At 63.2% G+C, this 106,901-nt stretch carries 126 protein-coding genes and 4 tRNA genes (1 of these 130 running past the window's edge); 83 read left to right on the top strand and 47 right to left on the bottom strand.

The window, feature by feature from the left end:
- From B5M41_RS20450 to B5M41_RS20490, 9 genes are all read left to right on the top strand, one after another.
- Positions 1-224 (top strand): hypothetical protein (locus B5M41_RS20450; RefSeq protein ID WP_230640073.1); only part of this gene is annotated, 224 nt, incomplete at its 5' end.
- A 55-nt stretch (positions 225-279) separates the two neighbouring features.
- The gene (locus B5M41_RS20455; RefSeq protein ID WP_134652940.1) at positions 280-465 is read left to right on the top strand and encodes a hypothetical protein; all 186 of its coding nucleotides are present in this window, start codon (positions 280-282) and stop codon (positions 463-465) included.
- On the top strand, positions 462-719 hold the full coding sequence (locus tag B5M41_RS20460) for a hypothetical protein (protein ID WP_134652938.1): 258 nt from the start codon (positions 462-464) through the stop codon (positions 717-719). The genes B5M41_RS20455 and B5M41_RS20460 overlap by 4 nt, the downstream gene beginning before the upstream one ends.
- Positions 716-937 (top strand): hypothetical protein, encoded by a 222-nt coding sequence (locus B5M41_RS20465; RefSeq protein ID WP_134652936.1) that lies wholly within the window; start codon positions 716-718, stop codon positions 935-937. Before B5M41_RS20460 ends, B5M41_RS20465 begins: the two co-directional genes overlap by 4 nt.
- Positions 934-1,293: a RusA family crossover junction endodeoxyribonuclease gene (locus B5M41_RS20470; protein WP_134652934.1), complete on the top strand. Its 360-nt coding sequence runs from the start codon at positions 934-936 to the stop codon at positions 1,291-1,293. The genes B5M41_RS20465 and B5M41_RS20470 overlap by 4 nt, the downstream gene beginning before the upstream one ends.
- Before the next feature lie 14 nt (positions 1,294-1,307).
- Positions 1,308-2,150 carry a hypothetical protein gene (locus B5M41_RS20475; protein WP_230640250.1) on the top strand — a complete coding sequence of 281 codons (843 nt, stop codon included), beginning with the start codon at positions 1,308-1,310 and terminating at the stop codon, positions 2,148-2,150.
- The gene (locus tag B5M41_RS27050) at positions 2,092-2,571 is read left to right on the top strand and encodes a hypothetical protein (protein WP_134652930.1); all 480 of its coding nucleotides are present in this window, start codon (positions 2,092-2,094) and stop codon (positions 2,569-2,571) included. The genes B5M41_RS20475 and B5M41_RS27050 overlap by 59 nt, the downstream gene beginning before the upstream one ends.
- Entirely contained in the window at positions 2,568-3,146 is a 579-nt protein-coding gene (locus tag B5M41_RS20485) for a GcrA family cell cycle regulator (protein WP_134652928.1), read from the top strand. Before B5M41_RS27050 ends, B5M41_RS20485 begins: the two co-directional genes overlap by 4 nt.
- On the top strand, positions 3,143-3,799 hold the full coding sequence (locus B5M41_RS20490; RefSeq protein ID WP_134652926.1) for a hypothetical protein: 657 nt from the start codon (positions 3,143-3,145) through the stop codon (positions 3,797-3,799). Before B5M41_RS20485 ends, B5M41_RS20490 begins: the two co-directional genes overlap by 4 nt.
- 175 nt (positions 3,800-3,974) lie before the next feature.
- Here the strand turns inward: B5M41_RS20490 and B5M41_RS20495 are convergent, their stop codons facing one another.
- Positions 3,975-4,136, bottom strand: coding sequence for a hypothetical protein (locus B5M41_RS20495; RefSeq protein WP_167719503.1), 162 nt, complete (start codon positions 4,134-4,136; stop codon positions 3,975-3,977).
- A gap of 426 nt (positions 4,137-4,562) precedes the next feature.
- Between B5M41_RS20495 and B5M41_RS20500 the strand changes: the two genes are divergently transcribed.
- The gene (locus B5M41_RS20500) at positions 4,563-4,826 is read left to right on the top strand and encodes a hypothetical protein (RefSeq protein WP_134652924.1); all 264 of its coding nucleotides are present in this window, start codon (positions 4,563-4,565) and stop codon (positions 4,824-4,826) included.
- A 372-nt stretch (positions 4,827-5,198) separates the two neighbouring features.
- Here B5M41_RS20500 and B5M41_RS20505 read toward each other — a convergent pair whose 3' ends face one another.
- Entirely contained in the window at positions 5,199-5,585 is a 387-nt protein-coding gene (locus tag B5M41_RS20505; protein WP_134652922.1) for a type II toxin-antitoxin system HicB family antitoxin, read from the bottom strand.
- Between the two features lie 62 nt (positions 5,586-5,647).
- A complete protein-coding gene (locus B5M41_RS20510; protein WP_134652920.1) occupies positions 5,648-5,833 on the bottom strand; it encodes a type II toxin-antitoxin system HicA family toxin in 186 nt (61 codons plus the stop codon).
- A gap of 123 nt (positions 5,834-5,956) precedes the next feature.
- Here B5M41_RS20510 and B5M41_RS20515 point away from each other — a divergent pair, with 123 nt between their 5' ends.
- Entirely contained in the window at positions 5,957-6,277 is a 321-nt protein-coding gene (locus B5M41_RS20515) for a hypothetical protein (protein WP_134652918.1), read from the top strand.
- A 67-nt stretch (positions 6,278-6,344) separates the two neighbouring features.
- On the opposite strand, the gene B5M41_RS20520 is transcribed toward B5M41_RS20515, so the two are convergent.
- Positions 6,345-6,767 (bottom strand): hypothetical protein, encoded by a 423-nt coding sequence (locus B5M41_RS20520; RefSeq protein WP_134652916.1) that lies wholly within the window; start codon positions 6,765-6,767, stop codon positions 6,345-6,347.
- Positions 6,768-6,849: 82 nt separating this feature from the next.
- Here B5M41_RS20520 and B5M41_RS20525 point away from each other — a divergent pair, with 82 nt between their 5' ends.
- From B5M41_RS20525 to B5M41_RS20565, 9 genes are all read left to right on the top strand, one after another.
- Entirely contained in the window at positions 6,850-7,473 is a 624-nt protein-coding gene (locus B5M41_RS20525) for a putative metallopeptidase (RefSeq protein ID WP_134652914.1), read from the top strand.
- Positions 7,474-7,699: 226 nt separating this feature from the next.
- Positions 7,700-8,179, top strand: a complete 480-nt coding sequence (locus tag B5M41_RS20530) for a DUF2280 domain-containing protein (RefSeq protein ID WP_134652912.1) — start codon at positions 7,700-7,702, stop codon at positions 8,177-8,179.
- A complete protein-coding gene (locus B5M41_RS20535; RefSeq protein ID WP_134652910.1) occupies positions 8,148-9,371 on the top strand; it encodes a PBSX family phage terminase large subunit in 1,224 nt (407 codons plus the stop codon). Before B5M41_RS20530 ends, B5M41_RS20535 begins: the two co-directional genes overlap by 32 nt.
- Entirely contained in the window at positions 9,371-11,236 is a 1,866-nt protein-coding gene (locus tag B5M41_RS20540; protein ID WP_134652908.1) for a phage portal protein, read from the top strand. The genes B5M41_RS20535 and B5M41_RS20540 overlap by 1 nt, the downstream gene beginning before the upstream one ends.
- 337 nt (positions 11,237-11,573) lie before the next feature.
- The gene (locus tag B5M41_RS20545; RefSeq protein ID WP_230640252.1) at positions 11,574-12,695 is read left to right on the top strand and encodes a DUF2213 domain-containing protein; all 1,122 of its coding nucleotides are present in this window, start codon (positions 11,574-11,576) and stop codon (positions 12,693-12,695) included.
- Positions 12,696-12,698: 3 nt separating this feature from the next.
- Positions 12,699-13,064, top strand: a complete 366-nt coding sequence (locus tag B5M41_RS20550) for a head decoration protein (protein ID WP_134650891.1) — start codon at positions 12,699-12,701, stop codon at positions 13,062-13,064.
- A 14-nt stretch (positions 13,065-13,078) separates the two neighbouring features.
- A complete protein-coding gene (locus B5M41_RS20555) occupies positions 13,079-14,104 on the top strand; it encodes a major capsid protein (protein ID WP_134650892.1) in 1,026 nt (341 codons plus the stop codon).
- A gap of 2 nt (positions 14,105-14,106) precedes the next feature.
- A complete protein-coding gene (locus B5M41_RS20560; RefSeq protein WP_134650893.1) occupies positions 14,107-14,469 on the top strand; it encodes a hypothetical protein in 363 nt (120 codons plus the stop codon).
- A gap of 48 nt (positions 14,470-14,517) precedes the next feature.
- Positions 14,518-15,012 carry a DnaT-like ssDNA-binding protein gene (locus B5M41_RS20565; RefSeq protein ID WP_134650894.1) on the top strand — a complete coding sequence of 165 codons (495 nt, stop codon included), beginning with the start codon at positions 14,518-14,520 and terminating at the stop codon, positions 15,010-15,012.
- Here the strand turns inward: B5M41_RS20565 and B5M41_RS20570 are convergent.
- Positions 15,009-15,176 carry a Thivi_2564 family membrane protein gene (locus tag B5M41_RS20570; RefSeq protein WP_304951167.1) on the bottom strand — a complete coding sequence of 56 codons (168 nt, stop codon included), beginning with the start codon at positions 15,174-15,176 and terminating at the stop codon, positions 15,009-15,011. The two genes, B5M41_RS20565 and B5M41_RS20570, sit on opposite strands and share 4 nt — an antisense overlap.
- Before the next feature lie 87 nt (positions 15,177-15,263).
- On the opposite strand from B5M41_RS20570, the gene B5M41_RS20575 reads away from it, so the two are divergent.
- The 8 genes from B5M41_RS20575 (at position 15,264) to B5M41_RS20605 (ending at position 19,122) form a co-directional block, all read left to right on the top strand.
- On the top strand, positions 15,264-15,620 hold the full coding sequence (locus tag B5M41_RS20575) for a hypothetical protein (RefSeq protein WP_134650895.1): 357 nt from the start codon (positions 15,264-15,266) through the stop codon (positions 15,618-15,620).
- Complete coding sequence (locus B5M41_RS26905) at positions 15,617-15,739, top strand: hypothetical protein (RefSeq protein WP_268998397.1); 123 nt, start codon at positions 15,617-15,619, stop codon at positions 15,737-15,739. The genes B5M41_RS20575 and B5M41_RS26905 overlap by 4 nt, the downstream gene beginning before the upstream one ends.
- Before the next feature lie 3 nt (positions 15,740-15,742).
- Positions 15,743-16,792 (top strand): head morphogenesis protein, encoded by a 1,050-nt coding sequence (locus B5M41_RS20580; protein WP_134650896.1) that lies wholly within the window; start codon positions 15,743-15,745, stop codon positions 16,790-16,792.
- Positions 16,792-17,238 carry an HK97 gp10 family phage protein gene (locus tag B5M41_RS20585; protein WP_134650897.1) on the top strand — a complete coding sequence of 149 codons (447 nt, stop codon included), beginning with the start codon at positions 16,792-16,794 and terminating at the stop codon, positions 17,236-17,238. The genes B5M41_RS20580 and B5M41_RS20585 overlap by 1 nt, the downstream gene beginning before the upstream one ends.
- A gap of 185 nt (positions 17,239-17,423) precedes the next feature.
- The gene (locus B5M41_RS20590) at positions 17,424-17,849 is read left to right on the top strand and encodes a phage tail terminator-like protein (RefSeq protein WP_134650899.1); all 426 of its coding nucleotides are present in this window, start codon (positions 17,424-17,426) and stop codon (positions 17,847-17,849) included.
- 15 nt (positions 17,850-17,864) lie between these two features.
- Positions 17,865-18,353, top strand: a complete 489-nt coding sequence (locus B5M41_RS20595) for a hypothetical protein (protein WP_134650900.1) — start codon at positions 17,865-17,867, stop codon at positions 18,351-18,353.
- Between the two features lie 8 nt (positions 18,354-18,361).
- Complete coding sequence (locus tag B5M41_RS20600) at positions 18,362-18,748, top strand: hypothetical protein (protein ID WP_134650901.1); 387 nt, start codon at positions 18,362-18,364, stop codon at positions 18,746-18,748.
- A 92-nt stretch (positions 18,749-18,840) separates the two neighbouring features.
- On the top strand, positions 18,841-19,122 hold the full coding sequence (locus B5M41_RS20605; RefSeq protein WP_134650902.1) for a phage tail assembly chaperone: 282 nt from the start codon (positions 18,841-18,843) through the stop codon (positions 19,120-19,122).
- A gap of 136 nt (positions 19,123-19,258) precedes the next feature.
- Here the strand turns inward: B5M41_RS20605 and B5M41_RS20610 are convergent, their stop codons facing one another.
- Positions 19,259-19,684 (bottom strand): type II toxin-antitoxin system PemK/MazF family toxin, encoded by a 426-nt coding sequence (locus B5M41_RS20610; RefSeq protein WP_167719327.1) that lies wholly within the window; start codon positions 19,682-19,684, stop codon positions 19,259-19,261.
- A 2-nt stretch (positions 19,685-19,686) separates the two neighbouring features.
- On the bottom strand, positions 19,687-20,061 hold the full coding sequence (locus B5M41_RS20615; protein WP_134650904.1) for an Arc family DNA-binding protein: 375 nt from the start codon (positions 20,059-20,061) through the stop codon (positions 19,687-19,689).
- Positions 20,062-20,408: 347 nt separating this feature from the next.
- On the opposite strand from B5M41_RS20615, the gene B5M41_RS20620 reads away from it, so the two are divergent.
- From B5M41_RS20620 to B5M41_RS20630, 3 genes are read left to right on the top strand one after another with little or no spacing between them, the layout of a single operon-like run.
- Positions 20,409-21,137, top strand: a complete 729-nt coding sequence (locus B5M41_RS20620; RefSeq protein ID WP_134650905.1) for a Rha family transcriptional regulator — start codon at positions 20,409-20,411, stop codon at positions 21,135-21,137.
- 14 nt (positions 21,138-21,151) lie between these two features.
- Positions 21,152-21,370, top strand: coding sequence for a hypothetical protein (locus tag B5M41_RS20625; protein ID WP_134650906.1), 219 nt, complete (start codon positions 21,152-21,154; stop codon positions 21,368-21,370).
- Positions 21,370-21,603 (top strand): hypothetical protein, encoded by a 234-nt coding sequence (locus B5M41_RS20630; RefSeq protein WP_134650907.1) that lies wholly within the window; start codon positions 21,370-21,372, stop codon positions 21,601-21,603. The genes B5M41_RS20625 and B5M41_RS20630 overlap by 1 nt, the downstream gene beginning before the upstream one ends.
- Before the next feature lie 12 nt (positions 21,604-21,615).
- Here B5M41_RS20630 and B5M41_RS20635 read toward each other — a convergent pair whose 3' ends face one another.
- The gene (locus B5M41_RS20635; protein ID WP_134650908.1) at positions 21,616-22,224 is read right to left on the bottom strand and encodes an outer membrane protein; all 609 of its coding nucleotides are present in this window, start codon (positions 22,222-22,224) and stop codon (positions 21,616-21,618) included.
- 593 nt (positions 22,225-22,817) lie between these two features.
- Here B5M41_RS20635 and B5M41_RS20640 point away from each other — a divergent pair.
- Genes B5M41_RS20640 through B5M41_RS20675 form a run of 8 tightly spaced genes read left to right on the top strand, consistent with a single transcriptional unit; the run spans position 22,818 to position 33,000 of the window.
- Entirely contained in the window at positions 22,818-25,058 is a 2,241-nt protein-coding gene (locus B5M41_RS20640) for a phage tail length tape measure family protein (RefSeq protein WP_230640254.1), read from the top strand.
- The gene (locus tag B5M41_RS20645; protein ID WP_134650909.1) at positions 25,058-25,675 is read left to right on the top strand and encodes a hypothetical protein; all 618 of its coding nucleotides are present in this window, start codon (positions 25,058-25,060) and stop codon (positions 25,673-25,675) included. The genes B5M41_RS20640 and B5M41_RS20645 overlap by 1 nt, the downstream gene beginning before the upstream one ends.
- On the top strand, positions 25,675-26,325 hold the full coding sequence (locus B5M41_RS20650; RefSeq protein ID WP_230640256.1) for a DUF2163 domain-containing protein: 651 nt from the start codon (positions 25,675-25,677) through the stop codon (positions 26,323-26,325). Before B5M41_RS20645 ends, B5M41_RS20650 begins: the two co-directional genes overlap by 1 nt.
- 5 nt (positions 26,326-26,330) lie before the next feature.
- A complete protein-coding gene (locus B5M41_RS20655; RefSeq protein ID WP_134650910.1) occupies positions 26,331-26,735 on the top strand; it encodes a DUF6950 family protein in 405 nt (134 codons plus the stop codon).
- Complete coding sequence (locus B5M41_RS20660) at positions 26,735-29,164, top strand: phage tail protein (protein WP_134650911.1); 2,430 nt, start codon at positions 26,735-26,737, stop codon at positions 29,162-29,164. Before B5M41_RS20655 ends, B5M41_RS20660 begins: the two co-directional genes overlap by 1 nt.
- A complete protein-coding gene (locus B5M41_RS20665) occupies positions 29,161-30,726 on the top strand; it encodes a hypothetical protein (protein ID WP_134650912.1) in 1,566 nt (521 codons plus the stop codon). The genes B5M41_RS20660 and B5M41_RS20665 overlap by 4 nt, the downstream gene beginning before the upstream one ends.
- Positions 30,727-30,756: 30 nt before the next feature.
- Positions 30,757-32,667: a hypothetical protein gene (locus B5M41_RS20670; RefSeq protein ID WP_134650913.1), complete on the top strand. Its 1,911-nt coding sequence runs from the start codon at positions 30,757-30,759 to the stop codon at positions 32,665-32,667.
- Between the two features lie 3 nt (positions 32,668-32,670).
- On the top strand, positions 32,671-33,000 hold the full coding sequence (locus B5M41_RS20675) for a hypothetical protein (protein WP_134650914.1): 330 nt from the start codon (positions 32,671-32,673) through the stop codon (positions 32,998-33,000).
- Here B5M41_RS20675 and B5M41_RS20680 read toward each other — a convergent pair.
- Positions 32,997-33,236: a hypothetical protein gene (locus tag B5M41_RS20680; RefSeq protein ID WP_134650915.1), complete on the bottom strand. Its 240-nt coding sequence runs from the start codon at positions 33,234-33,236 to the stop codon at positions 32,997-32,999. The two genes, B5M41_RS20675 and B5M41_RS20680, sit on opposite strands and share 4 nt — an antisense overlap.
- Positions 33,237-33,344: 108 nt before the next feature.
- Between B5M41_RS20680 and B5M41_RS20685 the strand changes: the two genes are divergently transcribed.
- Genes B5M41_RS20685 through B5M41_RS20700 form a run of 4 tightly spaced genes read left to right on the top strand, consistent with a single transcriptional unit; the run spans position 33,345 to position 35,179 of the window.
- The gene (locus B5M41_RS20685) at positions 33,345-34,382 is read left to right on the top strand and encodes a glycoside hydrolase family 19 protein (protein ID WP_230640258.1); all 1,038 of its coding nucleotides are present in this window, start codon (positions 33,345-33,347) and stop codon (positions 34,380-34,382) included.
- Entirely contained in the window at positions 34,379-34,621 is a 243-nt protein-coding gene (locus B5M41_RS20690; RefSeq protein WP_134650916.1) for a hypothetical protein, read from the top strand. Before B5M41_RS20685 ends, B5M41_RS20690 begins: the two co-directional genes overlap by 4 nt.
- A complete protein-coding gene (locus B5M41_RS20695) occupies positions 34,524-34,748 on the top strand; it encodes a hypothetical protein (RefSeq protein ID WP_134650962.1) in 225 nt (74 codons plus the stop codon). Before B5M41_RS20690 ends, B5M41_RS20695 begins: the two co-directional genes overlap by 98 nt.
- A 14-nt stretch (positions 34,749-34,762) precedes the next feature.
- The gene (locus B5M41_RS20700; protein WP_230640260.1) at positions 34,763-35,179 is read left to right on the top strand and encodes a hypothetical protein; all 417 of its coding nucleotides are present in this window, start codon (positions 34,763-34,765) and stop codon (positions 35,177-35,179) included.
- Positions 35,180-35,223: 44 nt separating this feature from the next.
- Here B5M41_RS20700 and B5M41_RS20705 read toward each other — a convergent pair whose 3' ends face one another.
- Together B5M41_RS20705 and B5M41_RS20710 are read right to left on the bottom strand one after the other, a co-directional pair.
- Entirely contained in the window at positions 35,224-35,868 is a 645-nt protein-coding gene (locus B5M41_RS20705) for an outer membrane protein (protein ID WP_134650918.1), read from the bottom strand.
- A gap of 103 nt (positions 35,869-35,971) precedes the next feature.
- Positions 35,972-36,196, bottom strand: coding sequence for a DUF982 domain-containing protein (locus B5M41_RS20710; protein ID WP_167719329.1), 225 nt, complete (start codon positions 36,194-36,196; stop codon positions 35,972-35,974).
- 302 nt (positions 36,197-36,498) lie between these two features.
- Here B5M41_RS20710 and B5M41_RS20715 point away from each other — a divergent pair, with 302 nt between their 5' ends.
- Positions 36,499-36,735, top strand: coding sequence for a hypothetical protein (locus tag B5M41_RS20715; RefSeq protein ID WP_134650920.1), 237 nt, complete (start codon positions 36,499-36,501; stop codon positions 36,733-36,735).
- 306 nt (positions 36,736-37,041) lie between these two features.
- On the opposite strand, the gene B5M41_RS20720 is transcribed toward B5M41_RS20715, so the two are convergent.
- The 3 genes from B5M41_RS20720 to B5M41_RS20730 form a co-directional block, all read right to left on the bottom strand.
- A complete protein-coding gene (locus tag B5M41_RS20720) occupies positions 37,042-37,245 on the bottom strand; it encodes a hypothetical protein (protein ID WP_134650921.1) in 204 nt (67 codons plus the stop codon).
- A gap of 108 nt (positions 37,246-37,353) precedes the next feature.
- Positions 37,354-37,500, bottom strand: a complete 147-nt coding sequence (locus B5M41_RS20725) for a hypothetical protein (RefSeq protein ID WP_167719332.1) — start codon at positions 37,498-37,500, stop codon at positions 37,354-37,356.
- Positions 37,497-38,153 (bottom strand): SOS response-associated peptidase, encoded by a 657-nt coding sequence (locus tag B5M41_RS20730; RefSeq protein WP_134650922.1) that lies wholly within the window; start codon positions 38,151-38,153, stop codon positions 37,497-37,499. The genes B5M41_RS20725 and B5M41_RS20730 overlap by 4 nt, the downstream gene beginning before the upstream one ends.
- A 559-nt stretch (positions 38,154-38,712) precedes the next feature.
- Here B5M41_RS20730 and B5M41_RS20740 point away from each other — a divergent pair.
- From B5M41_RS20740 to B5M41_RS20750, 3 genes are all read left to right on the top strand, one after another.
- Positions 38,713-38,895 (top strand): hypothetical protein, encoded by a 183-nt coding sequence (locus B5M41_RS20740; protein ID WP_134650923.1) that lies wholly within the window; start codon positions 38,713-38,715, stop codon positions 38,893-38,895.
- A gap of 179 nt (positions 38,896-39,074) precedes the next feature.
- Positions 39,075-39,151: transfer RNA gene (locus B5M41_RS20745), tRNA-Pro, on the top strand.
- A 109-nt stretch (positions 39,152-39,260) separates the two neighbouring features.
- Entirely contained in the window at positions 39,261-39,512 is a 252-nt protein-coding gene (locus B5M41_RS20750) for a GlsB/YeaQ/YmgE family stress response membrane protein (RefSeq protein ID WP_134650924.1), read from the top strand.
- Positions 39,513-39,577: 65 nt separating this feature from the next.
- Here B5M41_RS20750 and B5M41_RS20755 read toward each other — a convergent pair whose 3' ends face one another.
- Genes B5M41_RS20755 through B5M41_RS20775 form a run of 5 tightly spaced genes read right to left on the bottom strand, consistent with a single transcriptional unit; the run spans position 39,578 to position 45,353 of the window.
- Entirely contained in the window at positions 39,578-40,732 is a 1,155-nt protein-coding gene (locus tag B5M41_RS20755; RefSeq protein WP_134650925.1) for a glycosyltransferase family 4 protein, read from the bottom strand.
- Positions 40,732-41,976: an O-antigen ligase family protein gene (locus B5M41_RS20760; protein WP_230640262.1), complete on the bottom strand. Its 1,245-nt coding sequence runs from the start codon at positions 41,974-41,976 to the stop codon at positions 40,732-40,734. The genes B5M41_RS20755 and B5M41_RS20760 overlap by 1 nt, the downstream gene beginning before the upstream one ends.
- A complete protein-coding gene (locus B5M41_RS20765; RefSeq protein ID WP_134650926.1) occupies positions 41,973-43,529 on the bottom strand; it encodes an undecaprenyl-phosphate glucose phosphotransferase in 1,557 nt (518 codons plus the stop codon). Before B5M41_RS20765 ends, B5M41_RS20760 begins: the two co-directional genes overlap by 4 nt.
- A 55-nt stretch (positions 43,530-43,584) precedes the next feature.
- A complete protein-coding gene (locus B5M41_RS20770) occupies positions 43,585-44,772 on the bottom strand; it encodes a glycosyltransferase family 4 protein (RefSeq protein ID WP_134650927.1) in 1,188 nt (395 codons plus the stop codon).
- A 5-nt stretch (positions 44,773-44,777) separates the two neighbouring features.
- Positions 44,778-45,353 carry a polysaccharide biosynthesis/export family protein gene (locus B5M41_RS20775; RefSeq protein ID WP_134650928.1) on the bottom strand — a complete coding sequence of 192 codons (576 nt, stop codon included), beginning with the start codon at positions 45,351-45,353 and terminating at the stop codon, positions 44,778-44,780.
- 181 nt (positions 45,354-45,534) lie between these two features.
- Here B5M41_RS20775 and B5M41_RS20780 point away from each other — a divergent pair, with 181 nt between their 5' ends.
- Complete coding sequence (locus tag B5M41_RS20780) at positions 45,535-47,778, top strand: GumC family protein (RefSeq protein WP_134650929.1); 2,244 nt, start codon at positions 45,535-45,537, stop codon at positions 47,776-47,778.
- A 4-nt stretch (positions 47,779-47,782) separates the two neighbouring features.
- Here B5M41_RS20780 and B5M41_RS20785 read toward each other — a convergent pair whose 3' ends face one another.
- From B5M41_RS20785 to B5M41_RS20795, 3 genes are all read right to left on the bottom strand, one after another.
- Positions 47,783-49,033, bottom strand: coding sequence for a GNAT family N-acetyltransferase (locus B5M41_RS20785; RefSeq protein ID WP_230640263.1), 1,251 nt, complete (start codon positions 49,031-49,033; stop codon positions 47,783-47,785).
- 187 nt (positions 49,034-49,220) lie between these two features.
- Positions 49,221-49,964: a metallophosphoesterase family protein gene (locus B5M41_RS20790; RefSeq protein WP_134650930.1), complete on the bottom strand. Its 744-nt coding sequence runs from the start codon at positions 49,962-49,964 to the stop codon at positions 49,221-49,223.
- Positions 49,965-49,969: 5 nt separating this feature from the next.
- The gene (locus B5M41_RS20795) at positions 49,970-50,188 is read right to left on the bottom strand and encodes a DUF2842 domain-containing protein (protein ID WP_134650931.1); all 219 of its coding nucleotides are present in this window, start codon (positions 50,186-50,188) and stop codon (positions 49,970-49,972) included.
- Positions 50,189-50,385: 197 nt separating this feature from the next.
- On the opposite strand from B5M41_RS20795, the gene B5M41_RS20800 reads away from it, so the two are divergent.
- Positions 50,386-51,477 (top strand): COX15/CtaA family protein, encoded by a 1,092-nt coding sequence (locus B5M41_RS20800; RefSeq protein WP_134650932.1) that lies wholly within the window; start codon positions 50,386-50,388, stop codon positions 51,475-51,477.
- Positions 51,478-51,482: 5 nt separating this feature from the next.
- Here the strand turns inward: B5M41_RS20800 and B5M41_RS20805 are convergent, their stop codons facing one another.
- The 4 genes from B5M41_RS20805 to B5M41_RS20820 form a co-directional block, all read right to left on the bottom strand.
- A complete protein-coding gene (locus tag B5M41_RS20805) occupies positions 51,483-52,325 on the bottom strand; it encodes an aminoglycoside phosphotransferase family protein (RefSeq protein ID WP_134650933.1) in 843 nt (280 codons plus the stop codon).
- A complete protein-coding gene (argC, locus tag B5M41_RS20810) occupies positions 52,322-53,290 on the bottom strand; it encodes an N-acetyl-gamma-glutamyl-phosphate reductase (protein ID WP_269139621.1) in 969 nt (322 codons plus the stop codon). Before argC ends, B5M41_RS20805 begins: the two co-directional genes overlap by 4 nt.
- Before the next feature lie 35 nt (positions 53,291-53,325).
- Complete coding sequence (speB, locus tag B5M41_RS20815; protein ID WP_134650935.1) at positions 53,326-54,279, bottom strand: agmatinase; 954 nt, start codon at positions 54,277-54,279, stop codon at positions 53,326-53,328.
- Between the two features lie 123 nt (positions 54,280-54,402).
- The gene (locus B5M41_RS20820) at positions 54,403-54,882 is read right to left on the bottom strand and encodes an Lrp/AsnC family transcriptional regulator (RefSeq protein ID WP_134650936.1); all 480 of its coding nucleotides are present in this window, start codon (positions 54,880-54,882) and stop codon (positions 54,403-54,405) included.
- Between the two features lie 85 nt (positions 54,883-54,967).
- Between B5M41_RS20820 and B5M41_RS20825 the strand changes: the two genes are divergently transcribed.
- The gene (locus tag B5M41_RS20825; RefSeq protein WP_134650937.1) at positions 54,968-55,906 is read left to right on the top strand and encodes a DMT family transporter; all 939 of its coding nucleotides are present in this window, start codon (positions 54,968-54,970) and stop codon (positions 55,904-55,906) included.
- Between the two features lie 56 nt (positions 55,907-55,962).
- Here the strand turns inward: B5M41_RS20825 and rpsI are convergent, their stop codons facing one another.
- The 3 genes from rpsI to B5M41_RS20840 all read right to left on the bottom strand — a co-directional run bounded on the left by rpsI (position 55,963) and on the right by B5M41_RS20840 (position 57,567).
- Positions 55,963-56,439: a 30S ribosomal protein S9 gene (gene rpsI, locus B5M41_RS20830; RefSeq protein WP_134650938.1), complete on the bottom strand. Its 477-nt coding sequence runs from the start codon at positions 56,437-56,439 to the stop codon at positions 55,963-55,965.
- A gap of 2 nt (positions 56,440-56,441) precedes the next feature.
- Positions 56,442-56,906 carry a 50S ribosomal protein L13 gene (gene rplM, locus B5M41_RS20835; RefSeq protein WP_134650939.1) on the bottom strand — a complete coding sequence of 155 codons (465 nt, stop codon included), beginning with the start codon at positions 56,904-56,906 and terminating at the stop codon, positions 56,442-56,444.
- Between the two features lie 229 nt (positions 56,907-57,135).
- Complete coding sequence (locus B5M41_RS20840; protein WP_134650940.1) at positions 57,136-57,567, bottom strand: PaaI family thioesterase; 432 nt, start codon at positions 57,565-57,567, stop codon at positions 57,136-57,138.
- A 135-nt stretch (positions 57,568-57,702) separates the two neighbouring features.
- Between B5M41_RS20840 and B5M41_RS20845 the strand changes: the two genes are divergently transcribed.
- On the top strand, positions 57,703-58,524 hold the full coding sequence (locus B5M41_RS20845; RefSeq protein WP_134650941.1) for an enoyl-CoA hydratase: 822 nt from the start codon (positions 57,703-57,705) through the stop codon (positions 58,522-58,524).
- 1 nt (position 58,525) lies between these two features.
- On the opposite strand, the gene B5M41_RS20850 is transcribed toward B5M41_RS20845, so the two are convergent.
- The gene (locus B5M41_RS20850) at positions 58,526-59,362 is read right to left on the bottom strand and encodes an EamA family transporter (protein ID WP_134650966.1); all 837 of its coding nucleotides are present in this window, start codon (positions 59,360-59,362) and stop codon (positions 58,526-58,528) included.
- A gap of 253 nt (positions 59,363-59,615) precedes the next feature.
- Here B5M41_RS20850 and B5M41_RS20855 point away from each other — a divergent pair, with 253 nt between their 5' ends.
- From B5M41_RS20855 to B5M41_RS20870, 4 genes are all read left to right on the top strand, one after another.
- Positions 59,616-60,053: a CoA-binding protein gene (locus B5M41_RS20855; protein WP_134650942.1), complete on the top strand. Its 438-nt coding sequence runs from the start codon at positions 59,616-59,618 to the stop codon at positions 60,051-60,053.
- Between the two features lie 63 nt (positions 60,054-60,116).
- Entirely contained in the window at positions 60,117-60,545 is a 429-nt protein-coding gene (locus B5M41_RS20860) for a CoA-binding protein (RefSeq protein ID WP_134650943.1), read from the top strand.
- 111 nt (positions 60,546-60,656) lie between these two features.
- On the top strand, positions 60,657-61,940 hold the full coding sequence (locus B5M41_RS20865) for an O-acetylhomoserine aminocarboxypropyltransferase (protein WP_134650944.1): 1,284 nt from the start codon (positions 60,657-60,659) through the stop codon (positions 61,938-61,940).
- A gap of 54 nt (positions 61,941-61,994) precedes the next feature.
- Positions 61,995-62,339, top strand: coding sequence for a cupin domain-containing protein (locus B5M41_RS20870; RefSeq protein WP_134650945.1), 345 nt, complete (start codon positions 61,995-61,997; stop codon positions 62,337-62,339).
- Here B5M41_RS20870 and B5M41_RS20875 read toward each other — a convergent pair.
- From B5M41_RS20875 to ggt, 3 genes are all read right to left on the bottom strand, one after another.
- A complete protein-coding gene (locus B5M41_RS20875) occupies positions 62,326-63,201 on the bottom strand; it encodes a hypothetical protein (RefSeq protein ID WP_134650946.1) in 876 nt (291 codons plus the stop codon). The genes B5M41_RS20870 and B5M41_RS20875 overlap by 14 nt on opposite strands.
- Entirely contained in the window at positions 63,195-64,445 is a 1,251-nt protein-coding gene (locus tag B5M41_RS20880; RefSeq protein ID WP_134650947.1) for a cytochrome P450, read from the bottom strand. Before B5M41_RS20880 ends, B5M41_RS20875 begins: the two co-directional genes overlap by 7 nt.
- Positions 64,446-64,523: 78 nt before the next feature.
- Positions 64,524-66,275 carry a gamma-glutamyltransferase gene (gene ggt / locus B5M41_RS20885; RefSeq protein WP_134650948.1) on the bottom strand — a complete coding sequence of 584 codons (1,752 nt, stop codon included), beginning with the start codon at positions 66,273-66,275 and terminating at the stop codon, positions 64,524-64,526.
- Between ggt and B5M41_RS20890 the strand changes: the two genes are divergently transcribed.
- The 3 genes from B5M41_RS20890 to clpX all read left to right on the top strand — a co-directional run bounded on the left by B5M41_RS20890 (position 66,274) and on the right by clpX (position 68,754).
- Positions 66,274-66,549 carry a hypothetical protein gene (locus B5M41_RS20890; protein ID WP_134650949.1) on the top strand — a complete coding sequence of 92 codons (276 nt, stop codon included), beginning with the start codon at positions 66,274-66,276 and terminating at the stop codon, positions 66,547-66,549. The genes ggt and B5M41_RS20890 overlap by 2 nt on opposite strands.
- 1 nt (position 66,550) lies before the next feature.
- Entirely contained in the window at positions 66,551-67,183 is a 633-nt protein-coding gene (gene clpP / locus B5M41_RS20895; RefSeq protein WP_134650950.1) for an ATP-dependent Clp endopeptidase proteolytic subunit ClpP, read from the top strand.
- Positions 67,184-67,476: 293 nt separating this feature from the next.
- A complete protein-coding gene (gene clpX / locus B5M41_RS20900; RefSeq protein ID WP_134650951.1) occupies positions 67,477-68,754 on the top strand; it encodes an ATP-dependent Clp protease ATP-binding subunit ClpX in 1,278 nt (425 codons plus the stop codon).
- A gap of 63 nt (positions 68,755-68,817) precedes the next feature.
- Here clpX and B5M41_RS20905 read toward each other — a convergent pair whose 3' ends face one another.
- Entirely contained in the window at positions 68,818-69,135 is a 318-nt protein-coding gene (locus tag B5M41_RS20905; RefSeq protein WP_413713185.1) for a carboxymuconolactone decarboxylase family protein, read from the bottom strand.
- A gap of 464 nt (positions 69,136-69,599) precedes the next feature.
- Between B5M41_RS20905 and lon the strand changes: the two genes are divergently transcribed.
- The 3 genes from lon to B5M41_RS20920 all read left to right on the top strand — a co-directional run bounded on the left by lon (position 69,600) and on the right by B5M41_RS20920 (position 74,861).
- Positions 69,600-72,023, top strand: coding sequence for an endopeptidase La (lon, locus tag B5M41_RS20910; RefSeq protein ID WP_134650953.1), 2,424 nt, complete (start codon positions 69,600-69,602; stop codon positions 72,021-72,023).
- A 205-nt stretch (positions 72,024-72,228) separates the two neighbouring features.
- The gene (gene hupB, locus B5M41_RS20915; protein WP_023516583.1) at positions 72,229-72,504 is read left to right on the top strand and encodes a DNA-binding protein HupB; all 276 of its coding nucleotides are present in this window, start codon (positions 72,229-72,231) and stop codon (positions 72,502-72,504) included.
- A gap of 164 nt (positions 72,505-72,668) precedes the next feature.
- On the top strand, positions 72,669-74,861 hold the full coding sequence (locus B5M41_RS20920) for an esterase-like activity of phytase family protein (protein ID WP_134650954.1): 2,193 nt from the start codon (positions 72,669-72,671) through the stop codon (positions 74,859-74,861).
- A 110-nt stretch (positions 74,862-74,971) separates the two neighbouring features.
- On the opposite strand, the gene B5M41_RS20925 is transcribed toward B5M41_RS20920, so the two are convergent.
- Positions 74,972-75,466: a MarR family winged helix-turn-helix transcriptional regulator gene (locus B5M41_RS20925; protein ID WP_134650955.1), complete on the bottom strand. Its 495-nt coding sequence runs from the start codon at positions 75,464-75,466 to the stop codon at positions 74,972-74,974.
- Positions 75,467-75,693: 227 nt separating this feature from the next.
- Here B5M41_RS20925 and B5M41_RS20930 point away from each other — a divergent pair, with 227 nt between their 5' ends.
- The 4 genes from B5M41_RS20930 (at position 75,694) to secD (ending at position 83,624) form a co-directional block, all read left to right on the top strand.
- A complete protein-coding gene (locus B5M41_RS20930) occupies positions 75,694-76,962 on the top strand; it encodes a metallophosphoesterase family protein (protein ID WP_134650956.1) in 1,269 nt (422 codons plus the stop codon).
- A gap of 1 nt (position 76,963) precedes the next feature.
- Complete coding sequence (locus tag B5M41_RS20935; protein ID WP_134650957.1) at positions 76,964-80,428, top strand: ATP-binding protein; 3,465 nt, start codon at positions 76,964-76,966, stop codon at positions 80,426-80,428.
- Between the two features lie 139 nt (positions 80,429-80,567).
- Positions 80,568-80,990 (top strand): hypothetical protein, encoded by a 423-nt coding sequence (locus B5M41_RS20940; RefSeq protein ID WP_134650958.1) that lies wholly within the window; start codon positions 80,568-80,570, stop codon positions 80,988-80,990.
- Between the two features lie 105 nt (positions 80,991-81,095).
- Positions 81,096-83,624: a protein translocase subunit SecD gene (gene secD, locus B5M41_RS20945; protein WP_134650959.1), complete on the top strand. Its 2,529-nt coding sequence runs from the start codon at positions 81,096-81,098 to the stop codon at positions 83,622-83,624.
- Positions 83,625-83,660: 36 nt separating this feature from the next.
- Here secD and B5M41_RS20950 read toward each other — a convergent pair whose 3' ends face one another.
- The 8 genes from B5M41_RS20950 to hutI form a co-directional block, all read right to left on the bottom strand.
- A complete protein-coding gene (locus tag B5M41_RS20950; protein ID WP_230640267.1) occupies positions 83,661-84,785 on the bottom strand; it encodes an NAD(P)/FAD-dependent oxidoreductase in 1,125 nt (374 codons plus the stop codon).
- A gap of 80 nt (positions 84,786-84,865) precedes the next feature.
- The gene (locus B5M41_RS20955) at positions 84,866-85,822 is read right to left on the bottom strand and encodes a LysR family transcriptional regulator (RefSeq protein ID WP_134652317.1); all 957 of its coding nucleotides are present in this window, start codon (positions 85,820-85,822) and stop codon (positions 84,866-84,868) included.
- A 182-nt stretch (positions 85,823-86,004) separates the two neighbouring features.
- Positions 86,005-86,781: an ABC transporter substrate-binding protein gene (locus tag B5M41_RS20960; protein WP_134652315.1), complete on the bottom strand. Its 777-nt coding sequence runs from the start codon at positions 86,779-86,781 to the stop codon at positions 86,005-86,007.
- Positions 86,782-86,877: 96 nt separating this feature from the next.
- Positions 86,878-87,468, bottom strand: a complete 591-nt coding sequence (locus tag B5M41_RS20965; protein WP_134652313.1) for a HutD/Ves family protein — start codon at positions 87,466-87,468, stop codon at positions 86,878-86,880.
- Positions 87,468-89,144 (bottom strand): urocanate hydratase, encoded by a 1,677-nt coding sequence (gene hutU / locus B5M41_RS20970; protein WP_134652311.1) that lies wholly within the window; start codon positions 89,142-89,144, stop codon positions 87,468-87,470. Before hutU ends, B5M41_RS20965 begins: the two co-directional genes overlap by 1 nt.
- A gap of 16 nt (positions 89,145-89,160) precedes the next feature.
- Complete coding sequence (gene hutG / locus B5M41_RS20975; protein WP_134652309.1) at positions 89,161-89,961, bottom strand: N-formylglutamate deformylase; 801 nt, start codon at positions 89,959-89,961, stop codon at positions 89,161-89,163.
- Between the two features lies 1 nt (position 89,962).
- Positions 89,963-91,498, bottom strand: coding sequence for a histidine ammonia-lyase (hutH, locus tag B5M41_RS20980; protein WP_134652307.1), 1,536 nt, complete (start codon positions 91,496-91,498; stop codon positions 89,963-89,965).
- Between the two features lie 41 nt (positions 91,499-91,539).
- On the bottom strand, positions 91,540-92,763 hold the full coding sequence (gene hutI / locus B5M41_RS20985) for an imidazolonepropionase (RefSeq protein ID WP_134652305.1): 1,224 nt from the start codon (positions 92,761-92,763) through the stop codon (positions 91,540-91,542).
- Positions 92,764-92,867: 104 nt separating this feature from the next.
- On the opposite strand from hutI, the gene B5M41_RS20990 reads away from it, so the two are divergent.
- The 3 genes from B5M41_RS20990 (at position 92,868) to B5M41_RS21000 (ending at position 95,529) form a co-directional block, all read left to right on the top strand.
- A complete protein-coding gene (locus B5M41_RS20990) occupies positions 92,868-94,214 on the top strand; it encodes a formimidoylglutamate deiminase (RefSeq protein ID WP_134652303.1) in 1,347 nt (448 codons plus the stop codon).
- 78 nt (positions 94,215-94,292) lie between these two features.
- Positions 94,293-95,048, top strand: coding sequence for a histidine utilization repressor (hutC, locus tag B5M41_RS20995; RefSeq protein ID WP_134652301.1), 756 nt, complete (start codon positions 94,293-94,295; stop codon positions 95,046-95,048).
- Positions 95,049-95,265: 217 nt separating this feature from the next.
- The gene (locus B5M41_RS21000) at positions 95,266-95,529 is read left to right on the top strand and encodes a hypothetical protein (protein ID WP_134652299.1); all 264 of its coding nucleotides are present in this window, start codon (positions 95,266-95,268) and stop codon (positions 95,527-95,529) included.
- Positions 95,530-95,540: 11 nt separating this feature from the next.
- Here the strand turns inward: B5M41_RS21000 and B5M41_RS21005 are convergent, their stop codons facing one another.
- Both B5M41_RS21005 and B5M41_RS21010 read right to left on the bottom strand, forming a co-directional pair.
- Positions 95,541-95,690, bottom strand: a complete 150-nt coding sequence (locus B5M41_RS21005) for a hypothetical protein (protein WP_167719444.1) — start codon at positions 95,688-95,690, stop codon at positions 95,541-95,543.
- A 24-nt stretch (positions 95,691-95,714) separates the two neighbouring features.
- Complete coding sequence (locus tag B5M41_RS21010; protein ID WP_134652297.1) at positions 95,715-95,972, bottom strand: PepSY domain-containing protein; 258 nt, start codon at positions 95,970-95,972, stop codon at positions 95,715-95,717.
- 112 nt (positions 95,973-96,084) lie between these two features.
- Here B5M41_RS21010 and B5M41_RS21015 point away from each other — a divergent pair, with 112 nt between their 5' ends.
- A complete protein-coding gene (locus tag B5M41_RS21015) occupies positions 96,085-96,360 on the top strand; it encodes a hypothetical protein (RefSeq protein ID WP_134652295.1) in 276 nt (91 codons plus the stop codon).
- Here B5M41_RS21015 and otsA read toward each other — a convergent pair.
- Positions 96,350-97,774 (bottom strand): alpha,alpha-trehalose-phosphate synthase (UDP-forming), encoded by a 1,425-nt coding sequence (otsA, locus tag B5M41_RS21020; protein ID WP_134652293.1) that lies wholly within the window; start codon positions 97,772-97,774, stop codon positions 96,350-96,352. The two genes, B5M41_RS21015 and otsA, sit on opposite strands and share 11 nt — an antisense overlap.
- A 232-nt stretch (positions 97,775-98,006) precedes the next feature.
- Between otsA and B5M41_RS21025 the strand changes: the two genes are divergently transcribed.
- The gene (locus B5M41_RS21025) at positions 98,007-98,156 is read left to right on the top strand and encodes a hypothetical protein (protein WP_167719441.1); all 150 of its coding nucleotides are present in this window, start codon (positions 98,007-98,009) and stop codon (positions 98,154-98,156) included.
- A 55-nt stretch (positions 98,157-98,211) separates the two neighbouring features.
- Complete coding sequence (locus B5M41_RS21030; RefSeq protein ID WP_134652291.1) at positions 98,212-98,520, top strand: hypothetical protein; 309 nt, start codon at positions 98,212-98,214, stop codon at positions 98,518-98,520.
- A 65-nt stretch (positions 98,521-98,585) separates the two neighbouring features.
- Here the strand turns inward: B5M41_RS21030 and B5M41_RS21035 are convergent.
- Positions 98,586-98,661: transfer RNA gene (locus B5M41_RS21035), tRNA-Val, on the bottom strand.
- A 244-nt stretch (positions 98,662-98,905) separates the two neighbouring features.
- Between B5M41_RS21035 and B5M41_RS21040 the strand changes: the two genes are divergently transcribed.
- The 12 genes from B5M41_RS21040 to nuoG all read left to right on the top strand — a co-directional run.
- Positions 98,906-98,982, top strand: a tRNA-Asp gene (locus tag B5M41_RS21040).
- A 46-nt stretch (positions 98,983-99,028) separates the two neighbouring features.
- Positions 99,029-99,105, top strand: a tRNA-Asp gene (locus B5M41_RS21045).
- A 139-nt stretch (positions 99,106-99,244) separates the two neighbouring features.
- Positions 99,245-100,132 carry a prohibitin family protein gene (locus B5M41_RS21050; RefSeq protein ID WP_134652289.1) on the top strand — a complete coding sequence of 296 codons (888 nt, stop codon included), beginning with the start codon at positions 99,245-99,247 and terminating at the stop codon, positions 100,130-100,132.
- A 288-nt stretch (positions 100,133-100,420) separates the two neighbouring features.
- Positions 100,421-100,786: an NADH-quinone oxidoreductase subunit A gene (locus B5M41_RS21055; RefSeq protein WP_134652287.1), complete on the top strand. Its 366-nt coding sequence runs from the start codon at positions 100,421-100,423 to the stop codon at positions 100,784-100,786.
- A complete protein-coding gene (locus B5M41_RS21060; protein ID WP_134652285.1) occupies positions 100,777-101,352 on the top strand; it encodes a NuoB/complex I 20 kDa subunit family protein in 576 nt (191 codons plus the stop codon). Before B5M41_RS21055 ends, B5M41_RS21060 begins: the two co-directional genes overlap by 10 nt.
- Before the next feature lie 18 nt (positions 101,353-101,370).
- The gene (locus tag B5M41_RS21065; protein WP_134652283.1) at positions 101,371-101,976 is read left to right on the top strand and encodes an NADH-quinone oxidoreductase subunit C; all 606 of its coding nucleotides are present in this window, start codon (positions 101,371-101,373) and stop codon (positions 101,974-101,976) included.
- Positions 101,977-102,024: 48 nt separating this feature from the next.
- The gene (locus tag B5M41_RS21070; protein ID WP_134652282.1) at positions 102,025-103,215 is read left to right on the top strand and encodes an NADH-quinone oxidoreductase subunit D; all 1,191 of its coding nucleotides are present in this window, start codon (positions 102,025-102,027) and stop codon (positions 103,213-103,215) included.
- Positions 103,215-103,454: a hypothetical protein gene (locus tag B5M41_RS21075; protein ID WP_134652280.1), complete on the top strand. Its 240-nt coding sequence runs from the start codon at positions 103,215-103,217 to the stop codon at positions 103,452-103,454. The genes B5M41_RS21070 and B5M41_RS21075 overlap by 1 nt, the downstream gene beginning before the upstream one ends.
- Before the next feature lie 16 nt (positions 103,455-103,470).
- The gene (locus B5M41_RS21080; RefSeq protein WP_134652278.1) at positions 103,471-104,604 is read left to right on the top strand and encodes an NADH-quinone oxidoreductase subunit E; all 1,134 of its coding nucleotides are present in this window, start codon (positions 103,471-103,473) and stop codon (positions 104,602-104,604) included.
- Between the two features lie 11 nt (positions 104,605-104,615).
- On the top strand, positions 104,616-105,920 hold the full coding sequence (gene nuoF, locus B5M41_RS21085; RefSeq protein ID WP_134652276.1) for an NADH-quinone oxidoreductase subunit NuoF: 1,305 nt from the start codon (positions 104,616-104,618) through the stop codon (positions 105,918-105,920).
- A gap of 4 nt (positions 105,921-105,924) precedes the next feature.
- A complete protein-coding gene (locus B5M41_RS21090) occupies positions 105,925-106,605 on the top strand; it encodes an NADH:ubiquinone oxidoreductase (RefSeq protein WP_134652274.1) in 681 nt (226 codons plus the stop codon).
- A 96-nt stretch (positions 106,606-106,701) separates the two neighbouring features.
- Positions 106,702-106,901, top strand: the 5' end (the start) of a protein-coding gene (gene nuoG / locus B5M41_RS21095) for an NADH-quinone oxidoreductase subunit NuoG (RefSeq protein WP_134652272.1). The gene runs 1,879 nt beyond the window's last position; the window shows 200 of its 2,079 coding nt (coding positions 1-200); it begins with the start codon at positions 106,702-106,704; the stop codon falls past the right edge of the window.

The following is a 106,901-nucleotide window of genomic DNA, read 5'->3' on the forward strand; positions in this document are numbered from 1 at the left end:
CCGACAAATGGCAGTACGCACGGCAGATTGCGGCCGCGTTGCAGAATGGCGGACTGACTGGTCCCTCGATGACCTTGCCGCTCACCTACAACTGGATGATGGGCTTTCCGCCTGGGTGGCTGGCACGCGCATTGCAGTCGGCGGTCCAAAAGGGACTTCTGCAGCAAGCCTCATTGTCGAAGCGTTCGGCGATGCCGTCGTCCCGCAAATCCCCGAAGCCATAGGCCGTGCGATCCTCCGGACCGAACGCGCGCTAGCCGTTGCTTATGGGAGGGCGGCATGAACGACATCACCCTCCTCAAGGAAGAGATAGCCGAGCTCGAAGCCCAGATCACCAGGATCAAAGGGAGCATGGGCAAGGCCGACAATGGGGTGAAGCTCCATAAGCTCGCGGTGATCACTCGCCTGCGCGATCGATGCGTGCGGTCTCTTGCCAACCTCGAAAACAGGAGGGCGAGCGCATGAACCGCGTCGTCATCAATATGGACGCCCAGGGCGGCTTTACCGTCTACAGCGACGAGCCAATCGAGTTCTTCGCGGTATGCGACTTCACGCCCAACGACCGCGTCTATCAGGGCAAGGTAGAGGTAGGCGTCGAGAAGGTGCAGGCGCAGCTTCGCTCCGATCCTATCGGCCATTTCCACGACGATCATTTCCTCGGTACCGGCCACGGTCCTCGTAAGCCGCCCTCACGGCGAAAGCTGAAGGTGGTGGAATGATCTCCTTCCTCGAAGCCTACATCCTATACGGCCCCGACGTTGAGAAGATCGCCTTAGCTGTCGGCATAAAGCCGCATGAAGCCGACCGACAGATTAACGAGGAGATGAACCGTCGGCATGCGGGTTTCGGGCGCGGCGCCTTGTCTGAGGAGGCCTTGGCGTGGCGTGACCGGAATCGAGATTTGTGTGCCTCGCTTTTCAGGGAGGCGCGCGGATGAATACCGCCAAACTATTCCTGCCGTGGCCCGACAAGGCGCTAAGCCCGAATGCTCGCGGTCACTGGGCATCACTCCACCGGGCGAAAAGAAAGGCGAAGAGTGATGCGTTCTTCGCCGTCAAGGAGGCTGGCATTGGCAAGATCGAGGCCGATCGTCTGACGGTGCGATATTCCTTCTACCCTCCAAGCCACCGAACCTATGACCTGGACAATCTCGTCGCCAGCATGAAGGCGGCCGCCGACGGCATCGCCTTGGCGATTGGCGTGGATGACAGCAAGTGGGATCTCGCCATTTCACCGCGCGGCCCGGTCGAGCGGAACGGAATGGTGAAGGTTGAACTGGAGTGGGCACCATGAGCCGGTGGGTCCGCATGCAGGTCGATCTTCACGAGCATAGCGTTTTCGCGCCGGAGCCTTTCACCGAGCGCGAAGCCTGGCAGTGGATGATTGGCCGTGCGGCGTGGAAAGAGACGGCGCACCGCGTCGGCGCGTCGGTCCACAAGGTTCCGGTCGGCAGCTTCTTTGCGACCATCAGGGAAATGCAGGCGGTCTGGAAATGGACCTCGACGCGGCGTGTCGCGCAGTTCCTCGACTTGCTCACAAGCCAGAACATGATTGAAACACGCTCTGAAACAGGAAAGACGCTCGTAACCGTCTGTAATTACGTACGTTATCAGAACGGTGAAACACACTCTGAAACACCAGAGAGCCCGAAACCGAAACAAGAACGAAACACTAAAGACACCAATACACCAACCACCAAGGATACATCCTCACTTCGTTCGGATGTTTGCCCGGAGCCGGATGAATCCGCTCCGGCCTCGTCCTCGCCTTCGGTGATCGATCTCCCTGCCACTCAGGGCCAGGTTGTCGGCATCTCTCAAGCCGACGTTGCGGAGTGGCAGAGCGCTTTCCCGGCTGTCGACGTTCCCCAGCAGCTTCGCGCCATGCGGCAATGGCTCATCGCAAACGAGAGGAACCGCAAGACGGCGCGCGGCATGCGCAAGTTCGTCGTGTCGTGGCTTTCCCGCGATCAGGACCGCGGCGGCCGTCTGGCGACCTTTCAGCATTCGCAAGCCCCGCCTCAGAAATCAGCCTTCCAGCAGCGTCAGGACAGCATCTACCAAAAACTGAAACGCGAGACAGGAGACCGAGATGACGAATTTGCCGGCACAACTCTCGACCTTGGATCAGGAGATTACCGCCCTCACTGAGCAGCTTTCGCCGGCTGGGCCGGATGACATCGCAAAGGCCATCGCCTCGCTGATGGACGGTGGCATGCTCTTCCCGCAGTCGATCAAGGCCGCCGACCCGGTCGAGGAATATCGCATCGTCCTCAAGGGCGTGCCGATCTGCGGCCTTCGAGCCGCATTCATCAAGCTCAAGCGCGGCGAGTATCCCGATCTCAACCCGGCGTTCATCCCGCTCCCAGCGGCTCTTGCGCGGCTGGCGCGAGATGAGGCGGCCGGCAAAACCGAGCTGCGACGGATGGCCTCCGAGCGTCGACGCGGACTGCTGGATAGCGCGCAGCTCGTCGCCGAGCAGAAGGTGATTTCCCAGGAGAAGCGCCGGAAGGCCAGCGAGATCATCGCCCAGGTGGCCGCCGCGCGCCGCGCAGAGGAGAATGCGGCATGAACGCTCACATCAAGCGGAACGACAAGACGAGTATCAGAATCGGCATCATCAAGGAAATCTACCAGCCCGGCATGTCGGCGCTCGACATCGCCAACGCCGTCGCGGCCCGAACTCATGAGCAGCTATCCCGCATGGTGATCATGGGCATCTATGCCCGCAACCGTGCCGAACTGGCGGAATATCCCCTGCGGGCGTGGGGCGAGACCAAGCAAAGCGCGAAGCTCAAGCGTGACCGGCGCCATCGCGAGAACGATGCGAAGCGCGAGCGCCGCCGGCTTGCCAGGATCCAGCGTGAGGCAGAGCGCGCGGCCGCACCACCGCGCCCCCGGAAAGAGCGAAAAGCGCCCGAGCCGTCAGAGCCGCAGGCCTACGACGCGACTGCCACGCTCAAGCGCCTCTTCGAACTCGGCGCGCATGAATGCCGCTGGCCGATCATCGGCAGCAAGGCGGATACCCTGTTCTGTGGCCATCGGGCGGCCGGCGTCTATTGCGACCATCACCAGCTTCGCAGCGTCGGCAAGGGGACCATATCTGAGCAGCGGGCGCCGAACGATCTTAGGAGGTATGCGGCATGAATACGACGAAAACGAACTGGTACGCGGTTCGCGCAAAACCCGGCACACAGCGGATGGCAAGGCCGATCCCCTTGGCCGCAAACGCCACCTACAAGCAAGAAGCCGAATGGGAGCGCCGCAAGGGCGAGAGCATCCTCGAGCGTCAGCTTCGTCAGGAGGGCATCGACGTCTTCATGCCGTCCTACTGGATCCGAACCAAGCACCATCGGACCAACAAGCTCATCGAGCGCCGGCAGCCGTTCCTTGTCGGCTATGCCTTTGTTCATCTGCCGCGGCTTGAGTTCGAGCGGGTGAGGGCGGTTGACGCCGTCATGTGCATGCTGGCGCCGACCCGAACCGCCGGCCCGGTGCGTTTCCCTGAGAACATGATCGCTCAGTTCATGATGGATGAGTTCGAGGCGGATCAGGCCCACAAGCTTCAGGAATGGTCCGACATGGAGCGCCAGCGTTTCAACAAGCAGAACCATCTTCGCGGCCAGTTGAAGAAGGTGCTGCCGAAGGGCCGGAACCCGAAAACATCCCTCCGCGAGCACGCTGATATGGCGATCGACAGGCTGAGTGAGGTGGTCCGCGCCCGCGTTCTGGCAATTACTGCACAACTTGATGCGCTGGAAGCCGCCGAGACGCTTGCGGAAATTGATCAGGTCGCTTAGAATCACCGAAATCTTTGGTGATTTGTGGCTGTTCTGATCGCGGACCTCGATTAACGAGGGAACACTCGCCGGGCCACGGGGCGGATTTCACCGCGCCCCGCGCTGAAGAATATTGCCGAAATTCTGATAAGGAAAAAGCGGCGTGCCCCGTTTGTTCGAGTGCGCCGCCCTTGCGCTACACGGCTATGCGGCGTGCCGCTTTATCTGCCGCTTTGCGGTCATCGCCATACTGAGCAAGGATATTCGCGGCATCCTCAACAGAGATCCGATGCTTCTTCGCCAGTGTCTTGGCATCAAAATTCTGTGCGGACGCCGAGGCGTCTTTCGACTGTGCCATGGTTTTTCTCCTAGGGATTGCCGGATGGCATGAGCGCCACGAGGCGCGCCTACCCGATGAGCCTTATGTAGGTGGTCACCGCCCATATAGCAACAAGCTGAAATCTAAGAGGATCCGTCTCACCTCAAGTCAAGGAAAGCCTGTCCATCTGAGGATGCCTCCACCAAGGACGAGCGGCTAGGCCGGAAGGGTAGCCCGGCGATAGCTAAAATGCCGATGATAGCGTTCATTGGGTGTGAACAGGGCCATGATACAACGATGCCGGACGATGATGTTCGGTACTGTTCTGGGCTAGCAGCATGCAAAGCAACCGAACATCTATAAGTGGCCCAGCGGTCGTCCATCTCCTCTTGCTTGTGAGGCGACGTGAACGAGACAGGGTCCATTATCGACATAGTGACGGTACACTCGCCCTCGGAACTCCAAATGGAATGGGTGATCGCGGCGGTGGCCGCGCTGTGCACTGGTTGGGCGATACACTTCGCCTTGTCTGAATATTTCCGGCGGTCCGCTTGGAGGGGGAAGAGCTCAGCGACCGAAAGTCGGTTCCGTAATGTGTTCGCAATGATGAATGAGGACCGGCGCCAATCGATCATCCGCTATCATATGCAAAAGTATGAATGTGGCCGCGAAGAAGCGATGCGCCGTGCTATTGACGATAAAAGCCGTGACTCTGAACGATGGTCGTGAAGCTTTGAAAGTTTGGAATGGGGCGGCGCCTTGATCACGCGCTCGCGACGTAGCTCAACTGGTAGAGCCACTGCATCGCAGTAGGTTGGGGTTCGAGTCCCCCGTCTTTCCCATTCCAAAGCCCATCGGGAAGGCGGATAGTCATTCGTGAAGGCCGGGGTTCGTGCCCGGCCGTTCCTTCCCGACCCCATACGGCATAGCCATAACAGAACCGGCCACGGCCGGCAGACGGTAGCCTTCGGGCCGGTCAAGCAGATTGCCGCGCTGGTGCACACAGCGGCAAGACCGTGGCGGGCGATATCGCTGGAGCCGTCATCAATCACAGCCCGCCGCGCCTCCTGGCGGCGGGCCAAGCCCAGACACCGCCGAGCTTTATCCGCCCATCTGAGCCATACGGTTCGCCATCCACCCGATATAGGCGGTCCGCGTCATTGCTCGGCGCTTCGCCTCTCCGTCGATGAAAGCCAGCGTTCCCTCTTCAAGAAAGAGGTTGATGCGCACGGGCTTCCCACCGGGGCGGATGAGGGGAACTGTCGTCAAGGTAGAGCCCTCGGGTACCTCGACGGATTCCAACGGTGACGGTGTGGCCAACTGCTCGCCGAGTTCTTCGCAGCTTCGGGCATAGTCTCGCAACGCATCCTCAGCGTTCAACAGCGCCGCGTCGATGGTGTCACCCATCGCAACTACGCCGTCGAGATCGGGAAACACGACGCCATAGGCGCCGGCCTCACCATCGATCAATGCAGGATATCTGAACATTCTTGCCCTCCTTGGCACGTATTCATGAAAAGGGACGTAAAACTCGCAAAGATCGGATGGGCCTAGATGGCCCACCCTGCTTTCTTGGCGATTGATCGGGCTACTCCGGGGGTGACTTCCTTGTGCCGTGGCACTTGCGTGTCGCCTTTTTCCGGGTGGCGGTAAACATCGTGGTTTCCGCCGTGTCGCTCCAATCGCCAACCGTCTTGTTTCAGACGCTTGATGATCTTTGCCGTGTTTGTTTCCATCACCTCTCCGTTGTTTCTATGAGTATATTTATACTCAAAATCGTGGCAGAGGTCAAGAGGCTATGAGTAAATAATTGCGCATTTCGGTGCGCTACCCCTCCACCCCAGCAGAAAGGAACCAGCATGAACAGCATCCGAAGTCTGATCTGTGCCGGCCTCGCCATTGCGGCCATGGCCTTCACCATCGCAGCGCCGGCCGTCGCGGCCACGCCCACCGATCCCGGTGTCTATGAAGCCGTGAAGGCCTCGATCGAGAAGCCGATGATCCACCAGGTCTATGCCGACGTCGTCTGCCTCAGCGTCATCGCCCCGTCGGCCGAGCCCCACAGCGCGGCCACCCGAAGTTCGGTCGACCTCTCCAGCCTGAACGTTGCCAGCACGCCCGTCGCCGTCGAAGCATACCGCCATATCGACCCTGACATCGGCGCCCGAGCGGGCATCTAACCCCCGCATACCCGAAACGAGAGCCGGGCTTAGGTCCGGCTCTCTAAATCTAGATCAAAATTTCCTTCTACTTCATGTTTGCCGGCTTCCCCGGATTGAACTCGCCATCACTTCCATAGTGGCCGCCAATCGTGCCGTCATCTTTCAAGACCACTGTCCCTGGTTCACCTTTTGGGTTGGCGATTTCAGGTCTCAGGATGTCGCCTAGCGTGTCTAGAAGTGCTTGAGTCGAGCCAGCTGGCGCGGGAAGCTTTGTCAGATCGTATCGGGTGCCGTTCAATTCAATTTGCAGTTTCGTGCCGACAGGCACTTCCTGAGGGTCTAGTTTTACCGTGTTGCAGGTACACGAGCATGTATTCTGATCAACGCTGATCGAGCATGCTTTGGTTTCAAGGAGCGCCTGCGGGCATACCAGAGCACATACGCTCTGCGCATGTGCCGGCAACGCTGCCGTGAAGATAATAGCTGACAGTATTGCGAAACGTTTCATTCCCAACCTCCCAGTTAGCCCAGGCCAGCCCGGAAAATGGGCGGCATGAGAAGTTCGCGCAGCGCTGATCCGAAAGCAAGCCATGATTGAGCGCCCACAACCTCCAGAAAGCATGTTCGGAATAGATGGCGCGCCATTCATGCCCGCGCTCAGTATGTCGGAGTGGGTAGGGGTTACCCTACTGGATGAGTCCTCGCCGGTAGCGAACCCCGAGCACGCCCATCTGGCAGACGCTCACATCGGCTATCTCTGGGCCACGGTCGAAAACACCCGCAAGGGCAAGCGTGTCATAGGCCAGTGCGAGACTGGCACCCCTCAGGGCGCGATGGGCAAGTGGGCAAAGGCCCGCGTCGAACAGCAGATCACCGAATGGTTCGGCTCAGTGCCTGACTTCATCATCACGCTCGATGCCAACTACTGCGCACAGTGCGGCGATGCTGAGTTCATGGCGCTGGTTGAGCACGAACTCTATCACGCCGCCCTGGACGTCGACAGCTTCGGCGCCCCGAAGTTCAACAGCCAGACCGGCCGCCCGGTCTTCACCATCCGCGGGCATGACGTAGAGCAGTTCATCGGTGTGGTTCGCCGCTACGGGGCAGACGCCGCCGGTGTGCGCGAACTCGTAGACGCGGCCAGCCGGCCGCCTGAGGTTGCCCGCGCTCATATCGAGCATGCATGCGGGACCTGCAATCTGCGCGTGGCTTAGGGCTTCATGCATCCTGCTTTGATCATGAGGCTGTCGAGATCAGTTGCGGTGTCATCGTGCCGCTGCAAGATTCTCTGCCATTCAGGGTCGGTAGGTAGATCGCCCAGCCTACTACGGATCCAGTCAGCTTGATCGAGGTGCTGTTGTCTCATCGCGTAGAGATCCGCGCACCAGTCTTTGTTACTCATTGCCCCATTCTCCCTTTTGACCGGACTTTGACGCGCCAATGGCTAAAGCAAAGCTAACCGATGAGGTGAAAACCTACATCGTGCAAGCCCTGGCATGTTTCGACGCCCCGTCGATTGTCGCGGCCGCAGTCAAGAAGGAGTTCGGCATCGAGGTCAGCCGACAGCTTGTAGAGAGCCACGACCCGAACAAGAAGGCAGCATCCGGTCTGGCGCCCAAGTGGCGAGTGCTTTTTGAAGAGACGCGCAAGACCTTCCTTGAGGATACAGCATCCATCGGTATCAGCCACCGCGCCGTTCGTCTTCGCGCTCTTCAGCGTATGGCCGACAAGGCAGAGGGGCAGGGCAACATGGTGCTGGCATCCTCGCTGTTGGAGCAGGCAGCCAAAGAGGTCGGCAACTCGTACACCAACCATCGCAAGCTGGATCACACCTCCAGCGACGGCACGATGACCCCGCCGCCCAGCGAAATAAGGATCGTGGCAGCCGATGACCGTAGCGACGATCAGGCTTCCTCGTAAGCTTGTCCCGGTCTTCTCTCCGGCGCGAGGCGCGGTTCAGTATCGAGGAGCAAGAGGCGGGCGAGGGAGCGGCAAGAGCTTCAACTTCGCCAAGATGGCGGCGGTATGGGGATATGCAGAGCCGCTGCGTATCCTCTGCACCCGAGAATTTCAAGCTTCGATCAAGGAGAGCTTTCACGCCGAACTGAAGGCGGCGATTGCATCGGAGCCATGGCTTGAGGGCCATTACGACGTCGGCGTGGATTACCTGAAGGGCAAGAACGGGACGGAATTCATCTTCCGCGGCCTTCGCCAGTCGGTGAACACTATCAAGTCGCTTGCGAAGATAGACCTTACCATCGTCGAGGAGGCAGAGGACGTTCCCGAGGCCGCATGGCTCGCGCTTGAGGCGACGGTGTTCCGCCAGCCGAAAAGCGAACTGTGGCCGATATGGAACCCGCGCCTTGAAGGCTCGCCGGTCGATCTGAGGTTTGTGAAGAATCCGCCGGCCAATGCCCGCATCGCCGAACTGAACTGGGACGACAACCCATACTTCCCGCCCGGCCTCGATACGCTGCGCCGGCGCGAGCAGGAGCGTCTAGACCCGAACACATATGCTCATGTCTGGGAAGGCGCATACCTCACCAACTCCGACAAGCAGGTGATGGGCGGCAAATGGGCGATTGAGGAATTTGAACCCGGCGCCGATTGGGAAGGCCCATACCAGGGCGGCGACTTTGGCTTCGCGCAGGATCCCACAGCCGCTGTGCGGTGCTGGATTCATGGCGACGGCCTCTATGTCAGCCATGAGGCGTTCAAGGAGCAGCTGGAGCTCGATCATACCGCCGAGTTCGTCTCGCGCCACATACCGGATTTCGCGAAGCACACGACGCGGTGGGACAATGCCCGGCCGGAATCTATCAGCTATCTCACGCGCCACGGTCTGCCCCGTTCGGTCGCGGTCGACAAATGGCAGGGCAGCGTAGAGGACGGAATTCAGTTCCTGCGCTCGTTCCGCAAGATCATCGTGCATCCCCGCTGCAAGAGGCTGCAGCAGGAAATGCGCCTCTACTCCTACAAGGTCGATCGCAACACGGGTGACATCCTGGCCGTGATCGTAGACGCCCATAACCATGGGATCGATGCGCTTCGATATGCGGTCACGCCGATGATCAAGCGCGGTTTCAAATACGGAATGCTGGGTGTTGTCTGATGCTGTTTCTTGACCGATTGCAGAACTTCGTCAGCGGCCTTGGCACGGCAAAGGACAAGAAGGTTGGCAACACCTTCATCTTCACGCCGATCGATCCTCAGCAGCTCGTTGCCATGCACCGGTCGGACTGGATGGGCCGGAAGGTCGTTGACATCATACCCGACGACATGACCCGTGAGTGGCGGGAGTGGAAGGCCGACGAGGCGGTTGTCGAGGCTATCGAGAAGGTCGAGCGCGCGCCGCAGATCAACATCCAGGCCAAGGTCAATGAGGCCATGCAACTTGCCCGCCTCCGCGGCGGTTCGCTCATGATCATCGGTGTTGATGCCGGCGATCCGAGTGAGGAGCTTGTCCTTGAGCGCGTCGGCAAGGATGCCCTGAAATACGTCCATGTTCTTAGCCGGGATCAGGTAAGCTTCACGGATATCAACCGGGACATCACATCGCCCTACTACGGCGAGCCGATGATGTGGCGCTTCACCAGCAGCGCTGGAACGACCGTGGATATCCACCCGTCTCGCGTCATCCGCTTTGTCGGCGCGCCGATCCTCGACAAAAGCTCGGCCGGCGACGATGTGTGGGGCGATAGCGTCTTGCAGATCGTCTATGACGCGCTCCAGAACGCAGCGTCAACACAGGAGCATACAGCCTCGCTGATCCCCGAGGCCAAGACCGACGTGATCTACATGCCGGGCCTGTCCGAGGTGCTGCGCAACCCAGTCACGACCCAGCAGCTCACCGAGCGCTTCACCTACGCCAACACGATGAAGAGCATGTTCAATATGCTGCTTCTGGAAGGCAACGGCGGCACGGGCGAGAATGCGCAGGGAGAGAAGTGGGAACAGAAGACGATAAGTTTCAGCCAGTTCCCTGAGCTTCTTCGTCAATATCTTCAAGTCGCATCGGGGGCTGCCGATATCCCGATGGTGCGGTTCTTGCAGGATGCGCCCTCTGGGCTCGGCTCGAACGGCGAGATCACGCTGAAAAACTACTATGACAGGATCGGCGCCGACCAGCGCAACAAGCTGTCGCCGGCCCTGTGGCGGTTCGATGAGATCTGCATTCGCTCGGCCACGGGCAAGCGCGATCCGAAAATCTACTACGAGTGGGCGCCGCTCTATAGCCAGACCGAGAAGGAGCGCGCCGAAGTCTTCAAGATCAACGCCGAGGCGGCCCGCGCCATCGTCGGCAGTGGCACGGGGCAGGAGCTGATCACCCGCGAGGCCGTGTCCAAGGCTCTCATCTCGCGCATAGAGGAAGATGGAAACCTGCCTGGACTTGCGGCCGCGGTGGAAAAGTTTGGATCGATCGAGGAAAACGAGCCGACGGATGAGGAGCTTGCAGCGGCGGCAACAGCCCAAAGGGCGAAAGCCAGCAAAGTGACGCGCATGCAGGCGGCAGCGAACGACGCCGCGCCTCGCACGCTTTATGTCCGCCGTGACGTCCTGAACGCCGCCGAGATCATCGCATGGGCCAAGGGGCAGGGGTTCAAGACCACGCTTCCGGCGGATGACCTGCACGTCACCATCACGTTCAGCCGCACCCCTGTTGACTGGATGGAGATGGGCAGCACATGGGAAGATGAGGTCAAGATCCCGCGCGGGGGCGCCCGGCTGATGGAGAAGTTCGGCGAGGCGCGCGTCCTCCTGTTCAACTCGAACATGCTCCGTTGGCGCCATGACGAGATGGTCGACAAGGGCGCATCATGGGATCACCCGGAATACCAGCCTCACATCACCATCAGCTATGACCCGGATACCCCGGACCTTGCCGATGTCGAGCCCTATCAGGGTGAAATCGTGCTTGGCCCGGAGGTGTTTGAGGAGGTCAAGGAAAACTGGCAGTCGGGAATTCGCGAGGCATAGCCCGTGATGGGGATTTCCCACCACGGATCTGCCTCACCGCTGTACCGCCACTGCGACCAGTTTCCACCTGATAGGCGAAGGCGGATTGTGCTGGTGGTGGTTTTGCGGAGGCAACGGATTGCCTTTGTTCGCTGCGATTTCGTCACCGCAGTGGATGCAGCGGTAGATTGCTGAATCGGGCGAGATGAACCCCGGGGGGCGTTCAACGTCGAAGTTCGCGTGATTACTCTGCTGTAGGTAGTTCGCATACTTGTATAGGGCCATAGCATCCTCCCTGTTGGCGGGATTATTACAGCGCCAAATCAACCAAGAGTCGAGTCCATATAAGGGCGACGTCATGAACTTTACCGACGCTGTAGCGGTGTCCGGCACGCGCCGGACGGCCGATGGATACCTTGTTGCTGAGGCGCGCTCTGTCCGAACCGGCATTCAGCTTTATGCGGGTTCCGAAGTCGGAAAGCCGGGACTTCCCGTGGTGCGCGTCTATCGCCCGGCCGATCAGGTCTTCGCCGACGCCAGCCTCCAGAGCTTCACACATGCCCCGGTGACGATGGATCACCCGGCAGAGGCTGTCACGGCCGACAACTGGAAGAAGCTCGCAGTCGGCGAGGTCAGCACGGCTGCCAAGAAGGATGGCGAGTGGGTGCACCTGCCGCTGATCCTGAAGGACGCCGCAGCGATTGAGGCCGTCGAGACAGGCAAGCGCGAGCTGTCGGCCGGCTACACCTGCGAACTCGTCTGGGGCGACGGCGTGGCCCCGGATGGCTCGGCCTTCGACGCCCAGCAATCGAACATCAAGATCAACCACCTCGCGATCGTTGATCGGGCGCGGGCTGGTTCCAAAGCTCGCATCGGTGACGGTGCGATTTCGTGGGGCGCCGCCCCTGTGACCAATGATCAGCAACCCGAAAAGGAAAAGATCATGACCCTGAAGACGGTTACCGTCGATGGCATCCCGGTCGAAGTAACCGACCAGGGGGCCACGGTGATCGGCACGCTGCAGTCGCGACTTGCCGATGCCAACACGAAGTTCATCGACGCCGAGAAGGCGCACCAGACGGCCATCGCCGCCAAGGACGCCGAATTGGCCAAAAAGGACGCCGAAATCGACGCCCTGAAGGCCAAGGTTCTCGATGAAAAGGCCCTCGACGCCAAGGTGCAGGCCCGTGCGGACCTCATTTCCGTCGCCAAGTCCATCGCCAAGGACGTGAAGACGGAAGGCCTGACCGACGCCGATATCCGCAAGGCCGTCGTCGTCGCCAAGCTCGGCGATGCGGCACTCGCCGGCAAGCCCGAGGCCTACATCGACGCGCGCTTCGACATCCTGGCCGAAGACGCCAAGGCGAATCCCGATCCGTTCGCCCGTGCAGTATCCGATGGCCTCAAGGTCATTTCCAACGACGCATGGGGCGACAATGTCTTCGCCACGGCCGGCGTCGGCCTGAAGAAGGAGGCCTGATCCATGGCTACTCTCTACGAAAAGCGCGGCACGGCAAACTTTCTGGTTTCCGAAGCCAACGGCATGTATCGCTCCCGCGACGAGGTCACGGTCGCCGCTGGCTCCGCACCGGGCCTGCTTGCCGGCACGATCCTCGGCAAACTGACGTCCGGCGGCAACTACGTCGCCTACGATCCTGGCGCTTCGAGCGGCGCCCAGACCATCGCCGGAATCCTCTTTGAAGCCGCCGTTGGCACCGTGAAGCGCACGGTCGTCACCCGCGACTGCGAAGTGAACGGCGCTCATCTCATCTATCAGGCCGGCGCCAATGACGCTGCGAAGGCTACGGCCAACGCTGCGCTCAAGGCGCTCGGCATCATTGTCCGATAAAGGAGGCCGAAACCATGGCATCTATGGATATTTTCAACAGCTCGGCCTTCTCCATGACCTCGCTTACCGGCGCGGTCCAGAAGGTCGGCTATAAGCCGCAGGTTCTCGGCCAGCTGGGCATCTTCGAGCCCATGCCGGTTCGTACGCGCTCGATCTTCGTCGATCGCCGTGAGAACGCGCTCACTTTGATCCCCTCCAGCCCCGTCGGCGCGCCCCCGAAGGAACTGCAGGTCGATCCCCGCAACGCAGTGCCCCTGAAGACGGTCCGCCTTGCCAAGGGCTTCACGCTCTATGCGGAAGAGGTGCAGGGGATCCGCGCTTTCGGCTCCGATACCGAATTCTCGCAGGTGCAAGCAGAATACCTGCGCCGCATGGCGATGGTTCGCGACGACATGGAACTCACCCACGAGTACCACCGTCTCGGAGCCCTGCAGGGTCTCCTGCTGGATGCGGACGGCACGTCGGTGATCTACAACTACTTCACCGAGTTCGGTGTCACTGAATCGGCCGCCATCGACTTCGACCTCGACAACGCCTCTCCGGCAACAGGTGCGGTGCGCCTGAAGTGCGCCGAGGTGATCCGGTCGATGGCACGCTCCGCCGGCGGGGCCTTCACGCCCGCGACGACCGTCCACGCTCTGGTCGGTGACGCATTCTATGATGCGCTTATCACGCATCCCGAGGTGGAGAAGACCTATCTGAACTGGGCGGCTGCCGCAGATCTGCGTGGCGACAAGTCCTGGCAGTCGTTTACCTACGGCGGCATCACCTGGCACAACTACCGTGGAACCGACGATAACTCCACGGTGGCCATCGACCCGGACGAGGCGAAGTTCTTCCCCGTTGGCGCACGCGACATCTTCAAGGTCGCTTACGCCCCCGCGGAGTTCGGCCCCTACGTCAACACGCTCGGGCAGGAGACGTACGCCATCAACATCCCCGACCGGGACCGTCAGGCATGGACGCGCGGCGAACTCTACAGCTACCCGCTGTACTTCGTTCAGCGTCCCGACGTCCTGCGCAAGGGCACGAGGACCTGACCATGGCCGAGATCAACGTCAAGAACGGAAGCCATGTCGACAAGGCTTTCAAAGTGAAGGGCGGGCACCATGTCGTGCCCGCAGGGAAAGCCGATACGGTCAGGGATGCGCGCGAACCGACGGAAGAGCAGATCGACGCGCTGGCGCGCGACGGCGTGAAGGTCACTGTCGTCGCCGATGGCGAGAAGACTGCGGATGCCGGCGATCAGCCCAAGAACGCAACGGAAGTCCTGGCTATGGCCAACGATCCGGCCGTCCAGTTCATGTCCTTCAAGTCGGCGGCAGCCAAACTCCTCGGTGAAAAGACCCCGTCCAAGAAGGACGAGATCATCGCTGCTCTGGAAGAGCTGGCGACGCAGCCCTGAGACCTTGCCCGGCGGGCGACTGCCGGGCAAACACCAAAGGAGGAAGACATGGCCGGATACGGTACGAGAGCGGATTTCACGACGTACGCGACCGCGGCCGGCTATGCCTTCCCCGATGGAACGACCGATGCCCAGAAAGACGCTGCCATGCAGCGCGGCTCTCTGGTGATCGATCGGTATGAGCCACGGTTCAACGGGCGCAGGACGGGTGGCTTCGCTCAGGAGCGCGCGTGGCCCCGCACGGGCGCCACCACCTATTACGGAGAGGCGATCCCGGCCGACACTGTGCCCGTCGCCATCATCAACGCGTCCTATGAGGCGGCATTCCTCGAACTAACGAACCCGGGCAGCCTTTCGCCGGTCGTGACCGGAACCTCGACCGTTAAGCGGGAGAAGGTCGGGCAGATCGAGGTGGAGTATTCAACGTCCTCATCGACGAGCGTCGCTGACATGATTGCGATGGCAACGCCCGTCGTGACTGTGATCGAAGGCCTTCTATGGCCTTTCCTCTGCCCGGTCGTTGTGGGCGTCCTGGTGGTCTAGAAAACGGCCAGGTACTTCAGCAGCGAAATGACGCCGATGATGATGACGATGATGCGAGCAATCTGCTTCATCTTCGCGTCGACCGGCAGCATGCCGATGAGATAAAGCACCAGCACGATTACCAGAAACGTGATCAAGATGCTGACCAAAACTGATGTTCCCAAAACCCCAACTCCTAAAGCGAGCGCTGAATTGCGCTGTAGGGGCGTATCTATGGCGTTGAAATCAGAAGGAAAGGGCGTGCGTGCGAAATGGTGAATGCGCTTTATCCGAAGCTTCAGCAAACCGCGGCGCGCCTCATCGCCAAGTTCGGCCAGGCCGGCGCCATCCGTCGCACGACGACAAGCGGCCCGGCCTACGACCCGGAGACGGTCACCACCGACCACGCCTGCCAGCTGGCCGTCATGCAGTACACCGACGACAAGATAGACGGCACGCTCATCATGAGGGGCGATAAGCTAGTCTACCTCTCGACCGCCGGTCTCTCGATCGAGCCCAGCACGGCCGACAAAGTGGTGATCGGCGGCGAGGAGCACGCCATCGTCAACGTCAAGCCGCTGTCGCCCGCCGGGCTGGTGGTGTTCTGGGAAGCACAGGCACGTCAATGAACGACAACGTCCACCCATCTCTTGCGGGCCGCCTGATGGTACGGGGCGCGCTGATCGCGTTCGTCGTGGGCGCCTTTGCTCACCTCGGATGGGCGGCGGCCGGCTGGCTGATCGGATAGAGCATGACATTTGACGAACTGCTTGAGCGCTACGAGCCACGGCTTGCGGCGGCATTTCGCGAGTGCATCGAGGCGATCAAGTCGGGCATCGTGCTCAAGACGGTTGTCGAGCGCTTGGAGCGTGGCGACATCTATGGCGCCGTGCAGGCGATCCAGTTCGAGCCGGAGGCCTTCGCCGCACTGGAGCTAGCCTTGCAGGAGGCATTCAACGCCGGCGGCGTGAACATGGTCGAGAGCCTGCCGAAGCTGGTCGCGCCGGACGGCACGCGGGTTCTGTTTCAGTTCGGCGTCCGCAACCTTGAAGCCGAGGCGCTGCTTCGGTCGCAGTCGTCGGAGCTTGTGACCCGGATCACAGAGGATCAACGCGAGGCGCTGCGCATCGCATTCGAAAGCGGCCTGTCGCGCGGGCAGAACCCGACCGCGACAGCGCTTGAGGTCGTCGGGCGCATCAGCCGTGTGACCGGACGGCGGGAAGGGGGCTTGATCGGGCTCACGTCCCGGCAGGTGGAGTTCATCAGCCGAGCGCGCGAAAGCCTGCTTGCCGGCGATGTTGAGGGAATGCGCCGCTATCTCGATCTGAAGACGAGAGACCGGCGTTATGACCGAACCGTGGCCAAGGCCATTCGCGAGGGCAAGCCGGTACCGGCCGACATGGTGGCGAAGATGATCGGCCGGCTGTCCGACCGCAACCTTCTCCTGCGCGGCCAGACCATTGCCCTTGAGGAGACCCGCACAGCGCTGTTCTCGGTCCGCGACAACGCAATCCGCCAGCAGATCCAGGCGGGCAAGATCGCCGCGCAGGAGGTCACCAAGCACTGGCTGCATTCCGGCTCCGAACACCCACGCTTGCAGCACATTGAGATGGCCGCCCGCTACAAGGCCGAAGGCGTGCCGCTGGATCAGCCGTTCATCGCCGCCGATGGCACTGCGCTCATGCATCCGCACGACCCAAAGGCGCCGGCGCGGCACAAGATCGGGTGCAAGTGCCGCATGAGCTACGAAATCGACTACATCGCCGCCGGCCTGCGCCGGTACCGCGCCCGAGCCGCCTGATGGCAACGCTTTCTTTTGCCGCCGCCGTCGCCGGCTGGGCCGAGAAGGTGCCGGAGGCTGTGGAAGCGGTTAGAAACCAGAGTGCCGCCGACGTTGTGAACGATATGCAAACCTTGCGCTCTGAAGGCGGGCGCATGCGGTATGACACGGGCTTTCTCTGGGCATCGCTCATGGCCAGTACATCAGCGATGCCGGGTATCAATCCCAGCGCCCGGCCAGCGGAGGGCAGTAGCTATGCCTTCGACTTCGGGCAGGTTGAGGCGGTTATTGCCGGAGCCTCACTCGATGACACGCTTTACTTCGGCTACACGGCCTCGTATGCGGCGCACCGCGAATACGGCGCCAACGGCCAGCCAGCCGACGGTTTCGTGCGTCTCGCCGCCATGAACTGGCAGCAGATCGTCAATCGGAACGCAGAGAAGGTTCGGAAGGCATTTGGCCTGTGAGACCTTCCGATTTCATCACCATCGCCGCCTGAAGCGCGAAGATCGAGACGCGGACGGTTTTCAAGGTGTTTTCGCCAAACTCAGTGGCGCCTTTCTCGGTAGCCGCGTGCAGCCATAGCCTGTGGAGCAGGTCGTAGACCTCTGCATCTGATAGCGGCGGCTTTTCGGACATGAAGGATTGATACATGGCGCAAGGCACCGACGCAACGATCCTTGCCGCGCTGCTGGATCATCTCGGCAAGCTGACATTCACGCCGGCCTTGCAGATCGCGATGCCGGGTATCGACTTCCCGGCCGCCGGCCAGGCCAAGCCCGACAACTACCTCCAGGCGTCATTCCTGCCGAACGACACGACGAACACCGAGCTTGGGGCAGGGCAGGAGCAGCACCGCGGAATCCTGCAGGTGTCTGTCTATTGGAAGAAGGGCGTCGGCCACATCAAGCCGCTGGAGGCCGCCAGCCGCATCATCAACCACTTCGCCAAGGGCACAACGCTGCACAAGGGCGGGCTCAAGGTCGTGATCGATCGCACGCCCTATGCAGCATCGCCCCTCCAAGAAACTGACCGTGTGCAGGTGCCTGTCACGGTTCGCTATCACGCCTTCGCTTAAGGAAAGGACACCACCATGGCAGGCTTGAAGACGACCCTCGCGGGCGCAACCGTGTCGATCAGCACGACCGCCGTCACGCTTCCCCTCAACGCGGCGGCCTTTGCTGCCCTGACCTTCACGCCCATCGGCTCGGTCGGGAACTTGGGCGACTATGGTTCGGCGCCGAATATCGTGTCGTACAACACGCTCGATACCGAAGTGACCTCGAAAGCCAAGGGCGTCGAGGATGCCGGAGAGCTGTCGATCGAGGTCGCGCGCATCTTCGACGATCCGGGCCAGATCGCCATTCGCGCCGCGGCGGCTACGAAGTTCTACTACGCCATCAAGATCGAGTATGCCGATGCGCCGACTGAAGACTGGTCGAACACGATCATGTACGCCGCCGGCCCGGTGTCCGGCCCCCAGCTGCTCGGCGGTTCCACGGATGATTTCATTCGCGAGAGCTACACGGTGGCGTTCACCGATCAGCGTCCGCTCTTCATCGCGCCCGTCGAAACCCCGTAAGGTGATCCATGGACCTTCTGACACTTCAGCCGAACACGTTGACCGTTGACCTCAAGCACCCGGCGACGGGCGAACCGCTTGGGGTCACGGTCGAGTTGCGCAGCCTTGAGAGCGACGAGGTGAAGGCGGTCGAGCGCAGCATCAAGAACCGTGCGCTGAAATCCGGTCGCAACGCCGTGTCGGCTGAGAAGATCGATGACAACACCGCTGCGCTGCTCTCGGCGGCAATCGTCTCGTGGACCTTCTCAGGTGATGCCAATCTCGGCGGCGACAAGAAGCCGGCATGCACCGACGCAAACAAGCGTAAGCTCCTCGCCGTCCCGGCCATCGCCAAACAGATCGACCAGGCTCTCGGAGACGAAGCAGCTTTTTTCGCCAGCTCGGCGAGCGCCTAAAGCTCGCCGTCGCCGTCACGGTCGAATTCGATACGCCCGGATACGAGCTTGATCGTGGCCGGGAAGGCAAGGACGTCGTCTCCAAACGAGAAATGTATGAGCGCTTCGGCCAAGAGGCGCTCATTCAGGAGCCGGATATCCCGGAAGAGGGCGAACACCTCTGGGATTGGTTCTGGCACCTCTCTGGGCGGCGTATGCAGGGCATGGACGGCCCGCTGGCGCTAACCTACCCGGAAATCAAGGCATGGTCGGAGATGACTGGAGAAATAATTCTGCGGGAAGAGGTGGCTGTCATCCTCTCTATGGATGACGGATATCTCGGGGCGCTGTCGAAGGAGCGGGCAGCGCAGCGGGGCGCAAACAAGCGGCCTTAAAACGCGAAACCCCACCTCGGGAGGTGGGGCTGTCAGCCAACTGGGCTTGTTATCGCGATAGATGGCTCGCCACCCGAGGGTGGACTTGAGGCGCTCCCCGGTCTCCCGGTAGCGCAAGCACGCTTGATATGGTCCCTTAAAGATGGTCCGTCAAGTGGTCTAGACCGAGAGCATGAAGCAAGGAAGTTTTCACTTTCTTAAGCTCTTCCTCTACGACGATGATTTGCAAGTATTTTCTCTTTCCAGAGGCATCTCGACCAGTGTACGGCAAGCTCAGTCGATCAAAGCAGACCGTCGCGAACATATCGGCCTTGGCCCATTTGAAGGTCCCTTGATACGGTGAGGGTGCTTCCATGGGCAGTTCGATTCGGCACTGATATTTGATTCCGGACTTCGCCGGGCTCGTGCTGAGCGGGACAATTGTGCAGAGTTTGTCGCGATACGGAAGCCGAGGTGAGACGACCAACGCCAACCGTTCCTTGACCATCTCTGGTGCTTTGAAACCTGTGGTGTAGTCGCAGATCACAACTGTGCCGACCTTGGGAGGATACTGCAGAGGCAAGGTCAGTCCTCAGGCGGCACGAAGCGGGTGAATTTGCCGTAATCCTCAGCGAACTTCCTCGCTTTCTGTCTTGTGTCTTCGTCTATCGACGGGTCGCGAGAGATATCTAGCATCAACTGATCCAGGCTATCGGCAAGTGCATTTAGCATCGCCGGCCCCTTGAAGTGCCTCATGCCCTCAGCATAGCGTTTTATATCTGCAATGGTCTCTTCGATCTTCGGTGGTTCGGGAAAAGCGAACTCCAGTGCATTCACGATTTCCGCGTTCATGCTTCGGTTGTTGGTAGCTGCTGAAGCCCTGATCCGATCACGCAGTCCGTCGGGCAGGCGGATTTGAAATCGCTCGGCAAGTTGGCTCGGGTACTTTTTCTCAGTCATAGGCGATGAATGCGACTTGCACGCAGAAAATCAATGGATGCAAGTTGACATCAAGTCGATTTGACCCTACTTTTCATGCGTGCAAGTTGCACCCATGGAAGGAGTGAGATGTACCCGAGCGACGAGATGCCCAAGCTGACGCTCCGCATACCAGCGGATTTGAAGCTCTGGCTGGAAAAGAAGGCGAAGCGTGAGAGCGCTTCTCAAAATACGCTGATAATTCAGGCTCTTCGGAAGAGCCAGGAAGCGACGGCGGGGAAATAGCTTTGGTCGGCAATCCCCGCCGTCAACATCAACAACCTGCCCGGCAAGGCAGGCGTTAATCACACCGGAAAGGTCGTTCCGATATGAATGAGCATCTGAATACCACGCAAATCGTTACCGTTCCACTCTCTGGCTCGCTAACCATGTCCAGCCGCGAAGTGGCGGAACTCACGGGAAAGCGCCACGATCACGTTATGCGGGATGCGCGCAAGATGCTGCTCGATCTCCATGGCGAAGAAGACCTCCCCAAATTTGGGGGCGTCTATGATGGAGGAAATGGTGAAACGCGTCCCTGCATTCACCTTCCGAAGCGGGAGTGCCTGATCCTCGTTTCGGGATACAGTGTCGAGCTTCGCGCTCGCATCATCGACCGTTGGATGGAACTGGAGGAAGGGGCGACACCCAAGGCCCTCGATTTCTCCGACCCCCGCGTCGTTCTCGGAGTCATCGGGCACCTACAGGGCGAGGTCGCCAAGAAGGACGAGATCATCGCGGAGCAGGGTGGTCGACTGAAAAGGCTGGACCGGCTCGAAGGTGCCAAAGGCAGCATGTGCATCACGGACGCGGCCAAGACGCTCGACGTCAAGCGGGACCATCTGTTTCAGTTCATGTCCAGCCGACGGTGGATTTACAAGCGCGCCGGCAACAAGAACTGGCTGGCCTACGATACAATTCGCCATGCCGGCTATCTGGAGCATGAGGATCACCTGTACATGGACAATGAGGGCAGGGAGCGCGTTGCCCCTCGCGTCCTCGTCACGGCCAAGGGTCTCGTGAAGCTCGCCGAGCTTCTTGAGCGCCCGCTGCACTGAGGGGAGGCAAGGCTATGCACCCCACTCTCATCAAAGCCGCGGCATCCGCTGACGCCGCAAGGAAGCGCATTGAGCGTGTCGCCGACCTGCTTGCGAAACTTATGCAGGACATCCACGGCGACGAATGGAAGGTCGATATCAGCCACGAATACCAGACGGAGATGGTTGTCATCATACCGCATCCCGGCCGTCGCCATCGAAAACCCGCGGCCCCGGCGCCGGAGGTAGCGTGATGAACAGGCGCACAGTTCTCAAGGGCGGTTTGGCCGTCGCTGTCGCCGGTCACGGCGCTGCCATGGCACCCGACCTTACGATGGGGCCGCCGGTCGAAGATCCGCGCGAGGTAATCAAGCGGCTTTCGTGGCAGATCGCCTCGCTCATGGATGAAGTCGCGGAATACGACATGGTCTCAATCCAGCCGAAGCGACGGCAGGAGAGGGCGGTTCACACCTACTACACGCTGTAGCGAACGAAGTGATTAGAAGCGGACACCGAGGCCAATGTTGGCCTCGGTCTTGTGAATGGGGTCCCATCCACCCGTCCGGAACCACCGGTGTTGTATTTCCGCGCGCAAGAAATAGCTGTCGATATTATACTCGGTCCCCAATCGGACTGAATAGTTGGTGAAGCTGTATCGGTCTTCGAGCAAAAGTTGGTAGCCGCCGGAATTGGTGTAAATTGAATTGAACTTGAATTTCGATCTCCCGATCGATGCCCCAACGTATGGCGTAAAGCGTCCCAGCGGTGCACCAACGTTTACACCCGCCGACGCCCCCAGATTTTCCTTCAATGTGTAGTGATATATCGCTGGTCGTATCCCGAAAAAGCCCGGAATATTTTCATCATACTGAGTCTGACGATTTGTCCCGACGTGAAGCCGTGCCTCAGGGCTGATTATCAAGCCGCCAGCTTGAAAACCATACCCAGCGAAACCACCAAGCATTGTTGATGATCGCTGTGGATTAGGACCGCCTCGCCAGCCCAACGCCTGATATGAGCCGAAGCTTCCGAAGCCGCCAATATATGCGCCGTCGGCAAAGGCCGGCGATGCGACCAGCGCAGCGACTACTGAGATAAGTGCTTTCATGAAGTCCCCCAACTCCTAGGGGCATCATGGAATCAATTTCTGCGGGAGTCGAGTCTCGCTACTTCGGGCACGCTTGCCGCATGATTGCAAAGGTCTCCGCGGCCGCCACTGAACTAAAGGACCCCTGCTTTCCTTCCACCCGGAATGGAACGTCATTACCTCCGGCGGCCTCGAAAACTGCGATAAGCTTAGCTGTCTCCTCAGAGGAGGCAGCAAGCCGGTTGCCCATGTTGGGGACAGGACCTGAGGAAAACGTCACTTCTTCTGTGCCATCAGCCGTTCGGAACTGAGCTTTGGCAGAATTATCGAACGACATTCGTCCGATCTGGAAGAATGAAACTAACGAGCCGCCGTTACCACAGGCTACAGCGAACAGGGCCTTATCGAACCCGTCCCCGTTCTCCGACATCATAGCGACAGGGAACACGGTCTTGTCGAACGTATCCTGTCGAAACTGAACTCCCCATCCTTCCTTAAGCTCCTGAGCGCTTGACGCTGACGCTGCGAGCAAGACTGACGCGATTATAGCGAAACGCATTTCCATCCTCCGTTGCAAGACGAGAGGACGATAACCTTTGCCGAAGGAAACGCAAATGGACGTCGCACGACTTGGTATTGAGGTTTCCAGCAACGGTGTAGGGCAGGCGGCGGGCGAATTGACGCGACTGACAAACGCCGCGCGCGTGGCTCAGCGCGCAGTTGCTGGGCTATCCGACATGCGGAACGCTTCCGCCGCCGCGCTCTCGGCAGCACGGGCCGCCCAGGGCCAGGCGTCGGCAACGCTCGCCGCTGCCAAGGCATCCGAGACTGCGACAAGAGCTGACATTGATGCGGCTCGCGCCTCATATAACAAGGCGAAGGCCGCAACGCTGGCCGCCAAGGCAGATCATGACCGCGTGAATGCGTCGTATGCCGTGGCCAAAGCGCAGCAGGTCGAGGCCAATGCAGCGATGAAGGCCGCACAAGCGTCGATGGCGGCGAATAACAATGTGAAACGCATGGGCGGCAGCATGTCGGGCTTGGCTGCGCAGTTTCAAGACGTCGGTGTTACAGCAGCCGGCGGTATGAACCCGATGTTGATCGCTCTTCAGCAGGGTACGCAGATCGCAGGGCAAATGGAAGCTGCTATGGAGGGTGGGGCGAAGGCGACTGCTGTTTTCGCTACCGCTTTCAAGTCTTTGCTGTCTCCCGTTTCACTCGCATCAATAGCCCTGACGGCGCTTGCCGCAGCCGGTTTACAGATGGTGAACTGGGCTAGTCTCGGCGCTTCTGCTGTGCGCGGTCTCGCGAACGTGCTTGTTACGATTGCTCCGTATGCAGCGACCGCCGCTGCCGGTCTGGCGCTCCTATATGCCCCAAGCATAATTCTAGGTATCATGAACGTCATAGCCTTGCTCGGCCGTATGGCCGTCGCCGCAGTCTCAGCGGGCATCGCCATTGCTGCAGCGAACCCACTCGGTGCGTTTGTACTTGGAGTGACCGCCGCTGTGGCAGCAATGAACATCTTTCGTGATGAGATCACGCAGATTTTCGGCCGTGATATCGTCGCGGACGTCAAGAACGCCGCGAATTTCGTCATTAATAGTTTCGAAGCAGCGTTTGAGGATCTCAAATTCCTTTGGAGTCAGTTCCCGAACATCATAGGGGCTGCGGCGGTAGGTGCGGCAAACGCAGCTATTCGTGCAATGGTCGGGCTGGTGCAGAGAGGGTTCGAACTCCTCGATAGCTTCCACGCCAAGATCAATTCTGTCCTCCCGTCTGGTATTCAGATTCCCGCTTTGGCTGGTACCTTCAGTGCGAGCGATTTCGCCTTGGACGACCCTTTCTCTTCGAAATTGGGTGGAGCTCTCACCGACAGGAACGCCAACATCGAGCGGATCATGGGGCAAGACCGGGTCGGCGAGTTTGGTGAAGGCATCGCCCGCGGTGCTTCGGCAGCATCCGGTAAGCTACAGGAACTTGCCAAATGGATGACCACCGTTGACGAAAAAAATAAGAAGTCCGGCGGCAAAACGGACGCCGAGAAGTACTCTGACATCGTGGACGGCGCCAACCGTCGGCTAGCCTCGCTCAAGGCTGAAGAACTCGCGCTGGGCATGACGGAGCAAGCGTCTCTGTCGCTGCGGTATGAGACCGACCTTCTGAATGAGGCGCAGCAAAAGGGCATTACCCTTACAGCAAAGCAGCGTGTCGAACTGAATAGCCTGGCAGGCCAGATGGCAGTTACAGAGATTGCGACGAAAAAGGCTAAAGAGGCGATGGAGTTCGCGAAGTCCACAGCGCTCGGCTTCGTCAATGACCTCCGCAATGGCCTGAAAAATGGCGAGGGCTTCTGGAAGTCGTTCGGCAATGCAGCGCTCAACGTCCTCGATCGCATCACCGACAAACTGCTTGGCGACGTGATGGACGCCATCTTCAAGGTCGGCAACGCTGGCGGCGGAAGTGGTGGTCTTCTCGGAACCATCTTCGGCGGATTGTTCGGCGGGAGCTCGCAGTTCGGTATCGCGTCTGCCGGTGGTATCGGCCTCTATGCGGACGGCACAGCCTCGGCACGTGCCGGTCTGGCCATGGTCGGTGAGGAAGGGCCGGAACTCGTCCGCTTCAAGGGCGGTGAGAAGGTCATCCCGAACCATCAGCTGCGCGGGGTGAACGACAACGGTCGCAGCGGGCAGGGGATCAGCGTCAGCGCTCCGGTCGAGATCAAGATCGACGCCACTGGCGCGGACGCGGCGGGCCTGGCGCGAGTAGAACGGCAGTTGGCCTCACTCAAGGCGGATCTTCCGAACCAGATCGTTTCGACAGTGCAGAATGCGCAGAAGCGGCGGGGCCTCTGATGGCAATCACCTTTCCGCGGCCTATCCCTGACGTGGGGTATGTCACCTGCGACCTCATGCTGAGGGACAGCGTCACTGCCTCGCCGTCGGGCGGCGGCCTGATCAATTACACACAGGTCGCCGCACCGGCATGGGAGGTCACCCTCGAAACTCGCCCGCTGGATTACGACGAGTATTCCGCGGTCGAGGCGTGGTGGCTTTCCCTGCGTGGCGGCCTCCGGTCGGTCCTCTTTCGCCAACCGCACAAAGGGTACCCGGTTGCGCATCGTGAGAACAATGCCCCGGCCGACGATCCGGGCAGTCTCGTGAGCGTTGCCGATGGCAATGTCTTGTCGGTGAACAGTGTCGACGCCGGCCTTGTGCTGGCGCCCGGCGATCGTATCGGCCTCGAGCGGTCCGGCCGCTACTACGTCGGCCGGGTCACGGAAGCCTCAGGCTCCGTTACGACGCGCACGATTACTGTCGAGCCGCCGCCATTCGCCACGGTTGCACAGGTCGGCGCCGTGGTGCGCTTCGCCAAGCCGGCCATTCTGATGCGTCCCGTGCCGGACAGCTTTCAGGCGCCCCGCAACGGGCGGTTCTACACGGTGTCCTTCAAGCTGGTGGAGAGCGCCTGATGCTCTCGAATGACGTCAAAGACCTCTACGACGCCGGCCGGATCTCCACGCGGCAGATGATCCGGCTGGAATTCGGCACGGGCACATATGGCTTTATCGCCGACAAGGACGCCATGACCTATGCTGGCCTGACCTATCAGCCGTTCGGCCTGATCGAGGTTTCGGACCTCGGCGGAGGGCTCGGGACCTCGGCGGATGGCAACTTCACGCTGCGCCTGGCGGAAAGCAGAGACTTCGGTCTCACGCCGGAGATGCTGACCGAGATCGAGAACGAAGACTATCGCGATCGGCCGGTGCGCGTGATGGATGCGCACTTCCATCCGGATACGGGTGCCCTGCTTCAGGTCGAGACCGTCGCGCGCGGCTATGTCGACACGGTCCCGCACTATTTTGGGCCGGACGGCGGCGCCTATATTGAGGCGGCGTGCGAGGGCCGGCAGCTCGACTACAGCCGGAAGAACGGCCGCTATCGGTCGATCGCTGATCAGAAGCGCCGCGATCCCGGCGACAGGTTCTTTGAACATGCAGCGACGGCAGGCCGTGTGGAATTGATCTGGGGCCGTGCCGGGCCTTCCAGCGCGCAGCCTTCGCCCAATCGCGCGAAGACGTTAGGCGCTGGCGTACTCGGCTTCCTTGGATTGAACAGGTAGGCATCATGCGACATCCAGACTGGTTGAACCGCCTCAACAGGGTTGTGGCGAATCATCAGGCATTGCCTGCGCAGTACGGTCTTTCCGACTGCTATATCATCGCCGACGACGCAGTTGAGGCCGTGACTGGCAAGACGATGCATGGCGCGGCCGCCCGCCGCTACAAGACGCCGGCCGGCGCCGGCAAGCAACTGCGCAAACGTGGCTTCGAAACCGTTCGCGATGCCTTCGCGGCTCGCTTTGCCGAGATCCCCGTGTTGATGGCCCAGCGCGGCGATATCGGCGTCTACGACAACAATGGTGAGATCTCCGGCGGCGTTTTCACGGCCGTCGGCTTCATGACACGCGGCACGCAGGAAATCGTCTTCCTGCCGCCGACCGCTGTGCTCGCAGCATTCCGGGTGGAATAATGGGTTTTCTCGCTCCAGTCATTGGCGCCATCGGGTCGTTCTTCGGCGGCCTCGGCATTGTCGGAAAGCTGGTGCTTGGCATCGGCCTCCAGTTGATCAGTGCCAAGCTCCAGAAGAACCGCGCGAAGAAGGCGGAACGGCAGGCCGGCGGCGTCCAGTTCGAGCTTCAGTATGGCGAGAATGTCTCACGGCAGGTTGCCTGCGGCCTCGTTGGGATGGCCGGTCACGACTGCTACGCCAACTCCTATGGCGATGCGAATAAGCGCCTGCAGCAGGTCTATGCCTTCTCGGACTTCCCATGCGACGGCCTCTCGCGCATCTGGGCCGGCGGAAAGCTCCTTCCGCTGACGCACCAGGGCGGCGGCTATTACACAGTGAACAGCGGCGATTATGCCGGGTTGTTGGCCTTCCGGTTCTATGACGGTACGCAGTCGGCGGCCGACGCGACCTTGATCAGCGGCTCGAACCCATTCGGCCGTTGGACTGCGAGCCATGTCGGCACGGGCATCTGCTACATCGTCGCCTACCTGACCTATGATCAGGAGCGTCTTGCCCAGCCGCCGCAGTTCTTCTTCGAGATCCGCGGTGCGCGCCTCTACGACTTCCGAAAGGATTCCACCGCCGGCGGCGTCGGCCCGCATCGGTGGGGCAATTACGCGACCTACGAGTGGACCGAAAACCCAGTCGTGATGGATTACAATTATCGCCGGGGCTTCGCGATCAACGGCGATATGTTCCTCGGCATGGGCATGTCGCCGGTCGATCTGCCCGTTGATCGCTATGCCATCGCGGCCAATATCTGCGACGAGACGACGAGCTACGGCAAACGCTACCGCTGCTCGGTCATCTTCGATGCGGATCTAGAGCACGGCGACAACATCGATGCTGTCATGCAGTCTTGCGGCGGTATAGTCGTTGACAGCGTGGACGGCTCCTGGCCGCTGATCGGCACGGACCAGCCTATCATCGAGACGATCACCGACGAGGATCTGATCAGCACCGAGCCGGTGCGCTTCCAGAAGTTCAAGTCGCAGGCCGATATTGTGAACTCGGTTCAGGGCACCTATCCGGAACCGGCGAATATGTGGTCTCCGGTCGGCTACGACACGCAGACGAATTCGTCACAGGTCGGGCTCGATCGGCGAACGCGGGATTTCAAGCTCGACTTCCCGACCGTGCCCTACAAGGCGCAGGCCAACCAACTGGCGGCGATCTACTACAAGGAGAACCGGTACGAGGCGACGGCAGAGATTGTCGTGCGGCCTCGTTTCCAGACGATCAAGGCCGGCGACTGGATCCGGTGGAACTCGGCGCGCTATGGCGACCGCGTTTACATGGTCGCCAGCCGCTCCATCAAGGCGCTGACCAGCGACGGCCCGCGCAACGTCGTCCTCTCGCTCGTCGAGCGCAACGGCGCGATCTATGACAGCGTCGGTGTCCTGCCGCCCGAGATCCCGTTCCCGCCCGGTGAGCCGGAATATGCCAACGAGCTGCCGGACTATGCCGTCATTCCGGTGAAGGCCATCGGCGCGGACGGCCGCAGCTATGCCGCGTTTCGGATATCGTGGTCGACGATCGTGGACCCAACTGTCACGGCCATTGAATTCCAGTGGCGTATCAAGACAGAGCCGACGAACATTTTCACCCGCACGGTTCAGGCGGATTCGCTTATCGCTTTCATTCAGGAAGGTATCCTGAGCCTGACGGAATACGAATTCCGCTATCGGGTGATCGTCGATGGCCGCCCGGCGCCCGGTTTCGTCGACTGGATCAGTATTACCTCGATCGACGGCGGTAATGCCGACCTTGAGGTTGGCCTTTCCAACCTGAAGAAAGATGTCATCGACCGGTTCAAGGATCTCCAGCAGGGCCTTGACGATACCCGGCCGCTGCTTGAGCAGATCCTGACCAACCAGCAGCTTCACGGCGCGGTATCGGAAAGCGCGCGCCGGCGCCTGGCGGTCGAAGTTGGGCGCAATCGCGCAGCATTCGACGAACAGATTGTCGTCGTCGCCGGCGAACTTGAGGCGCTGGCCGAGCAGATCACCGATGTCACTGTGGCGGTCGATGACCGCTTCGCCCAAGGTCGTATTCGCTTCACGGCCGCCGCCGACCAGGCCGGCGCGCTCGCTCGCTTCTCGGTGCAGCTGCGCGTGTCGGAAGGCGATGTCTGGAATGATTCCGGCTTCTATCTCCAGATCGTCGACGCCGGCGGGGTTATCCAGTCGGAATTCGCTGTCATGGCTGACCGGTTCGTTGTGCTCAACCCCGGCGACCTCAACAGCAACTTCCTGCCGCTCGTGTTCGAGGGCGGGGAACTCAAGCTTCAGATCGCGAATATCGGCCTGGTGCGGTCCGGGCGCCTGCTTTCGCAGAACAACAAGGTCGATTTCGATCTGAACAACGGACGATTGATCTTCAAATCATGACCCAGACGCTCATTGGCTTCGACTATGCCGGCGTGCCCTGCGTGAAGATCACCAAGGGCGACATCGATCCAGCAAACGAGCCCGACGGCAATGTCGGGTCCTTCCTCTACAATTCGAAATGGGCGAAGGATTACAAGATTGCAGGTATCGACCTTATTCCGCAGGTTGGTTCCACAACCTTCTACCCATCCGGAGCGGGGCTCAGCAATTACACGAAATATGCCATCCGCAACACGAGCGCGAAGGCCGACACACAGCAAACGTACTTCCGGTCTGGCCACTTCCCGGATCTGAACTACGCCATCCCCCTCGTCGACATAAAGGCTCGACGAATTACCAATGACCGGTTCGTGTCGGGGCAGCTCCAGCGACTTATCTACGGTCCCGAGCTGAGTGGCGCGCGACGAAACGGTGTGTGGTATCAACCCGCCGAGACCCTTTTCGGCTGGGGAACCGGGATGACGGTTTACTATCCGTCGTCCACCGGTTCCATATCGTCCGGCACGGTGATCAACAGCACGTTCAGGAACGATGACGACACGCCGGACGGCGAATCCTTCTACTACAATCTGTCTCTTTGGGATCTGCCCGGAAACAATGTGCCGATAACCGACGGGGCGCCCGTCGTGCCGATCGCCGACGCGACGGTTATCCAGATCGACAACGCCGGCGCGCGCGTCGCTAAGCCCGGCTTTGACCTGAACAATATAACGAGGCCGTCGCAGCTGGCGTTTGATTCCGCGCGAAGCCCGACGAAGATCATCGGATCAGGGGATATCGCCTGCCCGGTTGGGGTGACGAACTACGATATCGGCGTGACGATCCCGCCGAATGCGCAGGCCGACGTTCACTTCTACTCCGGCTCGACGATCGCCTATCCCATGAACCCGACAGGCACGACGGACCAGTTGTTCGGCGCGGAGTACTGGTTTCAGGGGAGTCTTATACGCTTCAACAATCCGAACTCCGCCTGCCGCGCGCGCTTCGTCATCTATGCCAACAGCACCCAGGCTGTCAGTAGCGGCAACAATGACGTGCTCCGTCAATTCGAGGAGAACGGGGAAAACGTCGTGCAACTGTTGCGGCCGGGAGCGGCAGACCCGCCAAGGTTTGCCGATATCGTCGTCGATAGCCGTTGGCCATGCATCCAGATCCTGGCGGAGGGCTATATCCCTGTCGGGACCGGCATTCTGACACACACCGTCAACTTCAATGCGGCCGGCTGCTTCCCGATGGTGAAGTACACCACGGTTCATGGAGCCGGGTCTTTCGGGCAGAATATCGGGGCCGGCAATGTGGAGAGCTGGAGCGCTCGCGCAAGGGTGCCGTTCTTCTCTCGATGCGCCGTTCGCAATGGGGCGTCGTGGGAGGGCAACATCTGCGGCAACGCCACTTGGTGCACTCTGACGCAGAGTCAGGCGGTTTTCAGGACCTACCGGGGGCAGCCGCTGCGGCTGGAGTACTTCACCGCCACTCAGTACGCCAACCGAAACCCGGATGTCCTGTACGACACCAACCCGGTGGTTGGCATCCGCTACTACATTCTTGGCATTCCGGCCTGACGGCCAACCTAGCTAGGGGAACCCCTCCACATGACAGCACTCCATTACTCGGCGGGGACCGTGTCCCTGACGGCCGGCAGCGCCGTGGTTACGGGCATCGATACGGCATGGGCCATCGCACTGCTCAAGGGCGGCGAGATCTTCGTCCAGGCGCCCGGCAACCCGCTGCCCATTGAGACGATCGACAGCGATACGCAGATTACCGCTGCGCTCGTCTGGACCGGCGAGACGGGCGTCTATGAATACGTGCTGCGCGTCGCCACGACCTACGACCAGCAGATTGCGAAGAATGCAGAGGTGTTCGCGCAGCTGCGCGCCGAGATCGAGGCGGGCACAATCTGGAAGTTCGATGTTTCCGGCGTGCTTGCCGATCGCGACACATACGATACCCGGCCAAGGCATTTCAGTTTCCTCGAATTCGACGATCCGAACGCGTGGCTCTGGGTGAAGGCTTCCAATGCCGAGGGGGATTGGGCTGGGCCGTTTGCTTACGGCGTTGGTCCAGAAGGTCAGCCACCTTCTCTTTCATTCTCACCCATCGCGACCGGGGCACCGGGCACGCCGGCTTCCTTGATTGTTACGGGATCTGGTCCATACAATCTGGCCTTCACGATCCCGGCCGGCCTGACGGGGCTTCGCTGGCGTGGGGCGTATAATGCCGGCACGTCCTATCTTGAGCGCGATGGCGTTCGCGATAACGGCTCGACATGGATCGCGCTTCAGGACACGCTCGGCAACGCGCCGCCGGTCCTGCCGGCGACATCGAATGCCTTCTGGGAGCTTGTGGCCGCCAAGGGCCTCGACGGGACGGGAACCGGTGATGTCGTCGGCCCGGCCGGCGCGCTCAATGGACGGCCTGCGGTCTTCGACGGGACGTCCGGAAAGCTACTTCGGGAAGGCCCGATACCATTCAGCGGTGCTTATGCCGATCTCTCCGGCAAGCCGACCCTCGGCGCCGCGGCCGCTATGAACGTCGGGTCAACTGCCGGCACGGTCGCGGCCGGCGATGATCCTCGCTTCACGTCCGGTGGCAACACCCGCAACGAAGCCCTTTTGGCGCTTGAGATCGCAGACCTGAAGGGAAGCAGGCTTGGCATGATCGGCGGAGTTGCCGATGCGTTTGATGACGAGACGGGCGTGGATACCGTCGGGTCGGTCAATGCTGCGTATGATGCGGCGAATGACTGGTACATGCCAGTGGCGCCGGCTGCGCAGACCGATGGCAACGGCAGTTCCACGACGGGCGCGTCGCTCTTCACCTTGATATCGCGCGTATTCGCCCTGCGGAACGGCGAGAAAATGGTGTCCATCGGCGTCCAGACGAACGTCGCAAACGACGTAACCGTCAAGATCGTGCAGCGGAATTCCGCGACGAACTACACAGTCCTTCAGTCTCACACCTTTGCGCACCCGGGCGGTGGCTGGTTCGACTTCCTCCTGCCGGTGCCATTTGATGTTCCCGCATCCGGCACGTTTCATGTGGGTGCCGTTCAGATTGCGGGACAGACGATCCTCACGCGGTCGGCAGCTCGCGCATATCTGGCAGGGGATGCTCCCGTTGGACCCGCGACATCAGGTTGGACGGAAGACAGTTCGGGCGCCCGCCCGATGCGCGCATCGTACCTGCCGACGAACATGAGCCTCAAATCGGTGTCCTATACGGCGCAGGTTGCGCCAACCAAGGGCCGCCTGTCGTTGCAGATCGCATCAGGTGCACCGACGATCAATGTCGATCTGCTGGCGGACATCTCGCGCGACGGCGGCATCACCTGGACGACGGCCAATCTCGCCTTGGCCTCGTCCTTCTTGGGGATCGACATGTTTGAGGCGCAGAACATCGACATCTCCGCGCAGCCATCGGGGACCGCGATGCAATGGCGCGTGAGAACCCAGAACAACAAGCCGATCGCCGTATCCGGCGTCGTCATGCAGTGGAGCTGAGACATGGCACCGAAAACATGGGGTAACGTCGTCGCCGAAGGCTACGTGCCGCCGGAGATTTCCCGGCGCCAGTTTTTTCAGGAACTCGCAAACCGCGAGATGATCACAAAAGAAGAGGCGCTGGCGGCGATAACCGTCGGTACGCTGCCGGGAGCCTTCGATGTCCTGGTGTCGGCGATCCTCGACGAGGATATCGAGTGGCAGGCTCGAATGCTTCTGGCCGGGGCGACATCGTTCATGCGGGCAAACTGGTTCGTCGACTATTTCGCTGTCATGCAGGGGCTCACGCCGACCTATATGGATGGTTTCTGGCAATCTGCGGCGCTGATTTAATCACGCGGACGGCGAACGCCTTCACTGATTTCGGCCAAAAGGCCGACAATGATGCAAACAAACATCACGTAGAGGCCTCGGTCGATATGTTCAGCCGCGGTGCCTTTCCCCAGATAACGCGGAATCGCCCCCGCTGGCGAAATTTCCATCGCTACGAGCATAGCCGTTAGAAACCTGGCACCTCCTGCAACTAGGCCCAATATCGCGACTACTTTCGCAACTTTCGTGAAAAACATGTGCAGACCTCTTCGCTTGCAATGGAAGATGAAGAGCAATGCATAACGCTCTCTCGCTTCAAGGTCGCTAGCGGAGGGCGCACAACTTACCAAAAAGAGGACATCCCCATGGACAGAACCGTACCGAAAGGCGCGGCGCTTTCGCTTGCTCTGCTGGAGCGAGCTTACGGCCGAGCCTTCACAAATGCCCAGCGCGCCAATGCGCAGAGCGTGATCGATGCTCTCAACCAGTACGGCGAGCGCTTCGGCCTTCTCCAGCCGCATCGTCTCGCGCAGTTCCTCGCGCAGCTCATGCACGAGAGCGGCGGCTTCAAGTACGATCGCGAGATCTGGGGCCCGACGCCGGCACAGAAGCGCTACGAGGGCCGCAAGGATCTCGGCAACGTCCAGAAGGGCGACGGCTCCCGCTTCCGTGGACGTGGGCCGATTCAGGTCACGGGCCGCAACAACTACCGCGCCTTCACCAAGTGGGCCAAAAAGATCGATGCCGCCGCGCCGAACTTCGAGAGCGCACCGGACAAGCTCACAACCGACCATTGGGAGGGGCTTTCGCCGATCTGGTATTGGGACGAGGGCAACCCCGACAAGAAGAGCCTGAACCGTCTTGCCGACCGGGGCGATATTGAGAACATCACGCAGAAGATCAACGGCGGGCTGAACGGCTACGACGACCGGCTCCGCTACTATGATCGGGTGGCACTGGCGCTGCTCGGCTATGCCGTGAACGAAATGCCGCGCTTCCAGGCCGACGCCGGCCTCAAGGACCGTTCCGGCACGTCGGGCCCACTGACCCGCGCCGCTCTGCATAAGGCGCTCCTCAAGCAGACTGCCGCACATCGCCTGTCCGATGACGTCGCCACGGCCCCAGTCGTGGAAGAGGTCGAGGTCGGCGTGCCGGTCGAAGTCGACAAGCCCGTTGTCCCCGAATCCGTCGAGGAGAAGGTCAAGGAAAAGTCGAACTGGCTGACCTGGCTGACGGGCGGCGGCGGTCTTGGCACCATCGGCCTTGGCTGGCTGTCGGGAATGGATTGGCAGGCCATCCTCGCCGGCGGCGTGGTTCTCGTCGTCGTGCTCCTGCTCTTCCTCCTGCTGCGCAGCCAGATCATTGCCGCCGTCCGACAGATCAAGGCTGAGGTCGGCTCGTGATCGACTGGCCGAAGACCATCCTTGGCGCGGCGACGGCCGGCGCCCTCATCTGGCTCTATGCCGAGATCCGCAACCAGGGCGCCGATAGCGTGCGCACCTCCATCGAAAGGCAGAACAATGACGCACGGAACGCGGCTGACGATGCTCGGAGCGCTTATGACCGGTGCCTTGACGGCGGCGGGTTGTGGAACTTCGGCGCCGGCCGATGCGACGGGCCTGCGCCGCGTCGTGGGGACTGACCTCGTCGGCGCCCGTGGCGCGACGCCGGCGGATCAACGCAAGATCGATCGCACCGTTGTAGGCCTTTGCGCCGGCGGGGTGTGGAGCGTAGGCGAATGCCGGCGGCATGGTGAAGCGGGGCAGTGATGGAGGATAAGACCATGGGCATATCCAGAGCGCCGAAGCTTGAATGGAACCTCAATACACTCCTGCAACTCGTCAGCCTCGCGACTTTGCTGGCGACGGGCATCTATGTCTGGGCCAATACGACGCGGGACGTGGAAGAGCTTCAACGCTGGCGCATGGGGCACGAGCAGTATCACAAGGAGCGCCTGGCCGAGGTGAAGAGCGTCGAAGGGCGCACCGAGGAGCGCTTTCGCTCGATCGAAAGCGAAGTTAGGAAGATCGATAACCTGACCTATCGCATCGCGGCGGCCGAGCAGACCACGGCGACCACATCAGCGGCGATCAAGGATTTGCAATCGCTCGTGTCGGCGCAGTCCGGGGATATCAAGGTCATTCGAGAAATCTTGCAGAGGCTGGAGGCCGGGCAGCGACGTGGCGCCGAGAGGGAATGAAAAACCCCGCCGAAGCGGGGTTATCAATGAGCGGCGTGCGAGACTTAGAATTTCACACCCAAGCCCAACTTTACGACGCTCTGGTCGAGATCGACATTAATGATGCCAGGGCCGACGTCGATGTCCTTATCGCCGAAGTGATTGTAGCGATACTCGCCGCGGACAAAGACATTGTCGGTAACAGCGTACTCGACGCCCGCGCCAAGGGTCCATCCGCTGAACGTCTTGGTAAACTTCTCGCCGGTCGGAACGTCCTTGACGAATCCGCGTGTCGCTGTCCAGCCGCCGGCGCCATAGACGAGGGCGCGATCAATCGCGAAGCCGACGCGGCCCCGCACCGAGCCGCCCCACTCTGTGCCAGCTTCTACGCCTGCGAATTCTTGGTCATTCCAATTATAGGAGACATCACCCTCGATGCCGGTTACGAAGCCGTTCGAGAACTGCCAGTTGTAGCCGACAAAGCCGCCAAGCGTTGCGCCGTTGAAATTTTCGCTCACGGTAGTGCCGAGCGCACTGAAATCACCATTCAGCCAGCCATGACCGATATCGGCGCCAACATACGCGCCGGACCACTGAAACGGCATGGCATAGTCAGCTTCTGGAGAGGTCATCGGGGCCGCCATGTCAGCTGCGTGAGCGGTCAACGCGATAAGAGAGAATGCAACTGTCGAAAGCAAAACGTTACGCATCGGTCGAGCCCCAGGTTGGAGTGTGTTGATCTATTGTTACTCTCAGAGAGGCATCTTTGCTGTAGCCGGCACGCAACAGTTGTTCTCGCAAATGAATTCGAGTTCACCCATTGCGGATGAATACGTCGGCCTCATCGGCGGCCAAAAGAAAGGCCTGGCGCGCTGCATCTGGCGGTTCCCGGCCTCCCAACACGGCGAGGCAGACGTCGCAAGCTTCAGCATAAGCCTTGCCAGTGGCGTTCGGCCATTGTGAGAGGAGGATGTGCGCGGCCTCCGCCGTGCTTGATATCGTCCTGTACTGACCGAGTTTGGCGGTCTCAAACGTCACCGGCTCTTCCCATCGACCCGTTTCCATACTGCACCTTACGCGAGACTAGTCGTGGTCGCGAAACGGTAGTGCGAGGTAGTTGTTCCGCCGCCTCTGCTCATACGATAAAGTGAATAAGCGGGTGGGCACGCAGCTCAGTCGAGTGCCGTAGCGAGAGCGAGCTTCCGTTACGTCAATAGGTTGTATTGCGTTGCAACACATATATTTGCGTGTAACTGTTAACCTATCATTAATTGGGATTGATCAACTCTAGATATGGCGTAACGTAAAGTTGCAGTAATCGTCTTGGAGGAGATGTTCTCATGGATAATGCGGTTGTGAAATTGCGCGTGAAAGCTCTCGTTGATAAGAGGCCCGTTGTTCGCAGGCCGGATCCGACCCCCGAGGAAAACGTCGCATACACGGAGACAATGCTTCGTGAGCTAAGGGATAAGGCGATGGAATGCGACTGGTTGCTCGCGCACCTCATCGAGATGGCGCAGCTTCATGCCACTGACCTTCGTGCGAACCCTATGAAGATGCAGCGTCATCGGAAGTGACGTCGGAATCCTGTTTCGGCAGCTCGCTGCCACACGAATTTTCGAGGGCGTCAACGACTTCGAGATGTTCTTTCAACTTCTCAAGTGACGCTCTCGCATCATCTCCCTGAAGGGCTGAGACGCGAGCAACGCCAAGCGCCAGTCGCGTTTGAGCTTCCTTTTTCGTCCGATGCGGCATCGTCTGACCTCGACGTCCAGAACCTGAGAAGTGTTGTCAACAAAATTCCATTAAGTCGTCCGCGCGTCAAACGTATTTCCCTCGATCGCGCGGCTCTCTTTCAAGGTGTCTGAACGTGACGGGATACCTTAAGCGGGCGATTTAGGTTTGTGCTCGGCTGGATCATCGCCCTGCAAATCCGAGTTAGGATGCGCCGGCATTTTCGCCCTGTAGAGTCGTTCAAATTCTTCTTTTGTCTCCGCGGCGGTTTTACCGTCGGAGAAATTTTTACGAACCAAGGCCATCGCCGCTTTGAACAGTTCCGTATCGGCATTGTCGTTTGCACTGGACATGACTGCCTCCATATGGATGTACCGCATATACCGACTATTTTATGGATGCGCAACTTCTGGTGGCGACAATCTGCACGGCTTTGGCGAGTACTTCGGTCGAATCGGCGGTCATAGCCCAAGGTACGCCGTGAGCACGAACCACACTACCGCGGCATTGATGGCTGAGGCGGCAAACATCGCCCACATCGCTTGTGTCTTCCAGGCGAGAAGCGCCACCACGACGCCGACGGCTGAAATGGCGTAGATCGTCGTCACAGGAAGCTCGGCTGCTCGAGCTCGACCGGTAACAGGATAAGCCCGTCGTCGGGGATGGGCCGTTGCAAAGCCTTTGCTTCGTCCCAAGGCGCCCGCATCCAGACATCGCGTTCTTCTTCGGTCGTGAGGATCACGGGCATTGCCTTGGGGTGGATCGGCTTCACGACGCTGTTTGCGTCCGTCGTGAGGAAGGCAAAAAGCTCGTGTTCGCCCGGACGCGGGTTCTTCTGCGAGCCACGCTCACCATTCCATGTCGTCCAGATGCCAGCGAAGAACGCCAGCGGCCGCTCCTCGTTGATGGCAAACCAGCGCTTGGTCTTCTTTGGCCTGGTGTCCTCCCACTCGCAGAACGTCGTCCAAGGCACGAGGCAGCGATTGTTGGGGCCAAGCCACCGGCGCCAGTGCGGCGAGGTCGTATTGCGGATGTTCATTACGCCTCTTTCCGGCTTTCCCTGGCTTACGGCGAAGGGCTCGGGCATGCCCCATGTCAGCGCGACCAACTCCCGGCCATCTTTTCCCTCTCGGACAACGGGGGCGGGAGAATCGGGGAAGACATCAAGCGAAGGCTCCAGGTTCCCGAGTCTGTCGTGCATCACTCGCGTGATTTCGCGGAGGGCTTCCTGGTTCGTGCGGACATTGTAGAGATTGCACATGCTACTCTCCTAGTAGGAGGCCGAACAGTCGGACGATCCCAACCACCAAGCTCATTCCAGCGCATACCAGAAAAAACAGCATGACGGCCCAGAACCCGATTTCGCGCAGCATTGGTTCCTCCAGACATCTGGAAGATAAAGCGGCCGCCTCAGGCCGGCAAGGCGCCACCGGTGCGGGCCGATCCTGGCTCCTTGTATGGATAATGTCCCCAGCACCACCAGCGTACGGGCTCACCTCTCGAGCGGGCCATGCCGAAGCCGCCCCATTCATTGCAGCCGGGATGCTCGCAATAATGCTCATCGGGGGCATGGGGGTGGGTGTCAGTCTGCTCTATAGCCATATCGGCGGTGTATGTGAGTCTCGACATGGGGTCACCGCCTCCTGCGACGGGGCGATCGGTTTTTTGTCTCAGGGCGAGGGCCTATGAAATCGATCGGCGCATTAGGCTTGGCGTAGTTTTCGATATCCTTTGGACTAACGATGCAGTGACCCTTGCCGCCGCATTTCGTGCACCGAAATGTTCGACCGATGGCATCCTCGTTCGGAGGTAGGCGGGTCATGTCGATTTCCACCGAGCGCTTGCAGGGCGAGCAGGAAACGGTCAGCCTCATCCCAAGGGCGATCATGCCCGCCCAAGTCCTGTTTGACGTGTGCCTCTTCTCTTCAGGCATGCGGCTTCTCCTTCGAAGGGCCGCATCCCTCGTTCTTCATGTGTTCACGTTCCGCCCGAGCGGTAAATGATCTTGAGGAAGGAAAGAGTCAATAAGCGCCGCCAGAACATATTCGGAACCTCTGGTGGGACTCCGGTGGGACTTTAGGTTCCCACCGCTGCATTTCCACGCCGTCTGTTCCTTTTTCGTGCCAAGGTGCAAATTTCCGCTTGCATCCAAATGGCTGAGATAATAGGGGTTTGCTCGGTCCGGAATGTAGCGCAGCCCGGTAGCGCACTTGACTGGGGGTCAAGGGGTCGTGGGTTCGAATCCCGCCATTCCGACCAATTCTCCTTCTCCCACATATCCTGTTTCACCGGAACTTTTGCCGGTTCTTCGCGTTACCATGCCGCCGGCTCTTTTCGCCGGTGTCATTCGAGCGAGAGGGCAACGGACATGGAAGAAGCAGGCATCGGCTGGATTGCGGCCATCATCATCGGCGGTATTGCGGGCTGGCTCGCGGAACGGTTCATGAAGAGCGACATGGGCGTTCTCATGAACATCCTCCTGGGCATCGTCGGCGCGGCCTTGGCGAACCTTTTGCTCGGACTTATCGGCGTTTCGCTGGGCGGCTGGATCGGTTATCTGATCGCGGGCTTCATCGGCGCCTGCATTCTCATCGCGGTGGCGCGCGCTATCAGGCGATAGAGAAAACACGTTTCCCAAGGCCGTCTCTCCGTGAGGAGAGGCGGCCTTTTTCGTTTGCGCACATCTTACGCGACGAGGCTGCGGTAGATCGCTTCGGTCTCGTCGATCATGCGGTGCAGGGCGTAGTCGGCGCTGCGGGCCTCGGCGGCGGCGGTGTAGCGGGCGAGGCTGTCCGGGCTGGCGAGGTTCAGCATCGCGTCCGCCAGCCGCTCGGGGTCGTCTGTGTTTTCGATCAGCAGGCCGTTGTGCTTGTCCTTCAACACCATCGAGGCGCCGCCGACATCGGTCAGGACGAGCGGCTTGCCGGCGGCGGCGGCCTCCAGCATCACATAGGACATGGCTTCGTAGCGGCTCGGCATGACGAGAACGTCGATCGCCGCCATCGCGTCGGGCCCGGTAAAGCGCGTCGTGAGGTGCATGCGCCCGGCATGGCTGCTGGCCTTGATCCGGCTGCGCGTCGCCTCCTGCGCCTCGCCCGTGCCGATCATCAGGAGATGCGCGCGCGACAGGTGTCCGGCGAGGCGGTCGAAGGCTGCCACCAGCCGTTCCGGCGCCTTCTGATGACAGAGGCGGCCGACGAAACCGTAGAGCAGCGCATCCGGGGGGATGCCGAGTTCCCTGCGCACGGCCGCGCGGGTATCGTCCGGCGGCGTCTCGACGCCGTTGACGACGATGGTGAGTTTCTCACGCGGTATGCCGAGGCCGCGGGCATGCGCGTACTCGTCCTTCGAGACGCAGATCAGCCGGTCGGTCAGCAGGCGCGCGAGCATCGTCTCGATCAGGCCAAAGACCCGGCGGCCTGTCTTGCCGAGACCGGGATCCATGGTGCGGAAGGCATGCGGCGTGTAGACCCGCGGCACATGCCGTCCCGGCAGGCGCAGACGCGCGAGCGCGCCCGCCTTGGAGCTGTGGCCGTGAATGATATCGAAGGGGCCTGCCTGGCGCATGACGCCGGTCAGCTGACGCCAGGCGCCGAAATCGGCCGGGCCCGGCGAGCGCTTCATCGGCACGACATGGATGCCGGCGAGGTCGAGGGCGGTGAGTTCGGCGACGAACCGCTCCTCCGCCCTCACCGGGGAGTAAATGGCATGCACGCTGTGGCCGCGCGCCTGCATGCCCCGGCACAGGTCGATGAAATGCCGGCCGGAGCCGCCGCCGCTGGGTTCCAGGATTTGCAGGAGGCGCAGGGGCCTTGGGTTCCTGATCGGGGCTGCGTTCATCAGGAGACAGCGCCTTTGACGCTGCGCAGGTTATGGCGCCGCTCGAGCGCGAAGCAGCCCCAGAGGATGCCGAGCAGCAGGTAGAAGTGCCTCCAGTGGTCGGTGTCGATGACGAAGCCGATCACGCTGTGGCCGACGATGGTGATGAGGGCGATCATCAGGTAGGGCTGCCACGGCCTGTTGCGCAGCAGGTATTTGAAGCCGGCGCTGAGCGTCCAGGCGATGAGGGAGACATAGCAAAGGAAGCCGAGCCAGCCGTAGCTGGTCAGCGACTTCAGCCAGATATTGTGCTCGTCTTCCGGAAAGATCTTGCTGAACACCATGGGGCCGATGCCGAGCGGCTTTTCCATGGACATGAGGAAGCCGATGCGATGGCGGTCGAAACGGCCAAGATGCCCGCCGTCGTAATCCTGAACGAGCTGGGTGCGGTTGGAAAAGAGGTCCGCGACCTTGTCGAACTGGAGCGCCACGAGCAACGCGATGATCATGAGGCCCGCCGCCGAGATGCTGAGGATGAGGATCTTCAGCCGGAAGGCGCCGGTGCGCTCCTTCAGCAGCATGATGAAGACGAGCGCCACCACCGAGAACAGGTAGAGCGCCCAGGCGGCGCGGGAAAAGGACAGGAAGACGCCGAGCGCCAGGATCAGCACACCGATGATCTTCAGCGGTGCGCCGAGAATGCGGCCGGAAAGCAGGCCGTACATCAGGTAGAGCGACGGCGCGACGAGATAGGGGCCGAAGACGTTCGGGTCCTGGAAGGCGCCCTTGGCGCGGTCGTAGAGCGTGAAGGCTTCCGCCCCGGGAAAGGCATGGAAATAGCCGAGGATGCCGAGGATGGAGGTGATGAGCGCGCCGGCCACCCAGGCCCTGAAGATGAGCTCCAGGCGCGAATGGCGCGCCTCGATGATGGCGGCGAAGAAGACGCTCGACAGTGCCAGGAACAGCGAGACGGCGACATACATCGGCCCGCCGGCCAGGTCGTCCATCACGGTCAGCGACAGCATGCCGCCGACATTGAAGGTGACGAGCAGGACGAGCAGGGGGGCCACACCGCGCGAGATGCGCAGCCCCACGATGGCCCAGAGGCCGATGAGCCCCGCCATGAACAGCTCGTAGGGGGCCGGCTCGCTCATGACGAAGCCGGACAGGAAGACGCCGACCGCGACCAGCATCGAGCCGAACACGCCGACGGCCGCAAGCTGCGGCCGGAACGGCGGGGCATAGGGGAGGGCCGCGTCGCTCAATAGGCGTTTTCCGTGTTGAGCAGCCGGAAGGGCGTCAGGAACAGGATCTTGAGATCCAGCCAGAGCGACCAGTTCTCGATATAGTGGAGATCGAATTCCGTGCGGAAGCGGATCTTGTCGTCATGGTCGATCTCGCCGCGCCAGCCGTTGATCTGCGCCCAGCCGGTGACGCCGGGCTTGACGCGGTGGCGGGCGAAGTAGCCATCGACCACGTCGACATATTTGCGGTCGTGCGACTGGGCCTGCACGGCGTGCGGGCGCGGGCCGACCAGCGAAAGCTCGCCCTTCAGCACGTTGAACAGCTGCGGCAGTTCGTCGATCGAGGACTTGCGCAGGAAGCGACCGACGGGAGTGACGCGCGGATCGCCCTTCGTGACGGCGGCGCGGGCCGAGGGGTCGGAGAGATGCGTGTACATCGAGCGGAACTTGTAGACGTCGATGATCTCGTTGTTGAAGCCGTGGCGCTTCTGCTTGAAGATGATCGGCCCGGGCGAGGAGAGCTTGACGGCAATGGCCGCGCCCAGCATGACCGGCCAGAGCAGGACGAGCGCGACGATGCTGAAGAACAGGTCGAAGATGCGCTTGGCGACATTGTCCCAATCGGCGATGGGCTTGTCGAAGATGTCGAGCATCGGCATGCTGCCGACCTGCGAATAGCTGCGCGGGCGGAAGCGCAGGCCCTTGGCATGCGCGGCAAGGCGAATGTCGACCGGCAGCACCCAGAGCTTCTTGAGCAGCGTCAGGATGCGTGCTTCCGCCGAGAGCGGCAGCGAGATGATCAGCATGTCGATGCGCGCGAGACGGGCGAATTCCACGAGTTCGGCGACGTTGCCGAGCTTCGGATAGCCGGCGATGACGGAAGGCGAACGGCGCTCGTCGCGGTCGTCGAAGATGCCGCAGATGCGGATATCGTTTTCCGGCTGCTGTTCCAGCGTGCGGATCAGTTCCTTGGCCGGCTCACCACCGCCGACGATGACGGCGCGCCGCTCCATGGTGCCGTTGCGCGCCCAGCGGCGGATGGCATAGGCGATGATATGCCGCTCGACGACGAGATAGACCGCGCCCACGGCGAACCAGGAGACGAACCAGATGCGCGAATAATGCTGCCCGGATTTGAAGAAGAACACCATCAGCGCCATGATGGCGAAGGCGGCAGCCCATGCGGCCAGGATGCGCGGCATCATGCGCAGCGGCGAGCGAAGCGACGGAATCTGATAGCTATCGGCAAGCTGGAGCGTCAGCACGCCGACCGCGGCGCCGCCGAACAGCACCAGCGCATAGAATCCCGTCAGCCCCATGCCGACATAGAAGGCATGGATGGCGTAGCCGATAACCAGCAGCATCGCGAATTCGCAAAGCCGAAGCAGACCCGTGATCATGGACGGGGAGAAGGTGTCGATGCGGAACTGTTGTGCGATCTTGCGCGCGAGCGGGTTGAGCTCGACGGTTTCCTCGTCGCCCGACTTCGTCTCCTGCGAAAGCGTGCGGATTTCCGACACCTTGCGGCGCAGGCTATCCGGATCGAAGGAGTCGGGCGGTTGGATCTGGTTCATGGCTGTACCTCAGCAGGCTTTCAGCCTCAGATAGCATGAAGCCCCTAAGAAACGTTTACGGCTGGCGGGTGCCAGGCGCGCCGAACGGCCGCGTTTTGCCGCTCTGGGTGGCCAGAATGTCCCGGTAAAGCGCAAGCAAGGCCTCCGACATGGTCCGGGCGGAGAACGTCTTCCTGAAGGCGACGGGCTCGGGCATCGCCTTGCGGAGCCAGACAGGATCGTTCATCGCCTGTGTCATCACCGCGGCAAGGGAGGCGGCATCGCCCGGCTCGGTCAGCGCGGGGCTGTCGCGGCCCAGCACTTCCGGGATGCCGCCCACGCGGCTGGCGATGACCGGGCGGCCGGCGGCGATCGCTTCCAGCACGATATAGGGCAGCGCTTCCGCGCGCGAGGGAACGACCACGGTGCGGGCAAGCGCGAAGGCCTCTTGCGCCTTCATGGCGGGCAGCAGCCCGATGCGGCGGCCGAGACCGCTCTCCACGACGCGCTGCTCGTACTTCGCCCTGTCCGGCCCGTCGCCGATGATCAGCGCCGAAAGCGGCCGCCCGACGCGGCGCTCGGTCTGCGCGAAGGCCTCGATGAAGACATCCGGACCCTTCAGGTCGCGCAGCATGCCGATATAGAGGAAGTCGACGGCGTCCTCGCGGGGATAGACGATCTCGAAGTCCCGATCGTGAATGCCGTTATAGATGCGCTCGGCGCGTACGCGCGGCGTGCCGACGCGCGCGATATAGGCGTCACGCTCGTAGTCGCAGACGAAGGTGAGGGCATCGCCGCGCCGCTCCAGGAGCCGTTCGGCGGTGAGGATCGCCAGGCCCGCCGCCGTGCGGCTCGTATAGTGCAGGCTGCCGCCATGCGGCGAATAGAGGCGGGCTACGCGATACCTGTTGACCCGCAGGGCTGAGCCGATGAGCCGGGCAATGGCGCCACCCTTGGCGCCGTGCCCGTGCAGGACATCCGGCTGCAAACCTTTTATTTCATGATAACTTTTCCTGAACGCGCCGATGTCGCGAAGGTCGACGGACCGGCTGATGGGCATGCGCACGAGGCCGAGCGAGAGATAGGGGCGGATTTCGTCGAAGAGCACATCTTCGAACGAGCCGCCTGTAAGGCTGTCGCAGATGATGCCGACATCATGCCCGGCCTTCGTGTGAAATTCGGCAAGGTCGCGCACATGACGGAAGATTCCACCGATGGGGGAACGGAAGCAGTGAATGATGCGCAGAGCCCCATCGTCCGCCATGATGCTCAGAACAGCCGTTCACGAACATAGATCGTGTCGCCGGCCAGGATGGGATCGGAGATGGAAACGCGGCCCGTGACGATCTTGCCGTTGATCTTGCGCGTCACGTCCACGTCGCGCTGGTTGGCGCGCGGCGAAAATCCGCCGGCGACCGCGATCGCGTTCTGGATGGTCATGCCCGCGACATAACTGTACTGCCCGGCCTGGCCGACCTCGCCCATGATGTAGATCGAGCGGTAGCGATCGACCTCGATGGAGACGTCGGGATCGCGCAGGTATCCCTGCCGCAGCTTCGCGGCGATGATGCTTTCCAGTTCCTGGATGGTCTGGCCGCGTGCCGGCACGGCGCCGATCAGCGGGAAGGCGAGATAACCGGCCTGGTCGATCGTATAGGTGTTGGACAGGCCGGCCTGTTCGAAGACGGTCACGCGCAGGCGATCGCCGCTGTCGAGGCGGTATGGCTGGATGGTCGCTTCATGGAAGGCCTTCGGGGCAGGGCGGTATCCGCTGCAGCCGGCAACGGCCGGCACGATAAGCGCCAGCGCAAGCAGCAAGCCCTTGTTGATCGTTGCGAACGTCATTCGCTCAGTCCCAAATCAGAGTGTGGCCTTCGTTATCCATCCGTTAGGGTTAATGGCCGGTAAATATGCGGGCGATATCGCGCAAAAGTAACAAATCTTATTTACACAACTCAGAATGGTTAACGCTTGGGTTACCATATTTGTTTACCGTGCGCGGAAATCGTCGGTTTGGAGTAGAGATATGTCGGGCGTTCACGGGAGCCAGCAGGATGTCGATATCGACCTTGGCGGCCTTTTCGGCGCGATCTGGCGGCACCGCATGCGCGTGCTGCTGGCGACGGTTGCCGGCGCGGGCCTCGCCTTTGCCATCGCGAGCGCCATCACGCCGACCTACAAGAGTGAATCGCGCCTTCTCATCGAAACCCGCGAGCCGGCCTTCACGACGGGCCAGGACCGCTCGCAGGGCAGGGAGCAGCCGGCCTTCGACGAACTCGGCATCGCCAGCCAGGTGCAGATGCTGAAATCCGCCGACCTGATCAAGCAGGTCGCGCGCAACATGAAACTCTACGAGCTGGAAGAATTCGACCCGACCGCCAAGCCGTCGGCCGTCTCCGATCTGCTCGTGCTGCTCGGCCTGAAGAAGAACCCGCTCGATCTGCCGCCGGAAGAGCGGGTGCTGAAGGAGTTCAACGAAAAGCTCGTCGTCTACCAGGTGGAGAAGTCGCGCGTCATCGGCATCGAGTTCTCCTCGCGCGATCCCCGCCTTGCGGCCGCCATTCCCAACGAGATGGCGAAGGTCTACCTGTCGCTGCAAAGCGGCGCCAAGCTCGATACCAATTCCGAGGCGTCACGCTGGCTGGAGCCCGAAATCGTCAACCTGCGCGAGAAGGTGCGCGAGGCCGAGCAGAAGGTCGCCGAGTACCGCTCGCAATCCGACCTGCTGCCGACAGGCGAGAACTCGACCTTCGCCGTGCGCCAGCTCAACGACATCTCGACCGAGCTTGCCCGCGTTCGCGGCGAGCGTGCCACCGCCGAGGCGCGGGCCGAAAGCGTGCGCGCGGTGCTGCAGAATGGCGGCGCGCCCGATACGCTGACCGAAGTCGTCGGCTCCCAGATGATCCAGCGCCTCAAGGAGAGCGAGGCGCAGATCCAGGGACAGATTTCCGACCTGTCGACATCGCTCTTGGAAGGACATCCCAGGCTGAAGGGCCTGCGCTCGCAGCTCGTTGGTATTCGCACGCAGATCAAGTCGGAAACCCAGAAGATCCTGTCGAGCCTTGAGAACGAGGCGAAGACGGCACGCCTGCGCGAGACGCAGCTCGTCCAGCAACTCAACACGGTCAAGGCGGATACGGCGCGCGCTGGTGAAGACGAAGTCGGCCTCAAGGCGCTGGAGCGCGAGGCCGCAGCCCAGCGCGAACTGCTCGAAACCTACCTTGCCCGCTACCGCGAGGCGACCTCGCGCACCGGCGACGGCGCCACACCCGCCGATGCCCGCGTGATTTCAGCGGCCGTCGAACCGACGGAAGTCGCTTTCCCCAAGGTGATCCCGATCACCATCGTCGGCGGCGTGGCCGGCTTCGCGCTCAGCGCGATCGCCATCCTGCTCGCCGAATTGTTCAGCGGCCGCGCCCTGAAGCCGGTCGGTGTGGTGGCGACGCCCGCCCGCCGCCGCGAAGAGAATGAGGATGAAGCTGCCGAGACCGAGTTCGTGCCCGACCAGCCGCCGCTCGTTCGCCGGGAACACGCCGAGCACGTCGCCGTTCGCGACATGCATGCGCCGGCCCGGTCGCTGCTCGCCGACATCCGTCCCGTCGAGGAAGACGACGAGGACCTGGAACCGGCGCTCGTGCCCGAGGCGGACGAAACGGTTGCCGTTGAAGAGGACGAAGGCGATTTCTCGGTGAATGCCGTCGCCCGGCACATGATCGAGAACAACATTTCGGTGGCCATTTCGGTCTCGCCGTCGGGCGATCGCGGCTCGACCGCCGCCGTCATGCTGGCGCGCCGGATCGCGCAGGAGCATCGCCGCACGCTCATCATCGACCTGACCGGCTCGGCCTGCCCGACCCGCCTGATGGCGGAGTCGGTTCACCTGGCGGGGATCACGGACCTTTTGGTCGGCGAAGCCGCTTTCGGCGACATCATCCACGGCGATCGTCTTTCTCCCGCCCATGTCATTCCGCGCGGCAATGCCAATATCCGGCGCGCCATGCGCGGCATCGACCGGCTGGCCATGGTGATCGACGCGCTGTCGGACGCCTATGATACCGTGATCGTGGAATGCGGCCCGGCCGAGGTGGAGGGCGTGCGCCGCCTGACCCGCGACCGGGAGACGGATGTCATCCTCTCTCTGCCCGGTGCGGACGAGGACGAGGTCGTGGACCTCATCGGCGCCTTCGACGAGGCGGGCTACAGCGACATCCTGCTGATGACCGGCGAGACGGGCGAACCGCCCCGCCATCCGGGCCGCCGCGTGGCCTGACGGATCAGTCCGTGCCCGTGCCGGCGCGGGCCGCCTGCCGCCCCGAGCGCCGGCGTTGCAGGAACGCGTAGATCTGCGGATTGCGCTTGATGAAGCGCTTGGCGCCCGCCTTCAGGCGATGAAGCGCGGCCGCGAGGCTGCCGGCCGGTGTCGTCGCCCACAACAGGTCGTATTGCGGCGTCTCGATCGTGCACCAGGAGCGTTTGTAGAGCTGGTCGCCGATGCCGAAATCGAAAAGCGCCACGCCTTCCCCGCAGAGCTTGCGAATGGCCAGATGGAACAGGAACTCGCCGGGGCTCGCACCCGCGGCGACGCTTTCATCGAGCGATCCGAACTGGCAGATCACGTGATCGCCCTTGCGCGACAGCCCGGCAATGGCGGCGATATGGCCCGCATGTGGGCCGGTGAGGCGCAGCGCGTGAAGCTGAAGCGGATATTCGGTATCCGACGCTGACGTGGTCACGAGCGCGCGGAAGAAATCACGGGTACGCTCGTCGCGGAAGACATCCGGCAGGCCGAGCGCCTGGAAGCGAACGGACTTCTGACGGAAGAAGGTTTCCAGAAGCGCAAGCGCCTCGTTTCCGGCCGGCGCGATGATGTGCTCGTAGCCGCCAAGCTCCATCAGACGGCGTTCGGCGTTGCGGAACTTCTTGCGCCGGTTCTTGGCATTGATCTGGGCGAGCGTGCGCTCGAAATCGCCCAGCAACGGCAGCTGGAAGGCGGCGTTCTGGTTCAGGACGGCGGGCAGGTCGCCAAACGGATTGGTTTCACCGCGCCACTCGAGCGGCACCTTGTCGAGCAGGAGAAGGTCGAAATGGCGGGCGAAGTCGCCACGTGCCTGGCGCAGCGCCCTGCGAAACCGGGGCGGCGAGGCAAGCGCCCGGAATGCGCGCGTATAGAGGCCGGTGTTGAGGTTGCTGAAATCGGTGGCGAGCAGGCGCGCGATCCGCACCGGCCCGTGCCGCACGATTTCGAGCGGCAGGATGAGCTGCGTGCGGCCGCCGGATGCGCCCTCGACGACCAGCAGCTTCGTGCCCTGTGTGCGTGCCCAGGCCCGGCACCAGTCATAGCTCTGGTGGAGCGACAGGTTGTTTTCCGCCTCCAGCGCGCGCCATGCGGCTTCCAGGGGTTCCATGCGGTCGTGCAGGCGGATGGAGAGAGGACCGAAGGCGAGCGCACCGTCACCGGCCGCCGTCGCATCGGCCGGCGCCGGCTCGGATGGCATCGCCTGGAAATTGAGTTGCATCGCTCCCATGGTGTCGCCTTTATGCACCTGCGGCCGTCTTGCCGCATCGGACACGATAGGCACCAGGCTTGCGCAAAAGGTTTAAATCCAGTGCTCCCGCGGCGCATGCCCGGGGAATTTGGCCGGCGCGGTTAGCAATTTCATAACGAAAATCCGAAAATCCGAACGTTCGGGGTGATCGGTCGACGCCGGATCGTCAGCTCAGCCAGCCGGTGGCGAGCGCACACGCCCAGGCAAGCTCGCCGCGGCTTTCCGCCAGACGGGCCATGGCCATGTGATCGTAGTCCACGAGATGAAATGTGGCGTCCCACCGGTCTCCATGCCGCTCGATCACGGCATAACGCGCATGAGGCGTACCCGTTTCGACCTTGTGGGGCACCGGTTCGTCGTCATCATAGGCGGGTGAGCCGACGCTGCCGGGATTGACGACCAGACGGCCGTCGCGCAAGCGCACGGCGCGCGCGATATGGGTATGGCCGCAGAGAAGGACCGGGTGGTCGATGCCGCCGGCCAGCGCCTCGATCCGCTCGATCGGGGAAAGCTGCATCACGCCTTCGCCGGAGGGTTCATCGAGCCAGTAGGTGGTATCCGTCCCGGGCGTGCCGTGGCAGAGAAAGACGGTGTCTGCGACGAGACGGGTCGGCGGCAGCTGGGCCAGCCAGTCGAGGTGGTGGGCGGCGAGCTGCGCATGCGCCCTGCGATCCCAGCTTCCCATGGCGTCCGACTGTTTTTCGATGAGCCAGCGGTCATGGTTGCCGGCGATGCAGGCGATATCGGCGCGCGACAGCAGGATATCGGCGGTGCGGCCTGCATTGAGCGCGCCGCTCAGGTGATCGCCGAGATTGACGACCTCGCGAATGCCGCGGCGATCGATATCCGCCAGCACGGCTTCCAGTGCGAGATCGTTTCCATGGATGTCCGCAATCACCGCAATGCGCATTGCCGTCACTCCTCGCGCGGCTTGCCGGGCTTTTCCATCCACTTGATGATCAGCATGGCCGGCAGGATCCACAAAAGGCCGGTGAGCGTGAAATAGAGGAGGTGGATATACCACGGCGATTCCCCCAGCGTCGCGACGGCGACCGTGGTCGCGACCAGCGCATAGACGAGCACGAGGATGATGATCAGGATCGTGCCGATCAGTTTTCTCAGGCGAGGGGGCATTTCGGACCTTCGTTCGGCGGGGCTGCAGGGCGCGACGGCATGCCGCAAAGCTTCGGGCCTTGTTTTGCACGGCCCGGTCGGGCAAATCAACGTCGGAGCAGTTCGCGGCGAAGGGTGCAGGCCATTTTGTGCCCGCGACCGCGTGGAAAAGCCGCAGCGGCAGGCAGATCGCCGCTCCGGGCAAAGGAGCCGATGAAATGAGCGCCACAAACGTAACAGCCTATCGCAGCGTCGACGACGCGGGACGCATCGAGCGCAATCGCCGGCAGGTCCGCATCTGGCTGGGCTTCGTGCTGTTCATGCTGTTCGTGCTGGTGCTCGTGGGCGGCGCGACGCGCCTGACCGGGTCGGGCCTCTCCATTACGGAGTGGAAGCCCATCCATGGCGTCATCCCGCCGATCGGCGCGCAGGAATGGCAGGAGGAATTCGAGCTCTACAAGCGCATTCCGCAATACGAGCAGGTCAACAAGGGCATGACCGTCGACGAGTTCAAGACGATCTTCTGGTGGGAATGGGCTCACCGCCTCATCGCCCGCTCCATCGGCTTCGTCTTCGCCGTGCCGCTCGCCTTCTTCTGGCTGACCGGCCGCATCGAGCGCAAGATGCGCTGGCCGCTCGTCGGCCTTCTCGCGCTTGGCGGGTTCCAGGGCTTCATCGGTTGGTGGATGGTGTCGTCGGGCCTTGCCGAACGGGTCTCCGTCAGCCAGTACCGGCTTGCCACCCATCTCACCATCGCCTGTCTGATCTTCGCCGGGACCGTGTGGCTGATGCGCGCCCTCGCGCCGCACAGCGACGATGAGGCCCCGACGCAAGGCTCGCGCCGCATGGCCGGCATCATCGCCGGCATGGCGATCTTCCAGATCTATCTCGGTGCGCTCGTCGCCGGCCTGCATGCCGGCTTCACCTACAACACATGGCCGCTGATGGACGGCGCCGTCGTACCCGGCGGCCTCTTCCTGCAGCAGCCCTGGTGGATCAATCTCTTCGAGAACCCGAAGACCGTGCAGTTCGTGCACCGCATCGGCGCCTATGTGCTGTTTGCGCTGGCGCTGGTGCACCTGATCGCTTCGCTGCGCGCCGCGCCCGAGACCACTCATGCGCGCCGCGCGCTGGTGCTGTTCGGCCTCGTCTGTCTCCAGGCGACCATCGGCATCCTCACGCTGATCTGGCAGGTGCCGCTCGGCTGGGCGCTGGCGCATCAGGGCGGAGCACTGGTGGTGCTCGGCTTCGCCGTCGCGCACTGGCGCGGCTTCTACGGCGAATATGACAGGGACGACGCGCCGGCGTGATCCGGTCAGGCCTGCCTGAGAACGGTGCGGATCGCGGCGGCCACCGCCAGTTCGTCGTCGCGGTCGGCTTCGTTGCCGTCCTCGTCATGCCAGGCGGCCGACAGGCAGCCATAGGCGAACGCGTAGCGCAGGATGGTGCGCACATCGCGCCCGAGCGTCTCCGCGAAGACATCCGCCATGCCGGCGATCCGCGCTTCGTCGCGGGTGAGGTCGAACCGATCCAGCGGATTGGAGAACATGTTGGCGACGTCGAGCGCCGCATCGCCGATCAGCCCGGCGGGATCGATGATGATCCAGCCGCGCGGTCCATGCATGATGTTTTCGTGGTGCAGGTCGCCGTGCAGCGGCTTGATATCCCGCTGGTCGGCCAGCAGCGCCTGCGCCATGGCCGCCGCTTCCGCATAGGGGCCTGCAAGGCCGTCCTTGCGGTCCCGTTCGGCCTTGGCGAAGAGGCTTGCGAAGTAGCGTGACAGCGGTTGCAGGCTGGCGGGCGGCGGGCTGTCGGAGGCGCGGTGATAATCGAGCAGGACGCTGGCGGCGATGCGCGTTGCATCGCTGTCGCCGTGTGACGCCATGTGATCCCTCAGCGTCGTCCTGCCCGCATGTTCCATCAGCAGCATCGTGCCGGAACGGGCGAGAAGTCTTACGCAGCCGACGCCATCCCGCCATGTCAGGAAATCCGCGCCGCGCAGGCTGTCCTCCAGCGCCTTCGGCTTCAGGTGCTTGACGATGGCGTTTTCGCCGCCGGCAAGCGTGACCTCGTAGACGCTCCCGGCGACGGTGTCGGCAAGAAGACTGGAGCCTTCGATCCGCCATTCGTCGGGAAAGGCCGGCTCGGGCGTCGTCATGCGCCCAGCATCAGGTCCATGTTCTGCACGGCGGCACCCGAGGCACCCTTGCCGAGATTGTCCAGCAGGGCGACGAGGTTGACATGCGGCGCGCCCGCCGTGCCGAAGACATAGAGCTTCATGCGGTCGGTATCGGCCAGTTCCACCGCGTTGACGCGGGGAAGGCTGGCGGTTTCCTTGAGATCGACCACCTCGACGATATCCTGGCCGGCATAGTGGTCCGCCAGCGCCTCGTGGATGGAGCCGAGCGAGGCGTTCTCCTTGAGGTCGGCGAGATAGAGCGGCACCTGCACGATCATGCCCTGCGGGAACTTGCCGACGGAGGGCGCAAACAGCGGCGCGCGGCCGAGAAGCCCGTGCACCTGCATTTCCGGCACATGCTTGTGCTTCAGGGTGAGGCCGTAGAGGAAGTGCGGCGAAGCGATATGCTCGGCATGGCCTTCATCTTCCATCTGCGCGATCAACTGCTTGCCGCCGCCGGTATAGCCGGAGACGGCATTGACGGTGACCGGGTAATCCTCCGGCAGGATGCCGGCGAGGCGCAGCGGACGGATGAGGCCGATGGCGCCCGTCGGATAGCAGCCGGGATTGGCGACGTAACGCGCGCCCGCGATCTTCTTCGGCTGCTCGCGATCCATTTCGGCAAAGCCGTAGGCCCAGTCCGGGTTGATACGATGGGCGGTCGAGGTGTCGATGATGCGCACGGAATTGTTGCCCGCCACTATGGCCACGGCTTCCTTGGCCGCATCATCAGGCAGGCAGAGGATGGCGATATCGGCGCTGTTCAGCAGGTCTTCGCGCAGCTGCGCGTTGCGGCGCTCGGCTTCCGGGATGGACAGGAGCTCGACATCGGCGCGGCCGGCCATGCGGGTGCGGATCTGCAGGCCCGTCGTGCCGTGTTCGCCATCGATGAAGATCTTCGGTTTCATCTGCTGTCCCATCCTGTTCGCGCGTTCGCCGCCGATATAGCCCCTTGCCCTGTCGTATTCAACGCCGTGTTTCAGCGTCGTTCGGCCAGCGCCTCGGCGTGAAGGCCCAGCATGTACATGGCGATGGTGGAGCCGGCGATGGCGGTGATATCGGCATGGTCATAGGCGGGCGCCACCTCGACTACATCCGAGCCGACGATATTGAGCGCGCCAAGCTTGCGCAGCACCGACAGGATACGCGCGCTGGAGGGACCGCCGGAGACCGGCGTGCCGGTGCCGGGCGCATAGGCCGGATCGAGGCAGTCGATGTCGAAAGTGAGATAGGCCGCGCGGTCGCCGACATGATGGATGATTGCATCGGCGAGCTCGGCGGCACTCATCTCCTCCACATCATAGCCATAGAGGATGCGGATGCCGCAATCCTCCGGCGCATGGGTGCGAATACCGATCTGGATCGACGTCTCGGCATCGATCAGCCCTTCGCGGACCGCGGTGCCGACGAAGGAGCCATGGTCGATGCGGCCCTTCTCGTCGGCCCAGGTATCCTGGTGCGCGTCGAACTGCACGAGGGAGAGGGGACCGTACTTCTCGGCATGGGCGCGCAAGAGCGGCAGCGTGATGAAATGATCGCCGCCGAGCGTCAGCATGTAGGCGCCGGATTTCAGGATCTTCTTGGCCTCACGCTCGATCGTCGCGGGCGTCTTCGCGTGGTTGCCGTAGTCGAGCAGGCAATCGCCATAATCGATGACGGCCATGTCCTCGAACAGGTCGCGCTCGAAGGGATATTGCGGATCGTTGTCCATGATCGCCGAGGCGCGGCGGATCGCCTGCGGCCCGAAGCGCGTGCCGGGACGATTTGAGGTCGCGGCATCGAAGGGAATGCCCCAGACGACGGCGTCGACATCCTTCAGCACCTTGGTGTAGCGCCGGCGCATGAAGGAGAGAATTCCGGCATGCGTCGGGTCGGAGGCCGCGCTCTTCAGCGATTTTGCGGTGATGGCGTGATCGATCGTCTTGTTGGCCACTGTCAGGCTCCCGATTGCTGTCGCCCTTCGAAAAGGTTGCCTGTTTCAGCAAAATGCCGTCGCCGCGGCAAGTCCCGTGGCTGAAAAGAATGCGTGTATCCTCGCGACGATGACGCATCCACCTCAAAGCGGCGGCAGGCGCCGGGCGACGGATGTTCCCTTGATGACGGCCGTGCTGGTGACGGCATGGTCGGAAAGCGCCTCGAGAACATCGTCCATTTCTTCGATCGAGTGGACGACGAGGCGGGCGAGAAAGGGATCGTCCCCCGTGATCTTGTCGCATTCGATGAACTGTGGCGTATCCTGGATCAGCTTCTCCACCACATGCAGCTTGCCGGGCAGCGGCCTGATACGCACGAGAGCGCGAATCTGGTAGCCGAGCGCGCGCGCATCGACGTCGAGTGTGAAGCCGCGGATGACGCCGCCGGCCTCCAGCCGACGCACCCGCTCCGACACCGCCGGCGCGGACATGCCGACGAGGCGGGCGAGTTCACTCATGGAGAGCCGTGAATCCGCATCGAGCGCTACCAGGATTCGGGAATCGACGGCATCGATGGATGAGTTTTCATATTGAAGGCGATTGGGGATTTTTGAGCTGCTCATCGATGCATTATAGCGGTTCTGCCTTCGGTTCTCCATGGAAATCAGCCTGTCCACCCTCCATGATCGCGCATCACAGGAGTGACCCATGCTGATTGGTATTCTGGCCGGCCTGACAACATGCGCGTTGTGGGGCCTCACATTCATTGCGCCACGCGCCGTCGATCCCGCCTCCACCTTGGACCTCACCGTTGCACGATACGGGATATTCGGCCTGGTTTCCGTGCTGCTCATGCTGCATCCGCGCTTTCGCCCGCGCGGCCTGACATGCAGGCGCTGGCTGACCGGCCTGTCTCTCGGCGGCGCGGGCTATGTCGTATATTTCGTCGCCGCCGCCTATGCGGTCAGGCTGGCGGGCGCCGCCATACCGCCGCTCGTCATCGGTACCATGCCGGTGCTGCTGGCGTTGATCGCCAACTGGCGCGACCGGTCTGCCCCGTGGCGCGCGCTCGCTGCGCCGCTCGCGCTGATCGCCGCCGGCGTGGCGATCGTCAACATCTCGGTCATCGAGGCAGCCGGGCCGGAGGGGCGCAAGGCGGTTCTGCTCGGCGTCCTGGCGGCCTCGGCCGCGCTTGTTATCTGGATCGCCTACGGCCTCGCCAATGCCGCCGTCATGCGCGCCGCCGACGCGCCGGATGGCCTGCACTGGACGGGCGTACAAGGAGTAGGGGCGGCGATCGGCAGCATGGCACTTCTGCCGCTGACCTCTTTTTCGACGCAGCCCCTTGCCGGTCCCGACATGGTGAACTTTCTCGGCTGGGCTGCGGTCATGGGCATTGCGGGATCGTGGATCGCGACATTCTGCTGGGGGATCGCTTCCGCCAGATTGCCACTCGCGCTTGCCGCGCAGCTCATCGTGGCGGAAACCGTGTTCGGTCTCGTTTACGGGTTTGTGTACGAAGCGCGGTGGCCGCAGACGGCCGAGTGGATCGGCGCAACGCTGCAGCTCACCGGTGTCGCGGTGGCGGTGGCCCTCTTCAGCAGGCCGGGATTATCCACCAGAGGCGCCGGAAATGCCGAAGCGTAGAACGAGAAAGGCCGGGGCGAGCCCCGGCCTTTCCTGAACCAAAATCGTCCGGGCGATTAACGCTTGGAGAACTGGAACGAACGACGGGCCTTGGCCTTGCCGTACTTCTTGCGTTCGACGACGCGCGAGTCGCGGGTCAGGAAGCCGCCCTTCTTCAGGACCGAGCGCAGGGCCGGCTCGAAGTAGGTCAGTGCCTTGGAGATGCCGTGACGAACGGCACCGGCCTGGCCGGAAAGGCCGCCGCCGGCGACGGTCGCGTCGATGTCGAACTGGCCGTCACGGGCAGCTGCGACGATCGGCTGCTGCAGGATCATCTGCAGGACCGGGCGTGCGAAGTAGGCTTCGAACGACTTGCCGTTGACGGTGATCTTGCCGGAGCCCGGCTTGACCCACACGCGGGCGACAGCGTCCTTGCGCTTGCCGGTGGCGTAGGAACGGCCCTGGGCGTCAACCTTCTTGACGTGAACCGGGGCGGAAGCGGCCGGAGCTGCAGCGGCGACGCCGAGGTCCTTGAGCGAGGAGAGGTCGGCCATTATCAGGCGCTCCTTGTGTTCTTGCTGTTCAGCTTGGCGACGTCGAGAACGACGGGCTGCTGGGCTTCGTGCGGGTGGTTGGCGCCGGCGTAAACGCGCAGGTTCTTCATCTGGCGACGGCCGAGCGGGCCGCGCGGAACCATGCGCTCGACAGCCTTCTCGAGAACGCGCTCCGGGAAGCGGCCTTCGATGATCTGGCGAGCCGTGCGCTCCTTGATGCCACCCGGGTAACCGGTGTGCCAGTAGTACTTCTTGTCGGAGTACTTCTTGCCGGTGAAGACGACCTTGTCGGCGTTGATCACGATGATGTTGTCACCGTCGTCGACGTGGGGCGTGAAGGTGGCCTTGTGCTTGCCGCGCAGGCGGTTCGCGATGAGGGTAGCGAGGCGACCGACAACGAGGCCTTCGGCGTCGATGAGGATCCACTTCTTCTCTACCTCGGCGGGCTTCTGTACGAAGGTACCCATGGGAGTAGCTCTTTCTGTAGGGTCCCGAAGCCTTGCGGCCTGGGGCGTTTCTTGTTGCTTGGTTTGGCGCCTTGCGGATGCCAAAAATCGAACGCGGCCCGTGGGGACCGCGATCTGGTGCGGCTTATAAGCGAGAGCCGGCAGGGCGTCAAGCGACGTGGTTCGGAGGATGTGAAAGATAATCATTTAAAAACAATGGCTTGATTTAATGGTATTAAGATACCACAAATTATCGCGGTGGAATCGAGTAAGTCGCGGTGGCATGGGCCACGAGTTCCTCGCCGCCGGCATCGAAAATCGAGGCGTCCACCACCGCCAGCCGCTTGCCGAGCTTGAGGAGGCGGCACGTGCAGGAAAGAGGGCCGGGGGCGGGCTTCCGCAGGAAATTGATGTTGAGATTGGTGGTGACGGCAAGCGCCACCGGCCCGATATGGGCGAGCACCGCGCACCAGGCGCCGACATCGGCGAGCGCGAAGAGCGTGGGGCCGGAAATCGTGCCGCCCGGGCGCAGGTGCCGCTCGTTGGGCGTGAGCCGCAGCGTCACCGTTCCGGGGCCGACCGCCATCACCTCGAACACTTTCCCATCCGTATGGAGCTGCGGAAAATCGGTTTCGAGGAAGCGGTTCAGCGCTTCCGGATCCATGATCGGCGTCACTTCCATCGCAGGCGTCTCCTTTTTAGCGTTTACAGACCGATTTCCCCTCTCTCGCAAGCCCGCTGAAAGTCTAGCTTGCCGCGCTTGAAACGGGCGGCGGCGCGGCGTAGGACCTCAGGACGATACGACAAGGAGGCGAGCATGGCGGATGTGGTGGAGTTCAGGAAAGAGGAGCCGGCCGGCCTGGTGCGGATCGAGCGGCAGGCGCCGGTGTTGCGTATCACGCTGAACAACCCGCCGGCCAACGCGCTCTCCATCGCCACCATGCGGGCGCTTGCCGAGGCGCTCGATGCCGTTGCGGCAGATGACGCCATCCGCGTCGTCGTGCTGGCCTCGACCGGCAAGGTCTTCTCCGCCGGCCACGACCTCAAGGAAATGACCATGCACCGTGCGGATGACGACGGCGGGCGCGCCTTCTTCGAGAAGACCATGCGCATGGCCGCCGACATCATGCTGAAGATCGCCGCGCTGCCGCAGCCCGTCGTGGCCGAGATCGACGGCCTTGCGACGGCCGCCGGCTGCCAGCTCGTCGCGAGCTGCGACCTCGCCATCTGCACGGACACCGCCACCTTCTGCACCCCCGGCGTCAATATCGGCCTGTTCTGCTCGACGCCGATGGTCGCCGTGACCCGCGCGGCGCATCCCAAGCAGGCGATGGAGATGCTGCTGACCGGCGAGACCATCGACGCGTCCACCGCCAAGGATTTCGGCCTCGTCAACCGCATCGTCCCGCAGCAATACCTGCGCCAGGTCGTCGACAAGTACGCCGCCGTCATCGCGTCCAAGTCGCCGCAGGCCCTGCGCATCGGCAAGGCCGCGATCCGCGCCCAGGCCGGCCTGCCGGTCGCGGACGCCTATGATGTGGCGGTCGCGACGATGGTGGAGAACATGCTGGCAGACGACGCAAAGGAGGGCATCGGCGCGTTTCTGGACAAGCGTATGCCGGAGTGGGATCGGAAATAGATTACGCCAGCTTGAGCACCAGCACGCCGCAGGCGATGACGGCGCCGGCGAGGTAGCGCCAGACGCTTGCCTTTTCCTTGAGGATGAAGACGGAGATGAGGAGGGCGAAGAGGATGGCGGTTTCGCGCAATGCGGCGACCGTCGCGACCGGCGCCCTGGTCATCGCCCACAGCGCCAGCCCGTAGGACGCGATGGAACCGGCGCCGCCGAACAGGCCGCGCGCCCAGTTGCGGCGGACATGGCTCCAGACCGGAGCGGTGCCGCGCCGCGCGATCGCCCAGGTGAATAATAAGACCGGCGGCAGCAGCGCCATCCAGAGCGTATAGGAAATCGCGTTGCCCGAGACGCGCGCGCCCGCGCCGTCCACAAATGTATATGTGGCGATGACGACGGCATTGGCCAGCGCCAGCAGGATGGCATGGCGCCCGCCGCGGCGCGATTCAAGCGCGAGCGTCAGCACGCCGGCCGAAATGACCAGCACGCCCGCCATGGCCGTCGTGGTCAGGTGTTCGCCCAGCACGAGGCCGCTCGTCATGGCGACGATGAGGGGCGCCACGCCGCGCATCAGCGGATAGACGAGCCCGATATCGCCGGCCCGGTAGGCCGCGGCCACCAGCTGGAAATAGGCGAATTGCAGGACGGCCGAGACGAGGATGAACGGCCAGGCCTCCGGTTTCGGCAGCGGCACGAAGGGCAGGAAGAACAGCCCGACGGCGCCGGCGCCGAGCGCCACCATCGCGGCGTCCAGCGACTTGTCGGTTCCGGATTTGACCAGCGCATTCCATGTCGCATGCAGGGCCGCGCCAAGAAGCACGAGGAGAAGAACGTCGAACGGCAATCTGGGAACCTCGGCGGGGCAGGCGGGGCGAACGGGAAGGCACCTCTTCATCCGCCCAAATCCTGACATTTGCAATCGGGATCTGCCGCAACTTTTGTGATGGAACCGGCAGAATCCGTGATGACTGCGCCGGATTGGCACAGATCGCGCCGCAAAGGCCCTGCCGGGGCGCTCTTCTTCTTTAAGGTTTCGCGCTAGAATGGCGAACAGCAAGGCATGGGAGAGACATTCGCGACAGCCGGAGGAGGCAGCGATGAACCACGACCATTATCCCGACAGCTATATCCGCGACATCCTTTCCAGCGTGCATACGATCGCCGTCGTCGGCGCGTCACCGAACGATGCGCGTCCGAGCCATGGCGTCATGGGCTTCCTGCTCGGCAAGGGCTACCATGTCATTCCGGTCAATCCCGGGCATGCCGGCAAGGCCATTCTCGGCCAGACCGTCCATGCCCGCCTCGCCGATATCCCTGAGCCGATCGACATGGTCGACGTTTTCCGCGCTGCCAGCCAGTTCGGTGCGGTCGTGGACGAGGTGCTGGGGCTGCCGCGACGCCCGAAGGTCCTGTGGGGGCAGTTTACCGTGCGCGACGATGCCGCCGCCCTGCGGGCCGAAGCCGCAGGTTTTCGCGTCGTGATGGACCGTTGCCCGGTGACGGAATATCCGCTGCTCATGCGCAAGGCATCGTGACACCGGGCAAACATTGACTTCACATAGCGTTACCCCAATTCTCCCCGAAAACGGGAACGCGCCATGAATCATGATTCCTATCCGGACTATTATCTTGCCGACATTCTGCGCGCGACGAAGGTGATTGCCCTCGTCGGCGCCTCGCCGAACCCGGAGCGCCCCAGCCAGCGCGTCATGGCGTTCCTGCTGCGCAAGGGCTATCGGGTGATCCCGGTCAATCCAGGGCAGGCGGGCAAGGAAATCCTCGGCCAGCGCGTCGTCGGCCGTCTGGCCGATATCGAAGAGCCGATCGACATGGTCGATGTCTTCCGCGCCGCCAATGCGCTTCCAGCTGTCGTGGACGAGGTGCGGACGCTCTCGCCGCTGCCGAAAGTCATCTGGGGGCAGCTTTCCGTGCGTCACGACGAGGCTGCGGCCAAGGCCGAAGCCGCCGGGATCAAGGTCGTGATGGACCGCTGCCCGGCCATCGAATATCCGCGCCTCATCGGATGACGGCATTGCGCATGGCGCGCTTTGCCGCAGCCGCGCGCGAGCGGAAAACTCCCTTTGACCGGCCGCTATCTCTCTGAAATAGTGCCGGAACTTTAAAAAGGGAGGTCATCCATGACGAAGAACAAGCCGGGCTTTTCCACGCTCGCCATCCATGCGGGCGCCCAGCCGGACCCCACGACCGGCGCGCGCGTGACGCCGATCTATCAGACGGCCAGCTTCGTGTTCAACGACGCCGACCACGCTGCCTCGCTCTTCGGCCTGCAGGCCTTCGGCAACATCTACACCCGCATCATGAACCCCACGCAGGCCGTGCTCGAGGAGCGCGTCGCCGCGCTCGAGGGCGGTACGGCGGCGCTTGCGGTGGCCTCCGGCCATGCCGCGCAACTGTTGGTGTTCCATACGATCATGCGCCCGGGCGACAACTTCATCGCCGCGCGGCGGCTCTATGGCGGCTCCATCAACCAGTTCGGCCATGCCTTCAAGAATTTCGACTGGCACGTGCGCTGGGCGGACACCGACGACCTTTCCACGTTCGAAAGCCAGATCGACGATAAGACCAAGGGCATCTTCATCGAAAGCCTTGCCAATCCGGGCGGCACCTTCGTCGATATCGCCGGCATTGCCGAGATCGCGCACCGCCACGGCCTGCCGCTCATCGTCGACAACACGATGGCGACGCCCTACCTGCTGCGCCCGCTGGAGCATGGCGCCGATATCGTCGTGCATTCGCTGACCAAGTTCATGGGCGGCCATGGCAACTCCATGGGCGGCATCATCGTCGACGGCGGGACGTTCGACTGGTCCGCGTCGGGCAAATATCCCGCACTGTCCGAGCCGCGCCCGGAATATGCCGGCATGGTGCTGCATTCGACCTTCGGCAACTTTGCCTTCGCCATTGCCTGCCGGGTGCTGGGCCTGCGCGATTTCGGACCTGCCATCTCGCCGTTCAACGCCTTCCAGCTCCTGACCGGCATCGAGACGCTGCCGCTGCGCATGCAGCGCCACTCCGACAATGCGCTGGCCGTCGCGACATGGCTGAAGGGCCACGACAAGGTCGCCTGGGTCAACTATGCCGGCCTCGACGACCACCCCAACCACGCGCTCCAGCAGCGCTATGCGCCGAAGGGTGCGGGCGCCGTCTTCACCATCGGCCTGAAGGGCGGCTACGAGGCGGGCAAGCGCTTCGTGGAAGGGCTGGAAATGATTTCGCACCTTGCCAATATCGGCGACACGCGATCGCTGGTGATCCACCCGGCCTCGACGACCCACCGCCAGCTGTCCGAAGAGCAACAGGTCGCGGCGGGCGCGGGCCCGGATGTGGTGCGCCTGTCCATCGGCATCGAGGACGCCGCCGACATCATCGCCGACATCGAACAGGCCCTCGCCAAGGCCTGACGCCACGGGGCGGCCGAGCAGGCCGCCCTTACATTCCTCCCTATGGAAGACAGCATGAGCAAGGCACAACCCTTCGACATCGCCGGCGTGGAGCCGGAAACCGGCCGCCCTGCCGCCGACCGGCTGATCGCGGGCGATCCGGTCTTCACCAGCTGGAACATCGAGGAAGCCGACGGCGGCGTCTATTCCGGCATCTGGCAATCGACGCCGGGCAAGTGGCGCATACAGTATGACGAGTGGGAGTATTTCCACATCCTCGAAGGCCATTCGATCGTCACGTCCGACGAGGGCGAGGTGTTCGAACTCAAGGCCGGCGACCGCCTGATCCTGAGACCCGGCTTCAAGGGAAGCTGGGAAGTCGTTGAAACGACTCGCAAGGATTACGTCATTCGTTTGTAGGCTGACTGGACGATATGGGCGTGCACAGACTTTGCGGTTGTGCGGAGAGGTTTGGGCTCTGCGCGAGCGCATCCGTCATGAAATCTTGCGCGTGATAGGACCAATTCAACACGTTCAAGCCGTTCTCCATCTTGACGACCAGAAGACCGTGGTTGCGAAGGTAGGAAGGCGTATTCCCTGCGCTTTGCTTCCGCTCGCGGAATGTCAGGATGGAGAGATCAAAGAGGCTGGTGACGGTGCGGCTGCCGGATTGAAGGCAATAGGGACGGCCTGCGGCAGCGTCGATCGCTTTTCTGGCAACCACGTCTGCCGAGATGTAACTGAGTGCAAGCGATAGAGCGATCGCCATCGTCGCGAAAAGGCAGGTGCATCCGTACGCATCGAAGGGTCGCCCCCGTCGCGAATCTTTCAGCCCGGCGAACGCTTGATAAACAAGAATGCCGGCGGCGGCGGCAAGGGCGACAGCAAGAAAAGCGCCCGGTATTCGGGTGAATATACCCGTCTTCAAAAACAGGAGCAAAGGTACAGGCAGCCCCGCTACCGCGCCGAACACGATGTTTCCAGCAAGTGTGGGTTCGGTATCGCGCCTGTGCCTGAAAACGATAGCAAGACCTGCAATGGTGACACAGCAGAGCCAGACAGCAAACACAGCAGTGCGCGCGAACGAAGCCAGGCCAAAACGGTCGTCTGGGCCAGTATCTATGCCCAGATAAAGGCAAAGACCGCTGACGAGCGCCAGCATAAAGACGCTGCTGCGCGCGTTTTTTGTCGGCACAAAGGCGACGATCGGGATGGCGAGCGTGAGCACGACCACCATAGTGAGAATGAGCACAAAAGTACCGTCTGGCGTTATCCCTACCATTCCAGCTCCAGCGCCTCCAGACCGTGGAAGTGATAGACGTCCTTGACCACGGGCGGCGTTGCGATGCGCAGGCCGGGCAGGCGCTGGAACAGGATCGGCAGCGCGATGTTGAGTTCGAGCCGGGCCAGCGGCGCGCCGATGCAGAAATGGATGCCGGCGCCGAAGGAGAGGTTGGCGCCCTCGTTGCGATCCGGCTTGAAGACCAGGGGATCGGAGAATTTCTTCGGGTCGAGGTTTGCGGCGGCGAGGATCATCGCCACCTTGTCGCCGCGGCGGAAGCGGATACCGTCGAGTTCGACGTCCTCCAGCGCGAAACGATCGAAGATGTGCACGGGTGCGGAGATGCGCAGGCACTCTTCCACGGTACGCTCCGTCGCTTTTTGGTCGGCGAAGAGCACGGCGGGGTCGGCGCCGTTTTCCAGGATGGTGCGCACGGCGTTGCCGATCTGGTGCACCGTCGCCTCATGGCCGGCGTTCAGCAGCACGATGGTCGTGGAGATGAGTTCGTCATCGGTCAGAAGCTGGCCGCGATGTTCGGTGTGCACCATGTGCGAGAGCAGGTCGTCGCGCGGTTCGGCGCGGCGCTCGGCGATGACGCCGCGCACGTAATCCGAAAACTCCTGTGCCGCCTTGTCGGCGGCAAGCTCGTCGGCATGGGTGCGGCCGAACATGTACATGCGCACATAGGCGTGGGACCATTTGAGGAGCTGCGGACCCATTTCGTCGGGAATGCCGATCATGCGGGCGATCATCGTCACCGGCAGGATATCGGCGAAGGCGGAGAGCAGCTCGACCTTGCCGTCCTTCTCGAAGCGGTCGATGGCCTGATGGCAGAGATCGGTGATCTCGGGCGTCAGCTTCTCGATCATGCGCGAGACGAAGGCGCGGTTGACGAGGGTGCGCAGCCGGGTGTGTTCCGGCGGTTCCAGCTCCAGGAGCGACCAGGCCTCGGCCGCATCGAAATGCGCGACATGCGGCTGCGGTTCGGGAAGCCCGAGTTCCGCGCGGCTTGCCACATGGAGGATCTGCCGGCCGAAACGGCGGTCGCGCAGCAGGCCGTTCACATGGTCATAGCCCGTGAAATACCATTTCTTCTGTTCCTCCCACCAGAAGGTGGGACACTGCGCGTGGAGCGCCGCATAGACCGCGTTCGGGTCGCGGTAGAAAGCGGGATCGCGGCCATCCAGCGAAACGCGTCTGTTGGCGGCATCGATGGTGAGGAAGGGGAGATGTGGCGTCGTCATAAACGATGACGTAGCGGATTTCACAAGCCCATGAAAGCTTGACAAAACGCCTTCAACAACCGTGTCGCCTCAATCAAATCATTTCCCCACCGCGATACCCTCGCGCCGCGGGTCGGCTGCGCCTTTCAGGCCGTCGGCGATGAGTTCGATGGCGTGCAGGCCGGAGTTCATCTCGCCGATCTTCACCTCGTAACCGAGGTCCGTCAGCGGTCCGGCAAGCTTTTCCGCATCGGTGCCGGCTTCGATGTCGTAGGTGCCGAACCGGTTGATGAGATGGGGCATCGCGACGATCTCGCCGACATCCATGCCCCAGTCGATATAGGCGATCAGCGCCTGCGCGACATAGCCGATGATCTGGCTGCCGCCGGGCGAGCCGATGGCAAGCAGCGGCTTGCCATCCTTGAGGACGATGGTCGGCGACATGGAGGAGCGGGGCCGTTTGCCGGGCTCGACGCGGTTGGCGACGGGCAGGCCCTCGTCGTGGGTCTTGAATGAGAAATCCGTGAGCTCGTTGTTGAGCAGGAAGCCGTTGGTCATCAGCCGGGAGCCGAAGCCGTTCTCGATGGTGGTCGTCATGGAAACCACATTGCCCTTGTCGTCGACGATGACGAAATGGCTGGTGGAGGGCAGCTCGATGGCCGCGTCCCGGCCAAAATTGAAGGCATGGTCCCATTCCGGCTTGCCGGCGCTCACCGCATCCGCGCCGAGCGCCTCGTCGCCGTCCAGCAGCCTGGCCCGTTCGCCGAGATAGGTCTTGTCCGTCAGGCCCTTGATGGGCGCCGGCACGAAATCCGTGTCGGCGAGGTAACGCTCCCGGTCGGCGAAGGCGAGGCGCTGGGCGTCCCCGATCAGCCGCCAGCTTTCCGGATTGTCCCTGCCGAGCGCCTTGAGGTCGAAATTCTCCAGCATGCCGAGCATCTGGCCGATGGCAACGGCACCGGAGGAGGGCGGACCCATGCCGCACACGTCGAGCGCCCGATAGGCGGTGCAGACGGGCTTGCGCTCCTTGACCCGGTAATTGGCGAGGTCGGCGAGCGACAGCACGCCCGCATTCTGTCCGGCCATGCGCACCGTATCGACGATCGCCTCGGCGATGGCGCCTTCATAGAATGCGGCGGCGCCGCCATTGGCGATGGCCGACAGTGTTTCGGCATAGGCGGGGTTCCTGAGGATGGCGCCGGCCTTGAGCGGCGCGCCATCGGCACCGAAGAAATAGGATGCCGTCGGCTCGAAGGTCTTCAGCCGGTCGCCTTCGGCCGCGACCAGGGCGGCGAGGCGCGGAGACACGACGAAACCGTCGCTCGCCAGCTTCTGCGCGGGCGCGAAAAGATCCTTCCACGCCATGACGCCCCAGCGGTTGTGTGCCTCCTGCATCAGCATCACGGTGCCGGGCGTGCCGACCGAACGGCCGCCGACCACGGCATCGAGAAACGCCAGCGGCTCGCCCTTTTCGTCGAGGAAAAGCGTGGGCGTCGCTTCCATCGGCGCGGTCTCGCGGCCGTCGAGCGTGGTGATCCGTTTTGCCTGCGCATCGTAATAGACGAGGAAGGCGCCGCCGCCGAGGCCGGAGGATTGCGGTTCGACGAGGCCGAGCACGGTCTGGACGGCGATCATGGCATCGATGGCGCTGCCGCCCTCATCGAGGATTTTCGCGCCCGCCTCGGCGGCGAGCGGATGGGCGGCGGCGACCATGTGCTTCGTCGCGGTGACGATGCCGGCGGCCGCACGGCCCGTGGCGCGCTCGGGAGCGACGGTGTCGGATGCCTGCTGCGCCGGCGCGGGCGTGCCGGCAAGGGCCAGGGTTGCAAGGGCGATGAGGACGCGTTTCATGGGGATTGCCTCCGCTGGAGACGACATAGTGCAGCCGACGGCAGGGAGGAGCAAGGCGGGCGAAAGAATTCATCTTTCCTTCACCCTGTCGGCGGATCGGTTGTGGAAATCCCCGCCGCGCATTGCGCCGATTAACCGCATTCTCGCATACAGCGCCGCAAAACATGGCGCCGTCTTGAAGTCAGCCACCCTGACACTCTATGTAGGGAATACGAAACTTGCTGATTCCCAACGCTTGGGCGAGGGTTTCAGGGCACTTGAGATGAAGGATTGATATGAGAAATCCCGTAGATACCGCCATGGCTCTGGTGCCGATGGTCGTCGAGCAGACCAACCGCGGCGAGCGTTCCTACGACATCTATTCGCGTCTCCTCAAGGAGCGCATCATCTTCCTGACCGGTCCGGTGGAAGATCACATCGCCACGCTGGTGTGCGCGCAGCTTCTCTTCCTCGAGGCCGAAAACCCGAAGAAGGAAATCGCGCTCTACATCAATTCGCCGGGTGGCGTCGTCACCTCGGGCATGGCGATCTACGACACGATGCAGTTCATCAAGCCGGCCGTGTCGACGCTGTGCATCGGCCAGGCGGCCTCCATGGGCTCGCTGCTTCTGGCCGCCGGCCACAAGGACATGCGTTTCGCCACCCCAAATGCGCGCATCATGGTGCACCAGCCTTCGGGCGGCTTCTCCGGCCAGGCCTCGGACATCGAGCGCCACGCCAGGGACATCCTCAAGATGAAGCGCAAGCTCAACGAGGTCTATGTCAAGCATTGCGGCCGCACCTACGAGGAAGTGGAACAGACGCTCGACCGCGACCATTTCATGAGCGCCGACGAGGCGAAGGACTGGGGCCTGGTCGACCGCGTCATCACCAGCCGCGAGGCGATCGAGGGTGTCGAAGGCGCGTAATGTCATGGTTTTGCCGCGGATGAAGCTATTGTGACACATTTGTAAGGTGCACGGGGCTTTATCCCGGCGGCAAAGCCGCTAATATTGGCCGTTAATGCTATGGTGATTTGTGAGAGCCTAGCATTCGGTATTTCGGTGGGGGATTCGTTGCCACCGGCCAGGACTGTTTCGTCCCGTTCGGTTAGTACCCCCTAAGCCTTGACGGGCTGCGCTTTCCCGAGCGTTCCGGAAAAGGCGGTTTGAGTGTCCGGCCATCTTGCGAGGGGTGGACGGCGTGCTGGAAGGAAAGTGATATGAGCAAGGTCAGCGGCAGCAACGGCGGCGACTCCAAGAATACCCTCTACTGCTCCTTCTGCGGCAAGAGCCAGCACGAGGTCCGCAAGCTTATTGCCGGGCCGACCGTGTTCATCTGCGATGAATGCGTGGAATTGTGCATGGACATCATCCGCGAGGAGAACAAGACCTCGATGGTGAAATCCCGCGACGGCGTTCCCACGCCCCAGGATATCATCAAGGTCCTCGACGAATATGTCATCGGCCAGCAGCAGGCCAAGCGCATCCTCTCGGTCGCGGTGCACAACCACTACAAGCGCCTGGCGCACGCCGCCAAGGGCTCGGACGTTGAACTGGCCAAGTCGAACATCATGCTGGTCGGCCCGACGGGCTGCGGCAAGACGTACCTTGCCCAGACGCTCGCCCGCATCATCGACGTGCCGTTCACCATGGCCGACGCCACGACGCTGACCGAAGCCGGCTACGTCGGCGAGGACGTGGAAAACATCATCCTCAAGCTCCTGCAGGCGGCCGACTACAATGTCGAGCGTGCGCAGCGCGGCATCGTCTATATCGACGAAGTCGACAAGATCTCGCGCAAGTCCGACAATCCGTCGATCACGCGTGACGTCTCGGGCGAGGGCGTGCAGCAGGCGCTTCTGAAGATCATGGAGGGCACGGTTGCCTCGGTGCCCCCGCAGGGCGGCCGCAAGCATCCGCAGCAGGAATTCCTGCAGGTCGACACGACGAACATCCTGTTCATCTGCGGCGGCGCCTTTGCCGGCCTCGACAAGATCATCTCCGCCCGCGGCGAGAAGACCTCGATCGGCTTCGGCGCGATGGTGCGCGCACCGGAAGATCGCCGCGTCGGCGAGGTCCTGCGCGAACTGGAGCCGGAAGACCTGGTCAAGTTCGGCCTCATCCCGGAGTTCATCGGTCGTCTGCCGGTCCTGGCGACGCTCGAGGATCTCGACGAGGATGCGCTGATCCAGATCCTGTCGGAGCCGAAGAACGCGCTCGTCAAGCAGTACCAGCGCCTGTTCGAGATGGAAGACGTCGAACTGACCTTCCACGAGGACGCGCTGCGCGAGATCGCCCGCAAGGCCATCGTCCGCAAGACGGGCGCCCGCGGCCTTCGCTCGATCATGGAGAAGATCCTGCTCGACACGATGTTCGAACTGCCGGAACTGGAAGGCGTGCGCGAAGTCGTCATTTCCGACGAAGTCGCCAAGGGCACCGCCCGGCCGCTCTACATCTACTCCGAGCGCGCCGACGAGAAGGCCAACGTTTCGGCCTGATCCGTCGCAGCATTTCAGACAGAGGACCCGCCCGGCAACGGGCGGGTCTTTTCATGTGAGCCCTCAGCGATCGTAGGCTGCGATGGCGGCGGGCAGGGCGGCGGTGACGCCGTTGCCGACCGCCGGCAGGCCCGTCAGGACGGCGCTTATGACGTCCTCGCGGCTTGCGCCGGCCGCCTTTGCTTCCGCCACATGGAAGGCAAGCCCGCTTTCGAGCCGGACGGCCGCGAGCACGGCGATATAGGCGAGCGACTGGGTCTTGGCGTCGAGCGCGGAAGCCGCGCCGAGTTTCGCCACGGCCTCCAGCCAGGCCTGGCTGTGCGCGGGCGCGTCCTTCATGAATGTCTGGAATGCGTTGCTGACGAGAGACGTGTCGTTCACGGGCGATCCTTTCCTGCTCTGCTCGCCGATACTCTGGCACATCGAGCGCCGGCCCGTCTTGCGACAGGTCAAGACGCACGGTTTTCCGGGTATCGCGAAACGGCTGCGCGCTACATTTCGTGATTGGCCGCTTGCGCCCGGAAAGGGCATGATGCAAGGCAGGCGATATCGCGGGAGGCCGTTGCGAAACGCGGCGCGGCAGGCGAATATGGAAGACCGCGAATCTGCCTGCCAATGCCTCGGTGGCGCCGTCGGTGGGAAGACCGCAAGGTCCGCGACAGCGCGGAGGACTAGTGTTCCTGATGTTCGTTCGTCTGGTCGGCGACTGGAAGGGGGCTCCCTGTCGCCGGGCTTGAAAAAGCGTTAACCGCACGCCACTTGTGGATGGAAAAGATCGCCGGCCCGGTGCCTTGAGGTGCCGATCGGTCCGGTTCCCGGAAACGGGACGTTTGAAAGGAAATGACATGACGAAAAAGACGTCTGCGCCGCACGAATCCACGGCCTTCCCGGTCCTGCCCCTGCGCGACATCGTGGTGTTCCCGCACATGATCGTGCCGTTGTTCGTCGGTCGCGAGAAGTCGATCCGTGCGCTGGAAGAGGTCATGGGCACCGACAAGCAGATCATGCTTGCCACCCAGATCAACGCCTCCGACGACGATCCGGAAACCGACGCCATCTACCGCATCGGCACCGTGGCCAACGTTCTCCAGCTTCTGAAGCTGCCCGACGGCACCGTGAAGGTGCTGGTCGAAGGCCGCGCGCGCGCCGAAATCGACGGCTATACCGATCGCGAGGAATTCTACGAAGCCACGGCCCACGTCCTGGTGGAGCCGGATGAGGACCCGGTCGAGATCGAGGCGCTGTCGCGCTCGGTCGTCTCCGAGTTCGAGAACTACGTCAAGCTCAACAAGAAGATCTCTCCCGAGGTCGTCGGTGCCGCAAGCCAGATCGAGGACTATTCGAAGCTCGCCGACACGGTCGCCTCGCACCTGTCCATCAAGATCGTCGAGAAGCAGGAAATGCTCGAGACGACGAGCGTCAAGCTGCGGCTTGAAAAGGCGCTCGGCTTCATGGAAGGCGAGATTTCCGTCCTGCAGGTCGAAAAGCGCATCCGCTCGCGTGTCAAACGCCAGATGGAGAAGACCCAGCGCGAGTACTACCTCAATGAACAGATGAAGGCGATCCAGAAGGAGCTCGGCGACGGCGAGGACGGCCGTGACGAGATGGCCGAACTGGAAGAGAAGATCGCCAAGGTCAAGCTCTCCAAGGAGGCCCGCGAAAAGGCGGATGCCGAGCTGAAGAAGCTGCGCCAGATGAGCCCGATGTCGGCGGAAGCCACCGTCGTGCGCAACTATCTCGACTGGCTCACGGGTATTCCGTGGGGCAAGAAGTCGAAGATCAAGACCGACCTCAACGCGGCGGAAAAGATCCTCGACGAGGACCATTTCGGTCTCGACAAGGTCAAGGAGCGCATCGTCGAGTATCTCGCCGTGCAGGCCCGCTCGACCAAGATCAAGGGCCCGATCCTGTGCCTCGTCGGCCCTCCGGGCGTCGGCAAGACTTCGCTCGCCAAGTCGATCGCCAAGGCGACCGGCCGTGAGTATATCCGCATGGCGCTCGGCGGCGTGCGCGACGAGGCCGAGATCCGCGGTCACCGCCGCACCTATATCGGCTCGATGCCCGGCAAGGTCATCCAGTCGATGAAGAAGGCCAAGAAGTCCAACCCGCTCTTCCTGCTCGATGAGATCGACAAGATGGGCATGGATTTCCGCGGCGACCCGTCTTCGGCCCTGCTCGAGGTGCTGGATCCGGAACAGAACTCGACCTTCATGGATCACTACCTGGAAGTCGAATACGACCTGTCCAACGTCATGTTCGTGACGACGGCGAACACGCTGAACATTCCGGCCCCCCTGATGGACCGCATGGAAGTGATCCGCATCGCCGGCTACACGGAAGAAGAAAAGCTGGAAATCGCGAAAAGGCACCTGCTGCCCAAGGCGATCCGCGACCACGCTCTGCAGCCGAAGGAGTTTTCGGTCACCGACGGCGCGCTGATGGCGGTCATCCAGCAGTACACCCGCGAAGCCGGTGTGCGTAACTTCGAGCGTGAACTGATGAAGCTCGCCCGCAAGGCGGTGACCGAGATCATCAAGGGCAAGGCGCAGAAGGTCGAGGTCACGGCTGACAACATCCATGACTTCCTGGGCGTTCCGCGCTTCCGCCACGGCGAAGCCGAGCGTGAGGATCAGGTCGGCGTCGTCACGGGTCTTGCCTGGACGGAAGTCGGCGGCGAACTGCTTACCATCGAAGGCGTCAGCCTGCCGGGTGGCAAGGGCCGCATGACGGTCACGGGCAACCTGAAGGACGTGATGAAGGAATCGATCTCGGCAGCGGCATCCTATGTCCGCTCGCGTGCCGTCGATTTCGGCATCGAGCCGCCGCGCTTCGACAAGACCGACATCCACGTGCACGTGCCGGAAGGCGCGACGCCGAAGGACGGTCCGTCGGCCGGTATCGCCATGGCGACCGCCATCGTTTCCATCATGACCGGCATTCCGGTCTCGAAGGATATCGCGATGACGGGCGAAGTGACGCTGCGTGGCCGGGTGCTGCCGATCGGCGGTCTCAAGGAAAAGCTGCTCGCGGCCCTTCGCGGCGGCATCAAGAAGGTTCTGATCCCGGAAGAGAACGCCAAGGATCTGGCTGACATCCCGGACAATGTGAAGAACAACATGGAGATCGTTCCGGTCTCGCGCATGGGCGAGGTCATCGAGCATGCGCTGCTGCGCAAGCCCGAGCCGATCGAGTGGGACGGAACGGCCGAAGCGGCCAAGGTTCCGGCCGTCGAATCGTCCGAAGATGGCGCCGGAACGGTCGCGCATTGAGGCCTTACGCCGGCTAAAGACCCCGGCTTTTGGACCCGAAACTGGAAAAGACCGGCCCTCTGGCCGGTCTTTTTCGTTGAAAAGCGTGTGTAAAGCCCGGATTCTCAGGCGATTGCGACGAAATTTTCTTGCGAGGCGAGGGGTGATGCGTATTCTGCCCCCGACTTGTATGAGTCGTTTCAAACCGTATGAAAGGGGTGGAAACATGAACAAGAATGAACTCGTATCCGCGGTCGCTGAAAAGTCGGGCCTGTCGAAGACGGATGCAGCATCGGCTGTCGACGCCGTATTCGAAACCATCCAGGGCGAACTCAAGAACGGCGGCGACGTTCGTCTCGTCGGTTTCGGCAATTTCTCCGTATCGCGTCGTGAAGCTTCGAAGGGCCGCAACCTTTCGACCGGCGCCGAGATCGAGATCCCGGCTCGCAACGTGCCGAAGTTCTCGGCCGGCAAGGGCCTGAAGGACGCCGTCAACGGCTGATCCTCAGGTCGGGCAGAGCGGTTATCCACTCCGCCGCAATACCTGACATTCAGGGTCGGGGTCCGGTTCGTCCGGGCCCCTTTTTATTTGCGGGCTGTCATGTCTCTGTAACAGGAAGGCCGCAGAACCGCCGGGTTCCATTCAACCGGATTCCGGAGGATCCCATGAAAACCCGTTCGCTCACCGCCGCCCTGGCAGCCGTGCTGGCCGCATCCGTGGCTCCGGCCGCAAGCGCCGAGCCCGTCTTCAACCGCATCGCTTCCTTTGCCGTCGCCGATAATTTGCCAGACGGCGCCGACACGGCGACGCCCACCTCGGCCGAGATCATCGCCGCGACCGAGGACGGCAACACGCTGGTCTATTCCGACAGCCCGAACAAGGCGATCGGCTTCGTCGATATCACCGATGCGAAGGCGCCGAAGGCCGGCGGCTCCGTCAGGCTCGAGGGCGAGCCGACGTCGGTGACCGTGGCCGGCGCCAAGGTGCTCGTCGCCGTCAACACGCGTGAAAGCTACACCAATCCCTCGGGCGTGCTGGCCCAGGTGGATCTCGCTTCGAAGACCGTCGAGGCGACCTGCGATATCGGCGGCCAGCCGGACTCCATCGCGCTCAACAAGGACAAGACGATCGCCGCCATCGCCATCGAGAACGAGCGTGACGAGGACGTGAACGACGGCGCGCTGCCGCAGATGCCGGCCGGCGACCTGGTGCTCCTCTCCGTCAAGGACGGCGTGGTCGATTGCGGCTCGCTCAAGCGCGTGGACCTGGCCGGGCTTGCCGAAGTCGGCGGCGAGGATCCGGAACCGGAATTCGTATCCTTCAACAGCCTGGACGAAGTGGCCGTCACGCTCCAGGAGAACAACCATATCGTCGTCGTCGACGCCAGGACCGGCTCGGTGAAGAGCCATTTCTCCGCCGGCACCGTCAACCTTGAAGGTATCGACACCAAGAAGGACGGCGCGCTGAAATTCACCGGCGAGATGAAGGATGTCGCACGCGAGCCCGACGCCGTGAAGTGGCTGGACGACGACCGCCTGGTGGTCGCCAACGAGGGTGACTGGAAGGGCGGCGCGCGCGGCTTCACCATCTTCGACAAGCAGGGCAAGGTTCTCTACGAGAATGGCGCGGCCTTCGAGCGTGAGATCGTGAAGATCGGCCACTATCCCGACAAGCGAAACAAGAAGGGCATCGAACCGGAAGGCCTGGAAGCGGCGAGGTTCGGCGAGGACAACCTGTTCTTCGTGCTGGCCGAACGCGCCTCCATCGTCGGCGTCTACAAGGATACCGGCGGCGAGCCCGCGCTTCTCCAGCTTCTGCCCTCCGGCATCGCACCGGAAGGGGCCGTCGCCATTCCGGCACGCAACCTGTTCGTGACGGCCAACGAGGCCGATCTGGTCGAGGACGGCGGCGCGCGCTCGCATGTCATGATCTACGAGCGCGGGGAAGGCGAGGCGGCCTATCCGCAACTGGTCTCGACGGAAAAGGACGGCGAACTGATCGGCTTCGGCGCGCTATCGGGCCTTGCACCCGTGCCGGGAAAGCCGGGCTTCGTGTATGCCGTGAACGATTCTTTCTACGCCTCGCAGCCGACCATCTTCACGATCGACGCCACGGCGAAGCCGGCGAAGATCGTCGACGCGCTGCGCATAACGCGCAACGGCGCGGCAGCGCAGAAACTCGACATCGAAGGTATCACGCCCGACGGCGAGGGCGGCTTCTGGCTGGCCAACGAGGGCGACGCCGACAAGCTCTACAGCCATGCCATCATCAACGTGAACGCCAAGGGCGAGATCCAGACGGAAATCGCCATTCCCGCGGAGCTGCGCGCCCATGAAAAACGCTTCGGCTTCGAGGGCATCACCAGCGTCGGCGAAGGCGACGACACGGTGATGTGGATGGCCGTGCAGCGGGAATGGGGCGACGACGAGAAGGGCTTCGTCAAGCTCGTCTCCTACAAGCCGTCGTCCAAGGAATGGGGCGCGGTGCGCTACCCGCTCGAAAAGGCCGAAGCCGGCTGGGTCGGCCTGTCGGAAATCACCGCCAGCGGCGACTACGCCTATGTGATCGAGCGCGACAACCAGGTCGGACAGGCCGCGAAGCTGAAGAAGCTCTTCCGCGTGGCGCTTGCCGACCTGAAGCCGGCCAAGCTGGGCGGTGACCTGCCGGTCGTGAAGAAGGAAGAGGTCCGCGACCTCATTCCCGACCTCAAGGCCACCAACGGCTATGTCGTGGACAAGGTCGAGGGCTTCACCATCGACGCCGCCGGCAACGGCTTCGTCGTCACCGACAATGACGGCGTGGACGATTCCTCCGGTGAGACGCTGTTCTTCGGCATCGGGCCGATCAACACCATGTAAGCAGGGCGACCCGGCGCTGTCTCTCCGGAGGGGAGGCGGCGGGTGGCCGGACCCAAAAGAAAAGGCCGGGGTCTTTCGATCCCGGCCTTTCGGTTTTCATGATGTTCAAACTAGACGGCGTCCTGCAGGGAACGCTGGGGTGCGGCGTCGAGATCGCCGGCACGCTTGTCTCTTTCCCGTTGCAGCTCTTCGGTCTTCTCGCTGAGACAGCGGATGATTTCCTTCATATGCTGCTTCTGGTCTTCGGTCAGTGCACTGAAGATGGCTTCGATCGTCTTGTGCTGCGGCTGCTGGGCGGCGGAGATGACCGTGCGGCCCATATCCGTGATCGAGACGATCTTGGCACGGCGGTCCTTCGGATCGGGCTCGCGCATGACGAGCTTGTCACGCTCGAGACCATCGATCGCTTCCGTCACCGTCCTGGGTGCGAAACCAAGCGCGCAGGCGATATCCGTCGACCGCTGGGGGCCCTGACATTCCAGAAGAAGCAGGAACTTGCTGCGGGCGAGCGACACGCCTTCGTCCATCATGCACTCGTTCACCAGGCGGCTGACCTGATGGTAGAGTTTGAACATGCCTTGGGAGATTTCTATCGTGCTACTCATGAGGGGAAATATAGGTATTATGAGGGACCATGTCAAATGATCACGAAGTTTTTCGGATAATTTGATCATATATATTGAACGATGGCTGTAAATGCGGACGGTCAGGTAAAATGCCGCTTTTCGAGGATTTTCCCGGCCTGGCGGTAACGTGATGATTTCCCCTGCATAACGCCGCCGGTGCCACCGCGGGCATTGACCCCGCGGAACGCGGAGGCGATTGTCCGGCCATGTCTTTCCGCTTCATCCACACCGCCGATCTGCATCTCGATTCGCCGCTGACATCGCTTGCTTTGCGCAATGCCGAGCTCGGCGACCTCGTGCGCGGGGCAACGCGCAAGGCGCTCGAACGCATCGTCGATCTGGCGCTGGGGGAGGCGGTGGACGCGGTGGTGATCGCCGGCGACCTCTATGACGGTTCGCAGACCTCCATGGCGACGGCGCTCTTCCTGATGGAGCAGATGCGCAGGCTGGATTTGGCCGGCATCCGCGTCTTCGTCATTCGCGGCAACCACGATGCGCAATCGCAGATCACCCGCGAACTGACCTTTCCGCCGAATGTGCACGTTTTCGACGGCCGCGGCCGGCCGGTGCTGGCGGGCACGCTCTCGAACGGCCGCGAGGTGCATGTGCATGGTGTGAGCTTCGCCAATCCGCACGCGCCGGCGTCGCTCTTGCCGACCTACCGCGCACCGGTGACGGACGCCGTGAACATCGGGGTGATGCACACCAGCCTGGCTGGTGCCAGCCGCCACGATCCCTATGCGCCGGTCGGCATTGCCGATCTTGCGGGGCATGGTTTCGATTATTGGGCGCTCGGCCATATCCACCAGCGGCGGGTGCATGCGCAAAAGCCCTGGATCGTCATGCCGGGCAATCCGCAGGGCCGCGACATCAACGAAGCCGGGCCGAAGGGCGTCACGCTCGTCGATATCGATGACGACGGCACGATCACCTGCGAGGAGCGCGCCGTTGCCGTCGCCGTGTTCGAGCGCGTCACAGTCGATCTCTCCGCAATCGACGACTGGAGCGGCATGCTCGACCGGGTGGAGGCCGCACTGGGCGCGGCGCGCGCGGCGGCCGGTGGCGCGCATCTCGTCGCGCGCCTGCTCCTGACGGGGGCGACGCCGCTCGCCTGGCGCCTGCGCCGCGACGAGGACCTGCTGCTTGCCGAAGCGCAGAACCTCGCCGCCTCGCTCGGCGAATGCTGGATCGAGACCGTCGAGCTTTCCGTGACCGTGCCGGCTGCCGTGACCGGCGGCGATGCGGGGCCGGTGGGCGAGCTTTCGCGGCTGATGCATGAGAATGTCGTGGAAAGCCATGCCTATCGCGAGGACCTGCGCGAGGCGCTGAGCGATCTCCTGCGCCAGCTGCCGAAGGAGGCGCGCGGCCTGCTTGCCGCGGATGAGGCGGCCGAGGAGGCGCTGCTGTCCGAACTGGCGCTGACGGGGGCAGACGCCGTGCTGGCCCGCCTCGGCGGCGAAGGCGGGAGGACATAGGATGCGCCTCGACCGCCTCGATCTCATTCGCTACGGCAAGTTCACCGACCGCAGTCTCGATTTCGGCGCGACACGGCCGGGCAAGCCGGATTTCCATCTCGTGCACGGTCCCAACGAGGCCGGCAAGTCGACGCTGTTTTCCGCCTATCTCGACCTGCTCTTCGGCATCGAGAAATCCAGCGCCTACGGCTTCCTGCATCCCTATTCGCTGATGCGCGTCGGCGGTTTGCTGTCGATCGGCGCTTCACAGCAGGAAGCCTACCGGCTGAAGCGCAACCAGGCGTCGCTCGTCACCGCCGACGACCGGCCGTTGCCGGATGGGCTGTTTGCCTCCGTGCTCGGCGGCATGGACCGCCACGCCTACCGCACCATGTTCTCGCTCGATGACGAGAGCATCGAGAAGGGCGGCGAGGACATTCTGAAAAGCGAGGGCGAGCTTGGCGCGATGCTGTTTTCCGCCAGTTCCGGCCTGTCCGACATGGCCTCCGCGCTGACGGGGCTGAAGGCCGAGGCCGACGAGTTCTATCGTCCGTCCGGCCGCAAGCACGGTCTTTCCAACCTCAAGGCCGAGATCGAGGCGCTGGCGGCCGAGCGCAAGGTGCTCGACGTCGCCGCCCGTGATTACGGCCTGCTTTTGCGTGAGCGCGACGCCGCTGCCAACAGGCTGGAGACGGCGACGGCGGCCCGCACCAGGCTGCGTGGCGCGCTGGTCGAGGTGGAGCGCAGTCTGGGCGCGCTGCCGGCACTGCGCCGTCTTCGCGCGCTGCGGGCCGAGCTGGCCGCCTTCGACCTCGGGGAATCGCCGCCGCCGGGCTGGCGCAACCTGCTGGGCGAGCTGGCGCGGGAGGAAGCGGAGATCGCGGCGCGCACCGAGCATCTGGACCGCGAGCGCCACAGGAACGGCGACGAGCGCGATGCCCTGCCGGAGGATGACGCGATCCTGCATGCCGAGGCCGATATTCTCGCGCTGTCGGGTTCCGCGCTCGAAGCCCGTTTCCGCACCGCCGGCATGGACCTTGCCGCGCGCGAGGCCGATCGCGACCGGCTGGAGGCGACGATGGCGGATGCGCTCGCCGCGCTCACGCTCGCGCCGGATACCGATCCGGCCGATCTCGTGCTGCCCGCCGGTCTCGCCGACCGGCTCATGAAACGTCTGTCGCGCCGGGCAACGCTTTCCGAGCGTGCCGGGACGGCGAAGCGCGAACATGCGGATGCGCAGAAGGCGCTGGAGGCCTTGGGCGGGGATGCCGGGGCCTTCGAAGGCGAAGCCGGCACCGATGCGGCGTTGCAGACCACGCTTGCGACCGCGCTGCGCGCTGCGCGCGCCAACGACCTGTCCGGGCGGCTGCGCGCGGCCCGTCGCCTCGCTGCCGTCGCCGGGCAGGAGGCGGAAAACGCCATGGCGCATCTTCTGCCCTGGGACGGCACGCCGGAGGCCTTGCGGCGGCTTGCCGTTCCCGCGGCCGGCGATGTCGATGCCCTGCGCAAGCGCAGCGAGGTCGCGGCCGAAGCCTTGCGCCGCCAGCAGGAGCAGATCGCCGGTGCCAGCCTGGACGTTGCCTCGGCCAGGGCAAAGCTCGACGCGCTGCTGGCCGTGACCGGTGCGGTGAGCGACGAGCAGACCGAGCGCCTGCGCGCCGCCCGTGATGCGGCCTGGCACGCCCATCGTGCGCGCCTCGACGCCTCGACGGCCGATGCCTTCGAGACGGCGATGCGCGATGACGACCGCGCGGCGGAGCTGCGCCTGCGCAACGCCGACCGCCTGTCCGAGATCCGCCTGCACGAGCGCGCCGGGGCGGAAGCATCCGCGCGCCTTGCCGTTCTCATGGAGGAGGCGGGGCGGCTGGAGCAGGGGCAGCGGGATGTCGAGGCCGACATCGCCGCGCTTGCGGGCGGGCTGGGGCTCGCCGAAAGCCTGTCGCCGGCCGAGGTGCTGGCATGGCTGGATCGCCGGACGGCGGCACTGGAGGCGGCTGACGACCTTGCCCGTTGCAGGGTTGAGGCAAACCTCGTCGGCGCGGAGGCACAGGCCCTTTCCGAGCGGCTGGCCCCGATGCTCGGCGTCGACGCGGCCGAGATCCCTTTCGATGAGCTTCTCGTTCTGGCCGAGGACCGGTTGGAGGCGCTTCGCGCGTCGCACGCCGCGCGGCTGGCCGCCGCCGATGCCCTGGAGCGGGCGCAGGCCGACGTCGAGGCGCGGCGGCTGGCGGCGGAGGAAGCGGCGGCCGACCTTCTGGCATGGCAGCAGGACTGGAATGCGGACGTGGCGGGCACATGGCTTGCAGGCGATGCGGCCGGTGACGACCCGGAACGGCTGGCCGCTCTGCTGCCCGCCTTGCAGGCGCTCGCCCAGAACATCGAGCGCAAGGGCGAGCTCGATTACCGCATCGCCGCCATGCGCCGCGATCAGCAGGATTACGCCGACCGTGCCCGCGGCCTCGCCGAACGTCTCGGCGAACCCTTCGACGCGAACGATTGTCTTTCCGTCGTCGCCGCGCTTGCCCGCCGCCTCGCCGATGCCCGCAGCACGCGAGAGCGGCGCGAGGCCATCGACCAGACGCTGGCGCGGCTGGCGGAGGAGGCGGGGGCGCTGGAGGAGCGGCGCGCCGTGCTCGCCGCCCGCCTCTCGGAGATATTCGCCTTCCTCGGCTGCGACACTCTTGCGGAGGCGGCCGGCCTTCTCGAAGCCTATCGCCAGCGCGACGATGTGCTCTCCCATGTCGCCGACGCCGCCCGCAGTCTGGTGGAGCAGATGCACACCGAAACGGTCGATGAGGCGGAGGCGCTGCTGGCGGCGGTGGACGGCGACCAGCTTCAGGCGGAAAAGGCGGATCTCGCCGTACAGCTCGATGCGCTCGACAGCGAGGTGCAGGAGCATCATCTGGCGCGCGTGCGGGCCGAGGAAGCGCTGGCAAAGGTCGCCGGCAGCGACGCGGCGGCGGCGCTGGAGGAACGGCGGCGCACCGCGCTGATCGAGCTTGCGGAGAAATCCCGCCGGTACCTGGCGACCCGCGCCGGCATCATGGCGGCCGAGCAGGCCCTGCGGCTGTACCGCGAACGTCACAGGAGCGCGATGATGCAGCGGGCCTCCGACACGTTCCGCGATATCACCGGCGGTGAATATGCCGGGCTGTCCACGGTGCTGGAAAAGGACGGCGAGTTCCTGGTGGTGAATGCCGCCGCCGGCGGCTCGAAACTCGCGAAAGATCTTTCCAAGGGCACGCGCTTCCAGCTGTATCTGGCGCTGCGCGTCGCCGGCTATCACGAGATTGCCGCCAGCCGTGAGATCGTGCCCTTCATTGCCGACGACATCATGGAAACCTTCGACGACCGCCGCGCGCTGAACACGCTCAGGGTGATGGGTGACATGGCGATGGGCGGGCAGGTGATCTATCTCACCCACCACCAGCATCTGCGCGATCTCGCGCGCGAAGCCTGCCCGGATGTCACGATCCATGAATTGTGAAGGCTGAAACGTCCAATCGTCAACGAAGGGTTAAGGCCGCGAACTTGACTTGGCGGGCCGTAAATGGTTCTTGGCGCACCATCGGCGCCGCTGCGAAGCCTGCTTCGCGTCCGCACTGCGTGGAGAAACACGGACAGGCATGACCATCAGGAACGGGAAAGACTGGACGGCTTGGGAGCGGGGTTTTGCACCCGTCGGCTTCCTCGTGCTGTTCTTCACCCTGTTCCTCTCGCAGTTTTCCCTGCCTGACGACACGCGTGCGGCTGCGCATCCGCAACGGACCGCCGCCGAGGGCGGCGTCGCGCCGTCGCCGCTCTCCACCTCCGCCGATGACCTGTGGTTCCCCGCGAGCGGCCATGCCGAGCGGCGGGCCGCCAAGGCCAAGGCCGGCCTGCCCGAGGGCGATGCCGGCGGCAAGGCTTTGCTGTCGGCGGGCGGCGCGTGGCTCTATCCCTTCGAAACCGCACTCGATGTGGTTTTTCAGGCTGCCGACGATGTGGCACCGGCACGCGCCGGCCACGCCGCCTTCCGCAGCCGTGCGCCTCCGGCCCGTGCTGCCTGAGGCCCCGTGGCGCCTGTCGCGCCGCGCCATTCGATACAATACCGCTCCCACGGACGGCGCCGGCTTCCAGTCGCGCCTTTCCGGCAGTCGAACTGGAACAAACCGATGAAAACGTCCAAATGGGCACTGATCGTCTCGACCCTTCTCATCCTCTTCGGGGTGTTTGCGGCCGTGCCGAACGTGCTGACGCCTGAACAGCAGGCGAAATACGGGCGCTACCTGCCCGCCAACCCCGTCACCCTCGGGCTCGACCTGAAGGGCGGCTCGCACCTCGTTCTGGAGGTGGATTCGGCAGCGCTGCGCAAGGCGCGCATGGATGCGCTGCTCAACGATACGCGCGCCATCCTGCGCACGGCCGGCGAACGCGCCTCCGCCGCGCGCCTGAACGGCACGACGCTGACCGTGACGCTGCCCGACCAGGCCGCGCTCGACAAGGTCCTGCCGGAAGTGCGCAAGCTCGCCACCCCGACATCGACCCTCGGCTTCGGCACCGGTTCCTCCGATATCGATGTCGCGACCAGCGGCCAGGTGATCAACGTCACGCTGACGGAAGCGGGCATCAACGAGCGCATGTCGGCTGCCGTCGAGCAGAGCCTCGAGATCATCCGCCGCCGCGTCGACCAGGTCGGCGTTGCCGAACCGCTCATCCAGCGTGTCGGCGGCGACCGCATTCTCGTGCAGCTGCCCGGCCTCCAGGATCCGACGCGTCTTCGCCAGCTGCTCGGCTCGACCGCGCAGATGAGCTTCCACATGGTCGACCAGACCGTGGATCCGAACGGCGTTGCACCCCGCGGCGTGATGATCCTGCCCGGCGCCAACGACAACAACAAATACGCCGTCGAAGAGCGTGTCGCCATTTCCGGCGACCGTCTGGCCGATGCCAAGGCCGGCTTCGACCAGCGCACGAGCGAGCCGATCGTTTCGTTCAGCTTCGATTCCACCGGTGCGCGCCAGTTCGCTGAAATCACGCAGGCCAATGTCGGCAAGCCTTTCGCCATCGTTCTCGACGGCAAGGTGCTGACCGCCCCCGTTATCCGCGAGCCGATCATCGGCGGCCAGGGCCAGATCTCGGGCAACTTCAACCCGCAGGAAGCCACCGTGCTTTCGGCGCTCTTGCGTTCGGGCGCGCTGCCCGCACCGCTCACCATCATCGAAGAGCGCACCGTCGGCCCGAACCTCGGCTCGGACTCGATCCGCATGGGCCTCTATACCGGTCTTGCGGGCCTTGCCGCCGTCGTCGTGCTCATGCAGGTGCTCTACGGTTCCTGGGGCCTCATCGCCAATCTCGGTCTCGTGCTGCACACGATCCTGACGATCGGCCTGCTCGGCCTGCTCGGTTCGACGCTCACGCTGCCCGGCATCGCCGGTATCATTCTCGGCATCGGCATGGCCGTTGACGCCAACATCCTCATCAACGCGCGTATCCGAGAGGAAACGGCGGGCGGGGCCGGCGCCATGAAGGCGCTCGACGTCGGCTTCAACAAGGCCTATGCGACCATCGTCGACGGCAACATGACGACCATGGTCGGCATGGTCCTGCTCTTCATGTTCGGCTCCGGCCCCGTGCGCGGCTTCGCCATCACCATGATCATCGGCCTTGCGATCTCGATGTTCACCTCGATCACCTTCGTGCGCTTCCTGATGCGCGAGGCGGTCATCTGGCGCAAGATGAAGAAGATCGAGATCCATTCGATCTTCGGCAAGACCTGGAGCATGCCGACCTTCTCCTTCATGCGCGGCCGCTATATCGCGATCGCCGTGTCGGCCTTCATCTCGACGAGCTCGATCGTCCTGTTCTTCACGCCGGGCCTGAACTACGGCATCGACTTCGTCGGCGGTATTCAGGTGGAGGCGACGTCGAAGACGCCGATCGATCTGGGGCCGCTGCGCTCGAAGATGGAAGGCCTCAACCTCGGCGAAGTGGCCTTGCAGGAATTCGGCCAGGGCACGTCGGTCCTCGTGCGCGTCCAGCGTCAGCCGGGCGGCGAGGAAGTGCAGACCGCAGCCTTGCAGAAGATCCGCGACGGTGTGGCGGAAGTCATTCCGGATGCCAGCTTCGAGCGGACGGAAGTGGTTGGGCCGACGGTCAGTACCGAGCTTGCCCGCTCCGGCTTCCTGGCCGTGGGCCTCGGCATGGTCGCCATCCTGATCTACATATGGTGGCGCTTCGAGTGGCACTTCGCGGTGGGCGCCATCGCGACGCTGATCCTCGATATCACCAAGATGATCGGCTTCTTCGCGCTGCTGCAGATCGACTTCAACCTGACGGCCATCGCCGCGGTGCTGACGCTGATCGGCTACTCGGTCAACGACAAGGTGGTCGTGTACGACCGCATGCGAGAGAACATGCGAAAATACAAGACGATGCCCTTCTCGGACCTGATCGATCTGTCGATCAACCAGGTGGTCATGCGATGCATCTTCACCTCGGTTGCCGTTGCGGCCTCGCTGCTGCCGATGGCGATCTGGGGTGGCGACACGGTCAAGCCCTTCGCCTGGCCGATGCTGTTCGGCGTCATCGTCGCGACGACCTCGTCGATCTATATCGGCGGTCCGATCCTGCTGTTCCTCAACCGCTACTGGAAGGATCGCAGCGCAACGAGGACGGCCGGCACGCCGGCCGCGGAAGCCTAAAATCAGAACGGGCGCCCTCGAGGCGCCCGTTTCGTTTCAGGGGAAGCGGCGAGGGCTGAACGTCTCGGCCCCGATGCCCTCGCGGACGAGCGGTTCCGGTACGGGCTGATCCGTCAGCAGCGCGGCGGCGAGGCTGCCGAGTGCAGGCGACGTGAGGATGCCGTAGCCGCCCTGACCGGCAAGCCAGAAGAAACCGGGCTCATCCCTGGCGTAACCGACGACCGGCAGATGGTCCGGCGCGAAGCTGCGCATGCCGGCCCAGCTCTTGAAGACACGCCGCACGTCGAGCGCCGTCGCTTCCTCGACATAGTGGGCGGCATAGGCGATATCGAGCTCTTCCGGCTGCACATCGGCGGGCGCGCAGGGTGTGGCGTCGGCGGGCGAGGCGAGCAGGCGGCCGCCCTCCGGCTTGAGGTAGAACGTGTCCTCGATCTCGTTGATCTCCGGCAGCGCATTCGCATCGGTCCCTGCCGGCAGGTCGACCGTGATGGCGGTGCGCCGGTGGGGCACGATGCCCATCGGCGCCACGCCGGCGAGACCGGCGACCGTATCGGCCCAGCCGCCCGCCGCATTGACCAGAACGCGGGCGCGGATCGTTTCCTCATTCGTCTCGATCAGCCAGCTTGCCCCCGTCCGCCTGGCCGATGTCAGCTGTCGTTTCTCAAGGATCCGGGCACCGTTATGGCGCGCGTGTCGCGCATAGGCTTGCAGCAGCGCATCCACCTCGATGTCCCAGTAATCGGGGTCGAAGTAGGCGGCGGCGACATAGGCCGGGTCGAGGATGGGCGCACGGGCAAGCAGGGCGGCCTCGTCGAGCCATTCGACGGCAACACCGAGCGCGCTGGCCTCTTCGAAACGCGCCTTGACCAGGGCCTCCTTGCCGTGCGTGCCAATCAGGATGCTGCCGCGGGCGATAAGGAGCGGAACCGGAGCGAAACCCTCCGGCGGCGCCGTCATGAAGGCATGGCTGGCCCGCGCCAGCGCGTTGACCAGGGGCGGGTTGTCGCGCAGCGTGAATTCCGCAGCCGAGCGTCCGGTGCTGTGGTAACCGAGCGCTTCCTCCTGCTCCAGCACGACGACGGAGCGATGCGGGCTGACGAAATGGGCAAGCGAAAGGCCGGCAATGCCGCCGCCGATGATCGCGATGTCGAAAGTCTGCATGCCGTCCTCCAGCGTTCGAATACGGGAAGCCGTAAGCAAGCCGTCGGCATTCTTCAAATTTATAGATGTGAAGGTGGATATCAGCCGGATTGATGCGGCTCGCCCCAATGCCACGCCGGCACATCCGCCATATGGGCGAGGAAGGCGCGTTCGGCCGGGTTGAGCGTCGAACCGGGATTGGTGATGCGGAACGTCTCCGCGACCGGTAGCGCGTCATAGGGCGGCAGTTGCCAGAGATCGCCGGCAGCGACGGCCGGCCCCGTGAGGTGCAAGGGCAGCATGCCGATGCCGGCATTGGCGACCACGAGGCGCAGCACTTCCTCGACATTGAAGGCCAGCGCCCGCACCTGCTGGCCGAAGGAGCCGATGGCGCGCACCGCCGTTACCGGTCCCATATGCGGCCCGCCGAGCACGTCGGCAAGGAAGCTCACATAGGGTTCGCCGCGCAGGTCCTCCAGCCGGACATCCGGCACGCCGAACAGCCGGTGGCCGCGGCCGCAAAAGAGCGCATAGCGTTCGGTGCAGAAGGGCGTCTTTTCCAGCTCGGGCGGAATGATCCCGTCCGACAGGCCCAGCGTCGCGACGCCGCGTTCCACCGAGCGGATGACGTCCGTCGTCGTCTCCACGGTCACGCCCACCGTGACGCGCGGGTGCAGCCGGAAGAAATCGGCGATGGCGCGGTCCCAGGCCGGGTTCATGGCGTGGCTGACGGAATGAATGGTGATGTGCCCCGCTATGTCCTCGCCGGAGGTCTCCATCGCCTCGGGCAGGCGCACGATGGCGGTGAAGATGTCGTGGCAGAGATCGTGCAGCCGCTCGCCGGCCTCCGTCAGCTCGAAACGGCCGGGGCTCCGGTCGATGAGCCGGTGGCCGACGGACTGCTCCAGCCGCTTCAAGGCCATGCTGACGGCGGGCTGCTGCAGAAGAAGCCGGTTCGCCGCCCGCGTGATCGAGCCTTCCTCCACCACCACGACGAAGGTGCGCAGCAGGTTCCAGTCGAGATTGTGGGCGAAGCGTTCGAGGCGATTGATCGGCATGCCCTAGCTAGGACGGCGGGGCGGGGGAAGGCAAGGGGCTTGCCCGTGGGGGCGGGCTGCCCTCATTCCGCTGCAGCATCGCGTGTAGAAGGTCGGAAAGCCGTGCCACATATTTTCTTCTCCCCGCCTGCGGGGAGAAGGTGGCCGGCAGGCCGGATGAGGGGCTGCAAAGCCCCTCATGCTCACTTCATCGTATAGATATCGATGGAGAAGTACTTGTCGTTGATCTTCTGGTAGGTGCCGTCCTCGCGGATCGCCTTGAGTGCGGCGTTGAGCTTCTCTCGAAGATCGTTGTCGTCCTGGCGCACGGCGATGCCGACGCCTTCGCCGACGAATTTCGGATCGGTGATCGGCTTGCCGATGAGCTCGCAGCAGGCCTTGCCGTCCTCGTTCTTGGTGACCCAGTCGAGCAGCGGAATCATGTCGCCGACCTGAAGGTCGAGACGGCCGTTCGCCATGTCGAGGTTCACCTCGTCCTGTGTCGGGTAGAGCTTGATATCGGCATCGGGATAGACAGCCGCGACATAATCGGCCTGGGTCGTGCCGGACTGTGCGCCGATCGTCTTGCCCTTCATGCCCTCATTGGTGAAGTCGGTGATGCCCGCACCCTTGGGCGCGGCATGGGTCATGGCGGCAAGATAGTAGGGATCGCTGAAGGCGACCTGCTTCTTGCGCTCTTCGGTGATGAACATCGACGCGATGATCATGTCGTATTTCTTGGCGATGAGGCCCGGGATGATGCCGTCCCAGTCCTGCGCCACCACCTCGCATTCGACCTTCATCTTCTCGCAGAGCGCAAGGCCGATCTCGACATCGAAACCGCCGAGCTTTCCGGTGGAATCCTGGAAGTTGAAGGGCGGATAGGCGCCCTCGGTCCCGATCTTCAGCGTTTCGGCAGAAGCCTGGCCGTTAATCAAGGCGGCACCGGCGAGAGCCAGCGCAAGCAGCGTTCTTTTCATGGTCGTTCCCCTGTTGTGTTTGTGACCTGGCGTAACGGTAGCGCGCGCTCGGGCATAAACGAAATAGATAGCCATGATGTCAGCTATCATTTCAGCTTATGCGGATGACACGGCGGGAAGGATGCGGATGTCGTAGAATGCGGCCTCGTCGCTGACCGGGATCACCTCGATCTGCATGTTGTCGTCGAGCAGAAGGGCATCCAGCGGCTGGAGGCCGATAAGGCCGTCCGGTGTGGCGACGCCGAGCGTATCGAGCGCCATGAGCAGGCGTGTTCCTGAAGCGGCGGGAAGCTTCAAGCTGCCGTTCACGGCATGGCGCGAGAGGGTGTGGCTGAAATGGCCGCGCCGGGTCATCACGTTGAGGTCGGTGATCGGGCCTCCCGTCAGGCGGGCCGTCGTCGATGCATCGGCGGGGAAGGACAGCGGTTGCGAGGCCGGCGTCAGCAGCCGGTCGCCGACCCCCTCGATGGACAGCGCCATGCCGTCGCCCGAAAGCACCGCAAGCGTGCGATCGATGCCGGGAAAGAGGGAGAACGGCCCGTCGCTCGCCACCGTCGCCATGCTGACGCGCCAGCCGAAATCGGAGAGGCCGGCGCCGTGCGGATGCACGATCACCTCGACCGTCTCGCCGCCGCCGTTCTTCCACGGCATGCGGCGATGATCCGCGTTGCGCAAGAGCCTCGCCATCAGTTGCCCAGAATGCCCGGCAGGCGCAGGCCCTTTTCCTTCGCGCAGTCGAGCGCGATGTCGTAGCCCGCATCGGCATGGCGCATGACGCCCGTGGCGGGGTCGTTCCACAGCACGCGACCGATGCGCTCGGCGGCCTCACCCGTGCCGTCGCAGCAGATCACGACGCCCGAATGCTGGGAGAAGCCCATGCCCACGCCGCCGCCGTGGTGGAGCGACACCCATGTCGCGCCCGAGGCGGTGTTGAGCAGCGCGTTGAGCAGCGGCCAGTCGGACACGGCGTCCGAGCCGTCCTTCATCGCCTCCGTCTCGCGGTTGGGCGAGGCGACGGAGCCCGAATCGAGGTGGTCGCGGCCGATCACGACAGGCGCCTTGAGCTCGCCGTTCCGGACCATCTCGTTGAAGGCGAGGCCGAGGCGGTGGCGGTCGCCGAGGCCGACCCAGCAGATGCGCGCGGGCAGGCCCTGGAAGGCGATGCGTTCCCTGGCCATGTCCAGCCAGTTGTGCAGGTGCTCGTTGTCGGGCAGCAGTTCCTTCACCTTGGCGTCGGTCTTGTAGATGTCCTCGGGATCGCCGGACAGCGCGGCCCAGCGGAACGGCCCGATGCCGCGGCAGAACAGCGGGCGGATATAGGCCGGCACGAAGCCCGGGAAGGCGAAGGCGTTTTCCAGGCCCTCGTCCTTGGCGACCTGCCGGATGTTGTTGCCGTAGTCGAAGGTCGGGATGCCCCTGTCCTGGAAGGCGATCATGGCTTCGACATGCTCGCGCATGGAAGCCCGCGCGGCCTTTTCGACGGCCTTCGGGTCGCTTTCGCGCTTGGCCTTCCACTCGGCCATCGTCCAGCCCTTCGGCAGGTAACCGTTGATTGGGTCGTGGGCGGAGGTCTGGTCGGTGACCATGTCGGGGCGGATGCCGCGGCGGACCATTTCCGGCAGGATTTCGGCGGCGTTGCCGAGCAGGCCAACGGACTTGGCCTCGCCGGCCTTCGTCCAGCGGTCGATCATCGCCAGCGCCTCGTCGAGCGTCTCGGCCTTCTCGTCGATATAGCGGGTGCGCAGGCGGAACTCGATCGAATCGGGGTTGCACTCGACGGCAAGGCAGGACGCGCCGGCCATGACGGCGGCGAGCGGCTGGGCGCCGCCCATGCCGCCGAGGCCGCCGGTCAGCACCCATCTGCCCTTGAGATTGCCGCCATAGTGCTGGCGGCCGGCTTCCACGAAGGTCTCGTAGGTGCCCTGAACGATGCCCTGGCTGCCGATATAGATCCACGAGCCGGCCGTCATCTGGCCGTACATCGCAAGGCCCTTCCTGTCCAGTTCGTTGAAATGGTCCCAGGTGGCCCAGTGCGGCACGAGGTTCGAGTTGGCGATCAGGACGCGCGGCGCATCCTTGTGGGTGCGGAAGATGCCGACCGGCTTGCCCGACTGCACGAGCAGCGTCTCGTTGTCCTCGAGATCGCGCAGCGAGGCGACGATCCTGTCGAAATCCGCCCAGGTGCGCGCGGCGCGGCCGATGCCGCCATAGACGACCAGCTCGTGCGGGTTTTCCGCGACATCGGGATCGAGGTTGTTCATCAGCATGCGCAGCGGCGCTTCGGTGAGCCAGCTCTTGGCGGTGCGCTCGGTGCCGGTGGCGGCGCGGACCGTGCGGATGTTGTGGCGGGGATTGTCGGTCATGGTTGCGGCTCCCGGGTCAGCGTGGAAGGGTGGCGGCAAGCGCCGCGATGCGGTGGAGGATGTCTTTCAAGTGGACGCGCAGCCGCGCGGCCTTGTCCTCGTCATAGGCGAAGGGCGGGGCCTCGCTGGCGAGGTGGCTGATCTGCGCCAGTTCCATCTGGATGGCGTGCACGCCGGTTTCGGGCCTGCCGTAGTGGCGCACCGTCCAGCCGCCCTTGAAGCGGCCGTTGAGGATGCTGGTATAACCATCGGCCTTCGCGCAGACCTCGTAGGTCGCCGTTTCGATGGCTTTGGCGCAGGTCCGTCCCATATCGGTGCCGACGTTGAAATCCGGCAGCCGGCCTTCGAACAGGAAGGGGATCAGCGAGCGGATCGAGTGGCAGTCGTAGACGACAGCCACGCCGTGGATCGCCTTGACGCGCGCGATCTCGGCGGCAAGCGCCGCATGATAGGGCGCGTGGAAGCCGGCAAGCCGGAGGGCGATATCGGCCCCTGTCGGCGCCTGCCGGTCCTTCCAGATCGCCTTGCCGTCGAAATCCGTCTGCGGAATGAGGCCCGTCGTGTTCTGGCCGGGATAGAGGCTGATGCCGGCAGGGTCGCGATTGGCGTCGATGACGTAGCGGTGGAAGGTGGCGCGCACCGTCGTCACGGCGGGCAGCAAGCCGTCGTAGAGTTTATGAATGTGCCAGTCGGTGTCGGCGAGGAGGCGGCCATTGTCGTTGAGGCGTTCCCATATTTCGGCGGGCACGTCGGTGCCGGTGTGCGGGAAGGCGAGGATGACGGGCGCGTTGCCTTGGTGGGTCTCGAATACGGCCATGTCAGACCTCCAGCACCGGCAGGATGCCCTTGGAAACGGAGGCGGCCAGCGCGCCCGAGGAGACGAAGGTGCCGGCGCCTGCGAGGTCGGGGGCCATGTAGCGGTCTTCCTCCAGCGTCGGAACGACGGTGCGCAGTGCGGCGACGACCTTCTGCAGTTCCGGGCTGGTGACGAGGGGCGCGCGGAATTCGATGCCCTGTGCGGCCGTCAGCGCCTCGATGCCGATGATGGCGGCGAGGTTTTCCGTCATGCGCAGCAGGCGGCGCGCGCCGTGGCAGGCCATGGAGACATGGTCCTCCTGGTTGGCGGAGGTCGGCGTCGAATCGACCGAGGCCGGATGCGCCATCTGCTTGTTCTCGCTCATCAGCGCGGCAGAGGTCACTTCCGCGATCATCAGCCCCGAATTGAGGCCCGGCTTCTTGGCGAGGAAGGCCGGCAGGCCGAAGGAAAGGGCAGGATCCACCAGAAGCGCGATGCGGCGCTGTGAAATCGCGCCGATCTCGCAGACCGCGATGGCGATCTGGTCGGCGGCGAAGGCGACGGGTTCGGCATGGAAGTTGCCGCCCGAAATGACGCTGTTGTCGGACAGCACCAGCGGGTTGTCGGTGACGGCATTGGCTTCGATTTCGAGCGTGCGGGCGGCGGAGCGCAGGACATCGAGGCAGGCGCCGTCGACCTGCGGCTGGCAGCGGATGCAATAGGGGTCCTGCACGCGCTCGTCGCCGGTGATGTGGCTTTCGCGGATGACGGAGCCGGCGAGCAGCGCACGCAGCGACGCGGCGGCGTCGATCTGGCCCTTGTGGCCGCGCAGCGTGTGGATATCCGGATGGAACGGCGCGGACGAGCCCATGGCGGCATCCGTGGAGAGGGCGCCGGTCACGAGGGCGGCCTGGGCGGCGCGGTGGGCGCGGAACAGGCCGGCAAGCGCCAGCGCGGTGGAGACCTGGGTGCCGTTGATCAGCGCAAGGCCTTCCTTGGCGGCCAGCACGACCGGTTTCAGGCCGGCCCTTGCCAGCGCCGCGCCGCCGGGCAGGCGCTCGCCGTCATAATAGGCCTCGCCTTCGCCGATCATCACGGCCGTCATGTGGGCGAGGGGCGCGAGATCGCCTGACGCGCCGACGGAGCCCTGTTCGGGAATGACGGGGATGACGCCCTTTTCCTGCATGGCCTCGATGAGGCGAACGATCTCGATGCGCACACCCGAGGCGCCCCGGCCGAGCGAGATCAGCTTCAGCGCCATGATGAGGCGCACGATGTTTTCGGCAAGCGGTTTGCCGACGCCGCAGCAGTGCGAGAGAATGAGGTTGCGCTGGAGTGTGGCGACATCGGCCGGTGCGATCTTGATCGATGCAAGTTTGCCGAAGCCCGTATTGATGCCGTAGACGGGCTGATCGCCGGCGGCGATCTCCGCGATGCGCGCGGCGGCCCTTGCGATGCCGGCGTCGAAGGAGGCGTCGAGACGCGTCGCCTCGCCCGTCCAGTACAGGGCCTCAAGGGTTTTCAAGGGCACGGAACCCGGGTGGAGCGTGATCGTCATGGTGCATTCCCCGATGCAGCACGGTGCTGCGCAAAGAGCGATTATTGTCCGCTGCGGACCCGGGCAAACATGGGGTTGAAGCCCATGCGGTAGACCAGTTCCGCCGGCCGGCCGATGTCCCAGAGGACGAAATCGGCCCACTTTCCGGTTTCCAGCGTCCCCACCTCGTCGACCAGGCCGAGCGCGCGCGCGGCCTCGCGGGTGACACCTGCAATGCATTCCTCGACGGTCATGCCGAACAGGGTCGCGGCCATGTTCATGGTGAGGAGAAGCGAGGTCAGCGGCGAGGTGCCGGGATTGCTGTCGGTGGCGACGGCCATCTTGACGCCGTGCTTGCGAAAGAGCGCGACCGGCGGCTTCTTCGTTTCGCGGATGAAATAGAAGGCGCCCGGCAGGATGACGGCGACGGTGCCGGCCTTCGCCATGGCCGCAGCACCGGCATCGTCGGTATATTCGAGATGATCGGCCGAAAGCGCGCCATAGCGGGCGGCGAGCGCCGCGCCGTGCAGGTTGGAGAGCTGGTCGGCATGCAGCTTGACCGGCAGGCCGTGCGCCCTGGCCGCGTCGAAGACCCGTGCCATGTCCTCGGGCGAGAAGGCGATGCCCTCGCAAAAGCCGTCGACGGCATCCGCCAGCCCTTCGGCAGCCACGGCCGGCAGCATTTCGCCCACCACCTTGTCGATATAGGCCGTCTTGTCACCGTTCATTTCGGGCGGGAGGGCGTGCGCGCCGAGAAAGGTCGTGCGCACCGTGACATCGCGCGCCTCGGCAATGCGGCGGGCGGCGCGCAGCGATTTCAGCTCGTTTTCCGTGTCGAGCCCGTAGCCGGACTTGATCTCTACCGTCGTCACACCCTCGGCGATCAGCGCATCGAGACGCGGCAACGTCTGGCGCACCAGCGCGTCTTCGCTTGCCGCGCGCAGCGCCTTGACAGAGGAGACGATGCCGCCGCCGGCCCGTGCGATCTCCTCATAGGAGGCGCCGGAGAGACGAAACTCGAACTCATGGGCACGGTCGCCGGCATGCACGAGGTGGGTGTGGCAGTCGATGAGGCCGGGCGTGATCCACCGGCCCTCGCAGTCCACGGTCTCTGCGCCGGCGAAGGCGGCGGGAAGCTCCGATTCCGGGCCGGCGAAAGCGATGCGCCCGTCCTCCACGGCAATCGCGCCGTTTTCCACGATGCCGAGCCCCGGAAGGCGTTCGTCGAGCGTGGCAAGCTGCGCATTGCGCCAGACGCGGCGCGTGTCCTTTTCCGGTGTCGTCATCGCGATTGCCTCTTCCCTGTCATGTCTATAATGTATATACATAATGAAAAGGCGTGCAAGGGTCAATTTGACGTCGCGCACGAGAAGCAGCGAACGAGGGAACCATGTCCGTCATTCACGCAAGGCAGGCGCTGCTTACGGGCGGTTGGGCGAAGAACGTGCGGCTGCACATCGCGTCGGGCCGCATCCGCGCACTGGAGACGGATGCGGCGCCCGAGGCCGGCGACGAGCGCCACGACACGATCGTGGCCGGTATGCCGAACCTGCACAGCCACGCCTTCCAGCGCGGCATGGCCGGCCTTGCCGAGACCCGCGGGCCGGGCAGCGATTCTTTCTGGAGCTGGCGCAACGTCATGTACCGGTTCGCGCTCTCGATGACGCCTGACGATGTGGAGGCCGTTGCCGCCGAGCTCTATGTGGAAATGCTGGAAGCCGGCTTCACGCGCGTCGGCGAATTCCACTACTTGCATCACGACAGGGATGGCGGGCCCTATTCGGATATCGCCGAAATGGCGTCCCGTATCGCTGCGGCGGCATCGGCGACCGGTATCGCGATGACCCTGCTGCCGGTGTTTTACGCCCATGCCGGTTTCGGCGGCACCGCGCCGGGCGAGGGGCAGCGCCGCTTCATCAACGACCGCGATTCGTTTGCCGTGCTGCTGGAGCGCTGCCGTGCGCTGATGGATGCGCTGCCGGGCGGTATCACCGGCGTCGCTCCCCACAGCCTGCGCGCGGTGACGCCGGACGAGCTTTCCGCCGTCGTCGCCATGGCGGGCCAAGCGCCGGTTCATATCCACATCGCCGAACAGGTCAAGGAGGTCGAGGACTGCATCGCCTGGTCCGGACGCCGGCCGGTGGAATGGCTGCTCGATAACCAGCCCGTCGATGGCCGGTGGTGCTTCATCCACGCCACGCACATGACGGCGGCGGAGACTGCCCGCATGGCGCGCGCCGGCGCCATTGCCGGCTTGTGCCCCGTGACCGAAGCCAATCTAGGAGATGGAACATTCCCCGCGCCTGATTTCATTGCCGCCGGCGGCCGGTTCGGTGTGGGGTCCGATTCGAACGTGCTGATCGGCCTGCCGGATGAATTGCGCCAGCTGGAATATTCGCAGCGCCTGCTCCACCGCGCCCGCAACGTGCTGGCGGCGCCCGGCGGCTCGACGGGCCGTGCGCTGTTCGACGGCGCGCTGTCAGGCGGTTCTTCGGCACTCGGCGCAGCGTCCGGCATCGCAACCGGGCACGCGGCGGATTTCGTCAGCCTGAAGGCGCGCCACGGCATCGATCTGGAAGGCGACGCGTTGCTCGACGGCTGGATCTTTGCCAATGGCGCCGCGGTGGATTGCGTCTGGGTGAACGGTCGCAAGTGGGTCGAAGCCGGTCGCCACCGCGAACACGAGGCGATCGGCCGCCGCTTCGCATCCGTCATGCGAACGCTCGCCGCCGTCTGAGGACATATTGAAAGGCGCAAAGGCCTTTTCTATGACATTGGAAGACCGGCGAATCTGCGTCCGGCAACGGAGGTGCGCATGTCCAGCGGCGAGGAGAGCCCGGTTGAGGGAGCCAAGGCCCCCTCGCTGCACCGTCGCATCCTGGAAGATGTGGAGGGCAGGATCCTGTCGGGCGAATGGCCCCCCGGCTATCGCATCCCCTTCGAGCACGAGCTGACCGAGCAGTACCGCTGCTCGCGCATGACCGTGAACAAGGCGATCACCGAACTGGTCAAGCGCGGCCTGATCGAGCGCCGGCGCAAATCCGGCAGTTTCGTTACCCATCCCCATGCGCAGTCGGCCGTGCTGGAAATCCACGATATCCGCCTGGAGGTCGAGCAGCTGGGATTGCCCTATCGCTACGAGCAGCGCGCGCGCCTCGACCGTCCCGCCGGGGCTGCCGATCGGCGCCTGATGGAACTTTCGCAGCAGGCTCGGGTGACCGAGGTCACGGCGCTTCATTTCGCGGGCGCGCAGCCGTTCTGTCTGGAAGAACGCCTGATCAACCATGACGCCGTGCCCGAGGTCGCAAGCGAGACCTTCGACGACATCGCCCCGGGTGCGTGGCTGATCAGCCGCGTGCCCTGGAGTGCCGCAGAACACCGCATCCGTGCGGTGGGGGCCGATAGCCGTGTGGCCGGACTTCTCGCCATCGCGCCGGGCACGCCCTGCCTCGTGGTGGAACGCCGCACCTGGAGCGGCGGCCTCTACGTGACCCGCGTGCTCTTGACATATCCCGGCGAGAAGCACGAACTCGTTGCCGAATTCGCCCCGACGCATCCCAAGCTCGCCTGAGGAGAAGCCGCCGGCGCGCCACGGAATGGGTGGACGCACGCCGCCGGCTCTGTCACAACGATTTGAGGAACGCGACTGCCGGTAGTTTTAGACCGGGGTCGGGCGACCGATTGACGTCACGTCGCTGCCGCGAGATCACGCCGGCCGTTCCTCGCAGTTTTCTTCGATCACGCGAGCCGGAGCGGACAATCCGGCATCGCCTCCAGGACGAGCCGCCATGACCAAGAAGCCCAAGCTGGAACATTCCGAGCTTTCCGGAGAATACACCGAGGACGACGTCACGGTCCTCGTCGACATCTACCGCCCGGCCGGCACGCAGAACGACTGGAAGCTGGAGGTCGTGACCCAGAACGAGGATCTGTTCGAGTGGGACGAGCCCTTCGCCACCGATCGCGAAGCCTTCGACGAGTTCCTCGCCACCATCGCGCGTGACGGTATCCATTCCTTCCTGGAGGAAGACGATATCCCCACGACGCACTAGGCGGGCAGCCTTCAGGGGCTGCCCGACTCCGCAGGCGAATCGGTCACGATCTCCGCATTCGCGTTCTGGCTTTTCATCACCGCAAGGCTCAGCACCGAGCCGATGATGACCACGAAGGTGAGAATGAGCCCCAGGCCCGTCGGACTGAATCGCGTCTGCATCGTGCCTCTCCCGGCGACCGTCGATCAGCGGTGTTCGACGGCCTTGCCCATCGGATCGATATTCACTTCGACGCGGGCCTTGTCGGTCGTGTGGTAGACGATTTCATAGTAGCCCTCATCTTCCCACGACATTTCCTCCAGGCGGTCGAAACCCGGCCGCTGCTCGATCATCGCGAGGATTTCCGAGGGTTTCTTGCCCGTTTCAGGCGTCGGCTTGCTGGCCTCCTGCGCGGCGGCGGGAAAGGCTGCGAGAAGACCAATAAGGATGACGGCTCTTTTCATCGGATAGACTCCATCTCAATTGCAGGCATGAAACGGCTGGCGCGGAATGAAGTTCCAGCCGGCCGGAACCTATGGGCGCTTCGCCGATTAGAAGCGAAGAAGGGATAATCTCATGTTTCCATCAGCCAAGCTTTCGATCGCCTGCTTTATTGCCATTCTCGCAGCGACGCCGGCGGCTCTCGCGCAGGGGCTCGCTCCGGTGCCCGGCAGCATCACCTTTAATGGCCAGCCTCACACCAAGCTCACCAAGGCGCCGGTCGGCAGCACGTTCAGCCATCGCCTGAGAGATGCGGTGACGGGGCATGAATATATCGAGATCTATCGAATCCTGCCCGACCGCTCGCTCGAGATCGTGAGCCGGCGCCGGTACGGTGCATTCAACGACTGACCCTTTTCAGGCGGAGCTGCTCGACGCCTTCGGGCGCCTCGTTGCCGGCGAGGTCTCCAAGGAACGTATCGCACCATGTGAACACGTTGTTTTCGCGCACTGTCGCCATCATGCCTTTCCAGCGCGCCTGGCGCTCTTCGCGCGGCATGGCGAGGCTGCGCGCGATAACGTCGGCGGTTCCCTCGACATCGTAGGGATTGACCAGCATGGCCTCCGTCAGCTCGTGCGCCGCACCCGCAAAGCGCGAAAGCAGCAGAACGCCGGGATCGTCCTCGTCCTGCGCTGCGACGAATTCCTTGGCGACAAGGTTCATGCCGTCGCGAAGCGGCGTCACGAGCGCCACCTTGGCCATGCGGTACAGGCCGGCGAGGGCGGGGCGGCGCAGCGAGCGGTTGACATAGCGGATGGGCACCCAGTCGACGGTGCCGAGCGCGCCGTTCACGCGCCCCGCCTGTTCCGCGACGGTTTTCTGCATCGCCTCGTATTCCGGCACCTCGGAGCGGGATTTCGGCGTGATCTGCAGCAGGGTGACCTTGCGCTGGTAATCGGGATGGCGCGTCAGGAAGGTCTCGAAGGCATCGATGCGCTGGGTGATGCCCTTGGAATAGTCGAGGCGGTCGACGCCGATGATGAGATCCTTTCCGTCCAGGCTCTGGCGCATGCGCTTGTGCAAGGTGGTGTTTCCCGCCTGGCGCGCCAGCTTGGCGAACTCGTCGGTCTCGATCCCGATCGGATAGGGGCGTGCGATGAAGGTGCGGCCCGCCGCGCCGAATTCCTCTTCGCCAAGGCGTTCACCGATGTTCTGCCGCGCCAGGCACGCGGCGAAGTTCTCCCGGTCCTGACGGGTCTGGAAACCGATGACGTCATAGGCCGTCAGGCTTTTCAAAAGCTCGTCATGAACCGGCATCGCCAGGAAAACGTCCGGTGCGGGCCAGGGGATGTGCAGGAAGAAGCCGATGCGGTTCTTCACGCCCTGCCGGCGAAGTTCCTCCGCAAGCGGGATCAGATGGTAGTCGTGGATCCAGATGACGTCGTCCTTCTGGATCAGCGGCAGCAGGCGGCTGGCGAAGAACTGGTTGACGCGAAAATATCCCGTCATCTCCCGGCGGCCATACTCGGCGAGATCGAGCCGGTAATGACAGATCGGCCAAAGCACGCGGTTGGCGAAACCCTGGTAATATTCCTCGACATCAAGGTCAGTGAGATCGGTCAGCGCGTATTCGATATTGCCGTCCTTCAGCGTCGTCAGCGGCCCGACAGGCTCGTCGCTGCATATTTTTCCCGACCAGCCCAGCCAGAGCCCGCCGCGCGCAGCCAGTGCCGACTGAAGCGCGACCGCGAGGCCGCCAGCGGACGCTGCGCCGTTCTTTGCGGGAAGGGGAACGCGATTGGAAACGACGATAAGACGACTCATGAGTTTTTGAACCATGTCTGGGCCGGCCCGACGCTCGGCAGGAAGCCTTCGGAAGGCAATCCAGAAGGCGGCCTGCGAGACGAGCGGAGTCCGGCAGATTTCATATTGCAATGCAGTATGAACCCGCCGGCGCCGATTTGGTTCCGAAGAGAAACCCGGATGTGATGTTGCCCACCACTGGATAGAGCGCGCGTCGCCTCACCTTTTGCACATTGCAGTGCAGGATATGGGCATGGACAGAACCGGCATCGCCTTCACCGCTCTTCTTATCGCGCTTGCAGCCCTCGTGGTGAGCGTTCTCCTCATCGAGGTCGACCCGCCATTCCCCGAAACCGGCGATGGCGCCATCGTGCCGGCGCCCGCTGTCGGGCCCGTGGAGTAGCGCCGGGCGGGGTCGGCGACGATATCTGCGGACGGCGCTTCTGCGGATCATATCCATGACGTTCGGGTTTCCAGCCTGGACATTCCTTCCCGCCCCATCCACCATGGTCGCCATGACGACCTACCATGTTGGCAATTGCCCCGCATGCCGCAACGGACGGCTGTTTCTCTTCCGCGAGACGGATACCGGCGATGTCTACGGTCATTGCGAGGAATGCGAGCAAGGCTTTCGAAGCCCGGATGAAATCGACGCGAACAGCGGATTCCCAACCTTGCTCAATCCCTCCGATGCCCAATGGGCGACCGCGGAGGATATCGGTCGAAGCGTATGGGCGAACCACACGCTTTTCCCGGCGCAGGCGTAGGAGCTTCTCTGTGGCCCGAAAAGCAAAAAGGCCCTGTGAAAACAGAGCCTGGCGTGAAGGGAAAATGGTGGGCGATGAGAGACTCGAACTCCCGACATCCTCGGTGTAAACGAGGCGCTCTACCAACTGAGCTAATCGCCCGCCGCGTTGGTGGCTGTGATCTATGCGGAACCGGATCGAACCGCAAGAGGCAATTGCAAAGTTTTCTGCATTTTTTTGAAGGGTGCGGTGATGATGCGGGAGGGTGTGGAAACATTTCGTGCGGCGTCATTCTTTTGTCTTGAAACCTGCTTGACACCCAAAGGCGAACCCCGTAGTTAGCCGCTCATCGAACGGCCAAGGCCGCTCGGGACGGATGCCTTGTCATCCGGTCGCTTCGAGGAATGCGGGTGTAGCTCAGTCGGTTAGAGTGCCGGCCTGTCACGCCGGAGGTCGCGGGTTCGAGCCCCGTCACTCGCGCCACTCGAAAGGCCGGACCATCATCCGGGACTTAAGGTCCAAAAGATGCGCGGGTGTAGCTCAGTCGGTTAGAGTGCCGGCCTGTCACGCCGGAGGTCGCGGGTTCGAGCCCCGTCACTCGCGCCATTCTTCTTTCTCTTCCCGTTTCTTCCTGCTTTTTCTTCATGTGGAGAACGAGCTGCGATTTCCGCTTCTCACGCTGAATGTTTGCAGGCCTCTCCGCGTCTCGGATATAGCGACGCGTCAAAAAAGAGAGAGGATTCGCATGCGAAACATCACGATGATTCTGGCCGGGTGCGCTGCGCTCGTCGCGCTCAGCATTCTGTTCGGCTCCTGGTTCACCGTCGATCAGGGGGAGCGCGGCGTGATCCTGCGCTACGGCGCCATTTCCGGCACGGCCGAGCCGGGTCTCGGCTTCAAGCTGCCCTTCATCGATTCGATCGTGCGCGTGTCCGTGCAGTCCAAGGCGGTGGTCTATGAAAAGATGGAAGCTTACAGCCGCGACCAGCAGCCGGCCGAGATTCGTCTTTCGGTGAACTATCGCATCCCCACCGACCGCGTGCAGGAAGTCTACGCCACCTATGGCGGGGAGGACGGGCTTCTGTCGCGCCTGATCGAGCGCAAGGTCTTCGAGGAGACGAAGACGGTGTTCGGCCGCTTCAATGCGGTGACGGCGATCCAGGAGCGCGGACGGCTGAACGCGGAGATCGCCTCCGCCATCCAGCAGGGCGTCTCCGGCCCCGTCCTTATCGATAGCGTTCAGATCGAGAACATCGATTTTTCGGATGCCTACGAGGCAAGCATCGAGCAGCGCATGCTGGCCGAGGTCGAGGTGCAGCGCCTGCGGCAGAACGCCGAGCGCGAGAAGGTGCAGGCGGAAATCACGGTGACGCAGGCGCGCGCCCAGGCCGATGCGCGGCGTGCGGAGGCCCAGGCGCAGGCCGATGCCGTCAGGCTGGCGGCGCAGGCCGAATCGGAAGCGATCCGCCTGCGCGGCGAGGCGGAGGCCGAAGCGATCAAGGCGCGGGGCGACGCGCTGAAGGACAATCCCGGCCTCGTGGCGCTGACACAGGCGGAGAAATGGGATGGCCAGCTGCCGCGCACCATGCTGCCGGGCGGCGCCGTTCCCATGCTCAACCTCAACCCGAATTGAGGGTTCAATCCAAGGCGACAAAGGTGCAGGCGCGGTTTTGGCCCGCGCCTGCGGCGAAACGCCCCGAATGCCACCCTTCATGAAATCGTAACGATTTAAACGGCTTCCCGCGGGCTTTCGCCGCTCCTGTCTCAAAAGCGAAGATTGATTGCGGCGAAAGCGGGACAAAGCCTTGCGCGGGGGCGCTCGCTGCGCTAACGACAGGGCGTTGCAACATACTTTATCGGCTTGCAGGTCTTGAACCAACAGGCGTCTCTCCGGCGCCGATCGCAGGCAGGATGGACGCCAATGACTGAACTTCTCGGTTCCTATATTCCGATCGCCATCTTCATCGGTATCGCGCTTGTGATCGGCCTTGCGCTGCTGGTCGCGCCGTTTGCCGTCGCATACAAGGCCCCTGATTCGGAAAAGCTTTCCGCCTACGAGTGCGGCTTCAACGCTTTTGACGATGCGCGCATGAAATTCGACATCCGCTTCTATCTGGTGTCGATCCTCTTCATCATCTTCGACCTCGAAGTGGCCTTCCTCTTCCCCTGGGCCGTTTCCTTCGGCGACCTGGGCTGGTTCGGCTTCTGGTCGATGATGGTTTTCCTCGGTGTCCTGACCATCGGCTTTATCTACGAATGGAAGAAGGGAGCACTCGAATGGGAGTAGCATCCAACACGCTCGTCGCGCCGCAGCCGAAGGGGATCATCGATCCCTCGACCGGCAAGCCCATTGGCAGCAACGATGCCTTCTTCGGCGAGATCAACAACGAGCTCGCCGACAAGGGTTTTCTCGTCACCTCCACGGATGAGCTCATCACCTGGGCCCGTACCGGCTCGCTGATGTGGATGACCTTCGGCCTGGCCTGCTGCGCCGTCGAGATGATGCAGCTTTCCATGCCGCGTTACGACGTGGAGCGCTTCGGCTTTGCGCCGCGCGCCAGCCCGCGCCAGTCCGACGTCATGATCGTCGCCGGCACGCTGACCAACAAGATGGCGCCCGCGCTCCGCAAGGTCTACGACCAGATGCCGGAACCGCGCTACGTCATCTCGATGGGCTCCTGCGCCAACGGCGGCGGCTACTATCATTATTCCTACTCGGTGGTGCGCGGCTGTGACCGCGTGGTGCCGGTCGACATCTATGTACCAGGCTGTCCTCCCACGGCGGAAGCGCTCCTCTACGGCGTGCTCCTGCTGCAGAAGAAGATCCGCCGGACCGGTACGATCGAGCGTTAAGGGCAGGGGACTTTAGATATGAGCGAAGCTCTGCGGGAGCTCTCCTCCCACATCGGCGAAGTCGCCGGCGGCCTGGTGTCGTCCGCCGACATCGCCTATGGCGAACTCACCCTGAAGACCGACGGCGCGCGCGTCGTCGAGCTTCTGACCTTCCTGCGCGATGACGTGCAGTGCGGTTTCGTCAATCTCATCGATATCTGCGGCGTCGACTGGCCGGCGCGCGCCGAGCGCTTCGACGTGGTCTACCACCTCCTGTCGCCGCGCCAGAACCTGCGCATCCGCGTCAAGGTCGCGACCGGCGAGGACGTTCCCGTTCCCTCGGCCTGTTCCGTCTATCCGGGCGCCGACTGGTTCGAGCGCGAAGCCTACGACATGTACGGCATCCTCTTCACCGGCCACCCGGACCTGCGCCGCATCCTCACCGACTACGGTTTCGAGGGGCACCCGCTGCGCAAGGACTTCCCGACGACCGGTTTCGTGGAAGTGCGCTATGACGACGAGGTCAAGCGCGTCGTGTACGAACCGGTCGAACTGAAGCAGGAATTCCGTAACTTCGACTTCCTCTCCCCCTGGGAAGGCACGGACTACGTGCTGCCGGGGGATGAGAAGGCGAAGACGAACTGATTTTGGGTCACGTAGCCCGATAGGGCGCCGGCCTCTGGAGCAAGCGGTATGAACGAGCACAACGTTCGCAATTTCAACATCAACTTCGGCCCGCAGCATCCTGCGGCGCACGGGGTTCTCCGTCTGGTTCTTGAACTCGACGGCGAAATCGTCGAGCGCGTCGATCCGCATATCGGCCTGCTGCACCGTGGCACCGAGAAGCTGATCGAGACGAAGACCTATCTTCAGGCCGTTCCCTATTTCGACCGCCTCGACTACGTCGCGCCGATGAACCAGGAACATGCCTTCGCGCTGGCCGTCGAGAAGCTGACGGGCACGGAAGTTCCGATCCGCGGGCAGCTGATCCGCGTGCTCTATTCGGAGATCGGCCGCATCCTGTCGCATCTGCTCAACGTCACGACCCAGGCCATGGACGTCGGCGCGCTGACGCCGCCGCTCTGGGGTTTCGAAGAGCGCGAAAAGCTGATGGTGTTCTACGAGCGTGCCTGCGGCGCGCGCATGCACTCGGCCTATATCCGTCCGGGTGGCGTGCATCAGGACCTGCCGCACGAGCTGGTGGAAGATATCGGCAAGTGGATCGACCCGTTCCTGAAGACCGTCGACGATATCGACGCGCTTCTGACAGGCAACCGCATCTTCAAGCAGCGCAACGTCGATATCGGCGTCGTGAAGCTGGAAGACTGCTGGGCCTGGGGCTTCTCGGGCGTGATGGTGCGTGGCTCGGGCGCGGCCTGGGACCTGCGTCGCTCGCAGCCCTACGAGTGCTATTCCGACCTCGACTTCGATATTCCGATCGGCAAGAACGGCGACTGCTACGATCGTTACGTCATCCGCATGATCGAGATGCGCGAATCGGCGAAGATCATGCGCCAGTGCGTCGACCGCCTGCTCGGCGACGCCAAGGTCGGCCCGGTCTCCTCCATCGACGGCAAGATGGTTCCGCCGAAGCGCGGCCAAATGAAGCGTTCGATGGAAGCGCTCATCCACCACTTCAAGCTCTATACCGAAGGCTATCACGTGCCGGCGGGCGAGGTGTATGCGGCCGTCGAAGCGCCGAAGGGCGAATTCGGCGTCTATCTCGTCGCCGACGGCACCAACAAGCCGTATCGCTGCAAGATCCGCGCCCCGGGCTATGCCCACCTGCAGGCGATGGATTTCATCTGTCGTGGCCACCAGCTTGCCGACGTCTCGGCGATCCTGGGCTCGCTGGATATCGTGTTCGGCGAGGTTGACCGCTGATGCCGAAAGCCGCCCTTGCCATCGTCGCCGCTGTCCTGACCGCCGTGCCTGCGCTTGCGCAGGAGGGCGGCGAGGGCAACGCGTCGTCGACGATCGGCCAACTGGCGGGGCAGGGCTATGAGATCAAGGCGGCGGCGCCGAATGGCAGCCGTTACGTCCTATTCATGCAGAAAGAGAAGTCTGTCTACGCCTGCGAGTTCGTCAACACGACGAGAACGCAGTGCCGGCAGATTAACTGAGACAAGGCGTTACAGAATGTCCGTTCGTCGACTAGCCGATGATAATGTTCAGCCCGCCAGCTTCGCCTTCACCGAGGAGAATGCGGCTTGGGCCAGGGCGACCATCAACAAGTATCCGCAGGGCCGCCAGCAGTCGGCCGTGATCCCGCTGCTCATGCGGGCGCAGGAACAGGATGGCTGGGTCACCAAGGCGGCGATCGAATCCGTCGCCGACATGCTCGACATGGCCTATATCCGCGTGCTCGAAGTCGCGACCTTCTACACGCAGTTCCAGCTTCTGCCGGTCGGCACGCGCGCCCATATCCAGGTCTGCGGCACGACGCCCTGCATGCTGCGCGGCGCGGAAGAGTTGATCAATGTCTGCAAGAAGCGCATCCATCCGGAGCCCTTCCACCGCAACGAGAGCGGCACGCTGTCCTGGGAAGAGGTCGAGTGTCAGGGCGCCTGCGTCAACGCGCCGATGATCATGATCTTCAAGGACAGCTACGAAGACCTGACGCCCGAGCGGCTGGAGACCATCATCGACCGTTTCGACGCGGGCGAGGGCGCCGAAGTGGCGACCGGTCCGCAGATCGAGCGCGTCTTCTCCGCACCGGCCGGCGGCCTCACCAGCCTCACCGCGTCGGACGCCGCCGTCGGCAAGACGGCGCCGCGCAGCCGCAAGACGGCGGATGAGAGCGTCAGCGTTCCCCCGTCGAATGCCGCCAAGCCGAAGACGGACGCCGCTGAAACCGATCCGACGGTCAAGACGCCGCTGACGGCCAAGGCGGAAGCCGCCGCCAACGCCAAGGTAAAGGGCGAAACGCGCGCCGAGGGTGGCGACGCCGACGAAAAGCAGCCGGCGGCTGCCGGCGCCAAGCCGTCGCTGAACGACAAGAACCGTCCGGCCGGCATCGAGCGCCCGGCCACGGTCGACGACCTCAAGCTGATCTCCGGCGTCGGCCCGAAGATCGAAGGCACCCTGCACGAACTCGGCATCTTCACCTTTGCGCAGGTCGCGTCCTGGAAGAAGGCCGAGCGCGAGTGGGTCGACGGCTATCTGAACTTCAAGGGCCGCATCGAGCGCGACGACTGGGTCAAGCAGGCCAAGGCGCTCGCCAAGGGCGGCGAAGCGGAGTACATCCGCGTTTTCGGCAAGAAGCCGCGGTAAAGAGGTGAACCATGCTTAAAGATCAGGATCGCATCTTCACCAATATCTACGGCACCAAGGACAGGTCGCTGAAAGGCGCCATGGCCCGTGGCCAGTGGGACGGCACCAAGCAGCTTCTCGAAAAGGGCCGCGACTGGATCATCAACGAGATCAAGGCGTCCGGCCTGCGCGGCCGCGGCGGCGCCGGCTTCCCGACCGGTCTCAAATGGTCCTTCATGCCGAAGGAATCCGACGGCCGCCCGCACTATCTCGTCGTGAACGCCGACGAATCCGAGCCCGGCACCTGCAAGGACCGCGATATCCTGCGCCACGATCCGCATACGCTGATCGAGGGCTGCGTCGTCGCATCCTTCGCCATGGGGGCCCATGCCGCCTATATCTATGTGCGCGGCGAGTTCATCCGCGAGCGCGAGGCGCTTCAGGCGGCCATCGACGAGTGCTACGACGCGGGCCTGCTCGGCAAGAACAACAAGCTGGGCTATGACATCGATGTCTTCGTCCACCACGGCGCCGGCGCCTATATCTGCGGCGAAGAGACCGCGTTGCTCGAAAGCCTCGAGGGCAAGAAGGGCCAGCCGCGCCTGAAGCCGCCATTCCCGGCCAATATGGGCCTCTACGGTTGCCCGACGACCGTCAACAACGTCGAGTCGATCGCCGTCACCCCGACGATCCTGCGCCGCGGCGCCGGCTGGTTCTCCTCGTTCGGCCGCCCGAACAATGTCGGCACCAAGCTGTTCATGATGTCGGGCCACGTCAACACGCCCTGCACCGTCGAGGAAAGCATGGGCATCTCCTTCAAGGAGATGGTCGAGAAGCACGGCGGCGGCATTCGCGGCGGCTGGGACAACCTGCTGGCTGTCATTCCCGGCGGCGCATCCTGCCCGGTCGTCAAGGCCGAGGACATGATGAACGTCACGCTCGACTTCGACGGCCTGCGCGAGGTGAAGTCCTCGTTCGGCACCGGCGGCATGATCATCATGGATCGCTCCACCGACATCATCAAGGCGATCTGGCGCATCTCGGCCTTCTTCAAGCACGAGAGCTGCGGCCAGTGCACGCCCTGCCGCGAAGGCACGGGCTGGATGATGCGCGTGATGGAGCGCATGGTGCGCGGCAACGCGCAGAAGCGCGAGATCGACATGCTGTTCGACGTCACCAAGCAGATCGAAGGTCACACGATCTGCGCGCTTGGCGACGCGGCCGCCTGGCCGATCCAGGGCCTCATCCGCAATTTCCGCCCCGAGATCGAGGCGCGGATCGACCAGTACACCGCCAATGCCATGGCGCATGGCGCGGTGCTGGAAGCAGCGGAGTAAGACGATGAAGACGCCGGCCGGACAGGATGGAAATGCCACCAATGTCCCGCCGGCCGAAGCGGCCGGCGACGACCCCTTCGGGATGGCGCAGTGGTTGAAGGATGTGCCCGATGTGCCGCTGCATCCGCTGATGGCGCATCCGGTCGCGGCGATGGCCGCGACGGCGGCGATCGGCTTCGGGCTTGCCGGCCAGATGGCCGGCGCGATGCTGGGGCTGATGCAGGGGGCCGCGGGACAGGCCAAGGCGGCGCTGGACGAGGCGGCGGATCTGGCCGCCAGGGCCAAGGCTGAGCCGGTCGGGGCAAAGCCGGTGCTGAGGGTGGTGCCGAAGGAACCGGTGGCGAAGGCGCAAACGCCCGCCGTCGAACGGAAGGCGAAGGTGGCGCGGGACAAGACCGCGACGCCGAAGCCGGCGGACGAAAAGCCGGTGCGCACGGCGCCGGTGAAGAAGGCCGCCAAGGCCGATGACCTGAAGATGATTTCGGGCATCGGGCCGAAGCTGGAGCAGGTGCTGAACGGCATGGGCTTCACGCGCTACGCCGACATCGCAGCCCTCGGGGACGCGGATGTCGCAAGGATCGAGGCCGAACTCGGCGCTGGCGGGCGGATTGCCCGCGATGGCTGGGTGGAGCAGGCAAGGACGCTGGCGAAGGGCAGGGGAAAGACCCGCCCGGACCGGCAGTAGAAACGAAGGCAAAGGACCGGGTCACGTCCCGGGCCGAAGGCCGGAGAGAGAATGGCGCTGGTGAGACGCGGTTTCGCGTCAAAGCGGGATTGAGATATGGCAAAGCTGATCGTCGACGGAAAAGAAATCGAAGTCCCTGACCACTTCACGCTGCTTCAGGCGTGCGAGGAGGCGGGCGCCGAAGTTCCGCGCTTCTGTTTCCACGAGCGGCTTTCGGTCGCCGGCAACTGCCGCATGTGCCTCGTCGAGGTGAAGGGCGGCCCGCCGAAGCCGGCGGCCTCCTGCGCCATGGGCGT

Origin of the sequence: Shinella sumterensis, assembly GCF_004514425.2 — a bacterium.
In the GTDB taxonomy this organism is placed as follows: domain Bacteria; phylum Pseudomonadota; class Alphaproteobacteria; order Rhizobiales; family Rhizobiaceae; genus Shinella; species Shinella sumterensis.

What these genes read in the sequence shown, in the direction of transcription:
- B5M41_RS21030 (WP_134652291.1), top strand. Translation starts at nt 98,212, where the DNA reads ATGACGTTCGGGTTTCCAGCCTGGACATTCCTTCCCGCCCCATCCACC.
- B5M41_RS20620 (WP_134650905.1), top strand. Translation starts at nt 20,409, where the DNA reads ATGAATGAGCATCTGAATACCACGCAAATCGTTACCGTTCCACTCTCT.
- ggt (WP_134650948.1), bottom strand. Translation starts at nt 66,275, where the DNA reads ATGAAACGCGTCCTCATCGCCCTTGCAACCCTGGCCCTTGCCGGCACG.
- B5M41_RS27050 (WP_134652930.1), top strand. Translation starts at nt 2,092, where the DNA reads ATGACGAATTTGCCGGCACAACTCTCGACCTTGGATCAGGAGATTACC.
- B5M41_RS20930 (WP_134650956.1), top strand. Translation starts at nt 75,694, where the DNA reads ATGTCTTTCCGCTTCATCCACACCGCCGATCTGCATCTCGATTCGCCG.
- B5M41_RS20585 (WP_134650897.1), top strand. Translation starts at nt 16,792, where the DNA reads ATGGCAACGCTTTCTTTTGCCGCCGCCGTCGCCGGCTGGGCCGAGAAG.
- B5M41_RS21065 (WP_134652283.1), top strand. Translation starts at nt 101,371, where the DNA reads ATGAGCGAAGCTCTGCGGGAGCTCTCCTCCCACATCGGCGAAGTCGCC.
- B5M41_RS20845 (WP_134650941.1), top strand. Translation starts at nt 57,703, where the DNA reads ATGGCGGATGTGGTGGAGTTCAGGAAAGAGGAGCCGGCCGGCCTGGTG.
- B5M41_RS20920 (WP_134650954.1), top strand. Translation starts at nt 72,669, where the DNA reads ATGAAAACCCGTTCGCTCACCGCCGCCCTGGCAGCCGTGCTGGCCGCA.
- B5M41_RS20675 (WP_134650914.1), top strand. Translation starts at nt 32,671, where the DNA reads ATGGCACCGAAAACATGGGGTAACGTCGTCGCCGAAGGCTACGTGCCG.
- B5M41_RS20820 (WP_134650936.1), bottom strand. Translation starts at nt 54,882, where the DNA reads ATGAGCAGCTCAAAAATCCCCAATCGCCTTCAATATGAAAACTCATCC.
- B5M41_RS20925 (WP_134650955.1), bottom strand. Translation starts at nt 75,466, where the DNA reads ATGAGTAGCACGATAGAAATCTCCCAAGGCATGTTCAAACTCTACCAT.
- B5M41_RS20685 (WP_230640258.1), top strand. Translation starts at nt 33,345, where the DNA reads ATGGACAGAACCGTACCGAAAGGCGCGGCGCTTTCGCTTGCTCTGCTG.
- hupB (WP_023516583.1), top strand. Translation starts at nt 72,229, where the DNA reads ATGAACAAGAATGAACTCGTATCCGCGGTCGCTGAAAAGTCGGGCCTG.
- B5M41_RS20630 (WP_134650907.1), top strand. Translation starts at nt 21,370, where the DNA reads ATGAACAGGCGCACAGTTCTCAAGGGCGGTTTGGCCGTCGCTGTCGCC.
- B5M41_RS20550 (WP_134650891.1), top strand. Translation starts at nt 12,699, where the DNA reads ATGGCTACTCTCTACGAAAAGCGCGGCACGGCAAACTTTCTGGTTTCC.
- B5M41_RS21080 (WP_134652278.1), top strand. Translation starts at nt 103,471, where the DNA reads ATGTCCGTTCGTCGACTAGCCGATGATAATGTTCAGCCCGCCAGCTTC.
- B5M41_RS20695 (WP_134650962.1), top strand. Translation starts at nt 34,524, where the DNA reads ATGCTCGGAGCGCTTATGACCGGTGCCTTGACGGCGGCGGGTTGTGGA.
- B5M41_RS20515 (WP_134652918.1), top strand. Translation starts at nt 5,957, where the DNA reads ATGAACAGCATCCGAAGTCTGATCTGTGCCGGCCTCGCCATTGCGGCC.
- B5M41_RS20785 (WP_230640263.1), bottom strand. Translation starts at nt 49,033, where the DNA reads ATGGGAGCGATGCAACTCAATTTCCAGGCGATGCCATCCGAGCCGGCG.
- B5M41_RS21025 (WP_167719441.1), top strand. Translation starts at nt 98,007, where the DNA reads ATGGACAGAACCGGCATCGCCTTCACCGCTCTTCTTATCGCGCTTGCA.
- B5M41_RS20955 (WP_134652317.1), bottom strand. Translation starts at nt 85,822, where the DNA reads ATGCCGATCAATCGCCTCGAACGCTTCGCCCACAATCTCGACTGGAAC.
- lon (WP_134650953.1), top strand. Translation starts at nt 69,600, where the DNA reads ATGACGAAAAAGACGTCTGCGCCGCACGAATCCACGGCCTTCCCGGTC.
- B5M41_RS20460 (WP_134652938.1), top strand. Translation starts at nt 462, where the DNA reads ATGAACCGCGTCGTCATCAATATGGACGCCCAGGGCGGCTTTACCGTC.
- B5M41_RS20755 (WP_134650925.1), bottom strand. Translation starts at nt 40,732, where the DNA reads ATGAACGCAGCCCCGATCAGGAACCCAAGGCCCCTGCGCCTCCTGCAA.
- B5M41_RS20640 (WP_230640254.1), top strand. Translation starts at nt 22,818, where the DNA reads ATGGACGTCGCACGACTTGGTATTGAGGTTTCCAGCAACGGTGTAGGG.
- B5M41_RS21000 (WP_134652299.1), top strand. Translation starts at nt 95,266, where the DNA reads ATGACCAAGAAGCCCAAGCTGGAACATTCCGAGCTTTCCGGAGAATAC.
- B5M41_RS20555 (WP_134650892.1), top strand. Translation starts at nt 13,079, where the DNA reads ATGGCATCTATGGATATTTTCAACAGCTCGGCCTTCTCCATGACCTCG.
- clpP (WP_134650950.1), top strand. Translation starts at nt 66,551, where the DNA reads ATGAGAAATCCCGTAGATACCGCCATGGCTCTGGTGCCGATGGTCGTC.
- B5M41_RS20680 (WP_134650915.1), bottom strand. Translation starts at nt 33,236, where the DNA reads ATGTTTTTCACGAAAGTTGCGAAAGTAGTCGCGATATTGGGCCTAGTT.
- B5M41_RS20580 (WP_134650896.1), top strand. Translation starts at nt 15,743, where the DNA reads ATGACATTTGACGAACTGCTTGAGCGCTACGAGCCACGGCTTGCGGCG.
- B5M41_RS20625 (WP_134650906.1), top strand. Translation starts at nt 21,152, where the DNA reads ATGCACCCCACTCTCATCAAAGCCGCGGCATCCGCTGACGCCGCAAGG.
- otsA (WP_134652293.1), bottom strand. Translation starts at nt 97,774, where the DNA reads ATGAGTCGTCTTATCGTCGTTTCCAATCGCGTTCCCCTTCCCGCAAAG.
- B5M41_RS20560 (WP_134650893.1), top strand. Translation starts at nt 14,107, where the DNA reads ATGGCCGAGATCAACGTCAAGAACGGAAGCCATGTCGACAAGGCTTTC.
- B5M41_RS20535 (WP_134652910.1), top strand. Translation starts at nt 8,148, where the DNA reads ATGACCGTAGCGACGATCAGGCTTCCTCGTAAGCTTGTCCCGGTCTTC.
- B5M41_RS20960 (WP_134652315.1), bottom strand. Translation starts at nt 86,781, where the DNA reads ATGAAAAGAACGCTGCTTGCGCTGGCTCTCGCCGGTGCCGCCTTGATT.
- B5M41_RS20595 (WP_134650900.1), top strand. Translation starts at nt 17,865, where the DNA reads ATGGCAGGCTTGAAGACGACCCTCGCGGGCGCAACCGTGTCGATCAGC.
- clpX (WP_134650951.1), top strand. Translation starts at nt 67,477, where the DNA reads ATGAGCAAGGTCAGCGGCAGCAACGGCGGCGACTCCAAGAATACCCTC.
- B5M41_RS20990 (WP_134652303.1), top strand. Translation starts at nt 92,868, where the DNA reads ATGTCCGTCATTCACGCAAGGCAGGCGCTGCTTACGGGCGGTTGGGCG.
- B5M41_RS21050 (WP_134652289.1), top strand. Translation starts at nt 99,245, where the DNA reads ATGCGAAACATCACGATGATTCTGGCCGGGTGCGCTGCGCTCGTCGCG.
- B5M41_RS20750 (WP_134650924.1), top strand. Translation starts at nt 39,261, where the DNA reads ATGGAAGAAGCAGGCATCGGCTGGATTGCGGCCATCATCATCGGCGGT.
- B5M41_RS20540 (WP_134652908.1), top strand. Translation starts at nt 9,371, where the DNA reads ATGCTGTTTCTTGACCGATTGCAGAACTTCGTCAGCGGCCTTGGCACG.
- B5M41_RS21055 (WP_134652287.1), top strand. Translation starts at nt 100,421, where the DNA reads ATGACTGAACTTCTCGGTTCCTATATTCCGATCGCCATCTTCATCGGT.
- hutC (WP_134652301.1), top strand. Translation starts at nt 94,293, where the DNA reads ATGTCCAGCGGCGAGGAGAGCCCGGTTGAGGGAGCCAAGGCCCCCTCG.
- B5M41_RS20780 (WP_134650929.1), top strand. Translation starts at nt 45,535, where the DNA reads ATGTCGGGCGTTCACGGGAGCCAGCAGGATGTCGATATCGACCTTGGC.
- B5M41_RS21015 (WP_134652295.1), top strand. Translation starts at nt 96,085, where the DNA reads ATGTTTCCATCAGCCAAGCTTTCGATCGCCTGCTTTATTGCCATTCTC.
- B5M41_RS20565 (WP_134650894.1), top strand. Translation starts at nt 14,518, where the DNA reads ATGGCCGGATACGGTACGAGAGCGGATTTCACGACGTACGCGACCGCG.
- secD (WP_134650959.1), top strand. Translation starts at nt 81,096, where the DNA reads ATGAAAACGTCCAAATGGGCACTGATCGTCTCGACCCTTCTCATCCTC.
- B5M41_RS21070 (WP_134652282.1), top strand. Translation starts at nt 102,025, where the DNA reads ATGAACGAGCACAACGTTCGCAATTTCAACATCAACTTCGGCCCGCAG.
- B5M41_RS20465 (WP_134652936.1), top strand. Translation starts at nt 716, where the DNA reads ATGATCTCCTTCCTCGAAGCCTACATCCTATACGGCCCCGACGTTGAG.
- B5M41_RS20510 (WP_134652920.1), bottom strand. Translation starts at nt 5,833, where the DNA reads ATGGAAACAAACACGGCAAAGATCATCAAGCGTCTGAAACAAGACGGT.
- B5M41_RS20615 (WP_134650904.1), bottom strand. Translation starts at nt 20,061, where the DNA reads ATGACTGAGAAAAAGTACCCGAGCCAACTTGCCGAGCGATTTCAAATC.
- B5M41_RS20715 (WP_134650920.1), top strand. Translation starts at nt 36,499, where the DNA reads ATGGATAATGCGGTTGTGAAATTGCGCGTGAAAGCTCTCGTTGATAAG.
- B5M41_RS20765 (WP_134650926.1), bottom strand. Translation starts at nt 43,529, where the DNA reads ATGAACCAGATCCAACCGCCCGACTCCTTCGATCCGGATAGCCTGCGC.
- B5M41_RS20775 (WP_134650928.1), bottom strand. Translation starts at nt 45,353, where the DNA reads ATGACGTTCGCAACGATCAACAAGGGCTTGCTGCTTGCGCTGGCGCTT.
- B5M41_RS20660 (WP_134650911.1), top strand. Translation starts at nt 26,735, where the DNA reads ATGGGTTTTCTCGCTCCAGTCATTGGCGCCATCGGGTCGTTCTTCGGC.
- B5M41_RS20705 (WP_134650918.1), bottom strand. Translation starts at nt 35,868, where the DNA reads ATGCGTAACGTTTTGCTTTCGACAGTTGCATTCTCTCTTATCGCGTTG.
- B5M41_RS20865 (WP_134650944.1), top strand. Translation starts at nt 60,657, where the DNA reads ATGACGAAGAACAAGCCGGGCTTTTCCACGCTCGCCATCCATGCGGGC.
- B5M41_RS20840 (WP_134650940.1), bottom strand. Translation starts at nt 57,567, where the DNA reads ATGGAAGTGACGCCGATCATGGATCCGGAAGCGCTGAACCGCTTCCTC.
- B5M41_RS20825 (WP_134650937.1), top strand. Translation starts at nt 54,968, where the DNA reads ATGCTGATTGGTATTCTGGCCGGCCTGACAACATGCGCGTTGTGGGGC.
- B5M41_RS20720 (WP_134650921.1), bottom strand. Translation starts at nt 37,245, where the DNA reads ATGTCCAGTGCAAACGACAATGCCGATACGGAACTGTTCAAAGCGGCG.
- B5M41_RS21075 (WP_134652280.1), top strand. Translation starts at nt 103,215, where the DNA reads ATGCCGAAAGCCGCCCTTGCCATCGTCGCCGCTGTCCTGACCGCCGTG.
- B5M41_RS20965 (WP_134652313.1), bottom strand. Translation starts at nt 87,468, where the DNA reads ATGGCGAGGCTCTTGCGCAACGCGGATCATCGCCGCATGCCGTGGAAG.
- B5M41_RS20485 (WP_134652928.1), top strand. Translation starts at nt 2,568, where the DNA reads ATGAACGCTCACATCAAGCGGAACGACAAGACGAGTATCAGAATCGGC.
- B5M41_RS21010 (WP_134652297.1), bottom strand. Translation starts at nt 95,972, where the DNA reads ATGAAAAGAGCCGTCATCCTTATTGGTCTTCTCGCAGCCTTTCCCGCC.
- rpsI (WP_134650938.1), bottom strand. Translation starts at nt 56,439, where the DNA reads ATGGCCGACCTCTCCTCGCTCAAGGACCTCGGCGTCGCCGCTGCAGCT.
- B5M41_RS20800 (WP_134650932.1), top strand. Translation starts at nt 50,386, where the DNA reads ATGAGCGCCACAAACGTAACAGCCTATCGCAGCGTCGACGACGCGGGA.
- B5M41_RS20805 (WP_134650933.1), bottom strand. Translation starts at nt 52,325, where the DNA reads ATGACGACGCCCGAGCCGGCCTTTCCCGACGAATGGCGGATCGAAGGC.
- B5M41_RS20645 (WP_134650909.1), top strand. Translation starts at nt 25,058, where the DNA reads ATGGCAATCACCTTTCCGCGGCCTATCCCTGACGTGGGGTATGTCACC.
- B5M41_RS20940 (WP_134650958.1), top strand. Translation starts at nt 80,568, where the DNA reads ATGACCATCAGGAACGGGAAAGACTGGACGGCTTGGGAGCGGGGTTTT.
- B5M41_RS20635 (WP_134650908.1), bottom strand. Translation starts at nt 22,224, where the DNA reads ATGAAAGCACTTATCTCAGTAGTCGCTGCGCTGGTCGCATCGCCGGCC.
- B5M41_RS26905 (WP_268998397.1), top strand. Translation starts at nt 15,617, where the DNA reads ATGAACGACAACGTCCACCCATCTCTTGCGGGCCGCCTGATGGTACGG.
- B5M41_RS20740 (WP_134650923.1), top strand. Translation starts at nt 38,713, where the DNA reads ATGTCGATTTCCACCGAGCGCTTGCAGGGCGAGCAGGAAACGGTCAGC.
- B5M41_RS20670 (WP_134650913.1), top strand. Translation starts at nt 30,757, where the DNA reads ATGACAGCACTCCATTACTCGGCGGGGACCGTGTCCCTGACGGCCGGC.
- B5M41_RS20575 (WP_134650895.1), top strand. Translation starts at nt 15,264, where the DNA reads ATGGTGAATGCGCTTTATCCGAAGCTTCAGCAAACCGCGGCGCGCCTC.
- B5M41_RS21090 (WP_134652274.1), top strand. Translation starts at nt 105,925, where the DNA reads ATGAAGACGCCGGCCGGACAGGATGGAAATGCCACCAATGTCCCGCCG.
- B5M41_RS20470 (WP_134652934.1), top strand. Translation starts at nt 934, where the DNA reads ATGAATACCGCCAAACTATTCCTGCCGTGGCCCGACAAGGCGCTAAGC.
- B5M41_RS20455 (WP_134652940.1), top strand. Translation starts at nt 280, where the DNA reads ATGAACGACATCACCCTCCTCAAGGAAGAGATAGCCGAGCTCGAAGCC.
- B5M41_RS20795 (WP_134650931.1), bottom strand. Translation starts at nt 50,188, where the DNA reads ATGCCCCCTCGCCTGAGAAAACTGATCGGCACGATCCTGATCATCATC.
- hutU (WP_134652311.1), bottom strand. Translation starts at nt 89,144, where the DNA reads ATGACCGACAATCCCCGCCACAACATCCGCACGGTCCGCGCCGCCACC.
- B5M41_RS20880 (WP_134650947.1), bottom strand. Translation starts at nt 64,445, where the DNA reads ATGACGACGCCACATCTCCCCTTCCTCACCATCGATGCCGCCAACAGA.
- hutH (WP_134652307.1), bottom strand. Translation starts at nt 91,498, where the DNA reads ATGACGATCACGCTCCACCCGGGTTCCGTGCCCTTGAAAACCCTTGAG.
- B5M41_RS20525 (WP_134652914.1), top strand. Translation starts at nt 6,850, where the DNA reads ATGATTGAGCGCCCACAACCTCCAGAAAGCATGTTCGGAATAGATGGC.
- B5M41_RS20860 (WP_134650943.1), top strand. Translation starts at nt 60,117, where the DNA reads ATGAATCATGATTCCTATCCGGACTATTATCTTGCCGACATTCTGCGC.
- B5M41_RS20700 (WP_230640260.1), top strand. Translation starts at nt 34,763, where the DNA reads ATGGGCATATCCAGAGCGCCGAAGCTTGAATGGAACCTCAATACACTC.
- hutI (WP_134652305.1), bottom strand. Translation starts at nt 92,763, where the DNA reads ATGACGACACCGGAAAAGGACACGCGCCGCGTCTGGCGCAATGCGCAG.
- B5M41_RS21060 (WP_134652285.1), top strand. Translation starts at nt 100,777, where the DNA reads ATGGGAGTAGCATCCAACACGCTCGTCGCGCCGCAGCCGAAGGGGATC.
- rplM (WP_134650939.1), bottom strand. Translation starts at nt 56,906, where the DNA reads ATGGGTACCTTCGTACAGAAGCCCGCCGAGGTAGAGAAGAAGTGGATC.
- B5M41_RS21005 (WP_167719444.1), bottom strand. Translation starts at nt 95,690, where the DNA reads ATGCAGACGCGATTCAGTCCGACGGGCCTGGGGCTCATTCTCACCTTC.
- B5M41_RS20650 (WP_230640256.1), top strand. Translation starts at nt 25,675, where the DNA reads ATGCTCTCGAATGACGTCAAAGACCTCTACGACGCCGGCCGGATCTCC.
- B5M41_RS20665 (WP_134650912.1), top strand. Translation starts at nt 29,161, where the DNA reads ATGACCCAGACGCTCATTGGCTTCGACTATGCCGGCGTGCCCTGCGTG.
- B5M41_RS20875 (WP_134650946.1), bottom strand. Translation starts at nt 63,201, where the DNA reads ATGGTAGGGATAACGCCAGACGGTACTTTTGTGCTCATTCTCACTATG.
- B5M41_RS20500 (WP_134652924.1), top strand. Translation starts at nt 4,563, where the DNA reads ATGGAATGGGTGATCGCGGCGGTGGCCGCGCTGTGCACTGGTTGGGCG.
- B5M41_RS20855 (WP_134650942.1), top strand. Translation starts at nt 59,616, where the DNA reads ATGAACCACGACCATTATCCCGACAGCTATATCCGCGACATCCTTTCC.
- B5M41_RS20505 (WP_134652922.1), bottom strand. Translation starts at nt 5,585, where the DNA reads ATGTTCAGATATCCTGCATTGATCGATGGTGAGGCCGGCGCCTATGGC.
- B5M41_RS20495 (WP_167719503.1), bottom strand. Translation starts at nt 4,136, where the DNA reads ATGGCACAGTCGAAAGACGCCTCGGCGTCCGCACAGAATTTTGATGCC.
- nuoF (WP_134652276.1), top strand. Translation starts at nt 104,616, where the DNA reads ATGCTTAAAGATCAGGATCGCATCTTCACCAATATCTACGGCACCAAG.
- B5M41_RS20655 (WP_134650910.1), top strand. Translation starts at nt 26,331, where the DNA reads ATGCGACATCCAGACTGGTTGAACCGCCTCAACAGGGTTGTGGCGAAT.
- B5M41_RS20530 (WP_134652912.1), top strand. Translation starts at nt 7,700, where the DNA reads ATGGCTAAAGCAAAGCTAACCGATGAGGTGAAAACCTACATCGTGCAA.
- B5M41_RS20950 (WP_230640267.1), bottom strand. Translation starts at nt 84,785, where the DNA reads ATGCAGACTTTCGACATCGCGATCATCGGCGGCGGCATTGCCGGCCTT.
- B5M41_RS20490 (WP_134652926.1), top strand. Translation starts at nt 3,143, where the DNA reads ATGAATACGACGAAAACGAACTGGTACGCGGTTCGCGCAAAACCCGGC.
- B5M41_RS20605 (WP_134650902.1), top strand. Translation starts at nt 18,841, where the DNA reads ATGTATGAGCGCTTCGGCCAAGAGGCGCTCATTCAGGAGCCGGATATC.
- B5M41_RS20545 (WP_230640252.1), top strand. Translation starts at nt 11,574, where the DNA reads ATGAACTTTACCGACGCTGTAGCGGTGTCCGGCACGCGCCGGACGGCC.
- B5M41_RS20600 (WP_134650901.1), top strand. Translation starts at nt 18,362, where the DNA reads ATGGACCTTCTGACACTTCAGCCGAACACGTTGACCGTTGACCTCAAG.
- B5M41_RS20890 (WP_134650949.1), top strand. Translation starts at nt 66,274, where the DNA reads ATGGGGATTGCCTCCGCTGGAGACGACATAGTGCAGCCGACGGCAGGG.
- hutG (WP_134652309.1), bottom strand. Translation starts at nt 89,961, where the DNA reads ATGGCCGTATTCGAGACCCACCAAGGCAACGCGCCCGTCATCCTCGCC.
- B5M41_RS20520 (WP_134652916.1), bottom strand. Translation starts at nt 6,767, where the DNA reads ATGAAACGTTTCGCAATACTGTCAGCTATTATCTTCACGGCAGCGTTG.
- B5M41_RS20770 (WP_134650927.1), bottom strand. Translation starts at nt 44,772, where the DNA reads ATGGCGGACGATGGGGCTCTGCGCATCATTCACTGCTTCCGTTCCCCC.
- B5M41_RS20935 (WP_134650957.1), top strand. Translation starts at nt 76,964, where the DNA reads ATGCGCCTCGACCGCCTCGATCTCATTCGCTACGGCAAGTTCACCGAC.
- B5M41_RS20870 (WP_134650945.1), top strand. Translation starts at nt 61,995, where the DNA reads ATGAGCAAGGCACAACCCTTCGACATCGCCGGCGTGGAGCCGGAAACC.
- B5M41_RS20590 (WP_134650899.1), top strand. Translation starts at nt 17,424, where the DNA reads ATGGCGCAAGGCACCGACGCAACGATCCTTGCCGCGCTGCTGGATCAT.
- B5M41_RS20730 (WP_134650922.1), bottom strand. Translation starts at nt 38,153, where the DNA reads ATGTGCAATCTCTACAATGTCCGCACGAACCAGGAAGCCCTCCGCGAA.
- B5M41_RS20790 (WP_134650930.1), bottom strand. Translation starts at nt 49,964, where the DNA reads ATGCGCATTGCGGTGATTGCGGACATCCATGGAAACGATCTCGCACTG.
- B5M41_RS20475 (WP_230640250.1), top strand. Translation starts at nt 1,308, where the DNA reads ATGCAGGTCGATCTTCACGAGCATAGCGTTTTCGCGCCGGAGCCTTTC.